We start from the raw sequence: 115,343 nt of genomic DNA on the forward strand, positions 1-115,343 counted from the left end.
GCGCCCACGGCTACCAGGTGCGCAACGACCTGGAGTACTGGGGCGCCCATGAGTGGTCCAACGCCAAGCCGGGTTCGATCTACCACGCCCTGAAGCAGATGGCGAAGCAGGGCGTCCTGCGCGCGCACGAGGTGGCGCCCTCCACGGCCGGCGGCCCGCCCCGGGTGGAGTACGAGCTGACCGGGCGGGGCGAGGAGGAGTTCCTCACCCTGCTGAGGGGGGCCCTGACCACGTACGACCAGAAGTCGGACGTCCTGTCGGCGGCCATCGGCTTCATCGTCGACCTGCCCCGCGACGAGGTCGTGGACCTCCTCAAGCGGCGGGTGCGGGCCATGGAGGAGTGGCGGACCACGGTCCTGGAGTACTACACACCCGGGCCGGGGCCCGGCGAGACCGACCACATCGGCGAGATCATGAACTTCTGGGTCCACTCGGCCGACTCGGACGCGGCGTGGACCCGTGGGCTGATCGCGCGGATCGAGGGCGGCGCGTATGTCTTCGCGGGCGAGGGGGAGCCGTTCGTCGGCGTCCTGACCGAGGGCCAGGTCAATCCGTACGCCACCGGCGAGACCCATCCCGGGGACAAGCACTGACCGGTGCTTGAGGGTGCGTGGCGGGGGTCGGTGCGGCGGTCGGCGGAGAACTTCTTCTGATCAAGTTTGACTAGCGAACCTTGGGGCACTACCTTGTGCGAGCTGCTAGTCAAGTTTGATTAATGTGAGGGAGGGGCGATGGCCGAAACGGCGATCGCGGTCGAGGCGGTGCACAAGAGTTTCGGCGCCAAGCGGGCCCTGGACGGGCTGGACCTGAGGGTCGCCCGGGGCACCGTCCACGCCGTCCTGGGACCCAACGGCGCGGGCAAGACCACCCTGGTGCGCGTCCTCGCGACCCTGCTGCGCCACGACGGGGGCCGGGCGACGGTGGCCGGGCACGACGTACGCGCCGACGCGGACGGGGTGCGCCGGCGGATCGGTCTGCTGGGCCAGCACGCGGCGCTGGACGAGGAACTGGGCGGACGGCAGAACCTGGAGATGTTCGGGCGGCTCCACCACCTGGGCGCCCGTGGCGCGGGCGCCCGCGCCGACGGACTGCTGGAGCGGTTCGGCCTGGCGGACACCGGCCCCAAGCCGGTGAAGCGGTACAGCGGCGGCATGCGGCGCAGGCTCGACCTCGCCGCGAGCCTGATCACCGAACCGGAGGTGCTGTTCCTGGACGAGCCCACGACCGGGCTCGACCCGCGCGGCCGCGCGGAGGTGTGGTCCTCGGTCCGCTCACTGGTCGGCGGCGGCACCACCGTGCTGCTCACCACGCAGTACCTGGAGGAGGCCGACCAGCTCGCGCACCGGGTCTCCGTGGTGGACCAGGGGCGCGTCATCGCGGACGGCACCGCCGACGAACTGAAGGCACGGACCGGCGGCGACCGCCTCGACGTGGTCGTCCGGCGGCCGGACCAACTGGCCGCCGTGGCAAGGATGCTGCCCGGCGGAGCGGTGGCCGACCCGGACCGGCGGCTGGTCAGCGCCCCGGTCACCGACCGGATGGCCGCGCTCACGGGCGTCGTGCGCGCGCTGGAGGAGTCGGGCATCGAGGCGGAGGACATCGCCGTCCGCCGCCCCACGCTGGACGAGGTCTTCCTGCGACTCATCGAGGGAGCGGCGGTATGAGCGGCACGAGCGGCAACGACGGTACGGGCACCACGAGCGGCACGGGAGGACCCATCGCACTGGAGCAGGCTCCGACGGAAAGCGACGCCACGCGCGCGTACGGCACGGCCCGAGCAGGGGCGCCCGGCGGCGGTACCGCCCCGCGGCGGACCCCGCCCGGCGGCCGGCTGACCTGGGCGCTGGCCGACTGCTGGACCATGACCCGCCGCGAGCTGGCGCACTGGGCGCGGGAGCCGGTGCAGCTGATCGTGGGGCTCGTCTTCCCGGTGATGCTGCTGCTGATGTTCGGGTACCTGATCGGCGGCGGCCGGGGGGTGCGCGGCGACTACATCGACTTCCTGGTCCCCGGGATGCTGGTACTGGCCATGGCGTTCGGGCTGGAGTCCACCATGGTCGCGGTCACCCAGGACCTCAACAAGGGGGTGATCGACCGGTTCCGCTCGATGCCGATGGTCGACGGAGCCGTCCTGGTCGGCCGTTCCGCGGCGGACATGCTCCAGTCGGCGGCGGCGCTGGCCGTCATGGCCGGGGTCGGTCTCGCCGTCGGCTGGCGGGTGCACGGCTCCTTCTTGGGTGTCGTGGGCGCGGTCGGACTGCTGCTCCTGCTGCGCTTCGCGATGCTGTGGGTGGGCATCCACCTCGCCATGGTCGCGGGCCGTCCGGAGATGGTGCAGACCGTGCAGATCCTGGTGTGGCCGCTGGGCTTCCTGTCGAACGCGTTCGCCGTTCCCGAGGCCATGCCGTCCTGGCTCGGCCCGGTCGTGGAATGGAACCCCATGTCCGCGACGGCGACGGCGGTGCGCGACCTGTTCGGCAGCGAGGGCGGCGCCACGGCCACGTCCTGGGCGGCGGAGCACGCCGGTCTCCTCGCGGTGCTCTGGCCGCTGCTGCTCCTCGCGGTGTTCTTCCCGCTGGCCGTACGGAAGTTCGGCGCGCTCAGCAAGTGACGGTACGGGCGTCCGGCCGCCGGGCGGGTGACGGAACGGGGACCTGGCCGCGGGCGGGCTGAAGGTCGACGGGGCGGGGCCCTGGCCGACGGGCGGGTCGGCGGTGACAGCGCGGGGCGCCGACCCCGGGTGGGCTGAGGTGGCGGGGCGGCGGGGTTCGAGGGCTGCGGGCGGGCCGGGCGGCCGTCTGACGGCCCTCACCCGTCGCCCCGGCCCCCGGGGGTCGAACCGGGCCCCGGGGGCCGCCAGCGGCCGTCCAGGGCCCCGGGATGCGGGGCTCCGGGCCGGCCGCCGCTCAGTGGTGGAAGCCGGTCGCGGCGTTCCGGTCCGTCACCAACGGCCCGCTCTGCGCCCGCAGTTCCGGAAGCAGCCGTTCCAGATCCTCCATGAACAGTGCCGCCAGATCCTCCGAGAACCCGTTGCGGCAGACCACCCGCAGCACCGCGAGATCCTCCCGGTTCGCCGGGAACGTGTACGCGGGCACCAGCCAGCCCCGCTCCCGCAGCCGCCGTGACACATCGAAGACGTCGAACGCGCTCACGTCGTCCGCGGTGGTCACCGCGAACACCGGCAGCTCGTCGCCCCTGGTCAGCAGCCGGAAGTCGCCCAGCGACTCCATGCGTTCCGCCAGTTCCCGGGCCACGTTCCGGGTCGACTGCTGCACCGCGCGGAATCCCTCACGGCCCAGCCGCAGGAACGTGTAGTACTGCGCGGCGACCTGCGCGCCCGGCCGGGAGAAGTTCAGCGCGAACGTCGGCATGTCACCGCCCAGGTAGTTCACCCGGAACACCAGGTCCTCCGGCAGTTCCGCCGCCGACCGCCACAGTGCCCAGCCCACCCCCGGGTACACCAGCCCGTACTTGTGGCCGGAGGTGTTGACGGACGACACCCGCGGCAGCCGGAAGTCCCAGACCAGGTCCGGGTCCAGGAACGGCGCGATCATCGCGCCGGACGCGCCGTCCACATGCACGGGTACGTCCAGTCCGGTGCGTTCCTGGAGGTCGTCCAGGGCCGCGCACAGCTCGGCCACCGGCTCGTAGGACCCGTCGAAGGTGGAACCGAGGATCGCGACCACGCCGATGGTGTTCTCGTCGCACAGTTCGGCCGCCGCCGCGGGGTCGAGGTGGAAGCGGTCGCCCTCCATCGGCACCTGACGCGCCTCGACCTCCCAGAAGTTGCAGAACTTGTCCCAGCACACCTGCACATTGACGCCCATCACCAGATTCGGCCGGGTCGTCCGCGACGGGTAGCGGTCGGCGTTGCGCAGCGCCCAGCGCCGCTTCAGGGCCATTCCGGCGAGCATGCACGCCTCGCTGGACCCGGTGGTGGAGCAGCCGACGGTGGTGTCCGGGTCCGGCGCGTTCCACAGATGGGCCAGCATCGACACACACCGCCGCTCCAGCTCGGCGGTCCGGGGGTACTCGTCCTTGTCGATCATGTTCTTGTCGCGGCACTCCGCCATCAGCACCCCGGCCTGCGGCTCCATCCAGGTGGTGACGAAGGTCGCGAGGTTCAGCCGCGCGTTGCCGTCGAGCATCAGTTCGTCGTGGACGAGCTGATACGCGGTGGTGGGCGGCAGCGGCCCGTCCGGCAGCCGGTGCTTGGGCGGGGCGTCGACCATGTCCCCCAGGGGGTCGGCCTCGCCGTAGAACGGGTTCACGGCCATCGGCCGGGCCCCGGGCCGCTGGGTGCCTCGGTGCAGGGACACGGATGCCTCCGGCGGCTGTGGGGGAGCCGCGGGCGACGGGCACCCGCGGGGGCCGCGCCGCGAGGCCCACAGACCACCGTAGGACCGGCTTGCACCTCACGCGACGTGAGGAAGCACGCTGGTGACCGCACGAGGAGAAAGGCGCGGGGCATGAGCTATTCCGTGGGACAGGTCGCCCGGATCACCGGGGTCACGGTGCGCACACTGCACCACTACGACGGGATCGGGCTGCTCACGCCCGGCGGGCGCAGCCACGCCGGGCACCGCCGCTACGACGACGCCGATCTGGACCGGCTCCAGCAGATCCTCTTCTACCGGGAACTGGGCTTCCCGCTGGAGGAGGTCGCCGTCCTCCTCGACGACCCGCGCGCGGACCCCCGCGCACACCTGCGGCGTCAGCACGGGCTGCTGACCGGCCGTATCGAGAGGCTGCGGCGGATGGCCGCAGCCGTGGAGACCGCCATGGAGGCACACCGGATGGGCATCCGACTGACACCCGAGGAGAAGTTCGAGGTGTTCGGCGACTTCGACCCGGACGCCCACGCGCGGGAGGCCGAGGAACGCTGGGGCACCACCGACGCCTATCGGCAGTCCAGGCGCCGCACCACCGCCTGGACCAAGGACGACTGGAAGGACGCCACCGTCCGCTTCGACGCGATCCACCGGCGTATGGCCGATCTGCTCGTCGCGGGGACGGCCGCCGACTCCGGGGCCGCGGCGGACGTCGCCGAGGAGCACCGCCGGTTCATCTCGGACCGGTACTACACCTGCGACCCCGCCATGCACGCCGCGCTCGGCGAGATGTACGTGGCCGATGAACGGTTCACCGCGACGTACGAGGCGATCGAGCCGGGTCTCGCGGTCTATATGCGGGACGCGATGCGGGCGAACGCGGAACGCGGGGGCCGCGGGTAGGCGGTGCGGTGCGGTCCGGTGGGCCGGGGGACGGCTCCGCTGGACGGGTCCGGTGGGTCGGGATGGGTAAGGGGCGTCGGCCATGGCCGACGCCCCTTACCGCAGTGCGTTCTCGTACCTACCGCTACTGCTGCTGCGGGACGATCACACACGCGGTCCCGTACGCACAGACCTCGGTACCGACGTCCGACGCCTCGGTCACGTCGAAACGGAACATCAGGACCGCGTTGCCGCCCCGCGCGCGGGTCTGCTCGATCAGCCGGTCCATCGCCTGGTTGCGGGTCTCGACCAGTGTCTTGGTCAGGCCCTTCAGCTCGCCGCCGATCATCGACTTCAGCCCCGCGCCGATCTGGCTGCCCAGATGGCGGGAGCGGACGGTGAGCCCGAAGACCTCGCCGATCACCCGTTCCACCCGGTAACCGGGCACGTCGTTCGTCGTCACCACCAGGACGTCCGACTCGGGGTTCATACCGCCGCCATAGTCTTCGATGCCCACTATTGCCTCCCTTGTGACACTTTCTGTCGTCACCCAAAGCTTCGGACCCGTCGCCGTACGGTACAACCTGAGGGGGTCGGCGGAACCAGGTCCACCCGTCCCGCGTTGATAGCTTTGGCGCGCCCGACCGCGAGGTCGAGCCGCGCCACGGCCCGGATCACCCCCGCCCCGCCGTCTTCCCTCACCCTCAGGAGTCCGGAAACCGTGACGACGCTTGCGCTCGGACCGAGCTGGCTGGACCCGAACCATCTGCTCAACGAGTTCGGTGTCTACGGCCTGCTGATCATCGTCTTCGCCGAGTCGGGCCTGCTCATCGGGTTCTTCCTGCCGGGTGACTCCCTGCTGTTCACCACGGGCCTGCTCGTGACCACCGGGCAGCTCACCATGGACCTGTGGCTGGTGTGCGTGCTGATCTGCGTCGCGGCGATCCTGGGCGACCAGGCGGGATATCTGTTCGGCAAGAAGGTCGGCCCCGCGCTCTTCAACCGCCCGGACTCCCGCTTCTTCAAACAGGAGAACGTGCTCAAGGCGCACGACTTCTTCGAGAAGCACGGGCCGAAGTCGCTGGTCCTGGCGCGGTTCGTGCCCATCGTCCGCACGTTCACGCCGATCATCGCGGGCGTCAGCGGGATGCGGTACCGCTCGTTCATCACGTTCAACATCATCGGCGGCATCCTGTGGGGCGCCGGGGTCACGCTGCTGGGCGCGTGGCTCGGGCGGCACGCGCTCGTCCGCGACAACATCGAGGCGATGCTGATCGGGATCGTGCTGCTGTCGATCGTCCCGATCGTCATCGAGTTCGCCCGCGCGCGGGGCCAGTCCAAGAGGGCGGTCGCGGGGGCCCCGGACCCGGACGAGCCCCAGACCCGAGGCCGCCACGCCAAACGCTGACCGCCTTCGCTTGCGCCTTCGAGGTTCCCCCTGTGCTGGGCGTACTTGTTCCCGTGCCCCTGGGTTCCTTGTGCTGGGCGTACTTGTTCCCGCACAGGTCGGACGGGGGTGCGCAGTTCCCCGCGCCCCTTTGGGGCGCGTCCGGTCGGTTCTTCGGGTCGGTGCCGGTCGGGATTCTCCGTCCTCGATCCGACACGCTCGGTAAGACGTTCCGTGACTCGACTGAAGAGCATCGGAGTCTGCGGGCAGAGATTCCCGCCCACCCCCTCCCGCAGCAGCGCGAGTCCGCGAGGAGGATGGTCCAACCCCGTCCCCGCAGACGGAGAACAGCCCCAGGTGGCGCCCCCAAAGGGGCGCGGGGAACTGCGCACCCCCGTCCGACCTGTGCGGGAACAACTACGCCCAGCACAGGAAACCCAGGGGCGCGGGGAACTGCGCACCCGATGAGCGACGGCGCGGGAACAAGCGCGTCCAGCCGGACGGACCCAGGGGCGCGGGGAACTGCGCACCCCACGAGCGACCTGCGCAGGGACGAGTGCGTCCAGCACAGGAAACCCAGGGACGGTGCGCACCCGGCACCCGAGGGGGCGGGGTACGACGCCCACCGGGGGGAACCCGCGTCGCGTAAGGCTCTCTAGAAGCCGCGCGTCCGCTTCGCCGCCCGCCGCCCCCCCGCCCCCGGAACCCGCAGGAACAACCGGGAGATCTCCGACCCGAGATTCACCCCGATCGCGATCGCCATCGCCAGCGCCGCGGCCTTCGTGAGCGACACCAGCCCCGCGTCCAGCTCGTTCTGGGCGAACCCCAGCAGCCCGAAGTACGTCGCCGAACCGGGCAGCAGCGGCCCGATCGCCGCCGTCACGTACGGCAGCGCGGACGCGTACCGGTAGCGGGACATCAACTGGCCGAACAGCCCCACCAGCCCCGCCGCGACAGCGGTGGACGCGACGGGCGACAGCCCGCCGACGTAGTGCATCGCCCCGTACACGACCCAGGCGACCCCGCCGTTGAGGGTCACCGCCAGCACGGTGGAACGTTCCTGCTGCAACAGCACGGCGAACGCGAGCGTCAGCATCATGGACGCCGCGATCTGCCACAGGGGCCGCTCGATCACCAGCAGCGCGGCGTCCGGATTGAGCTTGGCGTCCAGCCGCACCCCGAAGTACAGGATCAGCAGGACCCCGATGACGATGCCCACGAAGAAGTACATGACCTCCAGGAGCCGGGCGGAGGCGGTGATGTAGAAGCCGGTGAGCCCGTCCTGGACCCCGGCGACCAGCGCCCGTCCGGGCAGCAGCGCGAACAGTCCGCCGGTGATCACCGCGGACGCCCGTACGTCCGCGTGGGCCAGCGTGAGCGCCACCCCGATCGCCGCCGGCGGCATCGCGGCCACGATGAACTGGTAGAACTCCGGCAGCCCCCGCCCCGCGCACAGCCACGCCAGCCGGTCGCCCAGCATCGCGCCGACCGCCGCCGCCACGAACACGATCACATCACCGCCCACCAGCACGGAGGCGGAACCCGCGAGCACGCCGTTGGCGGCGGTCAGGACCCATCCGGGGTACGGATGGCGGTTGCGGCGTATCTCCGCGAGCCGCCGGTACGCCTCCTCCAGGGAGACATCGGTCTGCGGGTCGCTGATGTCGTGGACGAGCCGGAAGACGGCCGCCAGCCGGGTGTAGTCGGTGCCCCGGCGGCGTACCGTCCGGGAGGCCGTCACCGGGTCCTCGACCAGGGACGGCTGATGCGAGATCGACAGCAGGGTGAACGTCACGGTCGGCTCGCAGCGGTCGAGCCCGTACGAACGGCACACGGCGAACATCGCCGCCTCCACGTCCTCGGCGCCCTCACCGCCCGCGAGCAGCAGCTCCCCGATCCGCAGCGTCAGGTCGAGCACCCGCGGTACCGCGGGCCCCACCTCGTCCTCGTGGCGCTGCGCGTGCTCCGGCGCCGGGCGCTCGGTCACCGACATCCGCAGCATGGTCCGCATCCGGTCCTGCCAGGGCGCCTCCTGCGTCAGCCGGACCAGGGGGGTCCCGGCCGCCGGGGTGAACGCGGGCGGAGCGCTGCGCGCGCTGTAGGTGCGCGGGGCAGAGAACGCCGACCCCTCGGGCTCGGCGGCGGACGGTTCGGGCACCCCCTCGGGCACCGCGAACTCGGACGTCGTCTGGGAGTCCTCCTCGGCGGCCCCGGGCTGCGGATGCACCCCCGTCGGCTGACTGAAGGCGCTGCGCGCCTCGTCCGACACGGGCTTGCCGTCACCGGGACCGGCCGTGTCCGTCACCCCCGCCGGGGTCTTCCGCTCGCTCACCGCACCCCTTCCAGGACGTGCCGTCGTGCCACCTCTCCTGACCCTCACCACACACACGCGCGCGTGGACCGTGCCGCGGACCGTCGTCCCCGGACCCCCTACCCGTGATCCGGACACCTACGTCCCCGCACACCACCTACGTACGCACAGATCCCGTCCGCACGCGCGGTGTGCGCGCACACCGGAGCGGGCCGTGCGGACCGGGAACCCCGGACGACGCACGGCCCGCTCCGGGCACCGCGTAATGCCGCGTACCCGCCGCCACGGCGACGGGACGCGGAGCAGCCGTCAGTGGCCGCCCTGCTCCTTCAGACGCTTGTAGGACCGCTCGATCTCGGCTTCGGCATCGGTGCGGCCCACCCAGTTGGCGCCCTCGACGGACTTGCCGGGCTCCAGGTCCTTGTAGACCTCGAAGAAGTGCTGGATCTCCAGGCGGTCGAACTCCGAGACGTGGTGGATGTCCCGCAGGTGCTCCACGCGCGGGTCCGACGCGGGCACGCACAGAAGCTTGTCGTCGCCGCCGGCCTCGTCCGTCATCCGGAACATGCCGATCGCGCGGCAGCGGATCAGACAGCCGGGGAAGGTCGGCTCGTCCAGGATGACGAGCGCGTCCAGCGGGTCGCCGTCCTCACCCAGGGTGTTCTCCACGAAGCCGTAGTCGGCCGGGTAGCTGGTCGACGTGAAGAGTCGACGGTCGAGCCGGATGCGACCGGTCTCGTGATCGACCTCGTACTTGTTCCGCGAACCCTTCGGAATCTCGATCGTGACGTCGAACTCCACCGGTGGCTCCTCCATGATCAGCACATGATTGTCGTGACGCTGTGTCCACCGCGAGGGGCCTCCCGGGGGGCGGCTCGTCGCAGACGGCTGCCGCCCGCGGCTCGGTCCGGTCGGCTACCGCCGTACGGCCCCCAGGCCCCGCCCGGATCGTGGTCGGGGCCAGCGGGGTGCCATCCCGCGGCAAGACGCAGTGGTTAAGTGTCCCTCACGCCACAGTGTGATCGCGAAAGGGGCTGGTCGGTCGTGCCGGAGCTGCCGGAGACGAAGCTGTCAGCGCACGTACGGCGGCTCGCCGGCCGCCTCCGGGCGCTGCTCGCCGACCTCCGGACCCAGCGGCCCTCGCAGGTCAAGACGTGGCAGGTCACGACCGGTGCCACCGTGGCCGGACTGGCGATCGCGGCCACCTCCGTGACCCTGGCCGGCCCCTGGGACGGCTCCGGCCAGCGCAGCGCCGAACGCGACCGGGCCGCCGCCCAGCGCACCGAGGGTGGCGCACATCACGCGGGCGCCGAGGGCGGTACGGGGGCGAAGGCGCCCAAGGCCGCCCCGAGCGCCCCGTCCGTGCTCGACGCGCTGGGGGCGCCCGGCGGCACGGCCCCGCTGCCGAAGGGCCCCGCGCTCGACAAGCGACTGGCCCCGCTGCTCGACGGATCACCCGACGGGACCCGGACCGCCGCGGCCGTCGTGGACGCGGCGACCGGCAAGCTCCTGTGGGGCAGGAGCGCCGGTGACGCGCTGACGCCCGCGTCCACCATCAAGGTCGCCACGGCCGTCGCGGCGCTGACGGCCGCGGGCCCCGACCACCGGATCACCACCCGGACCGTCCATGAACCGGCCGGCTCCGAGGGGCCGGGCCGGGTCGTGCTCGTCGGCGGCGGCGACCCGACCCTCACCGCGCGGGCCCGCGCGGGCGGCAACGCCTCCCTGCGGACCCTCGCGGAGCGCACGGCCCGTGCCCTCACGAAGTCCGGCGCGCGCGAGGTGACCCTCGCGTACGACACTTCCCTGTACTCCGGGCCCGCAGTCCACCCGATCGGCCGCAACGACAACATCGCGCGCGTGAGCGCCCTGATGGTCGACGAGGGGCGGCTGGACGACTCCTCCAGCGGCCCCGCGCCTCGTGCCGAGGACCCCGCGAAGGACGCCGCCGCGCGGTTCGCCGATCTGCTCGCCGGACACGGGGTGAAGGTCAAGGGCTCGCCGGTGGCGGCGAGGGCCGCGAAGGACGCGCTGCCGCTCGCGAAGGTGGCCTCGCCGCCGCTGTCCTCGCTGGTCGAGCGGATGCTCACCAGCAGCGACAACGACATCGCCGAGGCGCTCAACCGGCGGACCGCGCTCGTCTCCGGGCGGCCCGCGAGCTTCGGTGGCGGCGGCGCGGCCGTCAAGACCCAGCTCGGCAAGCTCCGGATGCCCCTCGGCGGCACCCGCTTCACCGACGGCAGCGGTCTCGACCGCGGCAACCGGCTGACGCCCGAGCTGCTCACCTCGCTGCTCGCGCGGGCCGCGCAGCCCGAACGCCCCGAGCTGCGTACGGCGCTGACGGGGCTGCCGGTCGCCGGGTTCACCGGCACCCTGAGAAATCGTTACTCCTCCGGGCCCGACGCGGGTGGTACGGGGCTCGTACGGGCCAAGACGGGCACGCTCACGGGTGTCCACACCCTGGCCGGCACGGTCGTGGACCGTGACGGCCGGCTGCTCGCCTTCACCTTCATGACGGACGGTCCCGCGACCGATCCCACCGCGACGCAGTCCCGGTTGGACCGGATGGCCACGAGTCTCACGACCTGCGGCTGCTGACCGCCTTCGCTTGCGCCTCCGAGGTTCCCCCCCCGTGCTGGGCGCACTTCGCTCCTGTGCCGTCGCTCGTGGGTGCGCAGTTCCTCGCGCCCCTGGGTGCTGCCCCTGTCCGTCGTTCTTCGGGTGCGGCCCGGTCCTCGTCCTGCGCAGTTCCCCGCGCCCCTTTGGGGCGCATCCGGCTTGTTCTTCGGGTCGGTGCCGGTCGGGATTCTCCGTCCTCGATCCGACACGCTCGGTACGACGTACCCGTACCCGACTGAAGAGCATCGGAGTCTGCGAGCAGAGATTCCCGCCCACCCCCTCCCGCAGCCGGGCGCCTGCGAGAGGAGGGGGTATGAACCCCGGCCGGGCTGATGCCAGCCCGCAGGCTGACCGGCAGCCTCAGGTGGGCGCCCCAAAGGGGCGCGGGGAACTGCGCAAAAACGAGGGCAGACCCGCACCCGAAGAACGACGGACGGGGGCAGCACCTCAGGGGCGCGGGGAACTGCGCACCCCCGGACGACCCGCGCGGGGACAGGTGCGTCCAGGTGGGGAACCCCAGGGGCGCGGGGAACCGCGCGAGAACGAGGGCGGCCCGCACCTGAGGAGCGACCGCCAGGGGGCAGCACCTCAGGGGCGCGGGGAACTGCGCACCCCCGGACGTACCCGCACGGGGACAGGTGCGTCCAGGTGGGGAACCCCAGGGGCGCGGGGAACCGCGCGAGAACGAGGGCGGCCCGCACCCGGAGAGCGACCGCCAGGGGGGGGCAGCACCCAGGGGCGCGGGGAACTGCGCACCCACGTCCGGCCCGCACGGGAACAAGTACGTCCAGGTGGGGAACCCCAGGGGCGCGGGGAACTGCGCGAGAACGAGGGCGGCCCGCACCTGAGGAGCGACCGCAAGGGGGCAGCACCTCAGGGGCGCGGGGAACTGCGCACCCCTGGACGTACCCGCGCGGGGACAAGTGCGTCCAGGTGGGGGGAACCCCAGGGGTGCGGGGAACCGCGCGGCCACCGAGCGACGGCACGGGACAAGTGCGTCCAGCACAGGGAACCTCGGAGGCGCGAGCGAAGGCGACCCGTACTGACTCGGACGCCCCACGCAGCGGTCCCGTACCGTTGACGCCATGACGAGCATCGGTGGTGCGGAGATGGTCGACTGGAATCTCGCGGTGGCGACCGCGACCCGACTGGTGAGGCCGGGCCCCGAGGTGAGCCGCGACGAGGCCCGGGCCATCGTCGCGGAACTGCGCGGGCACGCCAAGGCGTCCGAGGAACACGTACGCGCGTACACCCGCATGGGCGGCCCGGACACCCACGACACGCCGGTGCTGGTGGTGGACCGCCCCGGCTGGGTCCGCGCCAACGTCGCGGGCTTCCGGGCGATCCTGGCGCCCCTGCTGGAGAAGATGCAGGAACGCCGCAGCGGCGGCCCGGGCGGCGCGGTCCTGGGCGCGGTCGGCGGCAAGGTCACCGGTGTGGAACTGGGCATGCTGCTGTCGTTCCTGTCCTCACGGGTCCTCGGCCAGTACGAGACGTTCGCCCCGGCGACCAGGGACCTCCCGGCGGGCGCGAACGGCGGTGGACGGCTCCTCCTGGTGGCCCCGAACATCGTCCACGTCGAGCGGGAACTCGATGTGAACCCGCATGACTTCCGGCTCTGGGTCACCCTCCACGAGGAGACCCACCGGACCCAGTTCACCGCCGTGCCCTGGCTCCGGGACCATCTGGAGGGCGAGATCCAGACGTTCCTCGCGGAGACCGACGTCGACCCGATGACGTTCCTCGAACGCATCCGCGAGGCCGCGCAGTCGCTCGCCGGAGGGCGCCCGGAGGGCGAGGACGACGACGGCGGCCGCTCCCTGGTCGAACTCGTGCAGACCCCCGCCCAGCGGGAGATCCTGGGCCGTCTCACCGCCGTGATGTCGCTGCTCGAAGGGCACGCCGACCACGTCATGGACGGGGTGGGCCCGGCCGTGGTGCCGTCGGTCGCGGAGATCCGCGAGAAGTTCCAGCAGCGCCGCGCGCAGGGCGCGTCCCGCCTCGACCAGGCACTGCGCAAGCTCCTCGGGCTGGACGCCAAAATGCGCCAGTACCGCGACGGCGAACGCTTCGTCCGCGCGGTCGTCAACGAGGTCGGTATGGATGGATTCAACCGGGTATGGACCTCGCCCAACACCCTCCCGACGAAGGCGGAGATCGGCAAACCGGCGGACTGGGTCGCGCGGGTGCACCGTAAGGCAGAGTCGTGAGCCCGGGGCAGCCGAGGGCAGAAGAACGCCCCCGCAATCACCCGTCCGAGGGACCGTGAGCCCCTGACAGGCGTGCGATGCTCGGGGAACGGCTCGGCTCTGTCACCATCGACACACTCTGAGTGACCGCAGGCGGTGCGACAGCGGCCCGCCCCGGTCGCCCGGCGGACGATCGAGAGCACGATCACTGACGCGCGGTCAGTCGTCGGCGACCCCACCGGGGCCACCGGCGGCGGCCACCGCCAGGGATCACCGACAGCCCCGAGCCACACCCCCCGAACTTCACGAAGGGCACCGGACATGGGTCCCCATCCAGCGGTCGCGGCGATACGCCTGGCGGTTCGCCGCGTACTCCACGACCTCCTCACCGAACACGACCTGCGCGCCCCCGCCGAAGACCGCCCCGCCCCCGTCACCCCCCTGAACGGGAGCCCGGCGGCCACCGCGCCCGCGCCCCGTACGGACACCACCCCCCGGGACCGTACGAGCGCCCCCATGAGCCGTGCCGGCACCGGCGCCCGACCGGGGGCCCGGAGCGCCCGGCGCGCGCCCGGCGCGTCCCTGCTGGACGACGACCCGCTCGCCCCCCTCGTACTCGTCGCCTGCTCCGGCGGCGCCGACTCCATGGCGCTCGCCTCCGCGCTCGCCTTCGAAGCCCCCAAGCTCGGCATCCGCGCCGGGGCCGTCACCGTCGACCACGGTCTCCAGCCCGGCTCCGACCAGCGCGCGGCGGAGGTCGCGGCCCGGCTCACCGGCCTCGGCCTCGGACCCGTGGACGCCGTCGGCGTCACCGTCGGCCGCGGCGGGGGCCCCGAGGCCGCCGCCCGTGACGCCCGGTACGCCGCGCTGGACGCCGCCGCCGAACGCCACGGCGCCACCGCCGTCCTGCTCGGCCACACCCGCGACGACCAGGCCGAGACCGTGCTCCTCGGCCTCGCGCGCGGTTCGGGCATCCGCTCCCTGTCCGGGATGGCCGCGGTCTCGGGCGCCGGTGGCCGCTACCGGCGGCCCTTCCTCCACCTCGACCGGCAGACCGCCCGCAAGGCGTGCCTCGTCCAGCACCTCCCGGTCTGGGACGACCCGCACAACGCCGACCCCGCCTACACCAGGTCCCGGCTGCGCCACGAGGGCCTGCCCGCCCTGGAGAAGGCGCTCGGCAAGGGCGTCGTGGAAGCACTCGCCCGGACGGCCCAACTCTCCCGTGACGACGCCGACGCGCTGGACACCTGGGCCGCCCAGGCGGAGAGCGCCGTACGCGACCCGGCCGGGCTCCTGGAGTGCGCCAAGCTGTACGCGCTCCCGCCGGCCGTACGGCGCCGGGTGCTGCGCCGCGCGGCCATCGACGCGGGCGCTCCCGCGGGTTCGCTGTTCGCCCGGCACATCGAGGAGATCGACCGGTTGATCACGGGATGGCGGGGTCAGGGAGCCATCAATCTCCCCGGCCGGGTCGTCGCCCAGCGCCAGGGTGGCAGACTGGTGATCCGGCAAAGCTGAGACGGGCCCCGCGCACGGCGGCCCGGAACCGGCCCGGACGACCGAAAGTGATGCGGGTGGACGCGAAAGACATGGGCACCGACCTACAGTCGGTGCTCATCACCAAGGAAGAGATCGACGCGAAGCTGGCGGAGCTGGCCGCGAAGATCGACGCGGAGTACGCGGGCAAGGACGTGCTCATCGTCGGTGTGCTCAAGGGCGCCGTGATGGTGATGGCGGACCTGGCGCGTGCGGTGTCCACCCCCGTCACGATGGACTGGATGGCGGTGTCCTCGTACGGCGCGGGCACCCAGTCGTCCGGCGTGGTCCGCATCCTCAAGGACCTCGACACCGACATCAAGGGCAAGCACGTCCTGATCGTCGAGGACATCATCGACTCCGGGCTCACCCTGTCCTGGCTGATCTCCAACCTCGGCTCCCGCGAGCCCGCGTCCCTCAAGGTGTGCACACTGCTGCGCAAGCCCGAGGCCGCGAAGGTCGCGATCGACGTGGAGTGGGTCGGCTTCGACATCCCCAACGAGTTCGTCGTCGGCTACGGCCTCGACTACGCGGAGAAGTACCGCAACCTGCCGTTCGTGGGTACGCTCGCGCCCCACGTGTACGGCGGCTGAGCCGACCGGGCCACGCGGACCCGGGTTCCGGGAACCCTTTCGGGACTCCCGCCGTTGGAGCATTCGGAGGCGGGATTGCCACGGGATTGGCAGTAGCACCCTGCGGCTTCGGGTGACAATGCTGGGGTACCGTCCGAAGAACAGTCTTTATCAAACTCACTATGGCAGGAGGGACGGGGCGGCATCGCTCCGTATGGATGGACGTGAAGCGATACTTCCGTGGGCCGGTCATGTGGATCGTGCTGGCCGTCCTTGCCGTGGTCGTGTTGATGCAGGTCGTCGGTTCGTCCGGTGGCCACAAGACGGTGGACACCGGCCAGGTCGTCCAGGCGATCAATAACAACCAGGTGGAGTCGGCCCAGCTCACCACTGGCAATTCCCAGACGATCAAGATCAAGCTCAAGGACGGCCAGAAGGTCGAGGGCCAGAGCAAGGTCCAGGCGAGCTACATCGGCGACCAGGGCGCCGACCTCGCCGCGGACCTCCAGGCCAAGTACCAGGACAAGCAGATCCCCGAGGGCTACACCGTCTCGCCCTCGAAGGACAACCCGTTCCTCGGCATCCTGCTGTCCCTCCTGCCCTTCGTCCTCATCGTCGTCGTCTTCCTGTTCCTGATGAATCAGATGCAGGGCGGTGGCTCCCGGGTGATGAACTTCGGGAAGTCCAAGGCCAAGCTCATCACCAAGGACACCCCGAAGACGACGTTCGCCGATGTGGCGGGGTCCGACGAGGCCGTCGAGGAGCTCCACGAGATCAAGGAGTTCCTCCAGGAGCCGGCGAAGTTCCAGGCCGTCGGCGCCAAGATCCCCAAGGGCGTCCTGCTCTACGGTCCGCCCGGTACGGGCAAGACGCTCCTCGCGCGCGCCGTCGCCGGTGAGGCCGGGGTGCCGTTCTACTCGATCTCGGGTTCCGACTTCGTCGAGATGTTCGTCGGTGTCGGTGCCTCCCGGGTGCGTGACCTCTTCGAGCAGGCCAAGGCGAACGCCCCGGCGATCGTCTTCGTCGACGAGATCGACGCCGTCGGCCGTCACCGCGGTGCCGGTCTCGGCGGTGGTCACGACGAGCGCGAGCAGACGCTGAACCAGCTCCTGGTGGAGATGGACGGCTTCGACGTGAAGGGCGGGGTCATCCTGATCGCCGCCACCAACCGGCCCGACATCCTGGACCCGGCGCTGCTGCGACCGGGCCGGTTCGACCGGCAGATCGCCGTGGACCGTCCGGACATGGTGGGCCGTCTGGAGATCCTCAAGGTCCACCAGAAGGGCAAGCCGGTCGCCCCGGACGTCGATCTGTCGGCGGTCGCCCGCCGTACCCCGGGCTTCACCGGTGCGGACCTGAGCAACGTCCTCAACGAGGCCGCCCTGCTCACGGCCCGCAGCGACAAGAAGCTGATCGACAACCACAGCCTCGAAGAGGCCATCGACCGTGTGGTGGCGGGCCCGCAGAAGCGGACCCGGATCATGTCGGACAAGGAGAAGAAGATCACCGCGTACCACGAGGGCGGACACGCCCTGGTCGCGGCGGCTTCACCGAACTCCGACCCGGTGCACAAGATCACCATCCTGTCCCGGGGCCGGGCGCTGGGCTACACCATGGTCCTGCCCGAGGAGGACAAGTACTCCACCACGCGTAACGAGATGCTCGACCAGCTCGCGTACATGCTGGGCGGGCGCGCGGCGGAGGAACTGGTCTTCCACGACCCGACGACCGGTGCGGCCAACGACATCGAGAAGGCCACGACCACCGCTCGCGCGATGGTCACGCAGTACGGCATGACCGAGCGTCTGGGCGCGATCAAGTTCGGCGGCGACAACACCGAACCCTTCCTGGGCCGGGAGATGGGCCACCAGCGCGACTACTCGGAAGAGGTCGCCGCGCTCGTGGACGAAGAGGTCAAGAAGCTCATCGAGAACGCGCACAACGAAGCGTGGGAGATCCTCGTCGAGAACCGCGACGTTCTCGACAGCCTGGTTCTCCAGCTTCTGGAGCGGGAGACGCTGGGCAAGGAGGAGATCGCCGAGATCTTCACCCACATCATCAAGCGTCCGGCCCGCCCGGCCTGGACGGGCTCGTCGCGGCGTACGCCGTCGACCCGTCCGCCGGTCCTCTCGCCGAAGGAGTTGTCCCTGACGAACGGCGCCGGCGGCGCCGCCCCGTCACTGACGACCGGCAAGCCCGATGTGACCCCGGTCTCCCCGACCGAGGCCCCGTCGCCGCAGGAGGACAACCGGCCGGAGAGCTGACACCGCCGCTGACGTGGCCGTGCGCCGGGGAGACCCCCTGGTGAGGCCCGTCGGCCGATGATCGGCACGGAATGGATGCCGCGCCCCCCTAGTTAGTCTTGGGGGGTGCGGCATTTCCGTGTGCCCGCCAGGTACCGGCTGTACAGCTGAGGAACGAGGCAGACCATGACCGACCCCGTGACGCTGGGCGGCGAGCGCACGATAGGCGAGTTCGACGAGAAGCGCGCCGAGAACGCGATCAGGGAGCTGCTGTTCGCGATCGGGGAGGACCCGGACCGTGAGGGTCTGCTGGACACCCCGGCGCGGGTCGCGCGCGCGTACCGGGAGATCCTGGCGGGACTCTGGCAGCAGCCGGAGGACGTCCTGACGACGACGTTCGACATCGGGCACGACGAGATGGTCCTGGTGAAGGACATCGAGATCGTCAGCCTTTGCGAGCACCATCTGCTGCCGTTCCACGGGGTCGCCCATGTGGGGTACATCCCCGCGGAGTCCGGCAAGATCACGGGGCTGTCGAAGCTGGCGCGGCTGGTCGAGGTGTTCGCCCGCCGGCCCCAGGTGCAGGAGCGGCTCACCACCCAGGTGGCGGATTCGCTGATGCGGATACTGGAGGCCAGGGGCGCGATCGTGGTGATCGAGGCCGAGCACATGTGCATGTCCGTGCGGGGTATCCGCAAGCCCGGCGCGAAGACGACGACCTCCGCGGTACGGGGTCAGCTGCGCGACTCCACGACCCGCGCGGAGGCGATGAGCCTGATCCTGGCCCGGTAGTCCGCCCGCCCGTCCGTCCGTCGCCGGGTCGCCTTCTCCCGCGCCCCGAGGTCTGTCCGGCTGTACGTACCTGTCCCTGTGCGGGTACGTCCGGGGGTGCGCAGTTCCCCGCGCCCCTGGGGTCCCACACCTGGGCGTACTTGTTCCCGTGCGGGCCGTTCGTGGGTGCGCAGTTCCCCGCGCCCCTGGGTGGTGCCCCCTTGCGGTCGCTTCTTCGGGTGCGGGTCGCCCTCGTTTTCGCGCAGTTCCCCGCGCCCCTTTGGGGGCGCCCCCTGAGGCTGTTCTCCGTCTGCTGGGGCGGGGTTGAACCATCCTCCTCGTGCAGGCGCTCGGCTACGTAAGGGGGTGGGCGGGAATCTCTGCTCGCAGACTCCGATGCTCTTCAGTCCGGCAAGGGAACGTCCGACCGAGCGTGTCGGATCGAGGACGGAGAATCCCGACCGGCACCGACCCGAAGAACCGACCGGATGCGCCCCAAAGGGGCGCGGGGAACTGCGCGAAACCACCGAGCGACGGCACAGGAACGGAGTACGCCCCGCCGGACGGACCTGGGAAGCGCAAGCGAAGGCGACCCGCGGGGAACCGCGAAAACGACGAGCGACGGCACAGGAACGAAGTGCGCCCAGCACAGGGGGAACCTCGAAGGCGCAAGCGAAGGCGTCACGCCGGGTGGGTGCCCGGAGGGTGCGGTGTGTCGTCGTCCTCGGGGAGACGGCACACCCGCTCCAGGAACAGCGCGGCAGCTATGACCAGCAGCCCCGCGACGACCGAGAAGCCCGCGTAGACGGCCTGGTCCCGACGGGCGGGCACATCGAGGGAGCCCAGCAGGAACGCCCCCACACCCCCGTAGAGCCCCGCGATCATCGCCGCGACCAGCGCACTCGCCTGCCCGAAGACCAGCGCGCGGGCGGCCATCAGCGGATCGACGCCCTTCGCCCCCGGCTGCCGCTCCCGCTGCGCGCGCAACCGCGCCCGCAGCGACAGCGCCGTGGCGACCAGGACGGCGGCGATCACGGCGAGCACGATGGGCGCGGCGAGCGGGACACCGGGCAGGGTGCCGACCGAGTCCCACAGCCGGGCTCCCGCCCAGGACACCACTCCGGCTCCGAGGAAGAGGCCGAGCAGGGTCCTGATGCGCAGCTGGTTCACGTCGTCCCTTCTGTCCCGGTCGGAGCCGGTGGTGTGCGGCTCGGGGCCGGGGTGTCCCGGTCGGTGGCGTTGATGCCCTCGCCCGACCTTAACGACTACTCGGGCAGCCGGAGTTCCAGGTCGGGCCGTGTGGTGACACCTTCCCGGGTGACTCCGGCGAGGAGATCGCCGACCGCGCCGTGTCCGGGGAGCTCGGCGCCGGGGTCGATGTCGGCCCACGGGGCCAGCACGAAGGCGCGTTCATGGGCGCGGGGGTGGGGGAGCGTCAGCACCGGGTCGTCCGAGGTCACATCGGCGTAGGTGACGATGTCGACGTCGAGGGTGCGCGGGCCCCAGCGCTCGTCCCGTACCCGTTCGAACGCCTCCTCGACAGCCTGCGCGCGTTCCAGCAGGGAGCCGGGCGGGAGGGTGGTGCGGATCAGGACGACGGCGTTGAAGTACGAGGGCTGGCTGCCCGGGTCGACGCCCCAGGGCTCGGTCTCGTAGACCGGGGAGACTGCCTTCACCCGCAGGCCGGGGGTGTCCTCCAGCGCGTCCACGGCTCCCTGGAGGGTCTCCAGCCGGTTGCCGAGGTTGCTGCCGAGGGACAGTACGGCGCCGCGGGGGTTGCTGAGGGTGGTGTCGGCGGCGTCCACCTGGGCCACCACGGAGGCGGGGACCGGCTGCACGGTGGGGTCGCTCTGCCCGCCGGGGTGGGTGTTCATGCGCGGCTCCGGGCGATGGTGACGGTCACGTCGTCGAAGGGCACGGTGATGGGCGCGTCCGGTTTGTGGACGCACACCTCGACCTCCTGGACGCCGTCGTGCCGCAGGCAGATCGTGGCGATGCGCTCGGCGAGCGTCTCGATGAGGTTGACGGGCTCGCCCTCGACGACGGCCACGACCTCCTCGGCGACGATGCCGTAGTGCACGGTTTTCGCCAGGTCGTCGTCGGCCGCCGCGGGACGGGTGTCGATGCCGAGGGTCAGATCCACGATGAAGGTCTGGCCCTCCTCGCGTTCCCTGGGGAACACCCCGTGGTGTCCGCGGGCCTTCAGGCCGCGCAGCGCGACACGATCCACGTACCTCACTCCTGCCGTCGTCGTTGTGGGAGGCCGCCCCCGGGTGCGCTCGGGCGCCGGCCTCGATCGAGGCTACCCGTGCCCACCGACAGGGCCCGTCCGAGGGTGCGGGCCCGTGGGGCGGTCAGAGGCCCGGGGTCTCGGTGTCCTCGTCGGAGTCGTCCTCGCTCTCGGCGAGGACGGGGGACGCGTGGTGCGACCAGAGCTTCCAGCCCTCGGAGGTGCGGCGGAACACGTTCGTGGCGACGACCAGCTGTCCGACCAGGGGGCCCAGTTCCTCGCCGCCCTCGGGGGCCGGGCCGCCGCTGAGGATGTTCTCGGTGCAGGTGACCAGGGCGGTGCCGGCGGAGACGGACATATGGACATCGGTCAGGAAGAACTGGATGTAGTCGGTGTTCGCCATGATCAGCGCGTACGACCTCAGGACCTCGCCGCGGCCCGTGAGCGGCGGCCAGCCCGGATGCACGCAGGAGATCTCGGGCGCCGACCCGGGGGTGGTGCCGGGGAGGTCGCCGGCGTTCAGCCAGAGGTCGGAGAGGGTGTCGAAGTCGCCCTGCTCCAGTGCTTCGTAGAAGGCCGTGTTGGCACGCTCGACCTCTTCGAGGTCGGTGCCGGGCGTACCGGGTGCGGTCACCGGGCGCCCTCGACGGCGCGGGCGACGCGTACGGCGTCGGCGGTGGCGCGCACCTCGTGGACCCGGACGGCCCAGGCGCCGCTGTGGGCGGCGATCGCGGAGACGGCGGCGGTGGCGGCGTCCCGTTCGCGGGCGGGCGGCGGGGCGCCCTCCGGGCCCGCGAGGACCCGGCCCAGGAACCGCTTGCGGGAGGCGGCGACCAGGACGGGGTGGCCGAGGGCGCGCAGCCGCTCCAGGCGGGCGAGCAGGGCCAGGTCGTGGTCCACGTCCTTGGAGAAGCCGAGGCCGGGGTCGACGACTATCCGGTCGGGCGCGACCCCGCCCGCGATGACGGCCTCCACGCGCGCGTGCAGCTCGTCGACGACCTCCTTGACGACATCGGCGTAGACGCCCTGGATACGGGGGCCCTCCAGGAAGCCGCGCCAGTGCATCACCACGAAGGGGGCGCCCGCGGCGGCCACCACCGGGATCATGTCGGGGTCGGCGAGCCCTCCGCTGACGTCGTTGACGAGTACGGCGCCGGCCGCGAGCGACCGCTCGGCCACGGAGGCGCGCATGGTGTCCACGGACACCTTGGCCCCCTCCGCCGCCAGACCGCGCACCACGGGGACGACCCGGCGCAATTCCTCCGACTCGTCGACCCGGCTGGCACCGGGGCGGGTGGACTCACCGCCGACGTCGACGAGGTCGGCGCCCTGGTTCACGAGGTCGAGGCCGTGTTTGACCGCGGCGGTGGTGTCGAACCACCGGCCGCCGTCGGAGAAGGAGTCCGGGGTCACGTTGACGACGCCCATGACCCCGCAGCGGTCCCACTCGGGCAGTCCGTCGACCCGTCCGCGATCCTGGAGGCGATTCATGCTTTCCAGCCTAGGCCCGCGCGCGGGGTGCTGTTCTCCCGGTTCCCCCCGGGTCCTGCCTGCGACTCCATGGTCGCGCACGACCCGTGCGTGGTGCCGCCCGGCGGGTCGGTGGTTCCGCCCGGCCGTCAGTGGTTCCCATCGGCGGCCCGTGGCTCCGCCTGGGGGCCAGTGGGTTCCGCCGGGCACCCTGGTCACGGCGGGATTCCGCCCCGGCACCCGGTCGCGCCGGGGCGGGACGGGGGGCACGCGCGCGGGACGTCGAACCGGGGCACGCGCGCGGGGGACGTGCCCCGGCTCGTCCAGGCACCCCGTTCCGGGGTGTGTGCGCCGTGTCACGCCCCGGCGGTGGCGGTGCCCGGGTCCGGGCCGGGTCCCCGGCGGGTACGGCGGCGGCGTGGGGCGCGCCCTACGCGCGCGGGGCGACGCGCTGTCCGGTCCGCGTCTGCGGGTACGTGTCCGGGGGGCGGGCGGTCCCCGGGGGCCGTCGCCTCGTCGGGGGCCTGGGGGGCGAGGCCGGTCTCCCGGGTCCAGACCTCGGCGCCGGCCGGGGAGCAGCCGGTGACGGCGGGTGTCCAGGAGCGGGCCCTGGCCACGTCCATGAAGCGTTCGATGGCGCCGGGCCACGCCTCCGCGGCGCCCACCGGGTCGCCGTCCGCGATCATCACCCCGCGCACCACCCGGTAGCGGACGGCGGCCCGGCCGCTGGGGGAGAACACCACGCGGTGGTCCCGCCGGGTCCCCGGCCGGTCGAGCGGGCCCCGGCCGCCGTGCGGGTCGAGCAGGGCCCGCAGACGGTCCTCGTCGTCGGCGGTGGGCCGGGTGTCGGGCCCGCCGGGGCGCAGCGCCAGATGGACCGTGGTGACGCCTGTCAGCAGGCCCAGGGAGCCCAGACAGACGGCGACCGTCCATGCGGCGCTCCCCGTGTGGTCGAGGGGCCCCTCGACGCCCAGGAGCCCGTACAGGACGTGGGTCAGGCGGGCGGCGACGCTGGGGGCGCCGTCCATGCGGTCGGCGTGGGCGCCGACCAGGAGGAGGCCGAGCAGGATCGAGCCGGACCCCAGGAGGACGAAGTTCTTGAGCGCCCGCCAGCGGCTGCGCCGGTCCGGCGGGGCGGTGAAGCGGGCCCGGTGGCGCAGCAGCAGCGCGAGCAGCGCCAGGGGGACCAGCGTCCCGAACACGGAGTGGCGGTGCGCGAACTGCGCGGCGGCGCCCAGGGGCAGCAGTACCAGGGCGGCCAGGCAGGACCGGCGTTCGCCGCGGCGCAGTCCTCGGGCGAGCAGCAGGGTCAGTACGCCCGTGTTCAGCGCCAGGGCCGTGGCCAAGGACACGACGGGGTCGGGCCGTGCCCCGGCGGCGGGGGCCCGGGGTCCGCCTGACGGGCCGCCGGGCAGGACACCGGTCAAGGCGCCCGGCAGTACGCCGGGCAGGACGATCGGGGCGATGCCCAGCAGACCGGCGCACACGGCCGTCCACGCGGCCGTCGTGCCCACGGACCCGCGCGTGGGACGCGGTTCCCGCCCGTCGGGCCGGAGCCCGTCCGGGGTGGTGCCGTAGGCGTCGATGAGCATCGCATCACACAGTTCCGCGAGAGGTCCTTGGGCGTGGTGCCGCATCCGGTGTCCCGTGGTGCGGCGCTCTCTAGGACGGATGGTTCAGGAGCCCGGTTCACTTCGCGGTGGCCCGAGGGCGGGCGGGAGCCCTGGTCGGGTGGCCTGCTCGGGGGCCGCGCCGCGCGGCCGGGGGGCCCGGACGGCGGTCGCGGGTCCCGCCGGGTGGCTCAGCTCCCGGGCACCGTCTCCAGCTCGACCTCCGCGCGCGGGACGTCCCGCAGATCCGCCGCGGTGGACCTGCGCAGCGCCTCGTGGAGGCTCTGCGGGGTGAGGACGCCGAGGAACCGGCCCGCGCTCTCCTCGTCGATCACGGCGATCCACCCGGCGTCGTGCTGGAGCATCGTCGCGAACGCGTGCTTCAGGGACGCGCCCACCGGCAGCCACGCCTCCATCCGGCGGGCGTGCTCACGGACCGTACCGGTGCGCCCGCGCGCGTGCTCCTCGGATATCCAGCCGTGCAGATCGCCGTCGGCGTCCAGGACCACGGCCCAGCGCGCGCCCAGTTCCTTCGGCAGCGCGTCGTCCAGCCGCACCACCGGGGGCTGCTCCAGATCGCTCTCCTCGATGGGTGTCACCGACAGCCGCTTCAGGCCCCGGTCGGCGCCCACGAACTCGGCCACGTAGTCGCCGGACGGGGCGCCGAGCACCGTGGCGGGGGTGTCGAACTGCTCGATGCGACCGGCCCCGTACACCGCGATCCGGTCCCCCAGCCGGACCGCCTCCTCGATGTCGTGGGTGACGAACAACACGGTCTTGCGCACCGACTGCTGGAGCCGCAGGAACTCCGACTGGAGACGCTCGCGGACCACCGGGTCGACCGCGCCGAACGGCTCGTCCATGAGCAGCACCGGCGGATCGGCGGCCAGGGCGCGCGCGACGCCCACCCGCTGGCGCTGTCCGCCGGAGAGCTGGTCGGGGTAGCGCTCGCCGTGGACGGACGGGTCGAGGCCGACCAGGTCGAGGAGTTCGGCGGCCCGCGCGCGGGCCTTCTTGCGGCTCACGCCCAGCAGATGCGGCACGGTCGCCGTGTTGTCGAGGACGGTCCGGTGCGGGAAGAGGCCCACCTGCTGGATGACGTAGCCGATCCGGCGCCGCAGTTCGACGGGATCGCCCGCGGCGATGTCCTCGCCGTCGAGGAATATCCGTCCGCTCGTCGGCTCGATCAGCCGGTTCACCATCTTCATCGTCGTGGTCTTCCCGCAGCCGGACGGGCCGACAAGGGTGACCAGTTCACCGGCGGCGACCTCGAAGGACAGATCGTCCACGGCGGTGGTGCCGTCGGCGTAGCGCTTGCTGACGTTCTCGAACCGGATCATGAGTCCCCCTCGTGGTGCGGAATGCGTGGTGCGGAGTGCGCGCTGCGGATTGTGAATGCCGTGTTGCGTCGGTCCGACGCGCCTCAGCGATTGTCAGTGGCCGGGGTTAGGGTCGCCAGGTCGACCGGATACCCAGGTTGACAGATATCTGTTCGAGGAGTGCCCGGCGGAAAACGGGGGAGGTGGCACGGGTGAGCGCGCGCGACTGTCTGACGACGAACGAATGGATCTGCGGGGAGTACGTCACATCCCGGAGCCAGGAGCTGGTCGACGCGACCCTTCAGCACATCGCCATCACCGCCGCGGCGGTGGCGATCGGGGTCGCCGTGGCACTGCCGCTCGCCCTGCTCGCCCGCCGGTGGCGGGCGCTGGCGGGCCCCGTCCTCGGGATCACCACGGTGCTGTACTCGGTGCCCTCGCTGGCGATGTTCTCGCTGCTGCTGCCGCTCTTCGGGCTGTCGGCCGCGCTCGTCGTCACGGGCCTGGTGCTGTACTCGCTGACGATCCTCGTCCGGAACATCCTCATCGGACTGCGGTCCGTGCCCGAGGAGGTCAGGGAGGCCGCGCGCGGCATGGGCTACGGCCCGCTGCGCCGCCTCTGGGAGGTCGAGCTGCCGCTGGCGCTGCCCGCGCTCCTCGCGGGGGTGCGCATCACCACGGTGGCCACGGTCGCGCTCACCACGGTCGGCGCCATCGTCGGCCACGGCGGCCTCGGCACACTGATCCTCGACGGCCTCGACACCAGCTTCAAGGCGCAGGTCCTCACCGCGTCGGTGCTGTGCGTGCTCCTCGCCCTCGCCGCTGACGCGGCCCTGCTCCTGGTCCAGCGGCTGCTCACCCCCTGGACACGTCCCTCGCGCGCGGGCCGGTCCGCGCGCGCCTCCCGCGCGCCCCGGCCCGCTGTCGAGAAGGCGGCCGAGGCGGTATGAACGCGATATCGGGGGCGTACGAGTGGCTCGCGACCGGCGCCAACTGGCAGGGCGAGCGGGGCGTGTGGCACCGGCTCGCGGAGCATCTCTACTTCAGCGGTGTGTGTCTGCTGATCTCCTGTCTGATCGCCCTGCCGCTCGCCCTGTGGCTGGGCCATCTCGGCAAGGGCGGGGCCCTCGCGGTCAACCTCTCCAACGTGGGCCGCGCGATACCCACCCTCGCCGTACTGGTGCTGCTCACCCTCACCCCGCTGGGCCGCTACGGCGACGTACCGACGCTCATCGCCCTGGTCCTGTTCGCGGTCCCGCCGCTGCTGACCAACGCGTACGTGGGGATGCGCGAGGTCGACCGTTCCGTGGTGGAGGCCGCCCGGGGCATGGGTATGAGCGGTTGGCAGCTCTTCGCGCGCGTGGAACTGCCGCTGGCGTATCCGATGGTCATGGTGGGCATCAGATCGGCGGCGGTCCAGGTCGTGGCGACGGCGACCCTGGCGGCGATGGCGGGTGAGGGCGGTCTCGGCCGGATCATCACCGCCGGGTTCAGCTTGCAGAACACCCCCCAGGTCGTCGCGGGCGCCTTCCTGGTGGCGGTCCTCGCGCTGCTCGTCGAAGGTCTTCTCGCGCTCGCGGCACGGCTCTTCGACCCGATGCGCGGCCGCCCCGGAGCGGCGCGCTGAACCCGGCGCGGCCACGACCCCGCCGTACGGCCGCAGGACGCCGTACGGCAAGGCGGCGGGCACGCGTGTGTGCCCGCCGTCACGAACGACTGACACACACCCACTCCCGAACGGACGGTCGGCGATGAACAACGACAGCACCGCGTACGACGGCGCGCACCACGCGGCGTACGAGGACGGAACCACGGGCGGCGCACGGACCGGCGCCGCGCCCCTCGGCAAGGGGCGCGGGCGCGGCGGCACCCCACGCAGAGGTCGGCGGACCGCCGTGGCGACCCTCGCCGCCGTCGCCCTGACCGTCTCCCTCGCGGCCTGCGGCGGGGACAGCCTGGAGGACGGCGAAAGCGGCGGCGACGCCAAGAAGGGCTCCCTGGTGGTCGGCGCGGCCGGATTCACCGAGGCGAAGGTTCTCGCGCAGCTCTACAAGCAGATCCTGGACGACGCCGGATTCGACGCCTCCGTGAAGTCCGTCGAGAACCGCGAGATCTACGAACCCGAGCTGGAGAAGGGCTCGATCGACGTCGTCCCCGAATACGCGGCGACGCTCGCCGAATTCCTGAACGCCGCCAAGAACGGGCCGGACGCCGAGCCGGTGGCGTCCAGTGATGTCGCCGCGACGGTCGCCGCGTTGGAGAAGCTCGCCGAACCGCGCGGCCTGAAGGTGCTGCCCGCCGGGAAGGCCGTCGACCAGAACGCGTTCGCCGTCAGCGCCGAATTCGCGAAGGAGCACGGCCTCAAGACGCTTTCGGATCTGGGGAAGTCGGGCGAGAAGGTCAAGATCGCGGCCGGGGACGAATGCGAGGTGCGGCCCTTCTGCGCGCCCGGCCTCAAGAAGACGTACGGCATCGACGTGACCGGCGTCGATCCCAAGGGCGTCGGCACGGTCCAGTCGAAGCAGGCCGTGAAGAACGGTCAGGACCAATTGGTCCTGACCACCACGACCGACGCCACTCTCGACAGCTTCGGACTCGTCCTGCTGGAGGACGACAAGAAGCTTCAGAACGCCGACAACATCCTTCCCGTGGTGAACGCGAAGGACGCCGGCGGCAAAGAGATCGCCGACGCACTCGCGAAGTTGACCGACGCGCTCACCACCGATGATCTTGTGGAGCTCAACCGCAAGGTCGACTCCGAGCGCCAGAAGGAAGCGGATGTGGCGAAGGACTATCTGGAGTCGAAGGGGCTGCTGAAGAAGTAGCCGGGACCCGCCGAAGAAGAGACCGGGGGCCGACCGGTGAGGTAAAGGGCGTACGTCGGCCGGATTCTCCCGTACGCGGGGCAGCAACATTCACCTACGCGCGGTAAGTTTCTGGCCATGCCACGTGGACGTCACCGTCATTCACCACCCCTGCACCGGCTGCTCCCTCCCTCGGTGATCGCCGGAGTCTCCGTCGTCTGCGCCTCCAGCGCCTGGTTCTTCTCCGATACCGCGATCCTGCGCGGGCTCGCGGCGGGCGCGGGGGCGGCGGCCGTCGTGGGCTCCGTCGTGATGCGCCGCTGGGACCTGGTCGCGGGCAGACGGGTCGCGGAGCTGCTCCGTGCGCGCGCGGGCGACGAGTGGCGTTTCGAGGAACGTGTCGCCGAGGTCGAGTCCGATCTGGAGGAGTCGCGCGCGGCGCGCGGCAAGCTGGAACTGAAGCTGCGCGCCAAACGCACCGAACTGGCCGCCCTGCGCGGCGAGCACGCCGCGCTGCTGCGCCGGTACGCCACCGCCGAGACCGAGCGCGCGAGCGCCCTGGAGGGGCGGCGCAGGCTCGCGATAGAGGCCGCGGTCCCGGGGACCGCCGAGGCCGCGGCACCCGTGCCCGCGGATGACGACGCCGAGCCGTCGCGCGTCGAGCCCGCCGCGCCGGTGGCGACCGGCGCGCTGTATCTGCGCGCCAACTCCGCCCTCGACCGGCTGGGGCGCGGTACGGATGCCGGTGGTGGCCGTGCGCTGCCCACCGGACCGCCTGCCGAGGCATCGGACGGACCGCCTGCCGAGGCATCTGAGGGGGCATCGGACGGGGCGTCCGCCGGGCCCGCCACCGCGGGCCCCGTCGAGGCGTCCGCGCCCAAGGCCCCTGACGCTCCCGCCCCCCGGGACGGCTCCGGTCCCGGGTCCGCCCGGGACGGTTCCGGTACGCGGGCCGCTCCGCGTCCCCGCAGCGGGCCCCGTCCCGCGACCGCCCCCACCGGCGGCCGGGCCACCGTGGTGCCGGGCAACCGTTCCGTGCCCCGGCAGGGCGGCTCCGAGAGCCCCGCGTCGAAGGCGGCGGGCCGGGCGACCCCCGACGGCGCTCACCCGGCGAAGGAGGGTGAGGGCCGGGGGAAGGCCCCGGCGGCCGACGGGTACGCGCGTACGGTCGCCGCAGCCGACAGCGCCGGACACTTCAACGTCCCCACGGCCGCCGCCGTGGTGCCGCCCGCTCCCGCCCGTCGGCGGCCCGCTCCGGGGGGCTTCGACTTCTTCGGTGCCAAGGGCGAGCCCGAGGCGGCGGCTCTGGAGGCCGTGCAGAACGAGGACCTCGCGGATGTCGTCGGCGAGGAGGCCCTGGCGCTGCACAAGGCCGAGTCGGAGGCGGGCTTCAAGCGGTCCGGTGCGGCGGTGACGGGGGTGGGGCAGGTCGTCGACCTGACCGCCCATGACGAGACCGAACCGATCGACATCCAGGGACTCCGCTCGGCCCTCCAGGCGTGACGCCTTCGCTTGCGCTTTTGAGGTCTTCCCGGGTGGGCCTACTTGTCCCTGCACAGGTCGCTCGTGGGTGCGCAGTTCCCCGCGCCCCTAGGGTTCCATTCCTGGGCGCACCTGTTCCCGTGCGGGCACTCACGTGGGTGCGCAGTTCCCCGCGCCCCTGGGGTCGCGCCTCTTGCGGTTCCCGTTCGGCTGCGGGTGGTCCTTGGTTGCTCGCGCAGTTCCCCGCGCCCCTGGGTCTGTCCGGCTGAGCGCACTTGTTCCTGTGCCGTCGCTCGTCGGGTGCGCAGTTCCCCGCGCCCCTTCGGGGGCGCCTCCTGGGGCTGTTCTCAGGCTGCGGGTGGGGTCGGTCTGCGGCCGGCATCAACCGGGGCCGGGGTTGAACCCCCCCTCCTCGCGCAGTCGCATGGCTGCGTAAGGGGGTGGGCGGGAATCTCTGCCCGCAGACTCCGACGCCACCAATACCGCCACTGGACGTCGTACCGAGCGCGTTGGAGCGAGGACGGAGAATCCCGACCGGCACCGACCCGGAGAACCGGCCAGGTGCGCCCCATAGGGGCGCGGGGAACTGCGCACCCACGGACGACCTGTGCGGGAACAAGTACGCCCCGCACAGGAACCCCGCGGCGTGAGCAACCCCGCGCGAGCCAAGAGGCGGCCCGTCAGGACATCCAGCGGTCCGGGCGGGCGGCCTTCCGGCTCGTCCGGGACCGCTCGGCCTGCGAGGCCAACAGCGCCCGCGCCTCGTCCAGATCCCGCATCCGCGCGGGAACCGTGTTGTTCGCCCCGGTCTCCACATGCACGTCGGCCACCCCGTGCACCCGCTGCCAGGGCCCCTGGAGCAGCCGCACACTCTGCACCTTCGCGTGCGGCACCAGCGACAGACTGCGGCGCAGCAGCCCGTGCCGGGAGGCGAACACGGTGTCCGTGACGGCGAAACCGTAGCCACGCCACCACAGCGGCACGCACCAGCGTGCCCTGCGCGGCGGCCGGGACAGCGACTCGGGGACGGTCACACCGGGCAGCACGCGCGCGATGATGCCGACGGCAAGCGCGCGCGGGGCGACGGGGATCAGCACGGAGTTGGTGGAGCCCGCGACATCCAGCTCGACCCGCACCCAGTCGCGCCGCCGCCACATCAGCGGCTCCTCGATGCGTACCGTCTGCACCCGGCCGGGCGGCACCGTCTCGTGCATCCGGTCGAGCAGACCGTGGTCGATGCGCAGCCCGTCGGGCGACTCGCCGACGGTCCAGTCGTACTCCTTGATGAAGCGTCCCGCGCTGCTGGTGACCGCGGCGCCCACGAGGGGGAGCGCGGTGGCGAGGACCGTCCACACGTTGTGGGTGAGGAACCACAGGAACGCCGGTACGGCGACCGCGCCCAGCAGCGCCAGCCAGGGCCCACCGCTCAGCAGCAAGGAGACGGCCAGCATCCGGGGCGCCACCCGGACCAGCTCACGTACCGGTGCCTCCCCGACCTCGTGCGCGGTCTCCGGCGCGAAGCCGGCCGCGCGGGCGAGGAGTTCGGCGCGCAGCGCGCGGGCCTCGTCGGCGCCGAGGAACGCCAGCTCGTCCTTGTTCTCCGTGCCGACGACGTCGAGTTTCAGCTTGGAGACACCGATGACCCGGGCGAGCAGCGGCTGGGTCACGTCCACGGCCTGGATGCGGTCGAGGCGGATGTGCGCGGTGCGTCTGAAGAGCAGTCCGGTACGGATGCGCAGCTCGGTGTCGGTGACCGCGAAGTAGGTGAACCACCAGGTCAGGAAGCCGTACAGGGCGGCTGACACGAGCAGTCCGGCGAGGCCGAGCAGCAGGGTCGTCGTGGCGAGGGAGGTGACCTGGCGCTGGGCGCCGTCGGGGTCGTGGACGGCCCATCCGACGAGGATCGCTATGGGCGCCCAGGCCCGCCGCAGCGGGGTTATGGGGTGCAGGCGCCGCTCGCCGACGGCGATGCCCGCGCCGCCCGTCACGGAGTTGCCGGTGGTGGCCCCGTCCGGGGCCTTCACGGTCCGGTGGGGGGCCGTGGACCCGTCCGGGCTCCCGGGAGCGCCCGCGAGGGCCTCCGGGCCGCCTGGAGGGGTCGTGAGGGCTTCCCCGCCCCCGGTGGCTCCGGTGGCCCCGGCTACGGTCCGCCCGGTCCCGTCGTCGGACCCCGGCGCACTCACAGGCCCGCCGATCGTGCCTCGCCCAGCTCGGTGAGCCGGTCACGCAGCCGTTCCGCTTCCTCGGGCAGCAGCCCGGGGATACGGGCGTCGCTCGCGGCGGCGGCCGTGTGCAGTTGCACACTGGCCAGCCCGAAGTACCGCTCGACGGGTCCGGACGTGACCTCGACGAGCTGCATCCGCCCGTACGGCACGATGGTCTGCTCGTGCCAGAGCACACCCCGGCTGATCAGCAGGTCGTCGGCGCGTTCCGCGTACCGCCAGGAGCGCCAGTTGCGGCCCAGCATCGGCCAGCCCCACAGCAGCACCGCCAGCGGCAGCGCGGCGAAGGCGGCCCAGCCGGTGCCCGCGAACAGCCCGAGGAGCACCCCCGTGGCCGCCGTCAGCGGCACCATCCACACCACGAGCAGCAGCCGCCGCATCCGCAGCAGTCCGGGCGGCAGCCCCGTCCACACCGGCTCACCCCCGGCGGTCTCCTCCGCCGGGCCCGCGACCCCGGTTCCTTCCGCGCTCCCCGTATCCATGACGCAAGCGTACGTAAGGGAGACTGTGCGCATGACACCCATGACGCCCGTGACCGGGCCGACGGAGACCGTGGTCGGTATCGGCGGTGCGGCGGAGAGCACCGACATGGTGCTCAACATCGGTCCCCAGCATCCGTCGACCCACGGGGTGCTGCGGCTGCGGCTGGTCCTGGACGGTGAGGTGATCCGGCACGCCGAGCCGGTCGTCGGGTACATGCACCGGGGCGCGGAGAAACTCTTCGAGGCGCGTGACTACCGCCAGATCGTGATGCTGGCCAACCGCCACGACTGGCTGTCCGCTTTCTCCAACGAGCTGGGCGTCGTCATCGCGGTGGAGCGCATGCTCGGGATGGAGGTCCCCGAGCGCGCGGTGTGGACCCGTACGCTGCTCGCCGAGCTGAACCGGGTGCTGAACCATCTGATGTTCCTGGGTTCGTACCCGCTGGAGCTGGGCGGGATCACCCCGGTGTTCCATGCCTTCCGGGAGCGCGAGGAGCTCCAGACCGTCATGGAGGAGGTCTCCGGCGGCCGGATGCACTACATGTTCAACCGGGTCGGCGGCCTCAAGGAGGACGTGCCCGCCGGGTGGACGTCCCGCGCGCGGGAGGCCGTCGCGTCGGTGCGGTCCCGGATGGACGTGTACGACCGGCTGGTGCTCGGCAACGAGATCTTCCGGGGACGCACCCGGGGCGTCGGCGTCCTCACTCCGGAGGCGGTGCACGCGTACGGGGTGAGCGGCCCCATCGCGCGCGCGTCGGGCGTCGACTTCGACCTGCGCCGGGACGAGCCCTATCTGGCGTACGGGGAGCTGGGTGACGTCCTGCGGGTCGTCACGCGCGAGGAGGGCGACTGCCTGGCCCGCTTCGAGTGCCTGCTGGACCAGACCCACAACGCCCTCGACCTCGCCGACGCCTGTCTCGACCGGATCGTGGAGCTGCCGCCGGGCCCGGTCAACCAGCGGCTGCCCAAGGTGCTCAAGGCGCCCGAGGGCCACACCTACGCGTGGACCGAGAACCCGCTCGGTATCAACGGCTACTACCTGGTGTCGAAGGGGGAGAAGACCCCGTACCGGCTGAAGCTGCGCTCCGCGTCGTACAACAACATCCAGGCCCTGGCGGAACTGCTGCCGGGCACCCTGGTGGCGGACATGGTGGCCATCCTGGGGTCGCTGTTCTTCGTCGTCGGGGACATCGACAAGTAGCGGCCGACCGCGCTAGCGGGGGTCCTGGGCCGCCGGTTCGGGCCGCAGGAGTCCGGCGGGGACGCCCACCGGCTGGAGCAGCCATCCGAAGTCCCCGAGCCCGCCCCGGGCCGTCAGTTCGGCGGCCTCACCCGCGCGCGCGAGGGCCCGTACGTACCGGGCCGGATCGGTGGCCGCCAGGGACGGCGACGGGCGGGCGCCCGCCACCCCGAGCGCGTGCAGCGCGGTGCGCTGCGTGGTCCGTTCGGCGCCCGGCAGCGCGCACGCGTCCAGCGCCACATGCGCGGTGATGTCGCAGGACCCGTCGGGCACCGGCGGCACCTCACGGCCCGCGCGGAAGCCCGTGAGCGTGCCGAAGGGCGGCCGTGCGGTCCGCTCGTGGGCGTAGTCGACGGCGACCGCGAGCCCGGCCGCCAGGGTGGCCACGGCGGCGGCCCAGGCGGTGTCCCTGGGGTGCCCGATCTCGACCCGCAGGCCGGGCTCCGGCCGCCCGTCGGGGTCGGCGGGCAGCGGCCACCAGCGGGCCGTCCAGTCGGTGTCGGCACCCGTCAGCGGCGCGCCCAGGTGCTCACCGCCGTCCGGGGCGACCAGCACCCGGCGCAGTGTCCCGTCGGTGTCGGTCTCGGCCACGTCCAGGGGGACGTTGTCCAGCCACTCGTTGGCGAACAGCAGTCCGCGGGTGCCGGACGGCGGCTCGGGCAGCCACTCGATCCGGCCGTCCAGGACGGCCGGGCGGTCCGCGTGCTCCACCGCGACCGCCCGTACCCGTGCGACCACCTCTGCGGGCAGCGCAGCCAGCACACCCGTCACCAGTTCGCCCCGGCCCGCGGCCATGTCCACGAAGGCCAGCTCCGCAGGGTGCCCCAGGACGGTGTCGACACGGCACAGCAGACGGGCGACGGCCCCGGCGAACAGCGGGGAGGCGTGCACGGAGGTGCGGAAGTGCCCGGCGGGGCCCTCCGGCCGCCGGTAGAAGCCCGAAGGGCCGTAGAGCGCCCGCTCGGCCGCCTCCCGCCACCCGGGCGGCCCGGTGGCCCCGTCGGCCTCCCCGGGCCCGTCAGGGCCTTCCTGGCCCGCCGCTGTCTCTTCCCGCACCGTCCCAGCCTAGCGAGGCCCCGTCCCCGGAGGCGCTCCCCCTGGACCCGGGACGTGGTGAGGCCCCGTTCCCGGAGGCGCTCGCCTGGCGAGGCCCCTGGACCCGGGACGTGGCGAGGCCCTGAGCGCGGACGTGGGGGTGCGCCGGACCGGGGGAGGCCGGCGAGGGGTGACCGGCGTCGGAAGGGCCCTCACCGACCGCCGCGGACGGTGCCGTATCCACCTAGGGGAGTACAAGCGGACGATTCGGATCGATCCTCCGGTTGACCCCCACGCCCCGCACGCGTACCTACCCTGGGTTACGTGCAGCGCGTCTATGACTTCCTCCGCAGACACCCGACCGGTGTCGACTCCTTCTGGGCCGTCGTCCTGCTGGGTCTGAACTGCGCTGCCCTGATCAGTGCGAGGAACAACCCCGAGGCGCTGGCGGAGGAGCCCCCCGGGGCCGTGCTGGGCGTCCCCTCCCTGCTCGTCACCGTGGCGCTGTCCCTGGTCGTCGCGCTGCGCCGCCGCTGGCCCGAGCGGATGCTGGTCCTCGCCACGCTGACCGGTCTCGCGCAGATCGCGATCGACGTGCCCACGATGCTGTCCGACTTCGCGCTGCTCGTGATCGTCTACACGGTGGCGGCGGACGGGGTGGCCTGGGCGTCCCGCTTCGCGCTGATCGCGGGGTTCGCCGCCGCGCCGCTGTCGATGCTCCGCTGGCCGGACCCCGCGACGGACATCGTCCGCTCGGTGTTCTTCACGATCTTCATGATGGTGCCGTTCGCGCTCGCCTGGGTGCTCGGTGACTCGATCCGCACCCGGCGCGCCTATCTGGCGCAGCTGGAGGAGCGCGCGGCCCGGCTGGAGCGGGAACGCGAGGCACAGTCCAAGGTCGCCGTGGCCGCCGAGCGTGCGCGTATCGCGCGTGAGCTGCACGATGTCGTCGCGCACAACGTGTCCGTGATGGTGGTCCAGGCCGATGGCGCCGCCTATGTCCTCGACGCCGCCCCCGATCAGGCCCGCAAGGCGCTGGAGACCATCTCCGGCACCGGCCGGCAGGCCCTCGCGGAGATGCGCCGGCTGCTCGGCGTGCTGCGCACCGGGGAACCCGAGGAGTCCGGCGAGTACGTCCCGCAGCCCGATGTCGAGCAGCTCGACGATCTGATCGAGCAGGTCCGCACCTCGGGGCTCCCCGTCGACTTCAAGGTCGAGGGCACCCCCCGCCCGCTGCCCAGCGGGGTCGAGCTGACCGCCTACCGCATCGTCCAGGAAGCCCTGACGAACACCCGTAAGCACGGCGGCCCCAACACCGGCGCGAGCGTGCGCCTGGTCTACTTCGACGACGGCCTCGGCCTGCTCGTCGAGGACGACGGCAAGGGGGCGCCCCACGAGCTGTACGAGGAGGGCGGCGCCGACGGCCAGGGCCACGGCCTCATCGGGATGCGCGAACGCGTCGGCATGGTCGGCGGAACCCTGGACGCGGGCCCCCGGCCGGGCGGAGGTTTCCGGATCAGTGTCCTGCTCCCCCTGAAACCCGCACACTGAGGGACGTCCGTCCCCCGCCGCACACACTTCTGCCCACACCGCGCGATCCCGGTGGCCCCGTGGCCGCCCGGAGATCGGCTCAGGTCCGCTCAGGTCCATACAGGTCTCCACGGACCTGTACAGGTCCGTACAGGAAGGGAATGCCCCATGTCCTCGATCCGGGTGATGCTCGTCGACGACCAGGTGCTTCTGCGCACCGGCTTCCGGATGGTGCTCGCCGCCCAGCCGGACATGGAGGTCGTCGCGGAAGCGGGCGACGGGGTCGAGGCCCTCCAGGTGCTGCGCGGCGCCGAGGTCGACGTCGTCCTCATGGATGTCCGCATGCCCAAGCTGGACGGTGTGGAGACCACCCGCCGGATCTGCGCGGACCAGGACCCCCCGAAGGTCCTCATCCTGACCACGTTCGACCTCGACGAGTACGCCTTCTCCGGGCTGAAGGCCGGGGCGTCCGGGTTCATGCTCAAGGACGTGCCCCCCGGTGAGCTGCTCGCCGCGATCAGGTCCGTGCACAGCGGTGACGCCGTGGTCGCCCCGTCGACCACCCGGCGGCTGCTGGACCGCTTCGCGCCGATGCTCCCGGCGACCGGCGTGCAGCCCCAGCACAAGCGGCTGGAGCGGCTCACCGAGCGGGAACGCGAGGTCATGATGCTGGTCGCCCAGGGGCTGTCCAACGGCGAGATCGCGGCCCGTCTGGTGCTGTCCGAGGCCACGGTGAAGACCCATGTGGGACGCATCCTCACCAAGCTCGGACTGCGTGACCGGGTACAGGTCGTCGTCCTCGCCTACGAGACGGGCCTGGTGCGCGCCGGAGGCGGCGCCCACTGAAGCACCCCGCGCGGGAGGGCCCCTGACCGGGGCGCCCCGCGGCTTCTCGGCGGCAAGGACGCGCCGCCGCGCACCTGGAAGGGCGGTGCCGCACCTCCAGGTGCGAGCGACCCACCAGCCCGTCCCCTTCGCGACCCGTCCCGCTCCGGTCAGCGCAGGATGCCCTCCAGGAAGTCCGAACCGAGGCGCGCCACGACGGTCACGTCGAGCTGGTGCAGCACATAGCGTCCGCGCCGACGGGTGCTGATCAGTCCGGCCTTCTTCAGCACCGCGAGATGACGGGAGACCTCGGGCGCGCTGATACCGAGCGCGTAGGCCAGCTCGCCGGTCGTGTACGGGGAGCGGGCGATGTTGCGGCAGATGCGCAGCCTGATCGGGTGGGACAGGGCCTCCAGCCGCCGCTCCAGCAGCTCCACCGGCGGCGCGGGCAGCTCGCCCGCCGAGACCGGGTACTGGACGACCGGCCGCCAGCCGGGGGCGTGCAGCGCCAGCAGATGCGGCCAGCCGAAGTGCGAGGGGATGAAGACCAGCCCGGGACCCACGGCCGGGTCCACCGCGGTGGTGGTGCCGTGGGCGAGCTTGTCGACCGTGAGCCGTCTGCGGTCGTCGTCCACCGAGAGGGCCGGGGAGACCGCCGCGACCGCCTCCGGCAGGCCCTTGTGCCGCAGGAGCTCCGTCTTGTGGCGGGCGTCGGCCACGAGCTGGCCTTGCACCCGGCGCCAGGTGTCGGCGAAGAACGCCTCGTCGCAGTCCTCCAGCAGTCTGCGCACCCACGCGCGGACATCCGCCGGGTCCGTCAGCAGCCGCCGCGCGAAGTCGACCTGCTGGGGGCCCCGGGTCGCCGCCAGCTCCATGACCTGCGCCCGCCGGTCCGGATCGATGAGCGGGGACGGCTTGCCCACGTCGTAGCTGTGGCTGCACGTGAACTCAAGGGCGGCGTCGACGAACCGTTCGTCGGGCACCCGGTCCAGGACGTCCAGCTCCTCCGCGAGCGTCGCCCCCGGTCGGCCCGAGCCGTCGGGCAGACCCGCGAACGCCATGAAGATGTCCGAGAACGTCGTACGCCACAGGAAGTCCGCCTCGCACAGCCGGTCCGCCAGATCGGGCTTGAGCGACGCGGCCGTGGCCGTCGCCCAGCCGTGCAGCCCCGGATGGTGGCCCGGCTCGGCGAGCGCGTGCAGGGCGAGCCCCAGCTCGGCGAGCGGGGACGCCTCGAAGACGATCCGCTCCTGGGGCAGCCCCGCGATGTCGATACGCACGCTCATGTCCTCATGGTGCACCCGGCCACCGACAACGCCCCGCCGATTGACGGCCCGCGTCAATCGGCGTGACCGGACGCCGGTGGCGGCGCACTGTTGAACACGTCGGGACCGATCCGGCGAATCGGTGGATAACCGCCATTTCGGTATGCCGGTAGGACGCCATGGCCGGGCACGAGCGGCCCACGAACGAGGGGTACGTCATGAGCCTCACCCAGCAGTACGCACTGGACCTCTACCGGGCCCGTCAGCGGGGCGAACCGCCGCCTCCGGCTCCCGGCCGCCACGACTGGCGGACCGTCCGGGAACTGCGCGACCACGGCCGCTTCGACGCGGTCGTCCAGGGCCGCCCGGCCCGGCGCCGCCGGCGCCACGCCCTGGCCGCGCTGTTGCGGCCGTTCGCCCGCCGCCGCGGTACGTCCGCCTGAGCGGCCGTCCGCCCGCGACCGGTCCCGGCTACCCCGGCCCCGGCCCCGCTTCCCCGTCCGGCCCGGGTACGGGCACGGGCACGGACGCCGGTACGGGCACCCGGGCGACGAACCCGGCCACCGCCCGGACCACGTCCGCCGGGGTCCATTCCGTCCCCGGCCCCGCGACCGTCACCTCGGTCACCGACAGGCCCGGCGCCGCCCCCGGGTGCCAGCCGCGGAACAGGGCGGTACCGGTCTCCTCCGCCTGGCGCACCGCGGCCCGGGTGAGCGTGTCCGCGTCGTAAGGGAGCCACACCTGGAACTGATGGGTGTGCGGGACCTCCGGATGGACCCGGAACCACGGCACCCGCGCGCGGGTGAGGCCGGTGCGCAGCGCGTCGGCCACCGTGCGCGCGTGGGCCACGTACTCCGGCAGCCGGGGCAGTTCACGGTCCAGTCCGGCGAGCGCGGACAAGGCCGTCGGGAACTGCTGGAAGACCTGGCCGCCGTAACGGTGCCGCCACGCGCGTGCCTCGTCGACCAGCGACGCGGGACCGGCCAGCGCGGCGCCCCCGATGCCGTTCAGCGACTTGTAGAACGACACGTACACGCTGTCCGCGAGCGCGGCCACCTCCCGCAGGGACCGCCCGAAGTGCGGCGCGCACTCCCACAGCCGCGCCCCGTCGAGATGGACGACGGCGTCCCGCGCGCGGGCGGCGTCCACCAGGTCGTTCAGCCCGTCCCAGGTGGGCAGCAGGAAACCCGCTTCCCGCAGGGGCAGTTCCAGCATGAGCGTGCCGAACGGCTCGTCCAGGTCCCTGATCTCGTCGGCCGTGGGCTGGCGCCGCTCGGTGGTCGGATGGACGGTCCGCAGACCGCTCAGCACGCTCAGCGCGTCCCGTTCGTGCACCTCCGGATGGGCGAGCGGATGCAGCGCCACCACAGGGTTGCCCGTCCGGGCCGCCCAGCAGCGCAGCGCGACCTGCTGCGCCATCGTGCCGGTCGGGAAGAACGCCGCGGCCTCCGTGCCCAGCAGCTCGGCGACCCGGCCCTCCAGGGCGGCGACCACCCCGTCGCCGTACACGTCGACCCCGTCGGACAGATCGTGGCTGTCGCCCGCCGTCCCGGTGAGCTCCGCCAGCCGCTCGGCCAGGGTGGCGTCCGTGCCGGGGCGCCACAGGGTCCGCGCGGCACCGCGGAACGCGGCCCTCCGGCGGGCCTGGGACAGCTCCCCGGCTTCCTCCACGGCCCCGTCCGGGGGCTCGGTCGATGAGTCCATGGGGCCGATCATGGCGTACGGGTGTGCGGCTGCCCACAGCCTGTGGACAACGCGGGGCCGCCGGGGGCAATCGCGTTAGCATGACGAGAAATCGTCCGGTACCCCGAGCGGACTGGAACGGAAGGCCGTCGTCGCGTGAACACACCTCACCCCCCCGACCCCAGGGACCGCCCCGCGCGCCTGTCGGTGGGCGTCGTCGGAGCCGGCCGGGTGGGTCCCGTGCTGGCCGCCTCGCTCCAGCTCGCCGGACACCGCCCGGTAGCCGTCTCCGGGGTCTCCGAGACCTCGGTGCGCCGCGCGGCCCAACTGCTGCCCGATGTGCCGCTGGTGTCGCCCGCGGAGGTCCTGGCGCGCGCGGACCTGGTCCTGCTGACCGTCCCGGACGACGCGCTGCCCGGACTCGTGGAAGGGCTCGCCGACACCGGCGCCGTCCGCCCCGGTCAGCTCATCGCGCACACCTCCGGACGGTACGGCGCCAAGGTGCTCGACCCGGCGCTGCGCGCGGGGGCGCTGCCGCTGGCCCTGCACCCCGCGATGACGTTCACCGGCACCGCCGTGGACGTGCAGCGCCTCGCCGGATGCTCCTTCGGGGTCACCGCGCCCGACGAACTGCGGATGGCCGCCGAGGCCCTGGTCATCGAGATGGGCGGCGAGCCCGAGTGGATCGCCGAGGAGTCCCGGCCGCTGTACCACGCGGCCCTCGCGCTCGGCGCGAACCACCTGGTCACCCTGGTCGCGCAGGCCATGGAGCTGCTGCGCGAGGCGGGGGTCGCCGCCCCCGACCGGATGCTCGGCCCGCTGCTCGGCGCGGCCCTCGACAACGCCCTGCGCTCCGGGGACGCCGCCCTGACCGGCCCCGTCGCGCGCGGGGACGCCGGTACGGTCGCCGCGCATGTCACCGAACTGCGCGCGCACGCCCCCGGGATGGTCGCCGGATATCTGGCGATGGCCCGCGCCACCGCCGACCGGGCGCTCGCCCACGGCACCCTGAAGCCCGAACTCGCCGAGGACCTGCTCGGCGTCCTCGGCGGAGACCCGGAAGGGCCCGCGACATGAGCGTTCGCCTGCTGCGCACCGCGGAGCGGTTGCACACCCCGGCGACCGGTACCGGTGCAGGCGGGGGCGGCATTGACGCCCCCGCGCGCGTGCCCGCCGCTCCCCGCCGGGCCGTCGTGATGACGATGGGCGCCCTCCACGAGGGCCACGCGACCCTGATCCGCACCGCGAGGGAGCGGGTCGGCCCCGGCGGCGAGGTCGTGGTCACCGTCTTCGTCAACCCGCTCCAGTTCGGCGCGGGCGAGGACCTGGACCGCTATCCGCGCACCCTGGACGCCGATGTGGAGCTCGCCGGACGGGCGGGCGCGGACATCGTCCTCGCCCCGTCGGCGGACGAGGTCTACCCGGGCGGCGCACTCCAGGTCCGCGTGTCGGCGGGACCGATGGGGGAGCGGCTGGAGGGCGCGTCCCGGCCCGGCCACTTCGACGGGATGCTGACGGTCGTCGCGAAGCTGCTGCACCTCACCCGCCCCGACGTGGCGCTGTACGGGCAGAAGGACGCCCAGCAGCTCGCCCTCATCCGGCGTATGTCGCGGGACCTGAACTTCGGCGTGGAGATCGTCGGCGTGCCCACCGTCCGGGAGGCCGACGGCCTGGCGATGTCCAGCCGCAACCGCTACCTCTCCCCGGCCGAGCGCCGGACGGCCCTGTCGCTGTCGCAGGCCCTGTTCGCGGGCCGTGACCGGCACGCCGCGCAGGAGGCCCTGCGGGCCCGTGCCGAGCTCGCGCCCGCCACGCACGCGCGTGCCGAGGCCCTCGGAGCGCTGGGGGAGTCCCGTGCCGCGGCCGACGCGCACGCCGTCGCCCAGGTCGCGCCGGGCGCCCCCGCGGCGGTGCGCGCGGCGGCCGGCATCGTCCTGGACGCCGCCACCCGCCTCCGGCCGCCCCTCACCCTCGACTACCTGGCGCTGGTCGACCCGTCCGACTTCACCGAGGTCCCCGACACGTACACCGGTGACGCCGTGCTCACGGTCGCCGCGCGGGTCGGCACCACCCGGCTCATCGACAACCTGCCCCTCACCTTCGGGACGCCCGCGTCCTTCGGCGGGCCCGACACCCAGGGAGCCGCCTCGTGACCCGCGCAGCCCACCGAGACACCGGCACCGGCCATGGCGCGCCCACCGGCACCGGCGGCCCGGCCACCGGTGTCGCCCTGCACGCCCCGGCGCCCGGCTGGTCCCTCGCCGCCGACGTCGTCGTGGTGGGCTCCGGAGTCGCCGGGCTCACCGCCGCGCTGCGCTGCGCCGCCGCCGGGCTGGAGACCGTCGTGGTCACCAAGGCCAGGCTGGACGCCGGTTCGACCCGCTGGGCGCAGGGCGGCATAGCGGCGGCCCTCGGCGACGGCGACACCCCGCAGCAGCACCTCGACGACACCCTGGTGGCGGGCGCGGGCCTGTGCGACGAGGACGCCGTACGACTGCTGGTCACCGAGGGCCCCGACGCCGTCCGCAGGCTCATCGACACCGGCGCGCACTTCGACGAGTCCGCCGACGGCGGACTGGCGCTGACCCGGGAGGGCGGCCACCACCGCCGCCGCATCGCCCACGCGGGCGGCGACGCGACCGGCGCGGAGATCTCCCGCGCCCTGGTGGACGCCGTCCGCGCGCGCGGGATACCGACCGTCGAGAACGCGCTCGTCCTCGATCTGCTCACCGACGCCGAGGGCCACGCGGCCGGTGTCACCCTGCATGTGATGGGCGAGGGCCAGCACGACGGCGTGGGCGCCGTCCACGCGCCGTCCGTGGTGCTCGCCACCGGCGGGATGGGCCAGGTCTACTCCGCGACCACCAACCCGGCCGTGTCCACCGGCGACGGGGTCGCCCTGGCCCTGCGCGCGGGCGCCGAGGTCAGCGATCTGGAGTTCGTGCAGTTCCACCCCACGGTGCTGTTCCTCGGCCCGGACGCGGAGGGCCAGCAGCCACTGGTCTCCGAGGCGGTACGCGGTGAGGGCGCCCATCTGGTCGACGCCGACGGGGTGCGCTTCATGGTGGGGCAGCACGAACTGGCCGAGCTGGCGCCCCGGGACATCGTCGCCAAGGGCATCATGCGGCGGATGCGCGAGCAGGGCACCGAGCACATGTACCTGGACGCCCGGCACTTCGGCGCGGACATGTGGGAGCGCCGTTTCCCGACGATCCTCGCCGCCTGCCGCGCCCACGGCATGGACCCGGTCACCGAGCCCGTCCCGGTCGCCCCGGCCGCCCACTACGCCTCCGGCGGCGTCCGTACCGACGCCGACGGCCGCACCACCGTGCCGGGCCTCTACGCGTGCGGTGAGGTCGCCTGCACGGGTGTGCACGGCGCCAACCGGCTGGCGTCCAACTCGCTGCTCGAAGGGCTGGTGTACGCCGAGCGGATCGCCGCCGACATCGTCCGCGCGGACGCCGCCGGACGCCCCGCGCGCGTACCCGTCGCCACGGCCCGCCCGGACGCGCCCACGGACGCGCCCACGGACGCGGACCTACCCGCGCCCACGGACGTACCCACGCGGCCGGACGAACCCGCCGAGTCGGGCGTACGCACGCACACCGACGGACCTACGCGGGCCGACGGACCCGCGCACACCGACGGACCCGCCGGGTCGGACATGCCCGCGTACCCGCTGCTCGGCGCCGACGCCCGGTTCCGTATCCAGCGGATCATGACCGACGGGGCCGGGGTGCTCCGCTCGGCGAAGTCGCTCGCCCGTGCCGCCGCGCAGCTCCAGGAACTCCACGACGCCGCCCGCGGCGACCTCGTGGAGCACGGCAAGACCGCCGAGCCCGGCGTGGACACCTGGGAGACCACCAACCTGCTGTGCGTCGCCCGTGTCCTCGTCGCTGCGGCCCTGCGCCGTGAGGAGACCCGCGGCTGCCACTGGCGGGAGGACCACGCCGACGCCGTCGACGACTGGCGCCGGCACATCGTCGTCCGGCTCGCCGCCGACCGGGCCCTCACCCTCACCACCACGCGCGCGGAGAACTTCCCCCCGACCCTCGAACCCGCACCGGCGCCCGGACCCGCGTCCGCGCTCGCGCCCGTCCCCGACGGAACCCCGCCCCGCCCGGACGCGTACGCTGACGCCGCACCCGCCGGGACCCCGCGCGCGGGAACCGCCCCGGCCGGGCCCGCCGACGACGCGTCCGCGCGGCCGACGCCCGCCGGGAGCACCGGGAACACCCCGCCGGGGACCCCGCCGCACGCACCGGCGGACACCTCCCCAGGGGCGCCGCACGGCCCCAGCACCGCCGACCGCCCGACCGCCGCCCGTCCCCAGGAGCACTGAGCCGTGAGCGACACCGACCTTCCCCTCGTCCCGGACGGAGGCTGCGGCGACGGCTGCGGCTGCGGCGCGGGAGCCGCTCCCGGGAGCGCCGACCACGACCCGTACGACGACGAGTGCGGGCTCGACCCGGCGCTCGCCGAACTCATCGCCGCGGCCGGACTCGATCCCATCGAGGTCGAGGACATCGCGCACATGGCCGTCGAGGAGGACCTGGCGGGCGGGGTGGACGTCACCAGCGTCGCCACCATCCCCGAGGACGCCGTCGCGACCGGTGACTTCACCGCGCGGGAGGCGGGCACCGTCGCCGGGCTGCGGGTCGCCGAGGCGGTGCTGTCGCTCGTGTGCACCGACGAGTTCGAGGTCGAGCGGCATGTGGAGGACGGCGACCAGGTGGCCGCCGGACAGCCGCTGCTCAGCGTCACCACCCGCACCCGCGACCTGCTGACCGCCGAACGCAGCGCGCTGAACCTGCTGTGCCGTCTGTCGGGCATCGCGACGGCCACGCGCGCGTGGGCCGACCTCCTGGAAGGCACCGGGGCCAAGGTCCGCGACACCCGCAAGACCACCCCGGGGCTGCGGTCCCTGGAGAAGTTCGCGGTCCGCTGCGGCGGCGGCGTCAACCACCGGATGTCGCTGTCCGACGCGGCCCTGGTCAAGGACAACCACGTGGTCGCCGCCGGGGGCGTCACCCAGGCGTTCAAGCTGGTGCGTGAGGCGTTCCCCGAGCTGCCGGTCGAGGTCGAGGTCGACACCCTGCACCAGTTGCGCGAGGTGGTCGACGCGGGCGCCGATCTGATCCTGCTGGACAACTTCACCCCCGGGGAGACCGAGGAGGCCGTCGCCCTGGTGAAGGGCCGCGCGCTCCTGGAGTCCTCGGGCCGTCTCACCCTCGGCAACGCCCGCGCCTACGCGGACACCGGTGTCGACTTCCTCGCGGTGGGCGCCCTCACCCACTCCGCGCCGATCCTGGACATCGGCCTGGACCTGCGGGCACCCGACGAGCGCGACGCCCCGGACCAGGCACCGGGCACGGCAGGCGCGTCCACGCGCGGGACACACGACAGCGGAGCGGAGTAGACGCCATGCTGCTGACGATCGACGTGGGCAACACCCACACCGTGCTGGGCCTCTTCGACGGTGACGAGATCGTCGAGCACTGGCGCATCTCCACGGACGCCCGCCGCACCGCCGACGAGCTGGCCGTCCTCCTCCAGGGCCTGATGGGCATGCACCCGCTGCTCGGTGAGGAACTGGGCGACGGCATCGACGGCATCGCCATCTGTTCCACCGTCCCGTCCGTGCTGCACGAGCTGCGCGAGGTCACCCGGCGCTACTACGGCGACGTGCCGGCCGTCCTGGTGGAGCCCGGCATCAAGACCGGGGTGCCGATCCTCATGGACAACCCCAAGGAGGTCGGCGCGGACCGCATCATCAACGCGGTGGCCGCGGTCGAGCTCTACGGCGGTCCCGCGATCGTCGTCGACTTCGGTACGGCGACCACCTTCGACGCGGTCTCCGCGCGCGGGGAGTACACCGGCGGGGTCATCGCCCCCGGCATCGAGATCTCCGTCGAGGCGCTGGGGGTCCGCGGGGCGCAGCTGCGCAAGATCGAGCTGGCGCGGCCCCGCAGCGTGATCGGCAAGAACACCGTGGAGGCCATGCAGTCGGGCATCCTCTACGGGTTCGCGGGCCAGGTCGACGGGGTCGTCACCCGGATGTCCCGTGAGCTGGCCACCGACCCGTCCGAGGTCACCGTCATCGCCACCGGAGGGCTCGCCCCGATGGTTCTCGGCGAGGCGTCCGTGATCGACGAGCACGAGCCGTGGCTGACGCTGATCGGCCTGCGGCTGGTCTACGAACGCAACATCGCCCGGATGTAGCGGGACGTGCGGCCCGGGTGCGACGGGAACACCCCGGTGCGCCCCGCGCCGCCGCGCCCCCGGCCCGTACCTGTTCCGGCGCGGGGCGCACCGGGACCCGCACCGGGACCCGCACCGGGACCCGCACCGGGACCCGCACCGGGACCCGCACCGGGACCCGCACCGGGACCCGCACCGGGACGACCCTCGCGCCACCGGACCACTCCCGGACCCTCCCCGACCCGGCCGCCCCACCCGGGCGCGCGGGGCCACGCCACATCCCCGCAGTCAGCGAATTTTGTCTGATTAGCGCGTATCGTCACCCCATGCCCACGCCATACGGATCTCGCGGCGGCATGGCGTTCGGCGCGGAGGAGCTCCATGTGCTCCGCCGTGCCCTCGCTCTCGCCCTCCACCCCGGCCCCGTATCCGCCGAGGACGTCCACGACTGTCTCCGGCTCGCCGACTCCGTCGACGAGGCGGTGCGCGAGGGTGCCCGGCTGCGCGCCTTCCTGGTCGACGACCTGGACCGCTACCGGGCCGCCCTGCCCGGTACGGTCGGCGGCTATCTGTCCCTCCTGGAGGACGTGCTCGCCGCCGGGTACCAGCCCGTCCCCGACGATCTCGCCGCGCTGCGGGCGCTGCGCGGCAATCCGGTCGCCGCGGCCCTCCTCGAACGCTGCCGCACCCTGGCCGAACGCGCGGTGCGGGCCCGGCTCGCCGGACGGGCCGTCCCGTCCGTGCTGTCGGCCCCGGCGGCGAGCGTCCCCGCCGGGCGCACGGCGTCCGTCCCGGGCTCCCGTGCCCGCCTGACGGCCCTGCCGGGCGGTCTCGCCCGGATCGGCGCCCCGGCGCGCCCGCAGGCCGCGGACAAGCCCGCCGAGCGCCCCGGGGCCGACCCGAAGCGCAAGCCGGGCGAACCGGCGCCGCAGCGGCCCGTGCCGACGCCCGCGGAGGTCTTCCCGCCGCGCCGCCGCCCGGCCGGACCCGGTGGACCGGCCGCGCCGGACGGCACCCCGGGGCCCGCCGCCGAACCGCCGGCGGACCCTCCCCAGCAGTGGGCCGCCGGATAGCGCTCGCTACCCTGGGCCCATGGACTACGTCTCCGCGCTCGTGCCCCCCGTCGTGATGGCAGTGTTCTTCACCGCGCTCATCGTGACGATCGTGAAGACCCAGGGTGGCGACAAGAAGGCCAAGGAGGACGCGGCGGTCGACCACGCGTTGCAGCAGCAGGCCGAGCAGGCCCGCCGCGCCGCGGCGCCCGACAGCGCCGCCTGACCCGCTCGGGCGCCTGACCCGCCGAGGCATCTGACGTACCGCCGTACCGGATCGTCGCGGTAAGGGCGTACGACTCGAAAGAATCGAGTCGTACGCCCTTTTTGTCATTTAAAGGCCATGTTCATTGCGCTATGCGGAACTTATACGGATATGGTGCGGACTGTGCCTCGCCCCTTGGGAGAACTCGAAGACGCGGTCATGACGCGGGTCTGGCAGTGGAACCGGCCGGTGACCGTTCGGGAAGTCCTGGAAGACATCCAGCGGGATCGCTCGATCGCCTACACCACGGTGATGACCGTCCTGGACAATCTCCATCAGAAGGGCTGGGTACGCCGTGAGGCGGAAGGCCGCGCCTATCGATATGAGGCGGTCTCCACGCGCGCGGCGTACGCGGCCGCACTGATGAACGACTCCTGGTCGCAGAGCGACAACCCGGCGGCCGCCCTGGTCGCCTTCTTCGGCATGATGTCGCCGGAGCAGCGGGAAGCCCTCACCGACGCCGTACGTATGGTCCAGGGTCCCGAGAACCCGCCGTCCGCCCCACCACCGGAGAACCCCGCGAACCCCCCGGAGTCCGCGGAGTCAGGGGAGTCAGGGGACACCGAGGAGCCGGCCGACGCCCGGAACGCCGGGAATCCGGAGATCCCGGGCACCGAGAACCTGGGCACCGAGAACCAGGGGAAGCCCGCGAACCGGCCCCCCGCGCAGAACACGGAGGGCGGGCGATAGCGTCCGCTCATGCCTCCAGAGCAACCCGAAGTCGCCGGGAAACCCGGGAAAGCGGTCACCGTACGCCGGGCCCGGACCAGTGATGTCCCCGAGGTGCGCGGACTCCTCGACTCGTACGTCCGCAAGGGCATCCTGCTCGACAAAGCCACGGTCACGCTTTACGAGGACATCCAGGAGTTCTGGGTCGCGGAACGCGACGACAACGCGCAGCTCGTAGCCTGCGGGGCGCTGCATGTGATGTGGGAAGACCTCGCGGAAGTCCGCACCCTGGCCGTGAACCCCGAGCTGAAGGGCGCCGGTGTCGGGCATCAACTCCTGGAGAAGTTGCTCCAGACCGCCCGCTGGCTCGGTGTTCGGCGCGTATTCTGCCTCACCTTCGAAGTCGACTTCTTCGCGAAGCACGGCTTCGTCGAGATCGGTGAGACCCCCGTCGACTCCGATGTGTACGGCGAGCTCCTTCGTTCCTATGACGAGGGTGTCGCGGAGTTCCTCGGACTCGAACGGGTGAAACCGAACACCTTGGGCAACAGCCGGATGCTTCTGCATCTGTGATCGACGGGACACAGTATTCCGCTGTGTCCCTGCCCTCGCGCCCTATGTCCGAAACGCGCACGTTTCCGGGCTTCTCGGGAGGGCCGGTCCTGTCCAGGGGTTTGTGTTTTTCCCGCAAAGGCGGTTTGCTTTCCGACGTACTGCTGTACTGCATATAACAAGGGGCGGCGAATCAGCGGCCAGTTGCCGCGGAGACCGGCCCGCACGTTATCGATGAAAGGAAAATCCGGTGGCACAGAAGGTTCAGGTCCTTCTTGTCGACGACCTCGACGGTGGCGAGGCGGACGAGACGGTGACGTTCGCGCTGGACGGCAAGACTTACGAGATCGACCTCACCACGGCGAACGCGGACAAGCTCCGCGGGCTGCTGGAGGCGTATGTGAAGGGCGGGCGCCGCACCGGCGGCCGTTCCGCGGGCGGGCGGGGCAAGTCCCGTGCGGCCGTCGGCGGCAGCGGCCAGGAGACGGCGCAGATCCGTGCCTGGGCGAAGGAGAACGGTTACGAGGTCAACGACCGGGGCCGGGTCCCCGCGAACATCCGTCAGGCGTACGACGACGCCCACCGCTGATCGCACGCCCGGCCCAACCGGACCCGCAGGCACTCCGTGGCCGCCGAGTCCACGAGCCGTACGAGGTCGGGGGCGCCCCCACCGCCCCCGGGTGCGCCCTCCCGCGCACCCGGTGACGGCAGCAGCCAAGGCGCCGGAAGCGTCGGCTCCACCGCATGCCCCGGCTCAGGGGGCCGCATCCAGGTCGCGGCCCCTTGTGAGCCACCCTCCCGTCCGGCGGCTCCCCCTCGGGTCACATCCCCGTGGGGCGGCCACCCAGGCGGCCGGGGCGCCTCGATCCGGCCGCCCGCGCCGATCGCCACCAGGCCCAGCCCTTCCGGCAGCGCCCCCCACCCCAGCCACTCCAGCAGCCCCGGCAGTTCCTCGGCGCCCCCCGCGGCCATCAGGAACCAGGTCCGCCCGCCGGACCGTGCCACCGGAGCCGACGGGACACCGGGAGGCGCCCCGTCCGCGAACCGCCGCAGCACCCCGTCGGCGGCCCGGGACGGCATCTCCAGCACATCGAACCGCACCCCGCACACCAGCAGCGCCGGGCCCGCCCCGCCGGCGCCCGCACCGGGCGGACCGGGAACCGTGGGCCAGCCCAGCACGTTCTCGTACCACCGGCCCACGGGACCGCTCGCGGGGAGCGGCCGACGGGGGCGCGGGACGGTGGGATCCATGCCGGAGGAACAGCCGAAGCACCACCTCGGTTACGCACCGTGCGCGGATCTCCGCCCACGGTGGCCGGATCGAGGGGGTACGAGGCTTGGTGGCGGCGCGCGCTTGTTCGCCCGTAGCGGAGGGAACCGGTACACCCCGCATGGACTGTCAGTACGTGCGGGTAAGACATCCCTAGTGGGGAGGGGCGACACGCACGGCCCGGCGGTCTCACGTTCGCCATCGGCGTACTGATGGCGGGGGTATCTGTCTGGCCTGCGGGAACATCGTCTCGCACCATCGGGTTGGAGCACATGTCGGCGTTCGCGGTCAGGAGGCCACGCACGGGTGTCGGCAGTTGGAATGAGCGGTCCCCGCTTGCGGGACTAAGCTGCGGAAGGACAGGGAGGGGACCGACCCCTTTCACTGCCTGACCGCTCTGAGGAGCGATTAACGATGTTCGAGAGGTTCACCGACCGCGCGCGGCGGGTTGTCGTCCTGGCTCAGGAAGAGGCCCGGATGCTCAACCACAACTACATCGGCACTGAGCACATCCTCCTGGGCCTGATCCATGAGGGTGAGGGTGTCGCCGCTAAGGCCCTGGAGAGCCTCGGGATTTCTCTTGAGGCGGTCCGTCAGCAGGTGGAGGAGATCATCGGTCAGGGCCAGCAGGCCCCGTCCGGTCACATCCCCTTCACCCCCCGTGCCAAGAAGGTCCTGGAGCTTTCGCTCCGCGAGGCCCTTCAGCTGGGCCACAACTACATCGGCACGGAGCACATCCTGCTCGGCCTGATCCGTGAGGGCGAGGGCGTCGCCGCCCAGGTCCTGGTCAAGCTGGGGGCAGACCTCAACCGGGTCCGCCAGCAGGTCATCCAGTTGCTGTCCGGCTACCAGAACAAGGAGACCGCCACAGCCGGCGGTCCCGCCGAGGGCACGCCCTCGACCTCCCTTGTGCTGGACCAGTTCGGCCGCAACCTCACGCAGGCCGCCCGTGAATCCAAGCTCGACCCGGTCATCGGGCGCGAGAAGGAGATCGAGCGGGTCATGCAGGTGCTGTCCCGCCGTACCAAGAACAACCCGGTCCTCATCGGCGAGCCCGGCGTCGGCAAGACCGCCGTCGTCGAGGGCCTCGCGCAGGCCATCGTCAAGGGCGAGGTGCCCGAGACCCTGAAGGACAAGCACCTCTACACCCTCGACCTCGGCGCGCTGGTCGCCGGTTCCCGCTACCGCGGTGACTTCGAGGAGCGCCTGAAGAAGGTCCTCAAGGAGATCCGCACCCGCGGCGACATCATCCTGTTCATCGACGAGCTGCACACGCTCGTCGGCGCGGGTGCCGCCGAAGGCGCGATCGACGCCGCGAGCATCCTCAAGCCGATGCTCGCGCGTGGTGAGCTCCAGACCATCGGTGCCACCACTCTCGACGAGTACCGCAAGCACCTGGAGAAGGACGCGGCCCTTGAGCGCCGCTTCCAGCCCATCCAGGTCGCCGAACCGTCGCTGCCGCACACCATCGAGATCCTCAAGGGTCTGCGCGACCGCTACGAGGCCCACCACCGCGTCTCCATCACCGATGAGGCCCTCGTCCAGGCCGCCACGCTGGCCGACCGCTACATCTCGGACCGCTTCCTGCCGGACAAGGCGATCGACCTGATCGACGAGGCCGGTTCCCGGATGCGCATCCGCCGGATGACCGCGCCGCCGGACCTCCGCGAGTTCGACGAGAAGATCGCCGGTGTCCGCCGGGACAAGGAGTCCGCGATCGACTCGCAGGACTTCGAGAAGGCCGCCTCCCTGCGCGACAAGGAGAAGCAGCTCCTCGCCGGGAAGGCCAAGCGGGAGAAGGAGTGGAAGGCCGGCGACATGGACGTCGTCGCCGAGGTCGACGGCGAGCTGATCGCCGAGGTCCTCGCGACCGCCACCGGCATCCCGGTCTTCAAGCTGACCGAGGAGGAGTCGAGCCGTCTGCTGCGCATGGAGGACGAGCTCCACAAGCGGGTCATCGGCCAGAAGGACGCCATCAAGGCGCTCTCGCAGGCGATCCGGCGTACGCGCGCGGGTCTGAAGGACCCCAAGCGTCCCGGTGGATCGTTCATCTTCGCGGGACCGTCCGGCGTCGGCAAGACCGAGCTGTCGAAGACCCTCGCCGAGTTCCTCTTCGGTGACGAGGACGCGCTGATCTCCCTCGACATGTCGGAGTTCAGCGAGAAGCACACGGTCTCGCGGCTCTTCGGCTCGCCTCCCGGTTACGTCGGCTACGAAGAGGGCGGCCAGCTCACCGAGAAGGTGCGCCGCAAGCCGTTCTCCGTCGTCCTGTTCGACGAGGTCGAGAAGGCCCACCCCGACATCTTCAACTCCCTGCTCCAGATCCTGGAGGACGGTCGGCTGACCGACTCCCAGGGCCGGGTCGTGGACTTCAAGAACACGGTCATCATCATGACGACCAACCTCGGGACCCGGGACATCTCCAAGGGCTTCAACCTGGGCTTCGCCGCCCAGGGTGACGTCAAGACCAACTACGACCGGATGAAGGCCAAGGTCAACGACGAGCTGAAGCAGCACTTCCGCCCGGAGTTCCTGAACCGTGTCGACGACACGGTGGTCTTCCACCAGCTCACCGAGGAAGACATCATCCAGATCGTCGACCTCATGATCGACAAGGTGGACGAGCGGCTGAAGGACCGGGACATGGGCCTGGAGCTCAGCCCGAACGCCAAGTCGCTGCTGGCCAAGCGCGGCTACGACCCCGTCCTGGGTGCCCGGCCGCTGCGCCGGACCATCCAGCGGGAGATCGAGGACATCCTCTCCGAGAAGATCCTCTTCGGTGAGCTGCGCCCCGGTCACATCGTGGTCGTCGACACGGAGGGCGAGGGCGAGAGCAAGGCCTTCACCTTCCGCGGCGAGGAGAAGGCCGCGCTGCCGGACGCCCCGCCGATCGAGCAGGCGACAGGCGGGGGCGCGGGCCCCAACCTGAGCAAGGAAGCGTGACGCCCACGCGCTGAGCGCATGTGGCGAAAGGGGCTGTCCCCGGACCTTCAGGGTCCGGGGACAGCCCCTTTTCCGGTGTTCGGGTGGGTGTCAGGACCTGGATTCCTGGATCACTTCAAGGGATTCAGGGAGCCTGTCGAGTCCGAGCAGCGGCACATCGGCAGGCCCCATCGGATGAATGGTCAACAGGCTGAGACGCGGGAATCGGTCGGGGAACGCCGAAACGTCGATGGGCCCCGTCGGCCCTGCCACGAGCAGTACCAGGTCGGTGAGTTCGGGCAGGGTGAGCGTTTCCGCCATGGTGGGGAGTTGCCTCGCGTCCACACCGAGTTCAGTGAGGCACGGGATCTTCTCCAATTCCCGCCAGTCGTCCGAGGACACGGTGGAGTTGAGGTGCCAAAGACTCAGCCTCTCCAGTTCGTCCAACGACTGGAGCAACTTCCAGGGGGGCCGCGTGCGCGCCGGTGTGTCGAAGGTCAGTTCCTTCGGCCGATAACGGGATACGTACTCCGCGATCACGCTCGGTTCGATGGCGCCCCACAGTTGCACCAGCGGGCGTCCGCCGAGTTCTCCCAGGGCACGTAGTTCCGCCTCGTTGCTCACCGAGATGAAGAGTCCCTCAGGGTCGAGCTCCGCGATCACCTCTTCGGCGTATCGGGCCGTGTCGAAGCGGAACCAGGACCAGGCGAGTTGGGAGCGCACGGAAAGGTACGGGGTGTCGGCGTAGCGGGCGAGGAAGGGAATCGCTGCGTCGGACTGCACTCGGGTGGCGGTGATGACCGCCATGCGGGATTCGTGCTCGCCGTATTCGCCGGGACCGGGCAGCAGATCGAGGACGAGCGGGCCCACGGTGGCGAGTTCCCGGGCGGCTCCCGGATTCGGTGGCGGAATCAGCGCGTTCACCCGTTCCGCGACCCGTGCGCGGACCGCCGGGTCGAGTTCCGTCGCGTGTTCCAGACAGGCGCCGGCCATCAGATGGACCCGGTTGCGTTCCCGGCCCTCGGGCAGCGCGTCACCCGCGCTCAGCATTCCGTCCAGGAGTTCCGCGCGTTCCCTCGGGCGGGCGTGGGCGATCGCCATCCGGATGACGTCCTCCCACTGGTCGTCGGCGGCATGGCCGGTCAGCAGTCCGATGTCCCACGCCTCCACGGCCGCCCGCGCGCCCAGATAGTCCTGGAAGGTGCGGTGCACGAAGGTCACCGCGCCGGGGGAGGGCTCCAGCAGCAGACCGCTGCGCAGCAGCAGATGGGCGAAGACGGTCCGGGCGTCCCCGATCGCCGCCGCCTCGGGCATCGCGGGCAGCGCCTCACCGATGACGGCCTCGGCGCGGTCGCGGTCCATCTCGGTGCGGCCGTTGCGGATCAGCCAGTACGCGAGTCGCTGGAGCAGCTGTGTCTGCGGTTCCTGCCGCAGCTCGGCACCGGTGCCGCCGGGGATGTCCCGCTCCCGGTCCCGCCGGGACAGCAGCATCGCCAGGGCCGCCTCGTACAACTCGCGGCGGCCGTGCGGGAGGTAGCCGTGCCGGTCGCGGTGCAGGGCGCAGATCAGGCCGCACATCAGCGGGTTGGTGGCGAGTCGGCCGAGGTCGGGTTTGGTGCGCACGGCGGTGAGCAGCTGCCGCTCGTACCCGTCCAGGAGCGCGAGATGAGGTTCGGCGGCGCCGGAGCGGGCCGCCGAGTGCCAGCGGTGGATGAACGAGGCCACATCGGCCGCGTTCATGGGGGAGAGCGTGAGTTCCGCGAAGCCGTCGTCCGCGAGCCAGCGTTCCCGGACGGCGGACGGGCGTGAGGTGACCAGCCAGCGGTTGCCGGGGTACGCGGCGATCAGATCGGCGAGCCAGGTGCGGGCACGGTCGCGTTCGGGGGCGGGGACCTCGTCGATGCCGTCGACCAGGATCAGCCCGCGTCCGGCGGTCAGCACATGGTCGGCCCAGCCGTCGGGCTGCGCCCCGGCCAGCGGGGAACCGGCGGCTTCCAGGAAGCGCTCGGGGCCGGGCAGACGTTCGCCGTGCCGGGTCAGGGTCCGCAGCGGCAGGACGAACGGGATCAGGCCGTGCAGATGGCCGAGGGGCCCGTCGGGAGCCGCGCGGGTCGCGGAGACGGCGAGCCACTGGACGAGCGTCGTCTTGCCGGAGCCCGCGACGCCCCGCAGCAGGACCCGGGGGTGGATGGCGAGGACCTGGTCGGCGAGGTGGGTGGTGGTGTGCGCCGGGACGAACCGGCCGGGGGACTCCTCCGTATCCGGCCCGCCGGTCCCGGGCCGTGTACCGCGCGTCGGGTGCTCGTCCGCCTCCTCGGTGTACATGAGGCTCAGATACGCCACGTCCAGCGGCCAGACGCCCGGGGTGGACGTCAGATCGATGCCGTAGATGGTGAGCTTGCCGTGCTTGGCGGCGAGCTGGGCGCGGTAGCGGCGTTCGAAGGAGGCGCGCCGGGCGTCGGGGCGGGGCGCGCGGGTGATCAGCTCGTCCAGCTTGGCGATCATCTCGCTCTGGGCGCGGCTCTGGTCGACCAGGGTGCGGGCCACGAACGTGGAGCGCTGGGTGAAGAACTGGAGGATGTGCAGGGACGCCCATTCCACGGCCGAGGTGAGGAACACCGAGGCGTCGGCGGTGAGTTCATGGTCCGGGGCGGGCCCGTCGGCGGCGGCGCGCGCGTAGAGGGTGCGGGCCAGTTCGCGGTGTCCGAGGCGTACGGCCTGGACGTCGTCCATGTCGAGGTCGCCGAGGGCGCACAGGGTCCGGGTGAGGGCGTCCACGACGGCGTTCTCCTCGTCGGCGGGGAACGGCCGCTCGCCCGGCGAGGCGACCGCGCCCCGGACCAGCCGCAGGGCGAGGCCCCGCACCTGGGTGGGGGTGAGGGTGCGCCGCTCGCCCCGGAGGGAGAAGTACGAGGAGAGCCGGACCGGGCGGTCGACCAGTCCCGCGCCGGGCCCCTCCCGGACGAAGAGCTGCCTGATCAGAGGCGCGATCGCGCTGGACGCGAGGCGCACCCCCAGTACCGATGGATCCATCCGGTCTCCCCCCGAAGTCCGTGCCGTGCGATGCCGTGCCGTGCCGTGTCATGCCCTGCGCTGCCCTGCGCTGCGCTGCCCTGGGACGCCGTGCCGTGCGCCGCCGTGCGGTCATCCCGCTGTCGCCGTGACGGAGAGGAGCGGTCCCGTGCGACACGGGTGGCGGGTGGGGCGGGGAGCTGTGCCCTGGGTCACCCCTGAACCCCTGAACCGCCCCTTCCCGAGCCGGAAATGAGTCGCGCGGTGCCTCTCGGAACGGCTCTCCGAGGGTAGCCCGGGTCACATTCACAGGGTGCTGGATCTTGCTGCCCGGTGACATGGGGCACAGGCGTTTTGTCCGGTACTAGATGGAATAGTGGATTGCTGTCCCGGGGGCCGGGGACGGGTCACCCGCAGGGCGCCGGGCGGTCACGGGGCGTCGGAGGGTGCCCGCCCCCAGGGGCCTCGGAGGCCCGTCGAATCGGTGACCTCCCGCCTCAAACCCAGGTTTTCGCGCCATTTTGCCCCGATATGAAACCCAGGGTGAACGCTGTCAAGACCCTCGCGATGTGACGTTTATGTACGACTTCGCCTAGTAGTAGGGGGGTTTGAACCCGGGCCCCGTGGCGGGTTACCAAGGTATGGCCAGCCCGGCAGGTATGCGGGTCGGCCAGCCCGGCAGATACGCCGACGTACTCCGGGTCTCTCGTGCCCCATCCGAAGCCAGCGCGCCCCACGGCCCGTGCCACTCGCCCAGTCGAGCGTCACAGCGGTCAAGCGCGGCTCACAGCCGGACGGGCACTTCCCCCCAAGCCCGGAGGTTTGCATGTCCAAGTTCGCCACGTCCCTCATGTCCGGTTCGTCCCTGCTTCGCACCCGGACGATCGCTGTCGCCGCGGGCGTCGGAGTCTCGGCCGCGCTGGGTGCCGGGGTCGCGGCGGCTGCGACCCCCGGTCAGTCGGTGACCGCGATGCCGTCCACCGTCGCCGAGTCCGTCAAGGGCCAGGCCGCCGCCCAGGCGAAGGCCGCGAAGGCCACCGCCGCCAAGGCCACGGCCGCCGCGGAGAAGAAGAAGGCCGTCTCGGTCAAGCCCGTCGCCGCGAAGAAGAGCACCGGCTGGGTCAAGCCCGTCAGCTCCTACGCGCTGTCCGCGGGCTACGCCCAGGCCGGCGGTATGTGGGCCAGCAAGCACTCCGGCCAGGACTTCGCCATCCCGACCGGCACCCCCGTGATGTCCGTCAGCGGCGGCACCGTCGTCAAGGCGGGCCCCAACGGTGGCGGTGACGGTCCCGCGTACGGCAACGCGGTCGTCGTGAAGCACACCAACGGCAAGTACTCGCAGTACGCGCACCTGTCGAAGGTCAACGTCTCGGTCGGCCAGAAGGTCAACGCGGGTACGGTCATCGCCCTGTCCGGCAACACCGGAAACTCCAGCGGCCCGCACCTGCACTTCGAGATCCGCACCACCCCGAACTACGGCTCGTCCGTGAACCCGGCCGCCTACCTCAGCAGCATGGGCGTCAAGTTCTGATCGGCTGACGCCGACGTCCGACACGGATGTGTTCACCCCCGGTCATCGCGTTCCGCGCGATGACCGGGGGTCCGTGCGTTTGGGGGCGGTACACCTACGGTCACCCTCCGGCGCGGGTCGCTCCCCGGAGCTGGGGGAACCCTCCGGCGCGGGTCACTCCCCGGACACAGGCCGTACCGGCCGTACGGGTCGTACGGGTCACCCTCCGAGCACAGGCCGTACCGGCCGTACAGGTCATTTCTTCGGGAAGGGGAGGACCGGGAAGCTTCCTGTGCTGGTCGGGGCGTGCTCCGGCAGCCACAGCACCGCCACCGCGCCCTCCGCGGGCACCTCGGGGGACGAGCCCGGTGGCCGGACGTTGCGGAAGGTGAGCCGTGCCCCGAGCACCCGGGCCTGACCCGCGGCGATGGTCAGCCCCAGACCGTGGCCATGACCGGCGCGGTCGCTGCTGCCGGTGCGGAACCGGCTGGGGCCCTCGTCCAGCAGCTCCTCGGGGAACCCGGGGCCGTGGTCACGGACCCGCAGCACCCGGCCCTCCACGGTGACCTCGACCGGGGTCCTGCCGTGTTTGGCGGCGTTCGCGAGGAGGTTGCCGAGTATGCGTTCCAGTCGGCGCGGATCGGTGGTGACCTCCGACTCATGGACGACGTCCACCCGTATGCCGCTGTCCCGGACGGCGACACGGCGGCTCACGAACTCACCGAGCAGGATGTCGTGCAGCTCGGCCCGCTCGGTGGCGCTGTCCAGCCGCGCGACCTCCAGGACGTCCTCCACGAGGGTGCGCATCGCCTGGGCGCGGTCCTTCACCAGTTCGCTGGGGCGGCCCGGGGGCAGCAGCTCGGCCGCCGTGAGCAGTCCGGTGACGGGGGTGCGCAGCTCGTGCGCGATATCGGCGGTGACCCGGCGTTCGGCCTCCAGCCGCTGGCGCAGCGCGTCCGCCATCGCGTCCACGGACCGCGCGAGGTCGTCGGTCTCGTCGCGGACGACACCGCCGATGGCCTCGCCCACCCGTACGCCGGTGTGCCCCTGGGCGACCTGTCCGGCCGCCGCGGCGGCCTTGCGCAGCCGACGGGACAGCTGTCCCCCTATGAGCACGCCCAGGGCGCAGCCGCCGAACACCACCGCGATCGAACCGATGATCAGCGCCTGGTCGAGATCCTTCATGATGGTCGCGCTGCGGTCGCGGAACGGGCTGTGCAGCGACAGCACCCGGCCGTCCTTCAGCGGCACGGCCGCCCAGATGTCGGGGGTGCTGGCCTCGTCGTCCTCGGCGACATAGGTCGCCCGGCGTCCCTCGGCGGTCTTCTCCCGGAGCTCGCCGGGGATGTTCGGGTCGTCGACCTTGGCGCCGAACTGGAGCCGCCCGGTGCCCTCGTAGATCCGCTGGGCGAACTGGGCGCGTTCGTCCTGGAGGTCACGGGCGTTGTCCAGCATCGACACCCGGGCGGCGTTGTGCACGACCAGGCTCAGGGCGAGGGCCACGAGCGCGCCCACCAGCGCGATGGCGGCGCTGAGCTTCCACCGCAGGCCGGTCCGCAGGCTGAGCCCGCGCAGCTTCCCCCACATCGTCCGGCTCATGCCCTCAGTTTGTAGCCGAAGCCGCGGACCGTCTCGATACGGTCCTGGCCGATCTTCGCGCGCAGCCGCTGCACATGGACGTCGACCACCCGGGTGTCACCGCCCCAGCCGTAGTCCCAGACCCGCTCCAGCAGTTTGTCGCGGGACAGCACGGTGCCGGGCGCGGCGGAGAACTCCAGCAGCAGCCGCATCTCGGTCGGGGTGAGTCCGACCGGCTTGCCCCCGCGGCGGACCTCCATCCCGATGGTGTCGATCTCCAGATCGCCGAAGCTCAGCACCCCGTCACCGGCGGGTTCCGCGGAGCCGGTGGGGGCCGGGGCGCCCGGCCCGGTGCCGCTGGCGTGGCCGAAGCGGCGCAGCACCGCGCGGATACGGGCGACCAGCACCGCCCCGTCGAACGGCTTGGTGACGTAGTCGTCGGCGCCCGCCTCCAGCCCGAGGACGACATCGATGGAGTCGGCGCGGGCGGACAGCATGATCACGGGGACGGTCGACTCGTCACGGATACGGCGGCACAGGCTCACCCCGTCCAGGCCGGGCACCATCACGTCGAGCAGCGCGATGTCGGGCCGTCTCGCGCGGAACGCGTCGAGGCCCGACAGTCCGTCGGGCATCGCGGTGACCACGAAGCCGTCACGTTCCAGCGCGAGCTGGGTGGCCTCGCGGATGACGTCGTCGTCCTCCACGAAGAGGACGTGGGTCTGCTCTGCCATCCGAATCCGTATCCGTCGCTCTCAGTTGTCCGGCGGAGCGGCGGTGGTACCGGCCGCCGCGTTGCCGTAGTCGTTGTGGGTGCGGGCCCGTTCCGTGAAGGCGTCGGCGGCGGTGGCCCACCGGTATGTGACGACGTCCTCGCCGGAGGGGAAGGCGACCGGGTCCTTGTCGGCGTACACCTGCTGGGTCACGACCAGGTCCCCGCGGTCGATCTCGGCATACACCGGGGGCTCCTCGGACCGGAAGACGTTCTCGTACGCGCTGCCCTGGGGACGGTACACGTAGGAGCCGAGACCGACGGCGTCCTCGCAGCTCAGGACGTTGACGACCACATCCGTGGAGGTGACGCCGGTGAGGCTTCCGTAGATCACGTCGACGGGGTACTCGTCCCCGGTGCAGGGACGCAGACCGTCCTTGACCGCGGCGCTGACCTCGGGGTCGTCCAGGAGCAGACGCACCGCGTTGACGCGCTTGGGGGCGGGGGACGGGGTGGGTGAGGGGGTGGTCTGGCTGACGGTGTCCGTGCGGGCGGGGCCCTCGTCACGGGTGCCGGTGCCACCGGTGGAACAGGAGGCGACGAAAACGCCGAGGGCGGCGAGCACGGCTGCCGCCGTACTCCCCGCCTGCCAGCTGAGGGTTCCGCCCCTACCGTCCGCCGCCCCGGCCGCGGTGTCCGCTGTGTCCGTACGGGCCGGGGGCGGTCCGCCGGGCGGCCCCAAGTCCGCCACCGGCGTGCGGTGTTCGCCGGACGGGGGGCCCGAGAGCGGGCCCGCGCCGGTCGTGGGCGGGGTGGATCTGGTGTGCCGGGCGGCCCTCCAAGCCGCCCCGACCCGGGTCCCTACGCCGCGCAACGCTCCCGCTCCTCACGTTCGAGCGCGCGTGCGTCCAGGTCCCGGCTCTCCAACTCCTGCCGGAGCCGTGCGAGTGCCCGGTGCAGCGTGCTCTTGACCGTACCGGCCGACATGCCGAGGGCGGCGGCCGTCTCCTCCGTGGACATCTGCTCCCAGTGTCGCAGCACGACGACACTGCGTTGCTTCGGAGCGAGCACCTTCATGATGTCCATCAGCAGGGCGCGGTCGGCGTGCTGTTCGGTGGAGTCCTCGACACAGGGCTCCGGGAGCTGCTCGGTGGGCACTTCCTCCAGCTTGCGGGCGCGCCACCACTCCGTCCGCGTATTGATCATCACGCGGCGCAGATACGCGTCGGCCAGCCGCTTGTCCGCTATGCCGTCCCAGCGGCCGTACGTGCGGACCAGCGCGGTCTGGAGCAGGTCCTGGGCCTCCACCGGGTCGGGAACCAGCCGTCGGGCACTGCGCAGCAGGGCGTCCTGCCGTGTGCGGACGTACTCCTCGAATTCGAGCACCTCTCCCTGCGCCATGTCCCCGTCGCCTCCGATCCGGCCCCCCGGCCGCCGTCTTCCCGTGTGTGCCTCACCGGCACAGAACTGAAGGTACGGAGCAGTTGTCACGGCACTGTGCGGGCCAGCACGCGGGGGACGCACGGCTGTCCGTCGGTTGTGTAACAGATATAGGAAAGGGGTAAGGCGGCTGGAATTTTAGCCGGGTTTGGGGCGCTTGGTCGCGCCGCCGAGGTGACGGACGGGGCGTCACCGGATGTACGGGGAGGGGCACGCGTGACGTACCGGGGACGTGCGGAGGGCCAGGGGTGATCACCGCCGGGGGCGTACGGGGCGCGTCCGACGGTGGCACCGGGACGCGCGCCGGGGCGCGTCATGGGTGCGCGGGGTGCCGGGTGCGTGGGTGCGTGGGTGCCTGCGCGTCCGGATGTCCGGGGTGGCCGGCTGCCCGGGGGCCGGGGGGAATCGGTGGAGTCGGGCCAGGCGCGGGGTAGGTGTGGGCCGGACATGGGGCGGCCCCGGTGGGTGGGCCACCGGGGCCGTCGTCGTGCGGTGGTGACGGGGCGTCAGGAGTGCGGGAGCCGGTACAGGCCGCCCGCCAGCGGCTCCACCAGGCCGTCCGAGACGAGTCCGTCGAGCGCGCGGGCCCGCTGCACCGGTTCGTCCCACACCCGGTTCAGCACCGTCTGCGGCACCGGGGCCGTGGCCTCCCGCAGCACCGCGAGCAGCTTGCCCCGCACCTGCCGGTCCGTCCCCGCGTACGTCTGCGCGCGCCGGGGCGGTCCCTGGTGCTCGGGCTTGCCCGCCAGCCGCCACGCGCACAGCGACGCGATCGGGCAGCGGTCGCAGCGCTCGCCCCGGGCCGTGCACAGCAGCGCGCCCAGCTCCATCGACGCGGCGGCCCACCGGGCGGCGGTGCTCTCCTCGTCGGGCAGCAGCGCGCGGGCGAGCTTGCGTTCGGCGGCGGTCGTCGCGTTCGGCGGGTACTGCGTCCCGGCCACCGCGCGGGCGATGACCCGGCGCACATTGGTGTCGAGGACGGCGTGCCGCTGTCCGTACGCGAACGACGCCACGGCGGCGGCCGTGTACTCACCGATCCCGGGCAGCGCGAGGAGCTGGGCGTGCTCGGCGGGCACATCGCCGCCGTGCCGCTCCGTTATGGCCGTCGCCGCGCCGTGCAGGCGCAGCGCGCGGCGTGGGTAGCCGAGCCGGCCCCACGCGCGGACCGCCTCACCGGAGGGTTCCTTGGCCAGATCGGCGGGGCGCGGCCAGCGGGCCAGCCACTGCTCGTAGACGGGCAGCACCCGGCTGACCGGGGTCTGCTGGAGCATGAACTCGCTGACCATCACACCCCAGGGGCCCGCCTCGGGGCGCCGCCACGGCAGGTCGCGCGCGTGGTCCTCGAACCACGAGATCACGGGTTCGTGCAGGGCGGGAAGGGAAGGGAGGGCCTCGGCGGCACGGGGTTCGGGGGTACGGGGCGTGGGCTTCGTCGGCACAGTCATGGCACGGGCGATCCTCCCACGGGTGTGCGGGCCGAGGGGGGCATGACGCCGAGCGAGGGCGGGTCGGGGCCCGCCCATGACGGCGGCCGGACGGCCTGGCGGGCGGCTGGGCGCCCGGGCGGGGCGGGCGTCCACGGGTCCGCGGCGGGGTGCCCGGGGCGGGGTTCGCGGCCGTGGCCCGGGCCCGGGTTCGCGGGCGGGGTGTCCGTGGGTGGGGCGGGTCCGCGACGGGGTTCCGGCCGGTCGGGGCCCGGGCGAGGCGGGTGCCGGGCCGGGGCCGGGGCGGAAAGGGGTGACGATCGGCAGGGGTGGCGGGCGGGTGCGGGGCGGTAGCGTCGCGCGGCGGGCTGTCAGTGGGGGGTGGCACCTTGGAGGGGGACGGGAAGCGGGGAAGGGGTCGGGGCGGTATGAGCGCGGAAGGGCCGGGCGCGCCGGGCCGGGCGTGGCGGGTACGGGACATGGGGCGGGTACGGGACGCGGGGTGGGCGGCGGTCGGGCTGTGGGCGGTACTCGCCGTCCCCGTGCTGGTGGCCGACCCGCTCGGGTTCGACGAACCGCGCCCCTGGTGGCAGCAGACCGGCGCGCTCGTCATGCTGGCCGTGGCCGCCGTGCTGCGCCGGGCCCGTCCGGTGACCGCGTTCCTGCTGGTGGCGTCGCTGTCCGTCGCAGCCGCCGCCCCCGCCCTCCTCACGGCCGCCTTCGGGCCCTCGCTGGCGGCGTTCGCGCTGCTCATGGGCTTGTGGGCGGACCGTACCGGGCCCGCGCTCGCCGCCTTCGGCGCGCTGCTGGCCCTCGGGGGCGCCAGGATCGCGGTACGGAACGTCGACCCGGTGACCGAGGCCCTCGTACTCGTCGCCGCCCTGCTGTTCGTCGTGGTCCTCCCCTGGCTCGGCGGGCGGAACCGGCGGCAGGGCCGGGCGCTCGCCGAGGCCGGATGGGCCCGCGCGCAGCAGCTCGAACGGGAGCAGCGCATCGTCGCGGACCGCGCGCGGCTGCGTGAGCGGGCCCGGATCGCACAGGACATGCACGACTCGCTGGGGCACGAGCTGAGCCTGATCGCGCTGCGCGCGGGAGCGCTCCAGGTCGCGCGGGACCTCCCGCCCCGGCACCGCGCGGCCACCGCCGAGCTGCGGTCGGCCGCCGCGGAGGCCACCGACCGGCTGCACGCCATCATCGGCGTGCTCCGCGAGCCGGACGAACCCCTGCCGCTGACCCCCGCGCCCACCGACAGCGTCGCGTCCCTGGTCCGCCGCGCCGCGGCCTCGGGCATGCCCGTACGGATGGTGGACGCGGTGCCGGACCCGGAGCCGCCGCCGACGGCTCCGGGGGTTACGGGGGCTCCGGCGGCTCCGGCGGCTCCGGCGGCTCCGGCGGTTCGGGGTGAGGACGGTGTTCCGCGCGCGTACGGGGCTGCGCGGAGACATCCCCGAACCCCCGGCGAAGAAGCCGGTGCTCCGCGCGCGTACGGGTCCGCGGGCGAGGGACCCGATGTCCCGTCGCCGCTCGCGGAGCAGGTCGCCCGCGGTGTCGTCCAGGAAGCACTCACCAACGCCGCCAAACACGCCCCGGGCGCGCCCGTGACGGTGTGTACCGTGCGAGACCCGCTGGGCACGACCGTCACCGTCGTCAGCGGGCCGCCCCGGGACGCGCCCGTCACGGTCCCGGGCGGCTTTGGGCTGCCCGGTCTGCGCGCGCGGGTCACCGCGCTCGGCGGCACCTTCGAGGCGGGCCGCCACGGCACGGACTTCCGGGTCCACGCCCGCATACCGGGACACCCGGCCCCCGGCCCGACCCCTGAACCGGCCCCCGGCCCGAACGCCGAACCGGCTCCCGGCCAGGCCGCCGAACCGGCCTCGGGCCCGGTCGGCGCGGCCCGGTCCCCCGCGGGTGCGGTGACCGCCTCCGTCCGCCCGCCCCGTCGTACGCTGCCCGCCGTCGTCGCCGTACCGGTCGCCGGGGCCGTGTTCCTGGGCGGCGCGCTCGCCTGGTACGCCTACGCCGAGGCCCGCACCGTCCTCGCCCCTTCCGTGTACGCCGGTCTGCGCCCGGGGACCACCCTGGACGCGCTGCGCGCCGAACTGCCGGAGCGGGCCGTGCCCGACCCGCCGCGGGACCGGGCGCCCGCCGTTCCCGCCGGGGCCGACGAGTGCCGCTACTACCGCGCCGACGGGGAACTCTTCACCACCGTCCCCTACTTCAGGCTCTGCTTCGACGGGGACGGCGTACTGATCGCGAAGGACGTGGTGCCGAGGGCCACGACCGGACGCGCCGGGCCCGCCCCGGACCACGGCGCCCGGCTGCCGGGCGCGTCATCAGGAGGTGTGCGGTGAACAGGCCGATCCGGGTACTTCTCGCCGACGACGAGGCGATGATCCGTGCGGGGGTCCGGGCGATCCTCGCCGCCGACGACGGCATCGCGGTCGTCGCGGAGGCGGGGGACGGCCATGAGGCGGTCCGGCTGACGCAGGCGCACCGGCCCGATGTGGTGCTCCTCGACATCCGTATGCCGCGCCTCGACGGCCTCGCCGCCGCCGAGGAGATCCTGCGGACCGTGCCGGGTACGGCCGTCGCGATGCTCACGACGTTCTCCGAGGACGCGTACGTCGCCCGCGCCCTGGGCGGCGGGGCCACCGGATTCCTGCTGAAGTCCGGCGACCCCGACGAACTCATCGCGGGAGTAAGGGCGGTGGCGGACGGTGCCGCCTTCCTCTCGCCGAAGGTCGCCCGTCATGTCATCGACAACCTCGGCGCGGAACGGCTCGGCCGCGCCACGGCCGCCCGCGCCCGTACCGGCACCCTCACCCCCAGGGAACGCGAGGTGCTCGCCCTGGTCGGCGCGGGGCTCTCCAACCCGGAGATAGCCCGTCGGCTGCACCTCGTGGAGGGCACGGTGAAGGCGTATGTGAGCGCCATCCTGGACCGGCTGTCCGTCAGGAACCGCGTACAGGCGGCGATCGTGGCGTACGAGGCGGGTCTGACGGCGGAGGACGGGGCGGCGGCACCGGGGCGTGGCGTTCGGTGACGCGGTGAGGTGGTGAAGCCCGGCCCGGGCCCTGACTTCTGGGCTCCGGCCGGACTCAGCCACGGGTGCGTCGCCCACGGGTGCGCTGCCCACGCCGGTGCCGTCCGGCGCTGAGCACCCGCGTCGCGGGGCCGGTGCCCGCCCGGACGGCCAGCAGTCCGACGGCCGCGCCGAGCAGCAGCCCGACCGCCACATCATGCGGAAAGTGCACGCCCACGAAGACCCGGGAGAACGCCAGCAGCAGGGCCAGCGGGACCGTGAGCCAGACCATGGCCCGCCAGGCCAGGGCCACCGTCACCGCCGACGCGCCCGCGATCGTCGCGTGATTGCTGGGGAACGACCAGTCACCGGCTTCCGGGCACTCCACCAGCGGCGCGACCGCGCCCGCCACCGTCCGGCAGGGCCGGTCCTGGTCGAAGAACGTCTTCAGGACCTCACTGACCACATAGGCGACGGCCGTCGCGACCGGCGCGAGGCAGGCCACCGCCACCGCACGCGGATCACCCCCGCGGACCCGCCACCAGGCGGCCACGAACAGCAGTCCGAAGACGAGGATTCCCGCCTCCGTGCCTATTTCCGCGGTGAGTTGGAGCCAAGAGGGGGAGTCCCGTGCGAAGGAGGTGATGTCCCGGTACCACTCGTCATCGGCGTACGTCATGGTCACGGACCGTACGGAACGGCCCCCGGCGGTCACACCCCGCAGTCGTCAGCTCCCGGACCTGACGAAAGACAGGGGTACGAAGGGCACTGACGGACCGTCTCCGGGATGATGATCCGGAAAAGTTGCCTCAGGGGCGGCGGGTGGGGCGGGAGAAGAGGCCGATCTCTCGTACAGTTGCCGCCGTGGGATCTCTGCGCAATCCGATCGGGCCGCTTCCCTCCAGCATCTACTGGCGGCGGAGGGGCCTTCTGCTGATCATGGCCGCCCTGCTGGCGCTGCTCGTCGTGTGGATCGTGAGCTCACGCGGAGGTGACGGCGGCGGCGGGGACGACGCGGACGGCTCCAACAGCAAGAACCCCGTGGAGTCCATCACGCCCGGTCCCTCCGGGTCCGGCCCCGCGATCAGCGAGAAGCCGGGCGGCCGGGACGAGTCCGAGGGCAGCACGGAGGGCTCCGGCGGCTCGGGTTCCGCGGGCTCCGGAACGGGTGGCGGCTCAGGGGGCACGGAAGGTACCGGCGGTACGGGCTCCCCGTCCGCGACCGGCACCGGCGACCCGGCCGACTCCGGTGACACGGGCGGCACAGGTGGCACGGGTGGCAACGGCGGTTCCGCGAACGGCGGTACGGCCACGGGCGGCCGGCTGCCCGCCGGGTCGAACCTGCCCAACTGCGCCCCGGCATCGGTGCGGTTGACGCTGCGCAGCGTCCAGAACACCTACGAGCCCGGCCAGACCCCGAAGCTCGAACTCGTCGCGCAGAACTCCTCGGCGTCCGACTGCAAGCTCGACCTCGGGCCCGAGCGGGCCGTGGTGACGATCACCCAGTCGGGCAGCGACAAGGACATCTGGGCCTCCGACCACTGCCCCGACCGCTCCGCGAACGTACTGGTGCGGGTGCCCGCCGACGGCCGGACGACCCACACCTTCCCGTGGGACCGCGAGCAGAGCGCCCCGAAGTGCGCGACGCCCCCGGCCGGGGACGTCTCCCCCGGTACCTATCTGGTCGAGGCGAAGACCCCGGGCCTGCCGACCGCCCGCACCTCGTTCGTCCTGACACGGGACTGACGGCCGGGACTGACGGCCGGGACCGGCGGACCGGGCGGGCCTGACAGTCCGGGACCGTCGGAACGGGGCCGGCCGTGAGATCGGCCGGGAACCCACATCCCCGCCCCGGGCGCCCCTGGGGCCCGCCCGGGGCGGGGATACGCCTGGGCGGGACGGAAAGTGGCGGGAACCCGCCTCGCGGGCCGTACGCCACTCTTCCGGCAAAGCGCCCGTACGGTGCCGAACCGCCGCCCGCCGAACCGTCAGTCGACCGACCGCCGCACCGCCGACGCCCGACAGCCGGCCGCCGAACCGCCCGGCGGCCGAACCCGGCGGCCGAACCTGACGGCTGACCAGCCCGGAGCGCCCGCCGAACCACGCACCCGCCCGAACCGGTCAGACGTAGCGTTCGAGGATCGACGACTCCGCGAGGCGGGACAGGCCCTCGCGGACGCTGCGGGCACGGGCCTCGCCCACCCCGTCGACCGCCTGAAGATCGTCCACGCTCGCGGCCAGCAGCTTCTGGAGCCCGCCGAAGTGCTCGACCAGCCGGTCGATGATCGCGCCGGGCAGCCGGGGCACCTTCGCCAGCAGCCGGAAGCCGCGCGGCGAGACCGCCGAGTCCAGCGCCTCCGGTGAACCGGTGTAGCCCAGCGCACGCGCCACCGTGGAGAGTTCGAGCAACTCCGCGTGGGTCAGCGCGTCCAGCTCGGACAGCGCCTCGTCCACCGTGCGGGAACGCTTCGCCGTGGGCTCGGGCACATAGTCCCGGACCACCAGCTCCCGCTCGGGCTCCACGCCCGCGATCAGCTCGTCCAGCTGGAGGGCGAGGAGACGGCCGTCCGTCCCCAGCTCCACCACGTACTCGGCGATCTCCGTGGCGATCCGGCGCACCATCTCCAGCCGCTGCGCGACCGCGCTGACGTCGCGGACCGTCACCAGGTCCTCGATCTCCAGCGCCGACAGGGTGCCCGCGACCTCGTCGAGGCGCAGCTTGTACCGCTCCAGCGTCGCCAGGGCCTGGTTCGCCCGGGACAGGATCGCCGCCGAGTCCTCCAGGACCCGCCGCTGACCGCCGACGTACAGCGCGATCAGCCGCATCGACTGCGACACCGACACCACCGGGAAACCGACCTGCTTGCTGACCCGGTCCGCCGTGCGGTGCCGGGTGCCCGTCTCCTCGGTGGGGATCGTCGGATCGGGGACGAGCTGCACGCCCGCCCGCACGATCTTGGTGATGTCCTTGTCGATGATGATGCCGCCGTCGAGCTTGCACAGCTCACGCAGACGGGTCGCGGTGAACTCGACGTCCAGCACGAAGCCGCCCGAGCACATCGCCTCGACGCTCTTGTCGGAACCGAGGACGATCAGCCCTCCGGTATTGCCCCGGAGGATGCGCTCCAGGCCGTCCCGCAGGGCCGTGCCCGGCGCGACCGCGCTCAGCGCGGCCCGCATCAGTCCCTCGGCACCGGAGCTCCCGCCGGACTTTCCGGGAGCCGCTGCCCGGTCGTTGGCTGCCACTGCTCTCCTCCGGTCGCGGTTCTGGGGGGTGCCCGGTGCTCGTTTCGTACGGACGGGCGAGACCGGGGCAAAGTCTACCGGCGCTCCTCCCGCTCCCGTGGGGCCTCCGTGCGACGGCTCCTCGGCAGCACCCGCAGAGCATCTCCCATGTCCGCGACTTCCGTGACCCGCATTCCCGCCGGGACCTTCCCCGGGTCGGCCGGAACCAGCGCGTGGGTGAAGCCCAGCCGGTGCGCCTCGGACAGTCTGCGCTGCACCCCGGTGACCCTTCTGACCTCCCCCGCGAGCCCCACCTCACCGATCGCCACGAGATTCTTGGGCAGCGGGGTGTCACTGGCCGCGCTCGCCAGGGCGAGCGCGACCGCGAGGTCGGCGGCGGGCTCCGAGAGCCGCACCCCGCCGACCGTCGCCGAGTAGATGTCCCGCTTGCCCAGCGCGGTGATCCGGCCCCGCTGCTCCAGCACCGCGAGCATCATCGACACCCGGGAGGTCTCCAGCCCCGAGGTCGTCCGGCGCGGGGACGGGATCTGCGAGTCCACGGTCAGCGCCTGCACCTCCACGACCAGCGGCCGGCGGCCCTCCAGAGTGACCGTCAGACAGGTGCCGGGCACCGGCTCGGCCCGCCGGGTGAGGAACAGGCCCGACGGGTCGGTCAGCCCGGTGATGCCCTCGTCGTGCAGCTCGAAGCAGCCCACCTCGTCGGTGGTGCCGTAGCGGTTCTTGACGCCGCGCACCAGACGCAGCCGGGCGTGCCGGTCGCCCTCGAAGCTCAGCACCACGTCCACCAGGTGCTCCAGCAGGCGGGGGCCCGCGATGGCGCCGTCCTTGGTGACATGGCCGACCAGCAGGGTCGACATCCCGCGCTCCTTGGACGCCCGGATCAGCGCGCCCGCGACCTCCCTGACCTGCGCCATACCGCCGGGCGCGCCCTCGATCTCGGGCGACGCCACCGTCTGCACCGAGTCCAGGATCAGCAGGGACGGCTTCACCGCGTCCAGATGACCGAGGACGGCCGAGAGATCGGTCTCCGCCGCGAGATACAGATGGTCGTCGATCGCCTTGATCCGGTCGGCCCGCAGCCGCACCTGGCTCGCGGACTCCTCACCGGTCACGTACAGGGTGCGGTGCTCGTCGCTCGCGGACTTCGCCGCCACGTCCAGCAGCAGCGTCGACTTGCCCACCCCGGGCTCACCGGCGAGCAGGACCACCGCGCCCGGGACCAGCCCGCCGCCCAGCACCCGGTCCAGCTCGGGCACACCGGTGCTCCGGGCGGTGGCCGTACGGACGTCCACCTGGCCGATGGGCACCGCCGACGTGGTGACCCGGCCCGGGGCCGTCGTCCGCACGGCGGGCGCGCCGTACTCCTCGACCGTGCCCCACGCCTGGCACTCGCCGCAGCGGCCGAGCCACTTGACCGTCTGCCAGCCGCACTCGGTGCAGCGGTAGGACGGACGGTCCTTCGCGGTTTTCGTACGGGCAGCCATGCACCGAACCGTAACCGCAACCGCTGACATCGCGTGCCGCCCCGCCTCCGGCCTGTGGACAACCCGTGCCGGGGCCGGCGGCGAACCCGTCCCGGGAGCACCGGCGGGCCGCGCTCGGGGCAACGCGCGTACGGGTTCCTGTCCCCAATTCGAGGGATCTGCTCACCCGAAGGGGTTAAAAGCCCTCAAGGTGACGGAACGGGGATTCCCGGGCGCCTACGGTCGCGAGGATGACGAGCAGCAGGACGCAACGCAGCAGCCGCGCGACCGGAGCACACCGGGCACACCGCGCGGAACCCCAGCGGACCACCCACCCCACCGTGGTCCAGCACCCGCCCGCCCCGCACCCGCCCGCCCGCTACGAGCCACACCTCGACGGCTTGTTCACCTACTGCCTGTCGGTGCTGTGCGACCACGACGCCGCCACCGCCGCCCTCGGTGATGTGCTCGCCCTCGCGCGGCGGCGCGCGAACCGCGCCCCCGCCGCCGAGAGCGACCACAGGCCGTGGCTCTACGCGCTCGCGCGCTGGGCCTGTCTGCGGCGTCTCGCGGAGAGCAAGAAGAAACGTCAAAGCAGCCATGCGCGGGGCCGTTCCCGGACCCCCTCCGCGCCGGGCGCGCCGCCCGGCCCTGACGCGCGCGGCGAGGGGGTCCCGGGAACGGAGGAACGCGGCGAGGGCGACCGGGGGGCGGAGGACGACAGGGCCGCGGGGGTCCGCCGCCGGGAACTCGCGCAGCTCGCCTGGCCCGAGGCCGCCGGGACCTCCCCCGAGCAGCGCGAGGCCCTGGAACTGGCCGTGCGCCACCGGCTCGCCGTCCACGAGGTCGGCGCGGTCCTCGGTCTGTCCCTCGCCCGGGCCCGTGACCTGCTGGCGTCCGCCGCCTGCGAGGTCGAACGCACCCGCACCGCGCTCGCGGTCGTGGAGAGCGGCACCTGTACCGGTGTCGCCCGGCTGATGACCGGTGACGAGGTGCTGCTCGGCACGACGCTGCGGGGCGAACTCGTCCGGCACGTCGACGACTGTCCGCGCTGCCGCCGCACCGCCGAACGGGCCGGGCCCGGTGCCTGGCCCGGCACCTCCATCAGCCCCTCGCAGCTTCCGCTGATCGTGGCGCCGCGCGCCGCCGTCCGTACGGCCATGGCCCACGCGCCCCGCGCGCGGGGCACCACCGCGCCCCGGTTCGACCGCCGGGGCTTCCCGCTGGACCCCAAGGACCGCGCGGCCCGCCGGGACCGTCTGCGTACGCGGGCCGTCACCACCACGGTGGTCGCGACGGTCGTCGCCGCGCCCGTCATCGCCCTGTGGGCCGCCTACCGGGGCGCCCCGGTGTTCGGGGGCGACGCCCGTCCCGTCACGGCCAGCGAGGCCGGGGACAACGCCGGGTCGGGGGACGAGCGCGCGCCCGACACCTACCCGAACACGGGGAACGCCGGGAACGCCCGTAACGACGACGATCCGCGGCACGGCCCCGGCGGCGGGAAGGGCCGGATGTCCGCCGAGGTCATCAGCCCCGGCGGGGCGGCCGACGGCGGCGGCCGGCTCGGTGTCGCCGTCTTCCCCCGCGACGGCGCCACATTCATCGCCCTCACCGCCGCCCGGGGCGCACCGGTGCACTGGACCGCGACCCCGCACGCCCCCTGGCTCCACCTCAGCCGTACGTCCGGAACCCTGGCTCCGGGCGACACGTTCACCCTTCAGGTCCGCGTCGATACCCGCACCGAGCCGAGCGGACCCTGGCAGGCGCGTATCTCCATCGGCCCGTCCGGCGCGGTGGTCCTCGTCCAGGGCTACGGGGACAGCGCGCCCGAGCCGCCTCGTACCCGTCCCACGACTCCCGTACGGCCCGCGGACCCCGGCCCCCCGGGCGGCGGCACCCCAGGCGGTCCCGGCACCCCGCCCGGTCCCGCCCCGACGCCCACCTCTCCGGGCACACCGCCCGGCCCGGGACCCGGCGACCCCGGCCCGGGGCCGTCGTCCACCCCGGGCGCCCCGTCGGAGCCCGGCCCCGGTTCCCCGTCCGGCCCACCGGACCCCGGCCCGACCGACCCGGGCACCCCGCCCCCGGCCAGCCCCCCGCCGGGCGATTCACCGACCACCGGCTGACGGCCCGCCTTCGCTCGCGCGTCCGGGGGTTCCCCACCTGGACGTACCTGTCCCTGTGCGGGTACGTCCGGGGGCGCGCAGTTCCCCGCGGGTCGCCTTCGCTCGCGCCCCCGAGGTCTGTCCGGGTGGGCGCACTCGTCCCCGTACCGTCGTTCGTGGGGTGCGCAGTTCCCCGCGCCCCTGGATGCTGCCCTCTTGCGGTCGCTCTTCGGGTGCGGGTCGGTCCTCGTCTTCGCGCAGTTCCCCGCGCCCCTGGGTTTCCTGTGCTGGGCGTGCTTCGTTCCCGTGCGGGTACGTCCGTGGGTGCGCAGTTCCCCGCGCCCCTGAGGTGCTGCCCTCTTGCGGTCGCTTTTCGGGTGCGGGTCGCCCTCGTTTTTGCGCAGTTCCCCGCGCCCCTTTGGGGGCGCCCACCTGGGGCTGCTTTTCACCCTCCTCCTTGTGCAGTCGCATGGCTGCGGGAGGGGGTGGGCGGGAATCTCTGCTCGCAGACTCCGATGCTCTTCAGTCGAGTCACGGAACGTCGTACCGAGCGTGTCGGATCGAGGACGGAGAATCCCGACCGGCACCGACCCGAAGAACAGACCGGGGGCGCCCCAAAGGGGCGCGGGGAACTGCGCACCCCACGAGCGACAGCACAGGAAACAAGCGCGCCCACCCGGACAGACCTACGAAGCGCAAGCGAAGGCGTCACGCGTGGGGCGGGTCCGCCGGGTGCGGAGCGACGAGCGGGAGCTGGGACGCGAGACGCCGCTCGCACAGCTCGACGAGACGGTCGTAGCCGTCCTTGCCCATCATCTCGGTGAGCTCCGCGCGGTACGAGACATAGACGGGGTCACCCGCACCGTGCGCGGAGGTCGCCGAGGTGCACCACCAGTGCAGATCGTGGCCGCCCGGCCCCCAGCCGCGGCGGTCGTACTCACCGATCGACACCTGGAGGACCCGGCTGTCGTCGGGGCGGTCGATCCAGTCGTACGTACGGCGTACCGGCAGCTGCCAGCAGACGTCCGGCTTGGTCTCCAGGGGCTCGCGCCCCTCCTTGAGGGCGAGGATGTGCAGGGAGCAGCCCGCGCCCCCCGCGAAGCCGGTGCGGTTCTGGAAGATGCAGGACCCCTCCCAGCGGCGGGTCTGGCGGTCGCCGTCCTCGTCCTCCTGGATCCAGCCGCCGTCCTTGGCGACCGGACGGGTGCCGACATCGTGGTGCTGCCAGATGTCGGGCGTGAGCCTCGCCACATGACCGGCGACCCGCGCCTCGTCGTCCTCGTCGGAGAAGTGGGCGCCCAGGGTGCAGCAGCCGTCGGCGGCGCGGCCGGTCTGGATGCCCTGGCAGCCGCTGCCGAAGATGCAGTTCCAGCGGGAGGTCAGCCAGGTCAGGTCGCAGCGGAAGAGCTGTTCGTCGTCGGCGGGGTCGGGGAACTCGACCCAGGCACGGGCGAAGTCCAGCCCCTTCTCGTCGGCCGGGGCGGCGGCCGGACCAGCGCCGCTACCGGCCGGGCCGGTACCCGCGCCGATCAGCGTCGTGCGCTTACCGCTTCCGCCGCTCCCGCCGTTCGTACCGCTCTTGCCGTTCTTGTCGTCCCCGGCGCCACGGCCGGTCTTCCCCGCCTTGCCGCCCTTGCCGCCCTTGCCGCCCTTGCCGGTCCGCTCGGCGCCCGCCGCCGCCCGCCCAGCGGTCACCGCTCCGCCGGCGGCCCGGTCCTGGGGGGCCGAACCGGCGGATTCCTCGCGCTTCGCCTTTTTCGTCTTTGGCACACATCAAGGGTATGCGTGCGGAGCACCACATGGGGCAGGCCGGGCGCCGGACGCGCAGTAGCGTTGACGCTCATGAGACTCGGTGTCCTTGATGTGGGTTCGAACACGGTTCATCTGCTGGTGATGGACGCGCACCCGGGCGCGCGCCCGCTCCCCGCGCATTCGCACAAGGCGGAGCTGCGCCTCGCGCAACTGCTGGACGCGCGGGGAGCCATCGGCGCGGACGGGGTCGAACTGCTGGTCGCCACGATCCGGGACGCCGTCCAGGCCGCCGAGGACAAGGGCGTCGAGGAGCTGCTGCCGTTCGCGACCTCGGCCGTGCGGGAGGCCACCAACGCCGACGAGGTACTGGCCCGGGTCCGTACCGAGACCGGCGTCGAGCTGCGGGTGCTGACCGGCGAGGAGGAGGCCCGGCACACGTTCCTGGCCGCCCGGCGCTGGTTCGGCTGGTCGGCCGGCAAGCTCCTCGTCCTCGACATCGGGGGCGGTTCGCTGGAGATCGCCTACGGGATCGACGAGGACCCGGACGCCGCGGCTTCGCTGCCGCTCGGGGCGGGCCGTCTCACGGCGGGCTGGCTGCCCGGCGACCCCGTGGACGCGTCGGACGTGCGGGCGCTGCGACGGCACGTCCGCGCGCAGATCGCCCGGACCGTCGGGGAGTTCAGCCGCCTCGGGGGCGCCGATCGCGCGGTCGCCACCTCGAAGACGTTCAAGCAGCTCGCGCGGCTGACGGGCGGGGCCCGCAGCGGGGACGGGCTGTATGTGCAGCGGGAGCTGAAGCGGGAGTCGCTGGAGGCGTGGGTGCCGAAGCTCGCCGCGATGACCACCGCGGAGCGGGCGGGGCTGCCCGGGGTGTCGGCGGACCGCGCCAACCAGCTGCTGGCCGGGGCGCTGGTCGCCGAGGCGGCGCTGGACCTCTACGGGCTCGACTCGGTCGAGATCTGTCCCTGGGCGCTGCGTGAGGGCGTCATCCTGCGCCACCTCGACCATCTCCCGGTCTCCCACCCCCAGAGCCACCCCACCCCATGACCGCCGGTCGGCGGGGCGGGTCCCGGCCTCCGCCAGGGCCGCGCGGGGCCCCGTACGCTGTGCTCGTGGCAGAACCAGTGGTGCGCGTCCCGGATGCGAAGGTCGCCCTGTCGACGGCCTCGGTCTATCCGGAGTCGACGGCGACGGCCTTCGAGATCGCCGCGCGCCTCGGGTACGACGGCGTCGAGGTCATGGTGTGGACCGACCCGGTGAGCCAGGACGTCGAGGCCCTGCGGCGGCTCTCGGACCACTACGGGATGCCGGTCCTCGCGATCCACGCGCCCTGTCTGCTGATCACCCAGCGCGTGTGGTCCACCGACCCGTGGACGAAGCTCCAGCGCGCCCGCGCCGCCGCCGAGAAGCTGGGCGCCTCGACGGTCGTGGTGCACCCCCCGTTCCGCTGGCAGCGCCAGTACGCGCGTGAGTTCGTCCAGGGCGTCTGGCGGATGGCGGACGAGACGGACGTACGGTTCGCCGTCGAGAACATGTACCCATGGCGCTACCGCGACCGCGAGATGCTTGCCTACGCGCCCGACTGGGACGTCACCAAGGAGGACTACCGGCATTTCACGGTCGACCTCAGCCACACGGCGACCTCGCGGGTCGACACCCTGGCCATGGTCGACCGGATGGGGGACCGGCTGAGCCATGTCCACCTCGCCGACGGCAACGGTTCCGCCAAGGACGAGCACCTGGTGCCCGGACGCGGCGGCCAGCCCTGCGCCGAACTGCTGGAACGCCTCGCGACCAGCGGTTTCGGCGGCCATGTCGTGATCGAGGTGAACACCCGCCGGGCGATGTCCAACGCCGAGCGCGAGGCCGACCTCGCCGAGGCGCTGGCCTTCACCCGGCTGCACCTCGCCTCCGCCGCCCGCGCCCCCGGTGCCGGGACGATCTCCGGTGCCTCCGCCGCCGGGACGCCCCCTGGTGCTTCTGCCGCCCGGACGGCCTCCGGCGACGCCGACCGCCCGGACCGTCCGCGCCAGCCGCGCCGCCCGGACCCCGTCCGCCGCGCGCACCACCCGGACCCCTCGCGTGAGGCGCCCCGCCAGTGACCGCCGACCCGCCCCGCCGCCGGGGCCGTCCCTCCCACGACGGGACCGCGCCCGGCCCGGGCACCCGTGAGCGCATCCTGCGCACCGCACGTGAGGAGTTCTCGGCGCGCGGTTACGACAAGACCTCCGTACGCGCGATCGCCAAGGCCGCCGGGGTTGACCCGGCACTCGTGCACCACTACTTCGGGACCAAGGAAGAGGTCTTCGCCGCCGCCATCGAGGTCTCGATGGAACCGGCGCTGCTGGTCGCGTCGGTCCTCGGCCGGGACGGCGGCGGCATCGGTGACGTCAGTGACATCGGTGAGCGGCTGGCCCGGCAGTTCCTCGGTATCTGGGAGAACCCGGCGACCCGCGGCCCGCTGCTCGCGGTGATCCGTTCCGCGCTGACCCACGAGGCCGCGGCGAAGGTGCTCCGGAGCTTCGTGCTGCGGCAGATCCTGGAGCGGATCGCCCGTGAGCTGGACGTACCCGACCCGAAGTTCCGCGCCGAACTCGCCGCCTCGCACATGATCGGCATCTCGATCCTGCGATACGTGATCCAGGTCGAGCCGCTGGCGAGCGCGGACCCCGAGGACATCGTGGCCATGGTCGCCCCCACCCTCCAGCGCTACCTCGTGGAACCCTGACCGCCCCCGACCCCGGCCCGACGCCGCCACCTCGGCCCGGCGCCGCCCCGACCGACCCCAGCTTGACGCCGACCCCGGCCGAACCGGATCAGCCGGACCTGACTCGGACCTGACTCGGACCTGACTCGGACCCGACTCGGACCCGAACCCGACCCGGACCCGAACCCGACCTAGGCCGCCCCCGTCCCGCCCCCCTCGGCCGCCCCCGGCCAGGCCCGTGCCACCGTCCGGCACGACCCCGCCGGAATCGCCCGATTTCCGAGATATCCGTCTCACATTCCGGAAGAGCGTGTCCGGATCTTGGAGGGGCGGCGTACTCTCGATTCAGCCCCAACTGCCTCGAACGACCCTCCGCAGCCGCGCGGGGGGTCACCCCGAAGGAGCGAGCGACGATGCCCGAGCTGAGGTCCCGCACTGTCACCCACGGCCGCAACATGGCAGGCGCACGCGCCCTGATGCGGGCCTCCGGGGTAGCGAGCGAGGACATCGGCAAGCCGATCATCGCCGTCGCGAACTCCTTCACCGAGTTCGTCCCCGGACACACCCACCTCCAGCCCGTCGGGCGGATCGTGAGCGAGGCGATCAAGGCCGCCGGAGCCGTTCCCCGCGAGTTCAACACCATCGCCGTGGACGACGGCATCGCCATGGGCCACGGCGGGATGCTCTACTCCCTGCCGTCCCGCGACCTGATCGCGGACAGCGTCGAGTACATGGTCGAGGCGCACTGCGCGGACGCCCTGATCTGCATCTCCAACTGCGACAAGATCACCCCCGGGATGCTGATGGCCGCGCTGCGCCTCAACATCCCCACGGTCTTCGTGTCCGGCGGTCCGATGGAGGCCGGACAGGCCACCCTCGTCGACGGCACGGTCCGCAAGCTCGACCTGATCAACGCGATCAGTGACGCGGTCAACGAGAACGTCTCCGACGAGGACATCCTCCGTATCGAGGAGAACGCCTGCCCGACCTGCGGATCGTGTTCGGGCATGTTCACCGCCAACTCGATGAACTGCCTCACCGAGGCGATGGGCCTGTCCCTGCCCGGCAACGGCTCCGTGCTCGCCACCCACACGGCCCGGCGCGCGCTGTACGAGAACGCCGGACGCACCGTGGTCGACATCACCAAGCGGTACTACGAGCAGGACGACGCGAACGTCCTGCCGCGCAACATCGCCACCCGGGCCGCGTTCGACAACGCCATGGCGCTCGACATCGCGATGGGCGGCTCCACCAACACGATCCTGCATCTGCTCGCCGCCGCGCAGGAGGCCGAGCTGGACTACGACCTCGGCGACATCGACGCCGTCTCCCGCCGCGTCCCCTGTCTCGCCAAGGTCGCCCCGAACGTCGCGCCCACCACCACGTACTACATGGAGGACGTGCACCGGGCGGGCGGCATCCCCGCGATCCTCGGCGAGCTGTACCGGGGCGGACTGCTCGACGAGGACGTGCACACCGTCCACTCGCGGTCCGTCAAGCAGTGGCTCGACGACTGGGACATCCGTGGCGGCTCCGCCTCCCCCGAGGCCGTCGAGCTGTGGCACGCGGCCCCCGGCTGCAAGCGCTCCGCCGAGGCGTTCTCCCAGTCGGAGCGCTGGGACACCCTCGACACGGACGCCGCCCACGGCTGCATCCGCGATGTCGAGCACGCCTACTCCAAGGACGGCGGACTCGCCGTGCTGAAGGGCAACATCGCCGTCGACGGCTGTGTCGTGAAGACCGCCGGTGTCGACGAGTCCATCTGGACGTTCGAGGGCCCGGCCGTCGTCTGCGAGTCGCAGGACGAGGCGGTCGACAAGATCCTCCGCAAGGAGATCACCCCGGGCGACGTCGTCGTCATCCGCTACGAGGGCCCCCGGGGCGGCCCCGGGATGCAGGAGATGCTCTACCCCACGTCCTTCCTCAAGGGCCGGGGTCTCGGCAAGTCCTGCGCGCTGATCACCGACGGCCGGTTCTCCGGCGGCACCTCCGGGCTCTCCATCGGCCACGCCTCGCCCGAGGCCGCGTCCGGCGGCACCATCGCCCTGGTGGAGGACGGCGACCGCATCCGTATCGACATCCCGAACCGCACCATCGACCTCCTGGTCGACGAGGACACCCTGGCCGTCCGCCGCGAGGCACTCGCGGGTGTGTACGAGCCGAAGCAGCGTGACCGCAAGGTCTCGGCCGCGCTGCGCGCCTACGCGGCGATGGCCACCAGCGCCGACAAGGGCGCGGTGCGTGATGTGAGCCTGCTGGGCTGAGCCTTCCGGCGGGTGCGGGCTGCGCCCGCTGAACCCGCGCGGACTCCCCTGAAAACAGGACGGGACATACGCCCCTCACGGTGCAACTGCACGGCCGTGGGGGGCGTCTTCCGGTGTGTCCGCACTTGCTGCGGCACATGCCAGAGGGAGGTTCTTCCGGAGGTGACGGCCCGCCGCCGCTGTCCGGAAACCGCCCACCACGCTCCTCGGGGGAGGAACACATGAGCGAGAACATCACGACGACCGAGGCCACCGCCACGGCCACCGCCACCGCCACCGCCACGGACACCGATGTGCTGCGGCCCGTCACCGTCGACGCCGGTGACCCGATCGCGGCCGCCGCGCTCGGCATCGAGGTCATGGACGCGCAGGCCGCCGCCACCACGTACCTGGTCGTCGCCACGGTCAACGTCCGCAGCGGCCCCGGCCTCTCACACCCCGTCGTTCTCCAGATCAGCGGCGGTTCACGGGTCTCGATCATCTGCCAGAAGCCCGGCACCACCGTCAACGGCCCGCTGGGCACGTCGAACCTGTGGGACAAGATCGGCAACCAGCGCTTCGTGTCCGACTCCTACATCCAGACGGGCACCGACGGGTACGTACGTCCGCAGTGCGCCTGAGCGGCCGATCCGGCTGAGCGATGGCCCCGGCTGAGCGGTCGCCCTGGCCGAGCCGCCGTCCGACGTGAGCGCCGGCCCTGTCGGAGCGGGGCCGGAAGCACGCCGAGCCGTACGTCTTCCCGGGCGCCGTACACCCCGTCCCGCGACGAACGGGCCGTCGGCCCCGCACCCCGGCCGCCCGTACTCCAGCCGGATCGCACCCGCCCCGCATCGCACCCGAGCCGCCGCGCGGTCACTCACCGCGCGGCGGCTCCGCCACGTCGAACGCGGACAGCGCGTTGTCACCGGCCGCCGCGACCAGGACCCGGCCCACGAGCGTCAGCCGGGAGCCGGAGCCCATGAACCCGCCGGGGCTGCTCGCGTGCGCCGGGGTCGTCCACAGATGGTGTCCGTTCCGCGCGTCGAGCGCCGTCACCCGGCCCGTCGGCGATCCGAGGTACAGCACGCCGTCCACCGCGAGCGGCACCGACGCCCACTCGGACTCGGTCCGCTCGGTCCACTTCTCCTTGCCGGACACCGGGTCGACCGCGCTGACGGCGCCGGTCGGGGACGTGAAGTAGAGCGTGCCGCCCGCGAGTCCCGGCGCGGTCCCCGGGTACCCGGCGTCGAGGTCGGCCGAGTCCCGGCGGCCCGAGGCCACGTCGAGGCGCACCACCTCCGCGAAGCCGTCACCCGCCGGGTCGGTCGTCTCCCGCAGGAGCAGCAGCCGCCCGTCCCGCGCGCCCACCGGCCGCAGCCGCCCGTCGGCGGCGGCCGGGGCACCGAGCGTGCCCTTCTTGATGTCGAGGACCCGGAACTCCGCGTCGCCGGTCCGGCCGGTGGCGGCCTGCGCGGCCGGTGCGCACATCGCGTACGCGGCCCGGTTCGCGAGGAACGGGGCGCACCAGGAGCCCGCGGGGAAGGGGGTCTCCCAGAGCAGCCGGCCGTTGCGCGCGGATCGGGCCTCGATCCGGGTGGAACCGGCGTCCACGGTCAGTACGGTCGACCCCGACAGCACCGCGAACCGCGGTTCCCGCAGCAGATACGTCGCCTTGGTGCCGACCCGGGTCCGCCACCGTTCCTTCCCGCTGACGGCGTCCAGCGCGACGACCTCGACGCGCTCGGTGCCCTCCGCCGGGATGTGGTAACCGATGACGGTGCCGCCCGCGAGGTCCGGCCCCGAACCACCGCTCACCCCGACGAGATGCAGCCCCTGTACGGGGACCCCGGGGTACGTACGGCGCCACTCCACCTCGCCGTCGGCGGCCCGCACCCGGCTCGCGAGGACCCCGCCGCCCCCGCAGAACAGGGTCTCGGCACGGGCGACACAGCGCAGTTCGTCGGCGAAGGAACGTTCCCCGCGGACGTTCTTCCGCCAGGGGGCGAACCCGGCGGGGAGCGCCGCCCCGCCCCCGGCGACCACCCGGCTGTCCTGGGTCTGCCGGGTGGTGCCCGCGGTCCCGCCCGTCCCGGTTTCCCCGTCGGGCCCCAGCAGGGCGACCCCGGTGGTGATCAGCGCGACGGCCGACGCGGCGACCGCGGCGACGAGGAGGGCCCGGCGGGTACGGGTACGGGAGCGGGTGCGGGTGGTGGGGGAGCGGGAGCCGTGGGAGGCGGTGCCGGCGCCGGTCGCCGGGTCGGCGTCCGAACGGTCGCCGTCGGAACGGGTGCCGGGGGCGGGGACGGGGGCGTCACGGTCGCCGTCGCCGTCGTCGCCGTCGTCGTCATCGGAAACAGCACCGGACCCACCGGACCCGGACCCGGGAGCGCCACCGTCGGCGGAACCGGAACCGGAACCGGAACCGGAACCGGAACCGGAACCGAAGTCCTCGGATGACAACTCCCAGAGGGCGCCCCCGTCCCCGAACCCAGCCCCGTCCCCGAACCCGGTACCGCCCGCGTCCGCGTACCCGCCCCCGTGCGGGCTGTCGTGCGGGCCGTCGGACGGGCCGTCAGGCGTGCTGTCGGGGGTGGTGTCCGTGGTCGGGTGTCCGGTGCCCGGCAGGGTCGCGAGTTCGGACATCGGCGCGGACGCGGGGCCCAGGTCCTCGGGCAGCGCGCGCAGCGCGACCAGCAGTTCGTGCGCGGACGGCCGCCCCTTGCGCTCCTTCGCGAGGCACGGCTCGACGACATCCCGCAGCACTGCGGGCATCGCGCCGAGTACGGGGTCCTCGTGCACGACCTGGTACGCCGTCATGTACGGGCTGTCCGCGTCGAACGGCCCCTGCCCGGTCGACGCGTACACGAGCAGGGTCGCCAGCGAGAACACGTCGGACTCCGGCCCGACCGTACGCGGCGACTGCAACTGCTCGGGCGACATGAACGGCGGCGTACCGATGACCCGGCCCGTCATCGTGAGCGTCTGATGGCCCGTGGCCGCCCGGGAGATGCCGAAGTCGATGACCCGGGGGCCGTCGGGGGACAGGACGACGTTCGACGGCTTCAGATCACGGTGGATGACGCCCGCGCGATGGATCTCACGCAGCGCCTCCGCCAGCCCGATGGCGAGTCTGCGCAGTTCGGCGCCGTGCAGCGAACCGCCGTCGCTGATGCGCTGGGCGAGGGTCGGCCCGGGGATGTACGCGGTGGCCATCCAGGGGTGCGCGCCCTCGGGGTCGGCGTCGACGACGGCGGCGGTGAACACCCCGCTCACCCGGCGCGCGGCGGACACCTCCTGCCGGAACCGGATACGGAATTCCTCGTCGTCCGCGAACTGCTTGTGGATCAGCTTGATCGCGACGGGACGGCCGGATTCGGTACGCGCCAGGAACACGGTTCCCATGCCGCCGGAACCGAGGCGCGCCTCCAGGGGGTAGCCACCGATCTGTTCAGGGTCCCCGCCCCGAAGCTGCACAACTCCCCACCCCACCCGTTCCACGGTCAAGAGATCCCGCCTCGGTGAACAAACTAGCGGTTCGCCGGGGGAACGCGGGTGGGCGGAAGCCGCCCAAGAGGTGATCGGTCCGGCATACCGGCCAGTAGGCGGCGCGGGACGGTGCGGAAGTGCTCCCGGTGACTCAAGCGCCCCCACCCGGAACAGGTGTCCCACTGGCCCCGACCGGGAACCGCCCCACCCCCGGCCGGGAACCACCCCTCCACCGGCATCCCTCCACCGGCACCCCGGCCACCGCGCCCGCCGTCCCCGCCGCCTCGGCCCTCCCGCCCGACCCTCCCCCTGCTTGCGACCGGAACCGTCCCACCGGGTCCCCGCTCAGCCATCCGGGCGCCCGTACCGGCGACCCGCCCCCGTACGCGCCCGCCGCGCCCACCCCGGGGCGACAATCGGCCGGTGAGCGAACCCCCCACCCCGGTGACGGGGCCCCGGCCCGCCCCCCTGCGGTTCTTCGGTACGACCTGGGTGCGGCACGACGGTCATTACGCGCTGCGCCGCGCGGGAGTGGCGACCGGCTCCCTCACCGCCGCGTTCGGCGGATGCCTGGTGCTGCGCTTCGCCCACCAGGGCCTCGCCGCCGGTCAGGTCGGCCCGTATGTGAACCTCCTGGTCCTGGGCACGTTCGCGCTCTGTTCGGCGCTCGCGTTCCGCCGTACCTGGACGGGCTTCCGCGGCGGCCCCGACCCCGGCGCCACACCCCCGGCCCGCGCCACGATGGCCCTCGGTTTCCTCGGCACGCTGCTGGCCTACTTCCTGCGTTCCCTCGCCGAGGCGCCCGGCGAGAAACGGCTCCGCGCCCGGTACGAGGAGGAGCGCGCCCAGTACGTACGCCGGGTCGCGCGCCGCACGGGCAACCCCGCGAAACGCGGCCCGGGGTAGCTGCCGTACCCCTGCGCCGTTCCGTTCCGTCCGCCTTGACGGGCGGCACCGCCAGGAGGAGTATTCATCACATGATGAATAAAACTCGGGAGCATCCGCCCGGCCCCCTCGGCCCGGCGGTCGACGCGGCCGGCCTCACCGTCGTACGGGGTCCGCGCACCGTCCTGAAGGGCCTCACGTTCACGATTCCCCGGGGCCGGATCACTGGTCTGCTGGGCCCCTCGGGCTGTGGGAAGTCGACCTTGATACGGGCGGTCGTCGGCACCCAGGCCAAGGTCACCGGCACACTCGACGTCCTCGGCCACCCGGCCGGCACCCGGTCGCTGCGCTCACGCGTCGGCTACGTCACCCAGGCGCCCTCCGTCTACGACGACCTGACCGTCCGCCAGAACCTCGACTACTTCGCCACCGTCCTCGACCCGGGCCGCCCGGCGGCCGACCGCCGACGCCACCACGTCGAACGCGCCCTCACAGATGTCGCCCTGACCTCCCACGCCGACGCTCTCGCGGGGAACCTCTCCGGCGGCCAGCGCAGCCGGGTCTCCCTCGCGGTGGCCCTGCTCGGCACCCCCGAACTGCTCGTCCTCGACGAACCGACCGTCGGCCTCGACCCCGTGCTCCGCCGCGAACTGTGGAAGCTCTTCCACCAGCTGGCGGCCGAGCGCCAGGTCACGATCCTCGTCTCCTCCCATGTCATGGACGAGGCGGAACGCTGCCACCGGCTCCTGCTGATGCGCGACGGCGAACTCCTCGCCGACGACACCCCCGAGGCACTGCGCACCCGCACCGCCACCGACACCGTCGAGGACGCCTTCCTCACCCTCGTGACCCGGGCGGCCCCGGCCGGAACCCCCGCCACCTGACCCCGACCGACCGGTTCGAAGGAGGCCCCATGAACACCGCACGGACCCTGGCCACGGCCACCCGCGTGCTGCGCCAGCTCAGCCACGACCGCAGATCACTCGCCCTGCTGCTGCTGGTCCCCTGCGTGATGCTCTTCCTGCTGCGCTACGTCTTCGACGGTGCCCCCCGCACCTTCGACTCCATCGGCGCCTCACTGCTCGGCATCTTCCCGCTGATCACGATGTTCCTGGTCACCTCGATCGCGACCCTCCGCGAACGCACCTCCGGCACCCTCGAACGCCTCCTCGCGATGCCGCTGGGCAAGGCCGACATCATCGCGGGCTACGCCCTCGCCTTCGGCGCCCTCGCCGTCGTCCAGTCCGTCCTCGCGACCGCCCTCGCGCTGTGGGGCCTGGGCCTGGACATCAACGGTTCCGCCTGGCTCCTGCTGCTCGTCGCACTCCTCGACGCCCTGCTGGGCACCGCGCTCGGCCTGTTCGTCTCGGCGTTCGCGGCCTCGGAGTTCCAGGCCGTCCAGTTCATGCCGGCGGTGATCTTCCCGCAACTCCTGCTGTGCGGACTGTTCGCCGCGCGCTCCAGCATGCAACCCGTCCTGGAGGCCGTCTCGAACGTCCTGCCCATGTCGTACGCGGTGGACGGTATGAACCAGATCATGATCCACCCGGACGTCACCGCCGACTTCGTCCGGGACGCCGGTGTCGTCGCGGGCTGCGCGCTGCTGGTCCTCACCCTCGGCGCCGCCACCCTCAGACGCCGCACCCGGTGACACAGGCCGCACCCAGTGACACCGCCCGCACCCGGTGGCACAGACCGGACCCGGTGGCGCAGGCCGGACTCGTTGACACCGCCCGCACCGGGAGCCATCGCCCCCGCACCCGGAGCCACCGCCCCCGCACCCCGACCGGACCGGCAGAGCGAGCACCCCGGAAAGGCCACGGCGTACGCGCTCCGCGCACCCGCGCCGAGCGGACGACGAGCCCCGCGTACCCCCTCTGAAAGGATGAGCGGCAACAACCGTCCCGCGGAAGGCCGCACGTCATGCCCCAGAAAGTCGCAGTCCTCGGCACCGGAAAGATCGGCGAGGCACTGCTCAGCGGAGTCATCCGGTCGGGCTGGCCCCCGGCCGACCTCTTCATCACGGCCCGCCGCCCGGAACGCGCGGAGGAACTCCGGGTCCGCCACGGTGTCGTCCCCGTCACCAACCAGGAGGCCGCCAAGCAGGCCGACACCCTGATCCTGACGGTCAAGCCCCAGGACATGGGCGCGCTGCTCGACGAACTGGCCCCCCATATCCCCGCCGGCCGTCTGGTCATCAGCGGCGCCGCGGGTATCCCCACCACGTTCCTGGAGGAACGGCTTCCCGAGGGCACCCCCGTCGTCCGCGTCATGACGAACACCCCCGCCCTCGTGGACGAGGCGATGTCTGTGATCTCCGCCGGCACCCACGCCAGCGCCCAGCACCTCGCCCACGCGGAGGAGATCTTCGGCGCCGTCGGCAAGACCCTCCGGGTCCCCGAGTCCCAGCAGGACGCGGCCACCGCGCTGTCCGGCTCCGGCCCGGCGTACTTCTACTACCTGGTCGAGGCGATGACCGACGCGGGCATCCTGCTGGGCCTGCCCCGCGACAAGGCCCACGAACTCATCGTGCAGGCCGCGATCGGCGCCGCCGTGATGCTCCGCGACAGCGGCGAACACCCCGTCAAGCTCCGCGAGAACGTCACCTCACCCGCCGGTACGACGATCAACGCGATCCGCGAACTGGAGAACCACGGTGTCCGGGCCGCCCTGATCGCCGCCCTCGAAGCGGCTCGCGACCGCAGCCGTGAACTCGCCTCCGGCACCAGCACCTGAACCCACCCCCGTCCCGCCCACCAGGCCCCGGGCCCGTCGACCGGCCACCACCCCCGCCCGTCGCCCGCCCGCCCGTCCGCCCCGGCGCCCAAGGCCCACCGCCACCCGCCGGGAACCCGCCCCGCAAGCCGCCCACAAGGCGGCCGGGCAACGGCGCCCCCGCACCCGCCCGGCAATTCCGGCCCGGCCGTACCGGCCCCGCCCGGCCGTACCGGCCCCGCCCGGCCGTACCGGCCCCGCCCGGCCGTACGCCAGCCGTGACCCGTGACCCGGCCCCGTCACCGGCCCCCGGGCTCGCTTGGCGGCCCCGGCAACCCGCGCCCCGCTACCCGCGCCCGGCAATTCCCCTCAGGCACCCGGCAATTCCCCCCGGACACCCGGCCAGGCCCGCCTCATTGCTCCCCCAGCACCATCCACTTCTCCACGTTCTTCATCGGGGCGAACCCCACCCGGGCGTACACCTCATGGGCGTCGGCCGTCGCGAGCAGGATCCGGCGCAGCCCGTACGCCGCCAGACGGTCACGGACAGCCGCCGTCAGCGCCGTACCCACTCCCGCGCCGCGCGCCGCCGGTGCTACGTACACATCGCACAACCACGCGAAGGTCGCCCGGTCGGTCACCACCCGCGCGTACGCGACCTGCGCCCCGGAACCTTCCTTGTACACACCGAAGTTCAGCGACCCGTCGATCGCCTGATCCTGCTTCTCCCGTGAGCGCCCGCGCGCCCAGTACGAGTCCTGCGACAACCAGCGATGCACCTCTGCGCGATCGACCCGCGCGACATCCTCGGACAACTCGAAGCCTTTCGGCAGCACCTCACTCATCCCCCCAGCCAACCACCACCCCCGGACCCCACCCCGAGCCACCCCACCCCCGGACCTCAGCCGGGGAACCCCGAGACCTCAGCCGTCAGCAGCTTCACCCGCACCCCCACTCCCACCTCCACCGGCGGACTTCCCCGCGTCCTCCCGCCCCCCGGACACCGCACCACCCCGCTGCGGGCCGTTCCGCCCACCGGAATCCGCACCCCCGGTACCGCTGCCGTCCCCACCCACGGAACCGGCCTCCCGGGCATCTCCCGCCCCACCGGCCACGCTCCAGGAGGGCTCCGCGTCCACCGGGCCCCGCAGCCCCGGGGCCAGGGCCACCGTCACAGCCACCGACATCGCGGCCATCACCCCTATCGCCACCGACGGCGAGGTCCACTGCGCGACCGCGCCCGCGAGCCCGGCGGCCAGCCCCTGCGCCGTCATCATCCCCGCGCCGTGCAGCCCGAGTGCCTGCCCGCTCAACTCCTCCGGGGTGAGCGCCATCAACCGCTCCTGCAACAGCAACGTCGACGCGAACCCCACCGAGGCCAGCGTCACCGCCACCGCCGCCAGCGCCGTCGGCGGACCGAACAGGAACACCACGTACGGCACCGCCAACAGCAACCGCAACGGCGCGTCGAGCCGCGCCCGCCACCGCGGCGGCAGGAACCGCCCCGCCACCGTGTCCCCGATGAACATCCCCAGCGCCGCGAACGCGAACAACAGCCCCGCCCGCTCGGGGTCGTACGGCACGAACAACGCCTCGCACCCGACGACCAGGCCGTTCGGCACCCACAGCGCGAGATACGTGTACCGCCGTGGCCGCGACGACCACAGCAGCCGGTTCGTACGCCATGTCTCCGTGACCGAAGCCCGTCCCGCCACCCTCGGCGCCCGCTCGGTCAGCCCGAACCGGGTGATGACCGCCGAACCCAGATACAGCCCCGCCCCCAGCAGCAGCGCCCCCCGCGGCGACATCAGTGTGATCAGCACCCCGCCCACCGCGAACCCGGCCACCTGCATCAGTCCCGTGGCCATGTTCATCACCGACCGCCCCAGCAGATACCCCTCCCGCGCGAGGATCTCGTTGAGCAGCCCGTACCGCACCCCGCCCCCGAGCGACGCCGCCGCGCCCATCACGAACAGGACCACGAACAGCGCCCACACCGGCATCCCCGGCACGGCCTGCACCGCCGTCCCCACCGCGAACAGCGCCGCCAGCCCCACGAGCGCCGCCCTCGGCGGCACCCGGTCCGCCGCCGACATCAGTACCGTCGCCCCCACGACCTGGGCCAGCGCCTGCCCGAACATGCTGAGCGCCGCGAGCAACGGCGACCCCGTCGCCCCGTAGACCAGCACCCCCAGCGCCAGCCCGCTGACCGTCGACGCCGCCACATGCAACGAACTGCTCAAGAACAGCGGCGTGAACTCAGGCGCCCCGAACAACTCCCGGTAAGTACGCATCCTCGGAGTCTCAACACCCCACCCCTGAACCCCTTAGTCTTTCGCCCCCACGCGAAACCCAGCCCGGCCCGGCGCCACCCCGCGATCCCCCAAAGAGGCAACACCGACCAACGCACCGACCAACGCAGAACAGAAGACGAGGCGGAACAAGACGGAACAAGACGCAACAAGGCGAAGTAGGTCGGAACGGTTCAGAACAGGACAGGAGAAGGTACATGGGCTGGTGGCACGTCGACGCGGACACCCTCGCCGCCGGCCGTTTCACTCTCTCCCCGCTCAGTGAGACCGTCGCCGCCGTCATGAGCCTCGAACGCGGTGAACCGGCCCACCCCGGCGACCAGCACTGGCTCAACCTCCACCGCCCCGCCTACCGCGAACGCCTCGCCGCCGACCCCACCACCGCCCAGCTGATCCGCGCCGCCCTCGGCCGCTTCTGGCTCGCCGACTACCTCACGCCCACCCCCACCGGTGATCTCACCCCCACCGACGACGCCACCCCCGTCCTCGAAACCGAACTGTCCCTCGTCCGCTCCACACCCCCCGCCATGGCCCGCGCCCACCTCACCCGCTCCCTCGCCGGCCCCCTGCCCGCCCTGCTCGACCGTTCCGACCTACCGGAACGCACCGCCGACCTCCTCCACTGGGTCTGGACCGAAACCGTCCTGCCCACCTGGCCCCGACGTCGCCGCATCCTCGAAGCCGACGTCATCGCCCGCCTCCAGCACCTCACCCGCGGCGGATGGGCCGCCGCCCTCGACGGCATGCGCCCAGGAGTGCGCTGGCTCGGCGAAGGCCGCCTCCAGGTCAACGTCGACGAGTACCCACCCCGCGACCTCACCGGCACCCAGCTCTTCTTCGTCCCCGTGACCCCCCAGCACGGCTGGGCATCCTGGAACGCCCGCACCCACGCCATCACCTATCCCTGCACCGGCGCCCTCACCCTCGCCCTCGCCCCTCGCCCCACCCCGGTACCCGCGCCCCTCCCGCCACCCCACTCACCCTCCCGCCGTCCGGGCCCCCCAGCCAGGGACACCCGCCCCGCCCCGCCGCACCCCGTCACCCCGCCGCTCGCCCCCGAAGCCCTGACCCGGCTCCTCGGCCCCGTGCGCGCCACCGTCCTGACCTTGCTGGACACCCCCAAGAGCACCACCCACCTCGTCGCCCTCACCGGCCAGGCCCTGGGCACCATCGGCCGGCACCTGAAGATCCTTCACGACGCCCACCTCGTCGAACGCCGCCGCGCGGGCCGCTCCGTCCTCTACTACCGGACCCCCACAGCGGAAGCCCTTCTCAGCGCCCAGCACCCTCCAACCCAGCACCCTCCGGCCCAGCGCTGACCCCCACCGCATCGAGCACCTCAGCCGTCCGCACCACCTGGGCGAACCCACCGCCGTGCAAGGACACCGCGGTGGCCCGCGCCAACTCGTCCGCCGGCAGTCGCCAGCCGAACGGCCCCTCCAGATCGAACGTGTGCGTCGCTTCCAGCACGAACAGCACGTCGTACCCGAGGTTGCCGCCCATCCGCGCTGTCGTCTCCGCGCACATGTTCGTCTGGATACCGGTGACCACCAGCTGCCCCACTCCCGAGGCCCGCAGCCAGGCGTCCAGGTCCGGCGACCCGTAGAAGGCCGAGTTCACGGTCTTCGTCACCAGCAGCTCCGCCGCGGCCCCCTTCCCCCGTCGTTCCTCCACGTACCCCTTGAAGTCATTCCCCTCGTCCCCCTTCCGCAGCGGCGACCCCGGCTGAACCGAGTCGTGCCGCGTCCACACCACCGGCCGTGCCGTCGCCTGCCAGGCATCGATCAGTGCGGCGATATGGCTGTCGGCCGCCGGATTGTTCCGAGGCCCCCAGAAGTCCAGGTCCTCGAACGCCTTCTGGACGTCGATCACCAGCAGTGCCGCGTTCTCCGCAATCTCCATACCTCCGATGCTGCCGCCCGCAACCACCCCGCCCCAGAGGGTGGGAAGACAGCGATCGATGGTTTACTGCCACGGTGGACGAGCACCGGACCCCCCAGCACCGGACCCCTCAGCACCAACCCCCCGGGACGCCCCCGCACCAAGCGACACCCCCGCACCCCACCTCCTGCTCCACCACCCCGAGCAGCCCAAGCACTCCGGCCACCCCACCGCACCGCGTGGCCCTGCTCGCCTTCCCGGGTATCCGGGCCTTCGACGTCGCCGTGATCACCGAGGTCTGGGGAACCGACCGCACCGACCGGAACGCACCCGCCTTCGAACTGCGCCGGGTCGCCCCCGACTCCGCACCCGTCCCGATGCGCGGCTCCCTCGCCCTCACCCCCGACCGCACCCTGAGCTGGCTGCACCGCGCCGACCTGGTCGTCGTCCCCGGCCTCGACGACCACCTCACCCCCGCACCACCCCCCGTCCTCGCCGCGCTCCGCGACGCCCACGCACGCGGTACCCCCATCGCCGCCCTCTGCGGAGGCGCCTTCACCCTCGCGCAGGCGGGACTCCTCGACGGCCGCCGCGCGGTCACCCACTGGAACCTGGTCGACCTCCTCCGCGCCCACCACCCCCTCGTCGGTGTCCACCCCGACGCCCTCTTCATCGAGGACGACAACATCTGGACCTCGGCCGGCACGGCTGCCGGTATCGACCTCTGTCTGCACCTGGTCCGCCGGAGCCACGGCGCGGAAGCCGCCGCCACCATCGCCCGGTCGATGGTCACCGCCCCCTTCCGCACCGGGACCCAGGCCCAGTTCATCGAGCACCCCACACCCCTGGCCGACCGGGACGCCGACGCCCTCGCCGCCGTACGGGAACACGCGCTGCGCCACCTCGACCAGTCCTTCACCGTCGCCGACCTGGCCGACCGGGCCGGGATGTCACCCCGCTCCTTCACCCGGCACTTCACCGCCGCCACCGGCACCACCCCGCTGCGCTGGCTCCTCGACCAGCGCCTCGCCGCCGCCCAGAGGCTCCTCGAACGCACCGACCTCCCCATGCCCGACATCGCCCACCGCGCGGGGTTCGGCAGCGAGGTCACGATGCGCCAGCACTTCTCCTCACGCCTCGCCACCAGCCCCCGCGCCTACCGCGCGGCCTTCAGACAGGCGGAAGCAGACCGATCGCCCGGTAGGCCGCGTCGACCGTAGGACGGGCCATCGCCCTCGCCTTCTCCGCACCCCGGCGCAACACCTCCTCCACATATCCGGGATCACGCGCCAGCTCGCTGTGCCGCTGCTGCACGGGCCTCAGCAGCTCCACCACGGCCTCGGCGGTCTCCTTCTTCAACGAGCCGTACGTTTTATGTACACCGCTGAGGGCCTCCGGGTTCCCGGTCCCGGCACCCGACTTCTGCGCCTCGCACGCGGCGAGGATCTCCAGCAGATTCGAGACCCCCGGCTTCGCCTCGGGATCGTGGACGACCTCGTCCCCGCTGTCCGTCACGGCTCGCATGATCTTCTTCCGCACCACGTCCGGGTCGTCCAGCAGATAGACGATGCCGGCCCCGCCGCCGTGGGACTTCCCCATCTTCGACGTCGGGTCCTGAAGATCCATGACCCGCGCCGCCACCTCCGGATGCGCGGCCCGCGGCACCACGAACGTGTGCCCGTACCGCTGGTTGAACCGCACCGCGAGATCCCGCGTCAGCTCGACGTGCTGCGCCTGGTCGTCGCCCACGGGAACCACGTCGGTCCCGTACGCCAGGATGTCGGCCGCCATCAGCACCGGATACGTCAGCAGCGACAGCCGTACGCTCCCGCCGCGCTCACGTTCCAGGGCGGCCTTCTCCTTGTACTGGATCATCCGCCGCATCTCCCCGTCGTTCGCGACGCACTCCAGCAGATACGAGAGCCGGGCGTGTTCGTCCACCTGACTCTGGACGAACACCGTGCACCGCTCCGGATCGAGGCCGGCCGCCAGCAGCAGCGTCGCCGCCTGCCGGGTCAGCCGCCGCACCCGTCCCGGATCGTGATCGACGGTGAGCGCGTGCAGATCGACCACACAGAACAAGGAGTCCGCCCGGTACTGGTCCACCGCGGCCCACCGCCGGACGGCCCCCAGATAGTTGCCGAGCGTCAGATGCCCGGTCGGCTTGACCCCGCTGAATACCCTTGCCATCTCTCCACCTCCTGGTCAGGACCCCCGCTGCCCGTCGGCCGGGCTCCGGGTCCCCAGGAGGGACGCAGAACGGCCGCCGGATTGCGGCGGCCGTCGAGTGCATGCGTGAGCCGGCCGCCGTCAGGCGGGCCACCACTGGTGCGTGGACGCATGCTTCATGCCCGACAGCGTAGCCACGCCAAGGCCTCCTGACCCGGAGTTGACACTCTTCCGCGCGATACGTAATGTTCTCCGAGCTGTCCGACGTGAGCGCCGACCCACGGTCGGTCCCCGGACAGTCATTCCGCACCAACTCACCAAGAAGCGATGACTCGTCATCTGCTCCTTTGCGCGTGTTTTTGCAGAATGAGGAATCCGCGTTCGATAAGAACGCGGGCGACCACCCCCGATTAGCGGGGAGGCCGGGATTCCGCTAAAGTCTCACTCGTCGGAACGGCCCAACAGCCGGAAAGACAAACCCCGCTGACCGGGGATCAGGCCCGAAAGGATCTGATAGAGTCGGAACCGCCGGAAAGGAAAAGCGCGGAAGCGGTTTTCCCGGAAAGCACCGAGGAAATCGGATACGGAAACGGTCTGATAGAGTCGGGAACACCGAAGGGAAGCGCCCGGAGGAAAGCCTGAGCCGAATGGCTGGGGTGAGTACGAAGGAAGCGTCCGTTCCTTGAGAACTCAACAGCGTGCCAAAAGTCAACGCCAGATATGTTGATTACCCCGTTCCTTGCCGGACTTGTTCCGGTGAGGGCGAGGTTCCTTTGAAATACAACACAGCGAGGATGCTGTGGACGAGTTCGGGACTATTCCTCCCGGCTTGTTCCGCTCCCGTGGTGGTTGACCCGATTACGGGTACACATTCACGGAGAGTTTGATCCTGGCTCAGGACGAACGCTGGCGGCGTGCTTAACACATGCAAGTCGAACGATGAACCACTTCGGTGGGGATTAGTGGCGAACGGGTGAGTAACACGTGGGCAATCTGCCCTGCACTCTGGGACAAGCCCTGGAAACGGGGTCTAATACCGGATACGACCTGCCCTCGCATGGGGGTGGGTGGAAAGCTCCGGCGGTGCAGGATGAGCCCGCGGCCTATCAGCTTGTTGGTGAGGTAGTGGCTCACCAAGGCGACGACGGGTAGCCGGCCTGAGAGGGCGACCGGCCACACTGGGACTGAGACACGGCCCAGACTCCTACGGGAGGCAGCAGTGGGGAATATTGCACAATGGGCGAAAGCCTGATGCAGCGACGCCGCGTGAGGGATGACGGCCTTCGGGTTGTAAACCTCTTTCAGCAGGGAAGAAGCGAAAGTGACGGTACCTGCAGAAGAAGCGCCGGCTAACTACGTGCCAGCAGCCGCGGTAATACGTAGGGCGCGAGCGTTGTCCGGAATTATTGGGCGTAAAGAGCTCGTAGGCGGCTTGTCACGTCGATTGTGAAAGCCCGGGGCTTAACCCCGGGTCTGCAGGCGATACGGGCAGGCTAGAGTTCGGTAGGGGAGATCGGAATTCCTGGTGTAGCGGTGAAATGCGCAGATATCAGGAGGAACACCGGTGGCGAAGGCGGATCTCTGGGCCGATACTGACGCTGAGGAGCGAAAGCGTGGGGAGCGAACAGGATTAGATACCCTGGTAGTCCACGCCGTAAACGGTGGGCACTAGGTGTGGGCAACATTCCACGTTGTCCGTGCCGCAGCTAACGCATTAAGTGCCCCGCCTGGGGAGTACGGCCGCAAGGCTAAAACTCAAAGGAATTGACGGGGGCCCGCACAAGCGGCGGAGCATGTGGCTTAATTCGACGCAACGCGAAGAACCTTACCAAGGCTTGACATACACCGGAAAGCATCAGAGATGATGCCCCCCTTGTGGTCGGTGTACAGGTGGTGCATGGCTGTCGTCAGCTCGTGTCGTGAGATGTTGGGTTAAGTCCCGCAACGAGCGCAACCCTTGTCCCGTGTTGCCAGCAACGGTTTCGGCCGGTTGGGGACTCACGGGAGACCGCCGGGGTCAACTCGGAGGAAGGTGGGGACGACGTCAAGTCATCATGCCCCTTATGTCTTGGGCTGCACACGTGCTACAATGGCCGGTACAATGAGCTGCGATACCGCGAGGTGGAGCGAATCTCAAAAAGCCGGTCTCAGTTCGGATTGGGGTCTGCAACTCGACCCCATGAAGTCGGAGTCGCTAGTAATCGCAGATCAGCATTGCTGCGGTGAATACGTTCCCGGGCCTTGTACACACCGCCCGTCACGTCATGAAAGTCGGTAACACCCGAAGCCGGTGGCCCAACCCCCTTGTGGGGAGGGAGCTGTCGAAGGTGGGACTGGCGATTAGGACGAAGTCGTAACAAGGTAGCCGTACCGGAAGGTGCGGCTGGATCACCTCCTTTCTAAGGAGCACTTCTCGGCTGCCAGGCTTGCCTGGTGGTCCAGAGGCCAGTTCATCGGCGAATGTCCGGTGCTGGTTGCTCATGGGTGGAACGTTGACTATTCGGTCCGGTTTCCGGGTCGGAGGCTTGCAAGTACTGTCCTTCGGGGCGTGGAAAGCATGATCTCCGGGCGGGGTCGGGTCGGGCGCGCTGTTGGGTGTCTGAGGGCACGGCCGTTCGCGGTTGGTGTCTTCGGTTGCCGGCCCCGGTGAAAGTCTGCTTCGGCGGGCTGTGACGGGTGGTTGGTCGTTGTTTGAGAACTGCACAGTGGACGCGAGCATCTGTGGCCAAGTTTTTAAGGGCGCACGGTGGATGCCTTGGTACCAGGAACCGATGAAGGACGTGGGAGGCCACGATAGTCCCCGGGGAGCCGTCAACCAGGCTTTGATCCGGGGGTTTCCGAATGGGGAAACCCGGCAGTCGTCATGGGCTGTCACCCATGCCTGAACACATAGGGCATGTGGAGGGAACGCGGGGAAGTGAAACATCTCAGTACCCGCAGGAAGAGAAAACAACCGTGATTCCGGGAGTAGTGGCGAGCGAAACCGGATGAGGCTAAACCCTGTATGTGTGAGACCCGGCAGGGGTTGCATGCAGGGGGTTGTGGGATCTCTTTGGATCGGTCTGCCGGCCGGTCGGCGAGTTATAAACCGTTGGTGTAGGCGAAGGGCATGCGAAAGGCCCGGCGTAGAGGGTAAGACCCCCGTAGCTGAAACGTCAACGGCTCGTTGGAAGAGACACCCAAGTAGCACGGGGCCCGAGAAATCCCGTGTGAATCTGGCGGGACCACCCGCTAAGCCTAAATATTCCCTGGTGACCGATAGCGGATAGTACCGTGAGGGAATGGTGAAAAGTACCCCGGGAGGGGAGTGAAATAGTACCTGAAACCGTGTGCCTACAAGCCGTGGGAGCGTCGCATGCAAGCTTGCTTGCATGTCGTGACTGCGTGCCTTTTGAAGAATGAGCCTGCGAGTTTGCGGTGTGTTGCGAGGTTAACCCGTGTGGGGAAGCCGTAGCGAAAGCGAGTCCGAACAGGGCGATATAGTAGCGCGCTCAAGACCCGAAGCGGAGTGATCTAGCCATGGGCAGGTTGAAGCGGCTGTAAGAGGTCGTGGAGGACCGAACCCACCAGGGTTGAAAACCTGGGGGATGACCTGTGGTTAGGGGTGAAAGGCCAATCAAACTCCGTGATAGCTGGTTCTCCCCGAAATGCATTTAGGTGCAGCGTCGTGTGTTTCTTGCCGGAGGTAGAGCACTGGATAGGCGATGGGCCCTACCGGGTTACTGACCTTAGCCAAACTCCGAATGCCGGTAAGTGAGAGCGCGGCAGTGAGACTGTGGGGGATAAGCTCCATGGTCGAGAGGGAAACAGCCCAGAGCATCGACTAAGGCCCCTAAGCGTACGCTAAGTGGGAAAGGATGTGGAGTCGCACAGACAACCAGGAGGTTGGCTTAGAAGCAGCCACCCTTGAAAGAGTGCGTAATAGCTCACTGGTCTAGTGATTCCGCGCCGACAATGTAGCGGGGCTCAAGCGTACCGCCGAAGTCGTGTCATTGCAGCATGAGGGCCAACGCCCGCTGTGATGGGTAGGGGAGCGTCGTGTGCCGGGTGAAGCCGCGCCGTAAGGCAGTGGTGGACGGTTCACGAGTGAGAATGCAGGCATGAGTAGCGATACACACGTGGGAAACGTGTGCGCCGATTGACTAAGGGTTCCTGGGTCAAGCTGATCTGCCCAGGGTAAGTCGGGACCTAAGGCGAGGCCGACAGGCGTAGTCGATGGATAACCGGTTGATATTCCGGTACCCGCTGTGAAGCGTCAAACATCGAATCAGGCGATGCTAAGCCCGTGAAGCCGTTCCGGACCCTTCGGGGAAAGGAAAGTGGTGGAGCCGGTGACCCGGACTTGTAGTAGGTGAGTGATGGGGTGACGCAGGAAGGTAGTCCATCCCGGGCGGTGGTTGTCCCGGGGTAAGGGTGTAGGCCGAGTGGCAGGTAAATCCGCCACTCATCAAGGCTGAGACCTGATGCCGAGCCGATTGTGGTGAAGTGGATGATCCTATGCTGTCGAGAAAAGCCTCTAGCGAGTTTCATGGCGGCCCGTACCCTAAACCGACTCAGGTGGTCAGGTAGAGAATACCGAGGCGTTCGGGTGAACTATGGTTAAGGAACTCGGCAAAATGCCCCCGTAACTTCGGGAGAAGGGGGCCATTTCTGGTGATAGCACTTGCTGCTTGAGCTGGGGGTGGCCGCAGAGACCAGCGAGAAGCGACTGTTTACTAAAAACACAGGTCCGTGCGAAGCCGTAAGGCGATGTATACGGACTGACGCCTGCCCGGTGCTGGAACGTTAAGGGGACCGGTTAGCTCACTTTCGGGTGGGCGAGGCTGAGAACTTAAGCGCCAGTAAACGGCGGTGGTAACTATAACCATCCTAAGGTAGCGAAATTCCTTGTCGGGTAAGTTCCGACCTGCACGAATGGCGTAACGACTTCTCGACTGTCTCAACCATAGGCCCGGTGAAATTGCACTACGAGTAAAGATGCTCGTTTCGCGCAGCAGGACGGAAAGACCCCGGGACCTTTACTATAGTTTGATATTGGTGTTCGGTTCGGCTTGTGTAGGATAGGTGGGAGACTTTGAAGCGGCCACGCCAGTGGTTGTGGAGTCGCTGTTGAAATACCACTCTGGTCGTGCTGGATGTCTAACCTGGGTCCGTGATCCGGATCAGGGACAGTGTCTGATGGGTAGTTTAACTGGGGCGGTTGCCTCCTAAAGAGTAACGGAGGCGCCCAAAGGTTCCCTCAGCCTGGTTGGTAATCAGGTGTTGAGTGTAAGTGCACAAGGGAGCTTGACTGTGAGACCGACGGGTCGAGCAGGGACGAAAGTCGGGACTAGTGATCCGGCGGTGGCTTGTGGAAGCGCCGTCGCTCAACGGATAAAAGGTACCCCGGGGATAACAGGCTGATCTTCCCCAAGAGTCCATATCGACGGGATGGTTTGGCACCTCGATGTCGGCTCGTCGCATCCTGGGGCTGGAGTCGGTCCCAAGGGTTGGGCTGTTCGCCCATTAAAGCGGTACGCGAGCTGGGTTTAGAACGTCGTGAGACAGTTCGGTCCCTATCCGCTGCGCGCGCAGGAGTCTTGAGAAGGGCTGTCCCTAGTACGAGAGGACCGGGACGGACGAACCTCTGGTGTGCCAGTTGTCCTGCCAAGGGCATGGCTGGTTGGCTACGTTCGGGAGGGATAACCGCTGAAAGCATCTAAGCGGGAAGCCTGCTTCGAGATGAGGACTCCCACCCACTTGATGGGGTAAGGCTCCCAGTAGACGACTGGGTTGATAGGCCAGATATGGAAGCCGGGTGACCGGTGGAGTTGACTGGTACTAATAGGCCGAGGGCTTGTCCTCAGTTGCTCGCGTCCACTGTGTTGGTTCTGAAACCACGAACAACCAACACCCCTCTGCCCCGACCCAATTCTTGGGTTGTGTGGGCCGGTGGGGGTGTGCGGGGTGTGTTTCGTAGTGTTTCGGTGGTCATAGCGTGAGGGAAACGCCCGGTTACATTCCGAACCCGGAAGCTAAGCCTTACAGCGCCGATGGTACTGCAGGGGGGACCCTGTGGGAGAGTAGGACACCGCCGAACTAACTTTATATGAAGGCCGTGGTCTTCAAGAGAACTTGTTTCTCTTGAAGACCACGGCCTTCTTTGCGTTCCCGGGTAATTCCGGGCCGTCTAGGGTCGTCGTATGCGCTACGACCTCGTGATCTTCGACAATGACGGTGTCCTGGTGGACAGTGAGCCGATCTCCAACGGCATCCTCGCCGGGTATCTCACCGAACTCGGGCATCCGACCACGTACGAGGACTCCCTGCGGGACTACATGGGGGCCGCGGTGCACCGGGTGCACGACCTCGTCGGGGAACGCACCGGCCGGCGGTTGCCCGAGGACTTCGACGACGAGCTGCATGCCCGGGTCTTCGCCGCGTTCGAGCGGGAGCTGAAGCCGGTGACCGGGGCGGTCGACGTACTGGCGGAGCTGTCGGCGGAGGGGGTCCCGTACTGTGTCGCGTCGTCCGGGAGCCATCAGCGGATCAGGGTGGGGCACCGTACGGCGGGGCTCGGGCGGTGGTTCGACGACGCGCGGATCTTCAGCGCGGAGGATGTGGGCCAGGGCAAGCCCGCGCCTGATCTGTTCCTGCACGCCGCAGCCCGGATGGGGGTCGCTCCCGCGCGGTGCGTCGTGGTCGAGGACAGTCCGCTGGGGGTGCGGGCGGCGGTGGCGGCCGGGATGGACGTCTACGGGTTCACCGCGATGACGCCCGCCGAGCGGCTCGGGGACGTCACGGGGACCTTCGCGGAGATGCGGGAGCTGCCGGGACTGCTGGCCTGACCTGCGGGGCCCGGCCGGGCGGACGCCTGTGCGGTCCGGCCCGGGGCCGACCGATACGGTGACGGGCATGAGCGGCCACGCACAGTTGATGTGGGACGAAGCGGTGACGGGCTACGACTTCGGACCGCAGCACCCCATGAACCCGGTCCGGCTGGACCTCACCCGGAGTCTGGTGCGGGCCTTCGGGCTCGACCGGCGGCTGGATGTGGTGGCGGCCAGGCCGGCGGGGGAGTCCACCTTGCGGCTCGTGCACCGGCAGGACTACATCGACGCCGTGAAGGCCGCGTCGGCGGACCCCCGGGCCGCCGACAGCGCGTACGGGATCGGGACCGTGGACGACCCCGCGTTCACGCGGATGCACGAGGTGTCCGCGCTCATCGCCGGACAGTCGGTGGGTGCCGCGGAGGCCGTGTGGCGGGGTGACGCGCTGCACGCGGTGAACTTCGCCGGCGGGCTGCATCACGCGATGCCCGGGGCGGCCGCCGGATTCTGCGTCTACAACGACGCCTCGCTGGCGATCGCGCGGCTGCTGGAGCTGGGTGCCGAGCGGGTCGCGTACGTGGATGTGGACGTGCACCACGGTGACGGCGTCCAGGCCGCGTTCTGGGACGACCCCCGGGTGCTCACCGTCTCCTTGCACGAGCACCCGCGGACGCTGTTCCCGGGCACCGGTTGGCCCGAGGAGACCGGGGCGGACTCGGCGGAGGGCTCGGCGGTGAACGTCGCGCTGCCCGCGGGGACCGGGGACGCGGGGTGGCTGCGGGCGTTCCACGCGGTCGTGCCCGAGCTGCTGGCGGACTTCCGGCCGCAGGTGCTGGTGTCGCAGCACGGGGCGGACACGCACTTCGAGGACCCCCTGGCGCATCTCGCGGTGTCCCTGGACGCCCAGCGGGCCGTTCAGGCGGCCTGTCACGACCTGGCGCACGAGCACGCGGACGGGCGGTGGCTCGCGCTCGGCGGCGGCGGGTACTCCGTGGTGGACGTCGTGCCGCGGTCCTGGACGCATCTGGTGGGGATCGCGGCGGGTGCGCCCGTCGAGCCGGGCGCGGAGGTTCCGGAGGAGTGGCGGCAGGAGGTCTTCGCGCGGACCCGGCTGCCGGGTCCGCGGCGGATGACGGACGGGCGGTGGCCCGTGGACTGGGCCGCGTGGGACGCCGGGTACGACCCGGCGGACCGGCTGGATCAGGCCGTGCTCGCCGCGCGGCGGGCGGTCTTTCCGCTGCGGGGGCTGCTGGCGTAGGCCGGGGGCGGCGGTTCGTGGGGCTGCCTGTGCCGGTGGGTCCTCGGCTTCCTGGGTTTTCTGTGCTGGGCCCACTTGTCCCCGTGCGGGTCGTTCGTGGGTGCGCAGTTCCTCGCGCCCCTTCGGTCGCGCCTCTTGCGGTTCCCGTTCGGGTGCGGGTGGTTCTTGGTTGCTCGCGCAGTTCCCCGCGCCCCTGGGTCTGTCCGGCTGAGCGCACTTGTTCCTGTGCCGTCGCTCGTCGGGTGCGCAGTTCCCCGCGCCCCTTTGGGGGCCCACCTGGACGTACCTGTTCCTGTGCGGGGGGTCCGCTGGTTTTTAGGCCGTTCGTGGGGGTGGGGGGTGTTCCGGGGACGGGGGGTGGGGCGGGGGCGGAGCATGGTGGGGTGACGGGTGCGGGGTGGTTGCGGGAGTACCTGGCCGCGGTGGGGCTCGCGGGGGCGGTGGGGACGTCCCGGGAGGGGAGTCTGCGGAGCTACCAGCTGTTCGGCGAGCGTGATCCTCGGGTCCTGCTCGGGCTCGACCCTGTGGCACGGTGGAGCGAGGCGGACGTCCTGGCGCTGATGGCCGCGCGGTGCGGGGTGTCGGGGGACCCGGGGCACCGGACCGGGCGCGATGTGATCGACCCGGTGCTGACCGTGGCGGCGCTGGACGCGTTCGCGGAGCGGATCGGACTCGCCGCCGAGCGGGGGGAACCCGTCCTGCTGGGGACCGGACACCCGGGCAGGCTGCTGGAGTTCTACGTCAGTTTGGCCGGTGCCTTGTCGGCGGCGGGATGTGAAGTCCTCATCCTGGGGGAGGGCAGCCGTGTCGACATAACGACCCGGTTCGGGGTACGCACACACCGGCTCGACTATGCACGGGGGGTCGCGTTCGTCCGGGAGCGCGACCCCGGGTGCGCCGGGGGTGAGACCGGCGCACACACCCATTCACCCCTGCCGGTTCGGGTCGCGCTGGCGGCTGCCGCGGCCTCCGGGGGGCTCCTGCCGGCGCTGGTCGTCGGGGACCACGGATGGGTCTGCGGGGCAGGTCAGCTGGGGTTCGAGGCCATCGGGCTGGGGGATACGGACGATCCGGCGTTGTTCGTCGGACAGGCCGAGGGGCGGGTGTCGGTGGCCGTGCCGATCGATGACGCTGCGCGGTCTGTTTACTACCGGCCGCTTACTCGCTATGTACTCAAACGAGCGTGTCTGTCACAGTAGGCCGCCGATCGCTGCTCCTCTTCCCCACTCGCATCACCCGCACCTAGTCTGGGGAGTGAGCGCACAGCGACGAGGAGTCACCGGAGGGGAAGCCGGTGCCCGTCATGTGTGGAAGGTTCAGGTGTGTCATGGCTGCTGCCGATCGGCCTCTGAGCGAGGTCCAGTTCTTGACCGTGGCGGAAGTCGCCTCGGTGATGCGAGTGTCCAAGATGACCGTGTACCGGTTGGTGCACAGCGGTCATCTGCCCGCGATCAGGGTGGGGAGGTCCTTCCGGGTTCCGGAGAACGCGGTCCACGAGTACCTGCGTGAGTCCTACGTGGGGGTGGACACCGCCTGATCGTCCGACTCGATTACAGGCTCGGCTCTCGGGCGGGGTAGGCTGGCCCCCCGTAGGTCGTGTGGGCCCCATTGCAGCCCCGCACCGAGTGATTGTCCCTGCCCAGCAGGGGTTGTCCGAGAAGTGAGCGAGGGTATGACGTGGGCTCTGTAATCAAGAAGCGGCGTAAGCGGATGGCGAAGAAGAAGCACCGCAAGCTGCTGAAGCGCACTCGCGTTCAGCGTCGCAACAAGAAGTAGTTCTCCTTTTGAGGAGAAGCGGTCGGCGGTCCTCCGCCCGGCCTTCCGGGGACATGTCCCGGGAAGGTACGAGGCGGAGCGGTGGCGGATCGCTTCCGGGAACTGCTTCGGCGACGTTGTAACGGCGCGCTACGTGGCCCCTCCACTCCGGTGGAGGGGCCACAGCCCGTTTCCGGGCATTTTTCCCGGCCCGCCGGGTCGCGCGGGCCGTCACAGCCCGGCACCGACCCGCTAACGTGGCCGCCAGGGCCTTCCCCGGGGCGGTCACCGGCCACGGGGGGCCCACGCGGCACTGGGGCGCGGCGGAGCGGAAGGCAGGCGCTGATTCGTGGGCAAGGTCGTGCTCGTGACCGGGGTGGCCCGGCAGCTGGGGAGCCGGTTCGTGCGGCGGGTCCTGCGGGACCCCGAGGTCGACCGGGTGGTCGCCGTGGACGCGGTGACTCCCGCGCACTCCCTGGGGGGCGCCGACTTCGTCCGCGCGGACATCCGGCACCCGGCGATCGCGCGGGTCCTGGCCGAGCACGCCGTGGACACCGTCGTGCATCTGGATGTGACGGGTACCCCGCTGGGCGGTGGCGGCCGGGTGGCGCTCAAGGAGACCAACGTCATCGGGACGATGCAGCTTCTCGGTGCCTGCCAGAAGTCGCCGTACGTGCAGCGGCTCGTGGTGAAGTCGTCGACGAACGTGTACGGGTCGGCGCCGCGTGATCCGGCGTACTTCACGGAGACCACCGCGGCGAAGTCGCTGCCGAGCGGCGGGTTCGCGAAGGACACCGTCGAGGTCGAGGGGTATGTGCGCGGTTTCGCGCGGCGCCGGCCCGATGTGGCGGTGTGTGTGCTGCGGTTCGCGAACATCCTGGGGCCGCACGCGGACTCCCCGCTGGCCGACTACTTCTCGATGCCGGTGCTGCCGACGGTGTTCGGGTACGACCCGCGGCTCCAGTTCGTCCACGAGGACGATGTGATCGAGGTGCTGCGGATCGGTGCCCGGGAGCCGGAGCGGGGCACCCTCAACAGCGGGACGTTCAACATCGCCGGGGACGGGGTGCTGCTGCTGTCGCAGTGCGCGCGCCGGCTGGGCCGTCCGACGGTGCCGACACCGCTGCCCGCGGTGACCTGGCTGGGGTCGGCGCTGCGGACGCTGGGGCTGTCCGACTTCTCGCCGGAGCAGTTGCGGCTGCTGACCCATGGGCGGGTGGTGGCGACACGTCAGATGCGCGAGACGCTCGGCTACCGGCCCACGTACACGACCGCCGGGGCCTTCGAGGACTTCGTGGGCAGCCGGGGCCCCGGGCTGCTGCCGCCGGAGGCCGTCGCACGGACGGTCGACCGGATCGCGGAACTCGCCGTGCCCGCGCCCGGGGGCCGGACCCGAACCTGACGCAGTGCGCCCGTACGCACGGCCGGGCCGGTCGCGGGGCGCCAACCGAGGAGCGCAGCAACGATGGCGGACGCCAAGGTCATTCCCTTCGACGACGACCGCTCGCGCGGGGGTGCGCAGCGCCCGGCCCGGCGGCGGTCGGGGCCGGCCCGGCGGTCGGTGCCGCCTGGCCGGACCGCGCCGCCGGGGCCGGTGAGTGAGGTCACGACGCTGCCGGGGCAGCCCGCCGGGCAGGATGATGGGCCGGTGACGGATGAGGTGCGTGAGCCGGGGGTGCCCGGTGGGGCGGGGCGTGACGGCTGGGAGCGGCGGGTCGCCGGGGGCCTGGCGTTCCTGCGGCGCAGGCTGACGGGTGACTACGAGGTCGACGACTTCGGGTACGACGAGGAGCTGACCGATCAGGTCCTGATGTCGTTGCTGCGGCCGGTGTACGAGAAGTACTTCCGGGTCGAGGTGAAGGGCATCGAGAACATCCCGGCGGACGGCGGGGCGCTGATCGTCTCGAACCATTCGGGGACGCTGCCGCTGGACGGGCTGATGATGCAGGTCGCCGTCCATGACCATCATCCGCAGGGGCGGCATCTGCGGTTGCTGGCGGCGGATCTGGTGTTCATGCTGCCGGTGGTCAACGAGCTGGCGCGCAAGGCGGGGCACACGCTGGCCTGCGCGGAGGACGCGGAGGCGCTGTTGCGGCGCGGTGAGCTCGTCGGGGTGATGCCGGAGGGGTTCAAGGGGCTCGGCAAGCCGTTCGGGGAGCGGTACAAGCTCCAGCGGTTCGGGCGGGGCGGGTTCGTGTCGACGGCGCTGCGGACGGGGACGCCGATCGTGCCGTGCTCGATCGTGGGGGCGGAGGAGATCTACCCGATGATCGGCAACTCGAAGACGCTGGCGCGGCTGCTGGGGTTCCCGTACTTCCCGATCACGCCGACGTTCCCGCTGCTGGGTCCGCTGGGGGCGGTGCCGCTGCCGACGAAGTGGACGATCCAGTTCGGGGAGCCGATCCCCACGGAGGGGTATCCGGCGGAGGCGGCGGAGGACCCGATGCTGATGTTCAATCTGACGGATCAGGTGCGGGAGCAGATCCAGCACACGCTGTACAAGCTGCTGGTGCAGCGGCGGTCCGTGTTCTTCTGATCTTTCCGGTCGGCCCTGGTGTACCTCCGACCGGCCCTGGTGTTCTTCCGGGTCCGGTGGCCGAGTAGCCGGGCGGCCGGGTAGCAGGTGGTGCGGTGTGCGGGAACGGGGGCGCCTCCGACAAGGGGCGCCCCCGTTCCCGTATCCGGTGTGCGCGAGCGGGTGTGCTGGTGGCCGTGGTGTGCGGGCTACGGGCCCGATTCCTCGGCGTCGAGGCCGAGGCCCGGGAGGAGTCCGGGCAGCAGCGGGGGCAGGGTGACGTCCGGCTTGGGGACCGGGCTGGTCCTGCCCGAGGGGCTGGGGCTGGCCTTGTCCTGTTCCTTGGGGGTGTCGAGGAGGCCGCCGGTGCCGCCGCCGAGGAGTCCTTCGTCCTTCTTGCCGGAGGGGTCCGGCGCGGAGGGTTCGGGACTGCCGCCGCCCTGGTCCCGGGGTGTCGTGTCCCGGGGGGCCTCGCCTTCGCCGGAGCGGGTGGGCGCGGCGGGGCGTTCGGTGCCGTCCTGGGTGGGGCCCGCGGGGGACCGCTCGGTGCGGGGGCCCTGGCTGGGGCCGCCGCGGGGGGCGGGGGGCTCGGGGAGCAGCGAACGCAGGGGTTCGACCTCCTGCTCCATGGCGTCGAAGACGGAGCTGACCTCCTGGCTGACGTCGCCGAGCTGGACGGGCAGCCGGTCGCGCAGGGCGCTCCAGCTGTCGCGGTGGGATCGGGAGAACGCGGACAGGGCCTGGATGGGGCCGAGGGAGCCGTCGCGTTCGTAGGCGGCGAGGAGGAGGCGGTGGCCCTCGGCGGCGTCGTGGCGCATGCCGTTGAGGGTGCGGCGGACCTCGCCCACGGATTCGTGGTCGAGAGGGCCGCCGCGGTCGCGTTCCATGAGCCTGCGGGCCTCGCTCAGGCGGGTCGACGCCTGGTCGAGGTAGATCTCCCCGCGGTCGGTGTCACCGTCGGCGAGGCCCCGCTTGATGTCCTCGACGCCGCGCTTGAGGCCGTAGAGGGAGTCACCGGGGAGGGCGTCGGAGCTCGCGGCGGCCACGCCCCCGAGGGCGCCCGCCGCGACGCCGACCGTGAGTCCGCCCGCGACGAGGCTCTTGCTCAGCCGGGAGCGTGGGCGTAGTTTCCGCAGCGGTCCTGCCCGGTGGGCGCCCTTCGTCCCCTTGCGGGACCGCTGCTCGGGCACCGAAGGGTCCATCGCCCCACCGCCCGCGCCCGCCATCAGCATGGCCTCCATGGCGGCCACGAGCTGCGCGCGCTGGACGATCTTGACCTCGGGGTCCAGCGTGGGTCTGGGCAGGTCGGCGAGACCGCCCGCGAGGGTGAGCAGGCGTTGCTGCTCGGTCCTCGGGCCGGCCGGCGCGGTACCCGCCGGGTCGGGGGTCGCGCCCGGGGCGGACCGCTGATCGGACTGCTCGGCCGCCGGGCCCCGGTCGGTCGGTTCCTCCAGGGCCTGGGCGAAGGCGTTCGCCCGCCGGTGCGCCGATACGTTCGCGATCACTGGCGGCACCTCCTCTCGTCATGACGGTCGACTCCCCAGGGGGTCCTGAGGGTTCCATTCCCTGGCTGCCTCCACTCCTTCGAGTGAGCGGGGGCGGCCGGGGGGTGACCACAGGGAGCCTGTATCCCGCACAACGAGTGGCGCGGCACTTCGGTTACGGACCGGTGGTGACCGGAGTGGCCGGTCAACTGTAGCTCACGTTGGGTGAGTTGCTGGTCGCGCACCGTGTCGGGGCGGGATTCAGGGGTCGGGCGGGCCCGGTGGGGCGGGGGGTCGCCGGGTGTGATGGGGGGCGGGCCGGAGGTGGTGGATGTCGGGTTCACCGGTCAGCGGGCGTCGTCCGGGAGGAGCCGGGCGAGGGTGCGTACGGCCCGGTACTGGAGGGTCTTGATCGCGCCTTCGTTCTTGCCCATGACCCGGGCGGTCTCGGCGACCGACAGGCCCTGGAGGAAACGGAGGGTCACACACTCCTGCTGCTGGGGGTTGAGACGGCGGACCGCTTCGAGGAGGGCGGCGTTGGAGAGGGCCTCCAGGACGGAGTCCTCGGGGCTGCGCTCGACCTCGTTGGCGTCGAGCATCTCGCCGGTCGTCACTTCGAGCCGGAAGCGGCTCGACTTGAAGTGGTCGGCGACGAGGTTGCGGGCGATGGTCACGAGCCAGGCGCCGAAGTCGCGGCCCTGCCAGGTGAACGTGCCGATCCGGCGCAGGGCGCGCAGGAACGTCTCGCTGGTGAGGTCCTCGGCGGTGGCCTTGCTGCCCACCCGGTAGTAGATGTAGCGGTAGACGGTGTCGCTGTACTGGTCGTACAGCCTGCCGAACGCCTCGGCCTCGCCGGACTGGGCGCGTTCGACGAGTTCCATCATGCGGGCGCTGTCGCTGTCCGCGGCGGGCCTGCGGGTGGTCGTCGTGGTCGTCGTGGAGCCCGCGCCGCGGCTGCGCCTGCCGACGGCCGCCGTGCCGTCCGCCAGGGCGTAGCAGGGGCCGGTGGGTCCGGCCTGGGCGGCGGTACGGGTGGCGCGGGAGGTGCGGGGGGACTGCGCGGCGGGACGTGGGGCGGTGTGCGGGGCGGTTGGTGCGGGGACGGCGTATGCGGGGACGGCGTACGCGGTGGGGACGAAGCCGCGCAGGTGGTCGAGGACCGTCGCGCGCAGCGTAGCCAGGCCCGAGGCGTCAACCCCGACGTGTGGGTACACGGGACTCCCAGAGGCAGAGCTTGCATCACGTGCTGTGCGGGACCGTTCACCCGTCGTGGCGACGTGTGGGTACCGGCTTGCGTCTGAGGAGAATAACGCTTCGTACAGGCGGTGCTACGCCCAGTTGCTCAAATCATCGATTACGTCGCTTCTGTTATCGATCGGCGTTGGTTCAAGTGTCGGAGAGTGACAGGTTGTTGACCAAACGGGATCGATACAGGGCGGATGGGGGTGTGTTGTGCTCATTGGGGGTGCCGCTCCTGACGGCTCGTCCGGGTGGACGTGTGTGCGGGTGCGCGGGCGTCCGGGTGTCCGGGTGCCGAGTCGTCCGGGTGGGCGCACCGGGCGGACGACCCGCGGCGGTGTCCGGGCCGAGGTGGCCGTGGAGGTCAGCGGCGGGTCCTGCGGTGCAGGGCGATGGCGGCGGCCGTGCCGCCGGCGACCGCGCCGACGCCCGCCGCCGCGGGGATGCCGACCTTCGCGGCCTTGCGGCCGGTGCGGTAGTCGCGCAGCCGCCAGTCGCGGGCGCGGGCGTGCTTGCGGAGCTTGGCGTCCGGGTTGATCGCGTAGGGGTGGCCGACCAGGGACAGCATGGGGATGTCGTTGTGGGAGTCGCTGTAGGCGGCGCAGCGGGTCAGGTCCAGGATCTCGGCGGTGGCCAGCGCGCGGACCGCCTCGGCCTTGGCGGGGCCGTGCAGGGGTTCGCCGACGAGCCGTCCGGTGTAGACGCCGCCGACGGACTCCGCGACGGTGCCGAGCGCGCCGGTCAGTCCGAGGCGGCCGGCGATCACGGTGGCGATCTCCACGGGGGCGGCGGTGACGAGCCACACCTTCTGGCCCGCGTCCAGATGGGCCTGGGCGAGGGCGCGGGTGCCCGGCCAGATCCGGTCGGCCATGTACTCGTCGTAGATCTCCTCGCCGATGGTCATCAGCTCGGCGACCCGGTGGCCCTTGACGATGGACAGCGCGGAGTCCCGGGCGTCCTGCATGTGCTCGGGGTCCTCGACGCCGGCGAGCCGGAACCACGCCTGCTGCCAGGCGAAGCGGGTGAGCTCGCGGGTGTCGAAGAACTTGCGTTTGTACAGGCCCCGGCCGAAGTGGAAGAGGGCGGCGCCCTGCATCACGGTGTTGTCCAGGTCGAAGAACGCGGCGGCGCGGCGGTCGCCGACCACGGGGAACGCCGGTTCCTCGGGGGTGCCGTCCGGGGCCGGGGCCCGCCGGGCGGATTCGAGGTCCTGCGAGGTCTTGCGGGCTGCCTCCGCCGAGGCCTCGCCTGCGAGCACGCTCCGCGCCGTGGCGGAGCGCCTACGGGAAGTGAGCCATCCGAGAGCGGCCATGCGGTGAGCATAGCCAGTTTGTTCGGTGGTTCCCCGGCGGTGGTGACGCGGTGCGGTGAACATCCGGGTGGCCCTTCCCGCCGCTCCCGGATCCGCCTCCGGAACTGGCTCCCGATCCGCCTCCGGTACCGGCTCCGGTGCTGCTCCCGGTACCGCTCACGCTCCGCTCCGGGATCCGGCCCCTGTGCTCCGCTCCCGGTGCCGCTCGACGGCCGGTCGTGCGCGGGTGCGTGGTGCGCGCCGCGCTCTCTTCGGTCGCGGGGCTCCCCGGCGCGCGGGGCGCGGGGCGACAATGGGCCGTATGAGTCCCCTCTTTCGACGTACGGAGAAGAAGCCTCCCGCGGAGCGTGTCGTGACGCTGATCGGGAAGCCCGGGTGTCATCTGTGCGATGACGCGCAGGTCGTGATCGAGAAGGTGTGCGGGGAGGTGGGTGCCTCCTGGGAGAAGAAGGACATCACCCAGGACGAGGAGCTGCACCGGCTGTACTGGGAGCAGATCCCGGTGGTGCTGGTGGACGGTGCCCAGCACGACTTCTGGCGGGTCAAGGAGGAGCGGCTGCGGAAGGCCCTGACGGGCTGACGCGCGCCTCCCGGCGGAGGGTCGGCCGGGAGGGCTCGGCGCGGGCTCGCTCGTGGTGCGCGGGGCGGGTGGTTCGTGGGGGGTGGGGCGGGCTGCTCCGCTTGTCGGAGGTCCGTGCGGGTTTGGTGAGTTTGGTGTGGATTCCCTTGGGGCGGGCGGAGGTTGGCCGGAATCGGGCGGTCGAGGGGGGTGTGTTCGGGGAACGGAGGGGCACTTTAGGGCTAAAGAACGCGTTACGATCGTTGCTGTTTGCATGCTGATTGACCGGGTTCGGCTTCGGGGGCGGGGTTGTTTTGAGGAGTGTGTACCGCTTTGCCCCCTACGGATGAGCGTTCTGGAGGTCCGTGCGCCGGTTCCCGGATCGCGCGCCGGGAGTGCGTGACCCCGGTCACGTTGGCCGGGCAAATCGGACACCATCTTTGTGCACGCGTTCACAAAGACATAGCCTGCTGTCGACGGGGCGGTCCCGGCACCTACGGCCGCCCACAGCCCCGCTCTACCCGCAGGAGCACCGTGGCAACTGGCCGAACACACCGACCGGCGACCCGAAGCCGAGGGATTCCCGAGGCCACCGTCGCCCGGCTCCCGCTGTATCTGAGGGCTCTCACCGCGCTTTCCGAGCGCTCGGTGCCCACGGTCTCGTCGGAGGAACTGGCCGCCGCCGCGGGGGTCAACTCCGCCAAGCTCCGCAAGGACTTCTCCTACCTCGGCTCGTACGGCACCCGTGGTGTGGGCTATGACGTCGAGTACCTCGTCTACCAGATCTCCCGGGAACTGGGTCTGACCCAGGACTGGCCCGTGGTGATCGTCGGGATCGGCAACCTCGGTGCCGCGCTCGCCAATTACGGTGGGTTCGCCTCCCGCGGGTTCCGGGTCGCCGCGCTGATCGACGCCGACCCCGAGATGGCGGGCAAGCCGGTCGCGGGCATCCCGGTCCAGCACACCGACGAGCTGGAGAAGATCATCGACGAGAACGGGGTGTCGATCGGCGTCATCGCGACCCCCGCGGGCGCCGCCCAGCAGGTGTGCGAACGGCTGGTCGCCGCCGGGGTGACCTCCATCCTGAACTTCGCCCCGACGGTCCTCAACGTGCCGGACGGGGTCGACGTACGCAAGGTCGACCTCTCGATCGAGCTCCAGATCCTCGCCTTCCACGAGCAGCGCAAGGCCGGTGAGGAGATCGCCGAGGCCGCGGAGGCGGCGGAAGCGGCCGAGGCGGCCCGGACGGCCCGTGACCCGCGTAAGGGACCTGACGGGGACATGCCCGCCGTGATGCCGGCATGACTCTCCTCGTCGTCGGGCTGAGCCATCGCAGCGCACCCGTCAGCGTGCTGGAGCGGGCCGCGCTGTCCCGTGACAGCCAGGGCAAGCTCCTCCAGGACACCCTCGCCGCGGAGCCCGCCGTGGAGGCGGCCGTCCTCGCGACCTGCAACCGGGTCGAGCTGTACGCGGACGTCGACAAGTTCCACGCCGGTGTCGCGGAGCTGTCCACCCTGCTCGCCCAGCACAGCGATGTCGGTCTCGACGAGCTGACCCCGCATCTCTACGTCCACTACGAGGACCGGGCCGTCCACCATCTCTTCTCGGTGGCCTGCGGACTCGACTCGATGGTCGTCGGCGAGGGGCAGATCCTCGCGCAGATCAAGGACGCCCTCGCCGTCTCGCAGGACCTGCACACCGCCGGACGGCTGATCAACGACCTCTTCCAGCAGTCCCTGCGGGTCGGCAAGCGCGCTCACTCCGAGACCGGGATCGACCGGGCCGGACAGTCGCTCGTCACCTTCGGCCTCCAGCAGTTCGCCGCCGGCGGCGACACCGCGGCCTGGGCCAGGGGCAAGCGGGCCCTCGTCATCGGCGCCGGGTCCATGTCCTCGCTGGCCGCCGCGACCCTCGCCCGGACCGGGGTCAGCGAGATCGTCGTCGCCAACCGCACCCTGGAACGCGCCGAGCGGCTCGCCGCGATCCTCTCCGAGCCCGGTGGCACGGGAGTGTCCGCCCGTGCCGTCCGGATGGACCGGGTGGCCGCGGAGCTGACACGTGCAGACATCGTGGTGTCCTGCACCGGCGCCTCCGGACTGGTCCTGACCGGCCAGGACGTCGCGGACGCCGTCGCCGGACGGGCCATGGAGGACGCGGTCGCCGGGGAACCGGCCAGCCCGCTGGCCCTGCTCGACCTCGCGATGCCCCGCGACATCGACGCCGCCGTCCATGACGTCGCCGGAGTCCGGCTCGTCGACATAGAGTCCCTCGCCGGGGCGTCCGCGGACGCCCCGATGGCCGCCGATGTCGACCAGGTGCGCGCGATCGTCTCCGCCGAGGTCGACGCGTTCGGCGCCGCCCAGCGCGCCGCGCACGTCGCCCCGACCGTGGTGGCACTGCGGACCATGGCCGCCGATGTCGTCGCCGGGGAGATCGCCCGCCTCGACGGACGGCTGCCCGCCCTCGGCGAGAAGGAACGCGCCGAGATCACCCAGACCGTCAAGCGCGTGGTCGACAAGCTGCTGCACGCGCCGACCGTACGGATCAAGCAGCTCGCCGCCGAACCCGGCGGCGCCGGATACGCGGACGCGCTGCGTACCCTGTTCGACCTCGACCCGGAGGCCGTCGCCTCCGTCTCGCGGGCCGACCGGGGCGACAACGACCCGAGGAACGATGCAAGGAGCGACGTACCGAGCGTCGCCCATGTCACCCAGGTCACGAACGTTCCGGGCATCACCGGCGTACCCCAAGACGCCGACGGTGTCCCACCGAACGTCACGAACGGCAGGAACCGAGGACGCGCATGACTGAGAAGGCACTGAGGCTGGGGACCAGGCGCAGCAAGCTCGCCATGGCCCAGTCCGCACTCGTGGCGGAGGCCGTCCGGGAACTGACCGGGCGTGAGGTCGAGTTGGTCGAGATCACCACGTTCGGTGACACCTCGCGCCAGCACCTGGCGCAGATCGGGGGCACCGGCGTCTTCGTGACCGCGCTGCGCGACGCGCTGCTGCGCGGTGACGTGGACTTCGCCGTGCACTCCCTCAAGGACCTGCCGACGACGCAGTCCCCCGACTTCACCCTGGCCGCCGTGCCGCCGCGGGAGGACCCCCGCGACGTACTGGTCGCCCGGGACGGGCTGACGTTCGCCGAGCTGCCCGACGGGGCGCGGATCGGTACCGGTTCGCCGCGCCGGATGGCGCAGCTCAACGCGTACGCCCGAGGTCACGGCATGACCATCGAGACCGTGGCGATCCGCGGGAACGTGGACTCGCGCATCGGATACGTCCGCGCGGGGGAGCTCGACGCCGTCGTGCTCGCCGCCGCCGGGCTGAACCGGCTCGGCAGGATCGGTGACGCCACCGACTTCCTGCCGGTCGACACCGTCCTGCCCGCCCCCGGCCAGGGGGCCCTGGCGATCGAGTGCGCGTCCCGTGACACCGCGCTCGCCGCCGTGCTCGGAGAGCTCGACGACCCGCTGACGCGGGCCGCCGTGACCGCCGAGCGTTCTCTGCTCGCCGCCCTGGAGGCCGGTTGCAGCGCACCCGTCGGGGCGCTGGCCGACCTGTTGGCCGACGGGCAGATCGTCAAGGAAATGCGCCTTCGCGGAGTGGTCGGCAGTACCGACGGCTCCGCGCTGGTCGCGCTGTCCACCACCGGTCCCGTGCCTTCGACGCATGAGCAGGCCACCGCGCTCGGCCGCGAACTCGCGGACGAGATGCTGGCCAAGGGCGCGGCCGGTCTGATGGGGGAGCGAGCACAGTGAGCCCCACCACCGCCAACCACTCCGCCGTTCCCGCGCACGGGCACGTCACCTTCCTGGGTGCCGGACCGGGTGATCCGGGACTGCTGACCCTGCGCGCCGTGGAGGCGCTCGCGGGTGCGGACGTACTGATCGCCGAGCCCGATGTGCTCGATGTGGTCCGGGCGCATGCCAGGGCGGGTGTTGCCGTCCTTGACGCCAACGCCCCCACGGCGGCGCCCCGGTCGCTGTCGGGCGCACCGGAACCGGCTGCTGACAGGGCGTCAACTGCCGTCGGTGGTCCCGTTTTGAGGGACACGGCCAATCTTGTCATGGAGGCCGCGCGCGGCGGCAAGCGGGTCGTGCGCGCGGTTCCGGGCGATCCCGGCCTGGACACCTACGCCGCCGGGGAGATGCTGGCCTGCGCGGCCGGCGGGGTGCCCTTCGAGGTCGTACCGGGTGTCGCGGCGGCCGTGGGCGTGCCCGCGTACGCCGGGGTGCCGCTGCGGGACGAACGGGGCACCGACGTACGGTTCGTGGACGCGCGGACGGCCTCCGAGCGCTGCTGGAGCGAGGTCGGGGCCTCCGACGGGACCGTCGTGGTCTCGGCGACCCTGGAGACCGTCGCCGCGGCGGCCGGTGAGCTGGTCGCGGCCGGCCGCAAGCCGGACACCCCGCTGACGGTGACCGTCGGCGGGACGACGACCCGGCAGCGGACCTGGTCCGCGACGCTCGGGACGATCGCGCAGACCCTCAAGCAGTCGAAGGTGCTGCCGTCGCCCGACGGCGGCCGGTCGGTGATAGCCGTGGTCGGCGAGTGCTCGGCCGCCGCGCAGCGTGACCAGCTCTCGTGGTTCGAGTCGAAGCCCCTGTTCGGGTGGCGGGTGCTCGTACCGCGGACCAAGGAGCAGGCGGCGTCGCTCTCCGACCAGCTCCGCGGTTACGGCGCGGTGCCGCACGAGGTGCCGACGATCGCGGTGGAGCCGCCGCGCACCCCGCAGCAGATGGAACGCGCCGTCAAGGGTCTGGTGACCGGGCGGTACGAGTGGATCGCGTTCACCTCCGTCAACGCGGTGAAGGCGGTCCGGGAGAAGTTCGAGGAGTACGGGCTCGACGCGCGGGCGTTCGCGGGGATCAAGGTCGCCGCGGTCGGTGAGCAGACCGCCGCCGCGCTGATCGCCTTCGGCGTCAAGCCGGACCTGGTGCCCAGCGGTGAGCAGTCGGCCGCCGGTCTCCTGGAGGACTGGCCGCCGTACGACCCGGTCTTCGACCCGATCGACCGGGTGTTCCTGCCGCGCGCCGACATCGCCACCGAGACGCTGGTGGCCGGGCTGATCGAGCTGGGCTGGGAGGTGGACGACGTGACGGCCTACCGGACCGTACGGGCGTCGCCGCCGCCGGCCGACACCCGGGAGGCCATCAAGGGCGGCGGGTTCGACGCGGTGCTGTTCACCTCGTCGTCGACCGTGCGGAACCTGGTGGGTATCGCCGGGAAGCCGCACAACGTCACCGTCATCGCCTGTATCGGGCCCGCCACCGCGAAGACGGCGGAGGAGCACGGGCTGCGGGTGGACGTGATGGCTCCCGAGCCGTCCGTGCACAAGCTGGCCGCCGCGCTCGCCGACTTCGGCGCGGCCCGGCGGGACGCCGCGGTGGAGGCGGGGGAGTACGTGACCCGGCCCAGTGAGCGGCGGCCGGGGGCGCGGCGCAGACGCGCGGCGCCGTAGCGGTAGGACGGGTTCACCAGGGGCGGTCGGTGCTGGACCGGTCCCGTGGTCGTGGCCGGGCGCCGAGCCCGGTCACCGTGTCCGTGAGTCGGCCGGGTACCACCACTGGTGGTGCCCGGCCGGTTTCGTCGGGCCGGGGCCGTTGGTGCGGGCCCGGTGCGATGGTGGGGCGGGTGCCGCTGTGGGCGGGTGCGGTGGTGGGCGGTGCCGTTGTGGGCCGGGTGGTGCCGCCTGGTGCGGGGGCAGGGCCTAGGTTGGAAGGGTGCGGACGTCCGGTGACGCCGGGCCGCCCGTCCGTTTCCGTCCGGTGGCGGGTCC

92 protein-coding genes, 3 rRNA genes and 1 pseudogene (1 of these 96 only partly in view) are annotated in these 115,343 nt (G+C 71.9%); 61 read left to right on the plus strand and 35 right to left on the minus strand.

The window, feature by feature from the left end:
- The 3 genes from OG711_RS22125 to OG711_RS22135 form a co-directional block, all read left to right on the plus strand.
- Positions 1-593: the 3' portion of a PadR family transcriptional regulator gene (locus OG711_RS22125; RefSeq protein WP_073795599.1), read on the plus strand. The gene continues 49 nt to the left of window position 1, outside the view; only the last 593 of its 642 coding nucleotides appear in the window; its start codon lies beyond the left edge, outside the window; the stop codon is at positions 591-593.
- A gap of 138 nt (positions 594-731) precedes the next feature.
- Complete coding sequence (locus tag OG711_RS22130; RefSeq protein WP_329560164.1) at positions 732-1,664, plus strand: ATP-binding cassette domain-containing protein; 933 nt, start codon at positions 732-734, stop codon at positions 1,662-1,664.
- Between the two features lie 197 nt (positions 1,665-1,861).
- On the plus strand, positions 1,862-2,611 hold the full coding sequence (locus OG711_RS22135; protein WP_107499455.1) for an ABC transporter permease: 750 nt from the start codon (positions 1,862-1,864) through the stop codon (positions 2,609-2,611).
- Between the two features lie 295 nt (positions 2,612-2,906).
- Here OG711_RS22135 and OG711_RS22140 read toward each other — a convergent pair whose 3' ends face one another.
- Complete coding sequence (locus tag OG711_RS22140) at positions 2,907-4,319, minus strand: glutamate decarboxylase (protein WP_073795328.1); 1,413 nt, start codon at positions 4,317-4,319, stop codon at positions 2,907-2,909.
- Positions 4,320-4,469: 150 nt separating this feature from the next.
- On the opposite strand from OG711_RS22140, the gene OG711_RS22145 reads away from it, so the two are divergent.
- On the plus strand, positions 4,470-5,234 hold the full coding sequence (locus OG711_RS22145; protein ID WP_073795325.1) for a MerR family transcriptional regulator: 765 nt from the start codon (positions 4,470-4,472) through the stop codon (positions 5,232-5,234).
- A gap of 124 nt (positions 5,235-5,358) precedes the next feature.
- Here OG711_RS22145 and OG711_RS22150 read toward each other — a convergent pair whose 3' ends face one another.
- The gene (locus tag OG711_RS22150) at positions 5,359-5,730 is read right to left on the minus strand and encodes a YbjQ family protein (protein ID WP_099282651.1); all 372 of its coding nucleotides are present in this window, start codon (positions 5,728-5,730) and stop codon (positions 5,359-5,361) included.
- A gap of 204 nt (positions 5,731-5,934) precedes the next feature.
- Between OG711_RS22150 and OG711_RS22155 the strand changes: the two genes are divergently transcribed.
- On the plus strand, positions 5,935-6,621 hold the full coding sequence (locus tag OG711_RS22155) for a DedA family protein (protein WP_073795319.1): 687 nt from the start codon (positions 5,935-5,937) through the stop codon (positions 6,619-6,621).
- Positions 6,622-7,255: 634 nt separating this feature from the next.
- Here OG711_RS22155 and OG711_RS22160 read toward each other — a convergent pair.
- Both OG711_RS22160 and OG711_RS22165 read right to left on the minus strand, forming a co-directional pair.
- Positions 7,256-8,932 carry a threonine/serine exporter family protein gene (locus OG711_RS22160; RefSeq protein WP_178391206.1) on the minus strand — a complete coding sequence of 559 codons (1,677 nt, stop codon included), beginning with the start codon at positions 8,930-8,932 and terminating at the stop codon, positions 7,256-7,258.
- Between the two features lie 288 nt (positions 8,933-9,220).
- Positions 9,221-9,712, minus strand: coding sequence for an inorganic diphosphatase (locus OG711_RS22165; RefSeq protein WP_073795593.1), 492 nt, complete (start codon positions 9,710-9,712; stop codon positions 9,221-9,223).
- Between the two features lie 243 nt (positions 9,713-9,955).
- Here OG711_RS22165 and dacB point away from each other — a divergent pair, with 243 nt between their 5' ends.
- The 6 genes from dacB to folE all read left to right on the plus strand — a co-directional run bounded on the left by dacB (position 9,956) and on the right by folE (position 18,859).
- On the plus strand, positions 9,956-11,509 hold the full coding sequence (gene dacB / locus OG711_RS22170) for a D-alanyl-D-alanine carboxypeptidase/D-alanyl-D-alanine endopeptidase (RefSeq protein WP_405673978.1): 1,554 nt from the start codon (positions 9,956-9,958) through the stop codon (positions 11,507-11,509).
- A gap of 1,106 nt (positions 11,510-12,615) precedes the next feature.
- Positions 12,616-13,740: a zinc-dependent metalloprotease gene (locus OG711_RS22175; protein WP_329560165.1), complete on the plus strand. Its 1,125-nt coding sequence runs from the start codon at positions 12,616-12,618 to the stop codon at positions 13,738-13,740.
- A 300-nt stretch (positions 13,741-14,040) separates the two neighbouring features.
- On the plus strand, positions 14,041-15,234 hold the full coding sequence (tilS, locus tag OG711_RS22180; protein ID WP_266517015.1) for a tRNA lysidine(34) synthetase TilS: 1,194 nt from the start codon (positions 14,041-14,043) through the stop codon (positions 15,232-15,234).
- Positions 15,235-15,284: 50 nt separating this feature from the next.
- Positions 15,285-15,845 carry a hypoxanthine phosphoribosyltransferase gene (gene hpt, locus OG711_RS22185; protein ID WP_073795312.1) on the plus strand — a complete coding sequence of 187 codons (561 nt, stop codon included), beginning with the start codon at positions 15,285-15,287 and terminating at the stop codon, positions 15,843-15,845.
- Between the two features lie 197 nt (positions 15,846-16,042).
- Positions 16,043-18,088 (plus strand): ATP-dependent zinc metalloprotease FtsH, encoded by a 2,046-nt coding sequence (gene ftsH / locus OG711_RS22190; protein ID WP_073795310.1) that lies wholly within the window; start codon positions 16,043-16,045, stop codon positions 18,086-18,088.
- Between the two features lie 165 nt (positions 18,089-18,253).
- A complete protein-coding gene (folE, locus tag OG711_RS22195; protein ID WP_073795307.1) occupies positions 18,254-18,859 on the plus strand; it encodes a GTP cyclohydrolase I FolE in 606 nt (201 codons plus the stop codon).
- Positions 18,860-19,519: 660 nt separating this feature from the next.
- On the opposite strand, the gene OG711_RS22200 is transcribed toward folE, so the two are convergent.
- The 7 genes from OG711_RS22200 to OG711_RS22230 all read right to left on the minus strand — a co-directional run bounded on the left by OG711_RS22200 (position 19,520) and on the right by OG711_RS22230 (position 25,488).
- Positions 19,520-20,008 carry a DUF3180 domain-containing protein gene (locus OG711_RS22200; RefSeq protein ID WP_073795305.1) on the minus strand — a complete coding sequence of 163 codons (489 nt, stop codon included), beginning with the start codon at positions 20,006-20,008 and terminating at the stop codon, positions 19,520-19,522.
- A gap of 95 nt (positions 20,009-20,103) precedes the next feature.
- Entirely contained in the window at positions 20,104-20,712 is a 609-nt protein-coding gene (gene folK, locus OG711_RS22205; RefSeq protein WP_329560166.1) for a 2-amino-4-hydroxy-6-hydroxymethyldihydropteridine diphosphokinase, read from the minus strand.
- Positions 20,709-21,068 carry a dihydroneopterin aldolase gene (gene folB, locus OG711_RS22210; protein ID WP_329560167.1) on the minus strand — a complete coding sequence of 120 codons (360 nt, stop codon included), beginning with the start codon at positions 21,066-21,068 and terminating at the stop codon, positions 20,709-20,711. Before folB ends, folK begins: the two co-directional genes overlap by 4 nt.
- 124 nt (positions 21,069-21,192) lie before the next feature.
- On the minus strand, positions 21,193-21,702 hold the full coding sequence (locus tag OG711_RS22215) for a nuclear transport factor 2 family protein (RefSeq protein ID WP_099282645.1): 510 nt from the start codon (positions 21,700-21,702) through the stop codon (positions 21,193-21,195).
- Positions 21,699-22,559, minus strand: a complete 861-nt coding sequence (folP, locus tag OG711_RS22220) for a dihydropteroate synthase (protein WP_329560168.1) — start codon at positions 22,557-22,559, stop codon at positions 21,699-21,701. Before folP ends, OG711_RS22215 begins: the two co-directional genes overlap by 4 nt.
- A 335-nt stretch (positions 22,560-22,894) precedes the next feature.
- The gene (locus tag OG711_RS22225; RefSeq protein WP_405673981.1) at positions 22,895-24,130 is read right to left on the minus strand and encodes a phosphatidylglycerol lysyltransferase domain-containing protein; all 1,236 of its coding nucleotides are present in this window, start codon (positions 24,128-24,130) and stop codon (positions 22,895-22,897) included.
- 209 nt (positions 24,131-24,339) lie between these two features.
- Positions 24,340-25,488: an ABC transporter ATP-binding protein gene (locus OG711_RS22230; protein WP_073795292.1), complete on the minus strand. Its 1,149-nt coding sequence runs from the start codon at positions 25,486-25,488 to the stop codon at positions 24,340-24,342.
- Between the two features lie 191 nt (positions 25,489-25,679).
- Between OG711_RS22230 and OG711_RS22235 the strand changes: the two genes are divergently transcribed.
- The 4 genes from OG711_RS22235 to OG711_RS22250 all read left to right on the plus strand — a co-directional run bounded on the left by OG711_RS22235 (position 25,680) and on the right by OG711_RS22250 (position 29,774).
- Entirely contained in the window at positions 25,680-26,417 is a 738-nt protein-coding gene (locus OG711_RS22235) for an ABC transporter permease (RefSeq protein ID WP_073795588.1), read from the plus strand.
- Entirely contained in the window at positions 26,414-27,094 is a 681-nt protein-coding gene (locus OG711_RS22240; protein ID WP_073795289.1) for an ABC transporter permease, read from the plus strand. Before OG711_RS22235 ends, OG711_RS22240 begins: the two co-directional genes overlap by 4 nt.
- A 124-nt stretch (positions 27,095-27,218) precedes the next feature.
- Positions 27,219-28,292 carry an ABC transporter substrate-binding protein gene (locus tag OG711_RS22245; protein WP_329560169.1) on the plus strand — a complete coding sequence of 358 codons (1,074 nt, stop codon included), beginning with the start codon at positions 27,219-27,221 and terminating at the stop codon, positions 28,290-28,292.
- A gap of 117 nt (positions 28,293-28,409) precedes the next feature.
- On the plus strand, positions 28,410-29,774 hold the full coding sequence (locus tag OG711_RS22250; protein WP_329560170.1) for a coiled-coil domain-containing protein: 1,365 nt from the start codon (positions 28,410-28,412) through the stop codon (positions 29,772-29,774).
- 659 nt (positions 29,775-30,433) lie between these two features.
- Here the strand turns inward: OG711_RS22250 and OG711_RS22255 are convergent.
- Positions 30,434-31,741 carry a PH domain-containing protein gene (locus OG711_RS22255; protein ID WP_266518362.1) on the minus strand — a complete coding sequence of 436 codons (1,308 nt, stop codon included), beginning with the start codon at positions 31,739-31,741 and terminating at the stop codon, positions 30,434-30,436.
- Positions 31,742-31,932: 191 nt separating this feature from the next.
- Complete coding sequence (locus tag OG711_RS22260; RefSeq protein WP_266516961.1) at positions 31,933-32,457, minus strand: PH domain-containing protein; 525 nt, start codon at positions 32,455-32,457, stop codon at positions 31,933-31,935.
- A 40-nt stretch (positions 32,458-32,497) separates the two neighbouring features.
- Here OG711_RS22260 and OG711_RS22265 point away from each other — a divergent pair, with 40 nt between their 5' ends.
- Positions 32,498-33,658 (plus strand): NADH-quinone oxidoreductase subunit D, encoded by a 1,161-nt coding sequence (locus OG711_RS22265; protein ID WP_073795581.1) that lies wholly within the window; start codon positions 32,498-32,500, stop codon positions 33,656-33,658.
- Between the two features lie 12 nt (positions 33,659-33,670).
- Here OG711_RS22265 and OG711_RS22270 read toward each other — a convergent pair whose 3' ends face one another.
- Positions 33,671-34,753, minus strand: coding sequence for an SAM-dependent methyltransferase (locus OG711_RS22270; RefSeq protein ID WP_329560171.1), 1,083 nt, complete (start codon positions 34,751-34,753; stop codon positions 33,671-33,673).
- Positions 34,754-35,056: 303 nt separating this feature from the next.
- Between OG711_RS22270 and OG711_RS22275 the strand changes: the two genes are divergently transcribed.
- A complete protein-coding gene (locus tag OG711_RS22275; protein ID WP_073795280.1) occupies positions 35,057-36,283 on the plus strand; it encodes a sensor histidine kinase in 1,227 nt (408 codons plus the stop codon).
- Positions 36,284-36,430: 147 nt separating this feature from the next.
- Positions 36,431-37,108 (plus strand): response regulator, encoded by a 678-nt coding sequence (locus OG711_RS22280; RefSeq protein WP_073795277.1) that lies wholly within the window; start codon positions 36,431-36,433, stop codon positions 37,106-37,108.
- A 149-nt stretch (positions 37,109-37,257) separates the two neighbouring features.
- Here OG711_RS22280 and OG711_RS22285 read toward each other — a convergent pair whose 3' ends face one another.
- Positions 37,258-38,373 carry a DUF5937 family protein gene (locus OG711_RS22285; protein ID WP_329560172.1) on the minus strand — a complete coding sequence of 372 codons (1,116 nt, stop codon included), beginning with the start codon at positions 38,371-38,373 and terminating at the stop codon, positions 37,258-37,260.
- 158 nt (positions 38,374-38,531) lie between these two features.
- Here OG711_RS22285 and OG711_RS22290 point away from each other — a divergent pair, with 158 nt between their 5' ends.
- A complete protein-coding gene (locus OG711_RS22290) occupies positions 38,532-38,795 on the plus strand; it encodes a hypothetical protein (RefSeq protein WP_399504882.1) in 264 nt (87 codons plus the stop codon).
- 28 nt (positions 38,796-38,823) lie between these two features.
- Here the strand turns inward: OG711_RS22290 and OG711_RS22295 are convergent, their stop codons facing one another.
- On the minus strand, positions 38,824-40,056 hold the full coding sequence (locus tag OG711_RS22295; protein ID WP_329560173.1) for a threonine aldolase family protein: 1,233 nt from the start codon (positions 40,054-40,056) through the stop codon (positions 38,824-38,826).
- A 135-nt stretch (positions 40,057-40,191) separates the two neighbouring features.
- On the opposite strand from OG711_RS22295, the gene OG711_RS22300 reads away from it, so the two are divergent.
- From OG711_RS22300 to OG711_RS22345, 10 genes and pseudogenes are all read left to right on the plus strand, one after another.
- Positions 40,192-41,112: a Rossmann-like and DUF2520 domain-containing protein gene (locus OG711_RS22300; RefSeq protein ID WP_266516949.1), complete on the plus strand. Its 921-nt coding sequence runs from the start codon at positions 40,192-40,194 to the stop codon at positions 41,110-41,112.
- Positions 41,109-42,188 (plus strand): pantoate--beta-alanine ligase, encoded by a 1,080-nt coding sequence (panC, locus tag OG711_RS22305; protein ID WP_329560174.1) that lies wholly within the window; start codon positions 41,109-41,111, stop codon positions 42,186-42,188. The genes OG711_RS22300 and panC overlap by 4 nt, the downstream gene beginning before the upstream one ends.
- Before the next feature lie 77 nt (positions 42,189-42,265).
- Complete coding sequence (locus OG711_RS22310) at positions 42,266-44,377, plus strand: L-aspartate oxidase (protein WP_329563959.1); 2,112 nt, start codon at positions 42,266-42,268, stop codon at positions 44,375-44,377.
- A 3-nt stretch (positions 44,378-44,380) separates the two neighbouring features.
- Positions 44,381-45,376, plus strand: a pseudogene (nadC, locus tag OG711_RS22315) (carboxylating nicotinate-nucleotide diphosphorylase); the annotation flags it as partial.
- An 83-nt stretch (positions 45,377-45,459) separates the two neighbouring features.
- Positions 45,460-46,257, plus strand: coding sequence for a type III pantothenate kinase (locus OG711_RS22320; RefSeq protein WP_073795267.1), 798 nt, complete (start codon positions 45,460-45,462; stop codon positions 46,255-46,257).
- Between the two features lie 335 nt (positions 46,258-46,592).
- A complete protein-coding gene (locus tag OG711_RS22325; RefSeq protein WP_329563961.1) occupies positions 46,593-47,309 on the plus strand; it encodes a hypothetical protein in 717 nt (238 codons plus the stop codon).
- Positions 47,310-47,328: 19 nt separating this feature from the next.
- Positions 47,329-47,514 carry a hypothetical protein gene (locus OG711_RS22330; RefSeq protein ID WP_329560175.1) on the plus strand — a complete coding sequence of 62 codons (186 nt, stop codon included), beginning with the start codon at positions 47,329-47,331 and terminating at the stop codon, positions 47,512-47,514.
- Positions 47,515-47,712: 198 nt separating this feature from the next.
- Entirely contained in the window at positions 47,713-48,243 is a 531-nt protein-coding gene (locus tag OG711_RS22335; RefSeq protein ID WP_399504967.1) for a BlaI/MecI/CopY family transcriptional regulator, read from the plus strand.
- Positions 48,244-48,252: 9 nt separating this feature from the next.
- On the plus strand, positions 48,253-48,795 hold the full coding sequence (locus OG711_RS22340; RefSeq protein WP_073795245.1) for an amino-acid N-acetyltransferase: 543 nt from the start codon (positions 48,253-48,255) through the stop codon (positions 48,793-48,795).
- Positions 48,796-49,024: 229 nt separating this feature from the next.
- The gene (locus OG711_RS22345; protein ID WP_073795243.1) at positions 49,025-49,363 is read left to right on the plus strand and encodes a histone-like nucleoid-structuring protein Lsr2; all 339 of its coding nucleotides are present in this window, start codon (positions 49,025-49,027) and stop codon (positions 49,361-49,363) included.
- On the opposite strand, the gene OG711_RS22350 is transcribed toward OG711_RS22345, so the two are convergent.
- Positions 49,336-50,025 (minus strand): SCO3374 family protein, encoded by a 690-nt coding sequence (locus tag OG711_RS22350; RefSeq protein ID WP_329560177.1) that lies wholly within the window; start codon positions 50,023-50,025, stop codon positions 49,336-49,338. The genes OG711_RS22345 and OG711_RS22350 overlap by 28 nt on opposite strands.
- A gap of 433 nt (positions 50,026-50,458) precedes the next feature.
- Between OG711_RS22350 and OG711_RS22355 the strand changes: the two genes are divergently transcribed.
- A complete protein-coding gene (locus tag OG711_RS22355; RefSeq protein WP_073795237.1) occupies positions 50,459-52,987 on the plus strand; it encodes an ATP-dependent Clp protease ATP-binding subunit in 2,529 nt (842 codons plus the stop codon).
- Between the two features lie 90 nt (positions 52,988-53,077).
- On the opposite strand, the gene OG711_RS22360 is transcribed toward OG711_RS22355, so the two are convergent.
- Positions 53,078-55,999: an NACHT domain-containing protein gene (locus tag OG711_RS22360; protein ID WP_329560178.1), complete on the minus strand. Its 2,922-nt coding sequence runs from the start codon at positions 55,997-55,999 to the stop codon at positions 53,078-53,080.
- An 805-nt stretch (positions 56,000-56,804) separates the two neighbouring features.
- Here OG711_RS22360 and OG711_RS22365 point away from each other — a divergent pair.
- Positions 56,805-57,509: a M23 family metallopeptidase gene (locus tag OG711_RS22365; protein WP_073795231.1), complete on the plus strand. Its 705-nt coding sequence runs from the start codon at positions 56,805-56,807 to the stop codon at positions 57,507-57,509.
- A 234-nt stretch (positions 57,510-57,743) separates the two neighbouring features.
- Here OG711_RS22365 and cseC read toward each other — a convergent pair whose 3' ends face one another.
- From cseC to OG711_RS22390, 5 genes are all read right to left on the minus strand, one after another.
- Positions 57,744-59,087, minus strand: coding sequence for a two-component system sensor histidine kinase CseC (gene cseC, locus OG711_RS22370; RefSeq protein WP_073795228.1), 1,344 nt, complete (start codon positions 59,085-59,087; stop codon positions 57,744-57,746).
- Positions 59,084-59,800, minus strand: coding sequence for a two-component system response regulator CseB (cseB, locus tag OG711_RS22375; protein ID WP_073795225.1), 717 nt, complete (start codon positions 59,798-59,800; stop codon positions 59,084-59,086). Before cseB ends, cseC begins: the two co-directional genes overlap by 4 nt.
- 21 nt (positions 59,801-59,821) lie before the next feature.
- A complete protein-coding gene (locus tag OG711_RS22380; RefSeq protein WP_079185186.1) occupies positions 59,822-60,520 on the minus strand; it encodes a hypothetical protein in 699 nt (232 codons plus the stop codon).
- Positions 60,521-60,639: 119 nt separating this feature from the next.
- On the minus strand, positions 60,640-61,179 hold the full coding sequence (locus OG711_RS22385) for a SigE family RNA polymerase sigma factor (RefSeq protein WP_073795219.1): 540 nt from the start codon (positions 61,177-61,179) through the stop codon (positions 60,640-60,642).
- Positions 61,180-61,724: 545 nt separating this feature from the next.
- Positions 61,725-62,663, minus strand: coding sequence for an HhH-GPD family protein (locus OG711_RS22390; RefSeq protein WP_073795216.1), 939 nt, complete (start codon positions 62,661-62,663; stop codon positions 61,725-61,727).
- Positions 62,664-63,070: 407 nt separating this feature from the next.
- Between OG711_RS22390 and OG711_RS22395 the strand changes: the two genes are divergently transcribed.
- A complete protein-coding gene (locus OG711_RS22395) occupies positions 63,071-64,993 on the plus strand; it encodes an ATP-binding protein (protein ID WP_329560179.1) in 1,923 nt (640 codons plus the stop codon).
- 38 nt (positions 64,994-65,031) lie between these two features.
- Positions 65,032-65,685 carry a response regulator gene (locus OG711_RS22400; protein ID WP_399504966.1) on the plus strand — a complete coding sequence of 218 codons (654 nt, stop codon included), beginning with the start codon at positions 65,032-65,034 and terminating at the stop codon, positions 65,683-65,685.
- A 55-nt stretch (positions 65,686-65,740) separates the two neighbouring features.
- On the opposite strand, the gene OG711_RS22405 is transcribed toward OG711_RS22400, so the two are convergent.
- Positions 65,741-66,343: a phosphatase PAP2 family protein gene (locus OG711_RS22405; RefSeq protein ID WP_073795211.1), complete on the minus strand. Its 603-nt coding sequence runs from the start codon at positions 66,341-66,343 to the stop codon at positions 65,741-65,743.
- Between the two features lie 185 nt (positions 66,344-66,528).
- Here OG711_RS22405 and OG711_RS22410 point away from each other — a divergent pair, with 185 nt between their 5' ends.
- Positions 66,529-67,410, plus strand: coding sequence for a hypothetical protein (locus OG711_RS22410; protein WP_266516916.1), 882 nt, complete (start codon positions 66,529-66,531; stop codon positions 67,408-67,410).
- 375 nt (positions 67,411-67,785) lie between these two features.
- Here OG711_RS22410 and disA read toward each other — a convergent pair whose 3' ends face one another.
- Both disA and radA read right to left on the minus strand, forming a co-directional pair.
- A complete protein-coding gene (gene disA, locus OG711_RS22415; protein ID WP_073795206.1) occupies positions 67,786-68,910 on the minus strand; it encodes a DNA integrity scanning diadenylate cyclase DisA in 1,125 nt (374 codons plus the stop codon).
- A 74-nt stretch (positions 68,911-68,984) separates the two neighbouring features.
- Positions 68,985-70,394, minus strand: a complete 1,410-nt coding sequence (gene radA / locus OG711_RS22420; RefSeq protein ID WP_099282621.1) for a DNA repair protein RadA — start codon at positions 70,392-70,394, stop codon at positions 68,985-68,987.
- Positions 70,395-70,624: 230 nt separating this feature from the next.
- Between radA and OG711_RS22425 the strand changes: the two genes are divergently transcribed.
- On the plus strand, positions 70,625-72,499 hold the full coding sequence (locus OG711_RS22425; RefSeq protein ID WP_329560180.1) for a BACON domain-containing protein: 1,875 nt from the start codon (positions 70,625-70,627) through the stop codon (positions 72,497-72,499).
- Between the two features lie 687 nt (positions 72,500-73,186).
- Here OG711_RS22425 and OG711_RS22430 read toward each other — a convergent pair.
- Positions 73,187-74,011 (minus strand): hypothetical protein, encoded by an 825-nt coding sequence (locus OG711_RS22430; RefSeq protein WP_329563963.1) that lies wholly within the window; start codon positions 74,009-74,011, stop codon positions 73,187-73,189.
- Between the two features lie 309 nt (positions 74,012-74,320).
- Here OG711_RS22430 and OG711_RS22435 point away from each other — a divergent pair, with 309 nt between their 5' ends.
- From OG711_RS22435 to OG711_RS22455, 5 genes are all read left to right on the plus strand, one after another.
- A complete protein-coding gene (locus OG711_RS22435) occupies positions 74,321-75,277 on the plus strand; it encodes a Ppx/GppA phosphatase family protein (protein WP_329560181.1) in 957 nt (318 codons plus the stop codon).
- Between the two features lie 65 nt (positions 75,278-75,342).
- Positions 75,343-76,332, plus strand: a complete 990-nt coding sequence (locus tag OG711_RS22440; RefSeq protein WP_329560182.1) for a sugar phosphate isomerase/epimerase family protein — start codon at positions 75,343-75,345, stop codon at positions 76,330-76,332.
- Entirely contained in the window at positions 76,329-76,958 is a 630-nt protein-coding gene (locus tag OG711_RS22445) for a TetR/AcrR family transcriptional regulator (protein WP_073795186.1), read from the plus strand. Before OG711_RS22440 ends, OG711_RS22445 begins: the two co-directional genes overlap by 4 nt.
- Positions 76,959-77,350: 392 nt before the next feature.
- Entirely contained in the window at positions 77,351-79,201 is a 1,851-nt protein-coding gene (gene ilvD / locus OG711_RS22450; RefSeq protein WP_099282617.1) for a dihydroxy-acid dehydratase, read from the plus strand.
- A gap of 221 nt (positions 79,202-79,422) precedes the next feature.
- Positions 79,423-79,821, plus strand: coding sequence for an SH3 domain-containing protein (locus tag OG711_RS22455; RefSeq protein WP_329560183.1), 399 nt, complete (start codon positions 79,423-79,425; stop codon positions 79,819-79,821).
- A gap of 232 nt (positions 79,822-80,053) precedes the next feature.
- Here OG711_RS22455 and OG711_RS22460 read toward each other — a convergent pair whose 3' ends face one another.
- Positions 80,054-82,654 (minus strand): protein kinase domain-containing protein, encoded by a 2,601-nt coding sequence (locus OG711_RS22460; protein WP_329560184.1) that lies wholly within the window; start codon positions 82,652-82,654, stop codon positions 80,054-80,056.
- A gap of 435 nt (positions 82,655-83,089) precedes the next feature.
- Between OG711_RS22460 and OG711_RS22465 the strand changes: the two genes are divergently transcribed.
- The 4 genes from OG711_RS22465 (at position 83,090) to proC (ending at position 86,287) form a co-directional block, all read left to right on the plus strand.
- On the plus strand, positions 83,090-83,572 hold the full coding sequence (locus OG711_RS22465; RefSeq protein WP_266516898.1) for an EamA/RhaT family transporter: 483 nt from the start codon (positions 83,090-83,092) through the stop codon (positions 83,570-83,572).
- A gap of 71 nt (positions 83,573-83,643) precedes the next feature.
- Positions 83,644-84,435, plus strand: coding sequence for an ABC transporter ATP-binding protein (locus OG711_RS22470; protein ID WP_329560185.1), 792 nt, complete (start codon positions 83,644-83,646; stop codon positions 84,433-84,435).
- A gap of 29 nt (positions 84,436-84,464) precedes the next feature.
- Positions 84,465-85,202, plus strand: a complete 738-nt coding sequence (locus OG711_RS22475; protein WP_329560186.1) for an ABC transporter permease — start codon at positions 84,465-84,467, stop codon at positions 85,200-85,202.
- A 272-nt stretch (positions 85,203-85,474) separates the two neighbouring features.
- The gene (gene proC, locus OG711_RS22480; protein ID WP_073795173.1) at positions 85,475-86,287 is read left to right on the plus strand and encodes a pyrroline-5-carboxylate reductase; all 813 of its coding nucleotides are present in this window, start codon (positions 85,475-85,477) and stop codon (positions 86,285-86,287) included.
- Positions 86,288-86,679: 392 nt separating this feature from the next.
- Here proC and OG711_RS22485 read toward each other — a convergent pair whose 3' ends face one another.
- Positions 86,680-87,111 (minus strand): GNAT family N-acetyltransferase, encoded by a 432-nt coding sequence (locus OG711_RS22485; protein ID WP_329560187.1) that lies wholly within the window; start codon positions 87,109-87,111, stop codon positions 86,680-86,682.
- Between the two features lie 78 nt (positions 87,112-87,189).
- Entirely contained in the window at positions 87,190-88,560 is a 1,371-nt protein-coding gene (locus OG711_RS22490; RefSeq protein ID WP_329560188.1) for an MFS transporter, read from the minus strand.
- A 215-nt stretch (positions 88,561-88,775) separates the two neighbouring features.
- On the opposite strand from OG711_RS22490, the gene OG711_RS22495 reads away from it, so the two are divergent.
- Positions 88,776-89,897: an ArsR/SmtB family transcription factor gene (locus OG711_RS22495; protein ID WP_329560189.1), complete on the plus strand. Its 1,122-nt coding sequence runs from the start codon at positions 88,776-88,778 to the stop codon at positions 89,895-89,897.
- Here the strand turns inward: OG711_RS22495 and OG711_RS22500 are convergent.
- Positions 89,851-90,480 (minus strand): cysteine hydrolase family protein, encoded by a 630-nt coding sequence (locus tag OG711_RS22500; protein WP_329560190.1) that lies wholly within the window; start codon positions 90,478-90,480, stop codon positions 89,851-89,853. The genes OG711_RS22495 and OG711_RS22500 overlap by 47 nt on opposite strands.
- Before the next feature lie 218 nt (positions 90,481-90,698).
- Between OG711_RS22500 and OG711_RS22505 the strand changes: the two genes are divergently transcribed.
- On the plus strand, positions 90,699-91,679 hold the full coding sequence (locus tag OG711_RS22505; protein ID WP_329560191.1) for a GlxA family transcriptional regulator: 981 nt from the start codon (positions 90,699-90,701) through the stop codon (positions 91,677-91,679).
- Here the strand turns inward: OG711_RS22505 and trpS are convergent.
- The gene (trpS, locus tag OG711_RS22510; protein ID WP_329560192.1) at positions 91,630-92,649 is read right to left on the minus strand and encodes a tryptophan--tRNA ligase; all 1,020 of its coding nucleotides are present in this window, start codon (positions 92,647-92,649) and stop codon (positions 91,630-91,632) included. The genes OG711_RS22505 and trpS overlap by 50 nt on opposite strands.
- An 850-nt stretch (positions 92,650-93,499) precedes the next feature.
- Here trpS and OG711_RS22515 point away from each other — a divergent pair.
- The 10 genes from OG711_RS22515 to OG711_RS22560 all read left to right on the plus strand — a co-directional run bounded on the left by OG711_RS22515 (position 93,500) and on the right by OG711_RS22560 (position 104,986).
- A 16S ribosomal RNA gene (locus tag OG711_RS22515) occupies positions 93,500-95,027 on the plus strand.
- Between the two features lie 324 nt (positions 95,028-95,351).
- Positions 95,352-98,472: ribosomal RNA gene (locus OG711_RS22520) — 23S ribosomal RNA — on the plus strand.
- Positions 98,473-98,590: 118 nt separating this feature from the next.
- Positions 98,591-98,707, plus strand: a 5S ribosomal RNA gene (gene rrf / locus OG711_RS22525).
- The 16S, 23S and 5S rRNA genes sit together here, the layout of an rRNA operon.
- Positions 98,708-98,810: 103 nt before the next feature.
- Positions 98,811-99,455 (plus strand): HAD family hydrolase, encoded by a 645-nt coding sequence (locus tag OG711_RS22530; RefSeq protein WP_329560193.1) that lies wholly within the window; start codon positions 98,811-98,813, stop codon positions 99,453-99,455.
- A 67-nt stretch (positions 99,456-99,522) separates the two neighbouring features.
- Positions 99,523-100,695: an acetoin utilization protein AcuC gene (locus tag OG711_RS22535; RefSeq protein WP_266516874.1), complete on the plus strand. Its 1,173-nt coding sequence runs from the start codon at positions 99,523-99,525 to the stop codon at positions 100,693-100,695.
- A 383-nt stretch (positions 100,696-101,078) separates the two neighbouring features.
- Entirely contained in the window at positions 101,079-101,894 is an 816-nt protein-coding gene (locus tag OG711_RS22540) for a phosphatase (RefSeq protein ID WP_329560194.1), read from the plus strand.
- Positions 101,895-102,022: 128 nt separating this feature from the next.
- Positions 102,023-102,232, plus strand: a complete 210-nt coding sequence (locus OG711_RS22545; protein WP_161349187.1) for a helix-turn-helix domain-containing protein — start codon at positions 102,023-102,025, stop codon at positions 102,230-102,232.
- 140 nt (positions 102,233-102,372) lie between these two features.
- Positions 102,373-102,471 (plus strand): 30S ribosomal protein bS22, encoded by a 99-nt coding sequence (locus OG711_RS22550; protein ID WP_003948845.1) that lies wholly within the window; start codon positions 102,373-102,375, stop codon positions 102,469-102,471.
- A gap of 328 nt (positions 102,472-102,799) precedes the next feature.
- Positions 102,800-103,852 carry an NAD-dependent epimerase/dehydratase family protein gene (locus OG711_RS22555; protein ID WP_073793060.1) on the plus strand — a complete coding sequence of 351 codons (1,053 nt, stop codon included), beginning with the start codon at positions 102,800-102,802 and terminating at the stop codon, positions 103,850-103,852.
- Between the two features lie 63 nt (positions 103,853-103,915).
- Positions 103,916-104,986, plus strand: a complete 1,071-nt coding sequence (locus tag OG711_RS22560) for a lysophospholipid acyltransferase family protein (protein WP_073793059.1) — start codon at positions 103,916-103,918, stop codon at positions 104,984-104,986.
- Between the two features lie 188 nt (positions 104,987-105,174).
- Here the strand turns inward: OG711_RS22560 and OG711_RS22565 are convergent, their stop codons facing one another.
- From OG711_RS22565 to OG711_RS22575, 3 genes are all read right to left on the minus strand, one after another.
- Entirely contained in the window at positions 105,175-106,470 is a 1,296-nt protein-coding gene (locus tag OG711_RS22565; protein WP_073793058.1) for a DUF5667 domain-containing protein, read from the minus strand.
- Positions 106,471-106,796: 326 nt separating this feature from the next.
- A complete protein-coding gene (locus tag OG711_RS22570; RefSeq protein WP_073793057.1) occupies positions 106,797-107,663 on the minus strand; it encodes an ECF subfamily RNA polymerase sigma factor, BldN family in 867 nt (288 codons plus the stop codon).
- A gap of 389 nt (positions 107,664-108,052) precedes the next feature.
- Entirely contained in the window at positions 108,053-109,000 is a 948-nt protein-coding gene (locus OG711_RS22575; RefSeq protein WP_073793056.1) for an HAD family hydrolase, read from the minus strand.
- Between the two features lie 292 nt (positions 109,001-109,292).
- Between OG711_RS22575 and OG711_RS22580 the strand changes: the two genes are divergently transcribed.
- The 5 genes from OG711_RS22580 (at position 109,293) to OG711_RS22600 (ending at position 115,025) form a co-directional block, all read left to right on the plus strand.
- Entirely contained in the window at positions 109,293-109,580 is a 288-nt protein-coding gene (locus tag OG711_RS22580) for a glutaredoxin family protein (RefSeq protein ID WP_178391134.1), read from the plus strand.
- Positions 109,581-110,093: 513 nt separating this feature from the next.
- A complete protein-coding gene (locus tag OG711_RS22585) occupies positions 110,094-110,864 on the plus strand; it encodes a redox-sensing transcriptional repressor Rex (protein WP_073793054.1) in 771 nt (256 codons plus the stop codon).
- Positions 110,861-112,366: a glutamyl-tRNA reductase gene (locus OG711_RS22590; protein WP_079184982.1), complete on the plus strand. Its 1,506-nt coding sequence runs from the start codon at positions 110,861-110,863 to the stop codon at positions 112,364-112,366. Before OG711_RS22585 ends, OG711_RS22590 begins: the two co-directional genes overlap by 4 nt.
- Positions 112,363-113,322 carry a hydroxymethylbilane synthase gene (gene hemC, locus OG711_RS22595; protein ID WP_073793053.1) on the plus strand — a complete coding sequence of 320 codons (960 nt, stop codon included), beginning with the start codon at positions 112,363-112,365 and terminating at the stop codon, positions 113,320-113,322. The genes OG711_RS22590 and hemC overlap by 4 nt, the downstream gene beginning before the upstream one ends.
- The gene (locus OG711_RS22600; RefSeq protein WP_073793052.1) at positions 113,319-115,025 is read left to right on the plus strand and encodes a bifunctional uroporphyrinogen-III C-methyltransferase/uroporphyrinogen-III synthase; all 1,707 of its coding nucleotides are present in this window, start codon (positions 113,319-113,321) and stop codon (positions 115,023-115,025) included. Before hemC ends, OG711_RS22600 begins: the two co-directional genes overlap by 4 nt.
- The last annotated feature ends 318 nt before the right edge of the window (positions 115,026-115,343 follow it).

This window comes from Streptomyces uncialis (assembly GCF_036250755.1).
Classification (GTDB): domain Bacteria; phylum Actinomycetota; class Actinomycetes; order Streptomycetales; family Streptomycetaceae; genus Streptomyces; species Streptomyces uncialis.

Bases quoted from the DNA above. Each gene is read 5' to 3' on its own strand.
- OG711_RS22145 (WP_073795325.1), top strand. From the start codon at position 4,470: ATGAGCTATTCCGTGGGACAGGTCGCCCGGATCACCGGGGTCACGGTG.
- OG711_RS22490 (WP_329560188.1), bottom strand. From the start codon at position 88,560: ATGCGTACTTACCGGGAGTTGTTCGGGGCGCCTGAGTTCACGCCGCTG.
- OG711_RS22390 (WP_073795216.1), bottom strand. From the start codon at position 62,663: ATGACTGTGCCGACGAAGCCCACGCCCCGTACCCCCGAACCCCGTGCC.
- OG711_RS22175 (WP_329560165.1), top strand. From the start codon at position 12,616: ATGACGAGCATCGGTGGTGCGGAGATGGTCGACTGGAATCTCGCGGTG.
- OG711_RS22395 (WP_329560179.1), top strand. From the start codon at position 63,071: ATGAGCGCGGAAGGGCCGGGCGCGCCGGGCCGGGCGTGGCGGGTACGG.
- OG711_RS22400 (WP_399504966.1), top strand. From the start codon at position 65,032: ATGATCCGTGCGGGGGTCCGGGCGATCCTCGCCGCCGACGACGGCATC.
- OG711_RS22455 (WP_329560183.1), top strand. From the start codon at position 79,423: ATGAGCGAGAACATCACGACGACCGAGGCCACCGCCACGGCCACCGCC.
- OG711_RS22135 (WP_107499455.1), top strand. From the start codon at position 1,862: ATGACCCGCCGCGAGCTGGCGCACTGGGCGCGGGAGCCGGTGCAGCTG.
- OG711_RS22500 (WP_329560190.1), bottom strand. From the start codon at position 90,480: ATGGAGATTGCGGAGAACGCGGCACTGCTGGTGATCGACGTCCAGAAG.
- OG711_RS22365 (WP_073795231.1), top strand. From the start codon at position 56,805: ATGTCCAAGTTCGCCACGTCCCTCATGTCCGGTTCGTCCCTGCTTCGC.
- OG711_RS22580 (WP_178391134.1), top strand. From the start codon at position 109,293: ATGGGCCGTATGAGTCCCCTCTTTCGACGTACGGAGAAGAAGCCTCCC.
- OG711_RS22575 (WP_073793056.1), bottom strand. From the start codon at position 109,000: ATGGCCGCTCTCGGATGGCTCACTTCCCGTAGGCGCTCCGCCACGGCG.
- OG711_RS22470 (WP_329560185.1), top strand. From the start codon at position 83,644: ATGATGAATAAAACTCGGGAGCATCCGCCCGGCCCCCTCGGCCCGGCG.
- OG711_RS22350 (WP_329560177.1), bottom strand. From the start codon at position 50,025: ATGGATCCCACCGTCCCGCGCCCCCGTCGGCCGCTCCCCGCGAGCGGT.
- OG711_RS22385 (WP_073795219.1), bottom strand. From the start codon at position 61,179: ATGGCGCAGGGAGAGGTGCTCGAATTCGAGGAGTACGTCCGCACACGG.
- OG711_RS22475 (WP_329560186.1), top strand. From the start codon at position 84,465: ATGAACACCGCACGGACCCTGGCCACGGCCACCCGCGTGCTGCGCCAG.
- OG711_RS22245 (WP_329560169.1), top strand. From the start codon at position 27,219: ATGAACAACGACAGCACCGCGTACGACGGCGCGCACCACGCGGCGTAC.
- OG711_RS22425 (WP_329560180.1), top strand. From the start codon at position 70,625: ATGACGAGCAGCAGGACGCAACGCAGCAGCCGCGCGACCGGAGCACAC.
- OG711_RS22320 (WP_073795267.1), top strand. From the start codon at position 45,460: ATGCTGCTGACGATCGACGTGGGCAACACCCACACCGTGCTGGGCCTC.
- OG711_RS22335 (WP_399504967.1), top strand. From the start codon at position 47,713: ATGACGCGGGTCTGGCAGTGGAACCGGCCGGTGACCGTTCGGGAAGTC.
- panC (WP_329560174.1), top strand. From the start codon at position 41,109: ATGAGCGTTCGCCTGCTGCGCACCGCGGAGCGGTTGCACACCCCGGCG.
- hemC (WP_073793053.1), top strand. From the start codon at position 112,363: ATGACTGAGAAGGCACTGAGGCTGGGGACCAGGCGCAGCAAGCTCGCC.
- OG711_RS22225 (WP_405673981.1), bottom strand. From the start codon at position 24,130: ATGCTCATCGACGCCTACGGCACCACCCCGGACGGGCTCCGGCCCGAC.
- OG711_RS22230 (WP_073795292.1), bottom strand. From the start codon at position 25,488: ATGATCCGGTTCGAGAACGTCAGCAAGCGCTACGCCGACGGCACCACC.
- folP (WP_329560168.1), bottom strand. From the start codon at position 22,559: ATGAATCGCCTCCAGGATCGCGGACGGGTCGACGGACTGCCCGAGTGG.
- folK (WP_329560166.1), bottom strand. From the start codon at position 20,712: ATGAACACCCACCCCGGCGGGCAGAGCGACCCCACCGTGCAGCCGGTC.
- OG711_RS22130 (WP_329560164.1), top strand. From the start codon at position 732: ATGGCCGAAACGGCGATCGCGGTCGAGGCGGTGCACAAGAGTTTCGGC.
- OG711_RS22280 (WP_073795277.1), top strand. From the start codon at position 36,431: ATGTCCTCGATCCGGGTGATGCTCGTCGACGACCAGGTGCTTCTGCGC.
- tilS (WP_266517015.1), top strand. From the start codon at position 14,041: ATGGGTCCCCATCCAGCGGTCGCGGCGATACGCCTGGCGGTTCGCCGC.
- cseC (WP_073795228.1), bottom strand. From the start codon at position 59,087: ATGAGCCGGACGATGTGGGGGAAGCTGCGCGGGCTCAGCCTGCGGACC.
- ilvD (WP_099282617.1), top strand. From the start codon at position 77,351: ATGCCCGAGCTGAGGTCCCGCACTGTCACCCACGGCCGCAACATGGCA.
- OG711_RS22405 (WP_073795211.1), bottom strand. From the start codon at position 66,343: ATGACGTACGCCGATGACGAGTGGTACCGGGACATCACCTCCTTCGCA.
- OG711_RS22250 (WP_329560170.1), top strand. From the start codon at position 28,410: ATGCCACGTGGACGTCACCGTCATTCACCACCCCTGCACCGGCTGCTC.
- proC (WP_073795173.1), top strand. From the start codon at position 85,475: ATGCCCCAGAAAGTCGCAGTCCTCGGCACCGGAAAGATCGGCGAGGCA.
- radA (WP_099282621.1), bottom strand. From the start codon at position 70,394: ATGGCTGCCCGTACGAAAACCGCGAAGGACCGTCCGTCCTACCGCTGC.
- OG711_RS22495 (WP_329560189.1), top strand. From the start codon at position 88,776: ATGGGCTGGTGGCACGTCGACGCGGACACCCTCGCCGCCGGCCGTTTC.
- OG711_RS22535 (WP_266516874.1), top strand. From the start codon at position 99,523: ATGAGCGGCCACGCACAGTTGATGTGGGACGAAGCGGTGACGGGCTAC.
- OG711_RS22435 (WP_329560181.1), top strand. From the start codon at position 74,321: ATGAGACTCGGTGTCCTTGATGTGGGTTCGAACACGGTTCATCTGCTG.
- folE (WP_073795307.1), top strand. From the start codon at position 18,254: ATGACCGACCCCGTGACGCTGGGCGGCGAGCGCACGATAGGCGAGTTC.
- OG711_RS22485 (WP_329560187.1), bottom strand. From the start codon at position 87,111: ATGAGTGAGGTGCTGCCGAAAGGCTTCGAGTTGTCCGAGGATGTCGCG.
- OG711_RS22360 (WP_329560178.1), bottom strand. From the start codon at position 55,999: ATGGATCCATCGGTACTGGGGGTGCGCCTCGCGTCCAGCGCGATCGCG.
- OG711_RS22285 (WP_329560172.1), bottom strand. From the start codon at position 38,373: ATGAGCGTGCGTATCGACATCGCGGGGCTGCCCCAGGAGCGGATCGTC.
- OG711_RS22290 (WP_399504882.1), top strand. From the start codon at position 38,532: ATGGCCGGGCACGAGCGGCCCACGAACGAGGGGTACGTCATGAGCCTC.
- OG711_RS22545 (WP_161349187.1), top strand. From the start codon at position 102,023: ATGGCTGCTGCCGATCGGCCTCTGAGCGAGGTCCAGTTCTTGACCGTG.
- OG711_RS22530 (WP_329560193.1), top strand. From the start codon at position 98,811: ATGCGCTACGACCTCGTGATCTTCGACAATGACGGTGTCCTGGTGGAC.
- OG711_RS22265 (WP_073795581.1), top strand. From the start codon at position 32,498: ATGACGCCCGTGACCGGGCCGACGGAGACCGTGGTCGGTATCGGCGGT.
- OG711_RS22295 (WP_329560173.1), bottom strand. From the start codon at position 40,056: ATGGACTCATCGACCGAGCCCCCGGACGGGGCCGTGGAGGAAGCCGGG.
- trpS (WP_329560192.1), bottom strand. From the start codon at position 92,649: ATGGCAAGGGTATTCAGCGGGGTCAAGCCGACCGGGCATCTGACGCTC.
- OG711_RS22330 (WP_329560175.1), top strand. From the start codon at position 47,329: ATGGACTACGTCTCCGCGCTCGTGCCCCCCGTCGTGATGGCAGTGTTC.
- OG711_RS22340 (WP_073795245.1), top strand. From the start codon at position 48,253: ATGCCTCCAGAGCAACCCGAAGTCGCCGGGAAACCCGGGAAAGCGGTC.
- OG711_RS22325 (WP_329563961.1), top strand. From the start codon at position 46,593: ATGGCGTTCGGCGCGGAGGAGCTCCATGTGCTCCGCCGTGCCCTCGCT.
- OG711_RS22355 (WP_073795237.1), top strand. From the start codon at position 50,459: ATGTTCGAGAGGTTCACCGACCGCGCGCGGCGGGTTGTCGTCCTGGCT.
- OG711_RS22260 (WP_266516961.1), bottom strand. From the start codon at position 32,457: ATGGATACGGGGAGCGCGGAAGGAACCGGGGTCGCGGGCCCGGCGGAG.
- cseB (WP_073795225.1), bottom strand. From the start codon at position 59,800: ATGGCAGAGCAGACCCACGTCCTCTTCGTGGAGGACGACGACGTCATC.
- hpt (WP_073795312.1), top strand. From the start codon at position 15,285: ATGCGGGTGGACGCGAAAGACATGGGCACCGACCTACAGTCGGTGCTC.
- OG711_RS22590 (WP_079184982.1), top strand. From the start codon at position 110,861: ATGACTCTCCTCGTCGTCGGGCTGAGCCATCGCAGCGCACCCGTCAGC.
- OG711_RS22240 (WP_073795289.1), top strand. From the start codon at position 26,414: ATGAACGCGATATCGGGGGCGTACGAGTGGCTCGCGACCGGCGCCAAC.
- ftsH (WP_073795310.1), top strand. From the start codon at position 16,043: ATGGACGTGAAGCGATACTTCCGTGGGCCGGTCATGTGGATCGTGCTG.
- OG711_RS22560 (WP_073793059.1), top strand. From the start codon at position 103,916: ATGGCGGACGCCAAGGTCATTCCCTTCGACGACGACCGCTCGCGCGGG.